Source organism: Flagellimonas olearia (assembly GCF_004150225.1).
Taxonomy (GTDB): Bacteria; Bacteroidota; Bacteroidia; order Flavobacteriales; family Flavobacteriaceae; genus Flagellimonas; species Flagellimonas olearia.
Genome location: NZ_ML142913.1, coordinates 115343 through 230685 on the forward strand (window position 1 = coordinate 115343; position 115343 = coordinate 230685).

Sequence of the window (115343 nt, forward strand, 5' to 3'; positions counted from 1 at the left end):
ATTCCCCCTATTTTCTCTTTGTTCCCCATAAATTTTTTTGATTATTTTTGTCCGAACTTCAAGACACCCTCAATGCAATACAAAAGAATCCTCTTAAAGCTTAGCGGCGAAGCGCTCATGGGCGAACAACAATATGGTATCGATGCAAAACGTTTGGCCGAATATGCCGAAGACATCAAAGCCGTAGTGGAAAAGGGTGTTGAAGTGGCCATTGTGATTGGTGGAGGGAACATTTTTAGAGGACTTTCTGGAACCAGTCAGGGTATGGATCGTGTTCAAGGAGACCACATGGGCATGTTGGCCACCGTTATCAACGGATTGGCCCTACAAAGCGCCCTGGAGCATCAAGGTGTGGAGACCCGCTTGCAATCTGCCATAAAGATCAATGAAGTGGCCGAACCTTTCATTCGAAGAAGGGCAATCCGCCATTTGGAAAAAGGAAGAGTGGTCATTTTCGGAGGAGGTACAGGAAACCCTTACTTCACCACCGACTCTGCAGCAGTATTACGTGCCATTGAGATTGATGCCAATGTTATCCTTAAGGGTACCCGGGTAGATGGCATATACACCTCGGACCCCGAAAAAGACAAGAATGCCACCAAGTTCGACTCCCTTTCCTTCAAGGAAGTGCTCTCCAAAGGGCTAAAGGTAATGGATACCACCGCCTTTACACTGAGCCAGGAAAACGAACTTCCCATTGTGGTCTTTGATATGAACACAAGGGGCAACCTTATGAAAATAGTTTCCGGAGAAAATATTGGAACCGTGGTCAATATTTAAATTGGCATACGCTTTGATTTGAGACAATAAAACTTAAAAATTATGGACGAAGAAGTAAAATTTGTACTTGATAGCACTAAAGAAAGCATGGATGCAAGCATTTCCCATTTGGAAAAAGCCCTCGTAAAAATCCGTGCCGGAAAGGCAAGTCCAGTGATGCTTTCCACGGTAATGGTGGAATATTATGGTTCCAAAACCCCACTTTCACAAGTATCCAACATCAATACCCCAGATGCCAGGACCATTTCAGTACAACCTTGGGAAAAAAACCTTCTTGGAGAAATTGAAACGGCCATTATGAACGCCAATTTAGGGTTCAATCCTATGAACAATGGCGAAATGATCATCATCAATGTCCCCCCTTTGACCGAGGAAAGAAGGGTTCAACTTACCAAACAGGCCAAGAGTGAAGCCGAAGATGCCAAAGTAAGTATTCGAAGTGCCCGACAGGAGGCCAATAAAGAGCTTAAGGCCTTGGATATCTCTGAGGACTTGTTGAGCAATGCCGAGGTAGATGTGCAGGAACTGACCGATTCATACAGTAAAAAAGTAGATACCATTTTATCCGTTAAGGAAGCGGAAATCATGAAGGTGTAAAACCAAGGTATAGATTGCCTGCTTTCCTAGGAACACAGCTGATCATTTTCTACCTTTGCGCCCAACAAAACCCAAATGGTAGCAAAGCTCACTAAAGGATTTTGGCCTAAGGTCGCACGGATTATTCTTCGCAATAGGATTCTGATTCTTATCGCCATTGCTGGATTCACGGTCTTTTTGGGCCTTCAGTGGAAAAACATGCAGTTTTCCAACACGGAAGCCAACATTCTCCCAGACGACCATCCTGCCACCGTTCAGTACAATGCCTTCACCAAGATTTTTGGTGAAGAGGGCAATGCCATTGTATTGGCCATACGGGATACCGCTTTGTTCACACCCCAAAATTTTAACCGTTGGAACAAGCTCAGCAAGCAATTGGAGGCTTTCCCTGAGATTGATTTTGTGATTTCCACGGACAACCTCAAGGTCCTGGTCAAGGATAACGAGACACAGGCTTTTATCATGGAGCCCTTCCTTAAAAATCCTCCCGAGACCAAGCAGGAAATTGATTCCCTGACCCATCACCTGTTCAATGAACTGCCCTTTTATGACAATCTGGTCTACAATCCCAAAAGTGGCACCATACAGACCATTGCCTATTTGGACAAGGACATCATGAACACCGCGGTGCGTAATGAGTTTATCCTGAACGATCTTGGTGATTTGGTAAAAAGCTTTGAAGATGAGACCCAGTTGGATGTAAGGGTATCCGGCATGCCTTACATACGCACATGGAACACGAAATCCATCGTGGATGAAATCGGGATTTTTATCGTGGCCGCCCTTTTGGTCACTTCGGTTATCTTTTTCTTTTTCTTCCGTAGTTTCCGCGCCACATTCATTTCCATGTGTGTGGTGATCATTGGAGTGATGTGGGCCTTTGGCTTTTTGGGGCTCCTACGGTACGAGATTACCATCTTGACCGCACTGATTCCCCCACTTATCATTGTTATCGGAATCCCGAACTGCATCTTCTTGATCAATAAATACCAACAAGAGGTCAATAAGCACGGCAACCAGGCCTTATCCCTACAACGCGTCATTTCAAAAATTGGGAATGCCACTTTAATGACCAATATAACCACAGCATCAGGATTTGCCACCTTCATTATTTTGGACAGTGACCTCCTCAAGGAATTCGGTATTGTGGCCTCCATCAATATTATCGGGATTTTTATTCTTTCCCTTTTGATCATCCCCATCATTTACAGTTTTATGCCGCTTCCCAAAACCAAGCACTTAAAGCATCTCAACAAAAAATGGATGGACTTTTTTGTGAATTGGATGGAGCGTATGGTACGGCACCACAGAATAGCTGTTTATATCACAACAGTAGCGGTTTTGGTCTTGAGTATTATTGGCATTTACCAAATCAAGATTACCGGTAGCCGGATTGAAGACCTTCCAAAAAACACCCACTTTTATAAAGACATACAGTTTTTTGAACAGGAGTTCGATGGCATCATGCCTATGGAAATTGTTGTTGACACTGAACGCAAAAATGGAGTGATCAAACCCGCCACCCTAAAACGGATGGATGAATTGGGAGCGACCATTAACGAAATTCCTGAACTATCGAGACCCATTTCCGTGGTGGATCTGATCAAATATTCCAAACAGGCGTTTTATAACGGAATTCCAAAATATTATCAGCTGCCCACCTCCCAAGAGAACACCTTTATCATGGATGCCGCCCGGAAATCTTCGGGTAATGGCAATCTTTTGGAAAGCTTTGTGGACAGCACCGGACAAACGGCACGACTGACCACCTACATGCAGGATGTAAAGATTGACCGTATGGAAGAAATTGAGCGGGATGTTCAGCAGGCCATCAACAAGTTTTTCCCTTCCGAACGATACAAAGTTTTTATGACCGGAAAGGCGTTGCTATTTTTAAAAGGCACCAAATATCTGGTCAAAAATTTATTGCTCTCGTTGGCACTGGCCATCGGATTGATCTCACTCTTCATGGCCTATCTGTTCCGCTCGTTCCGGATGGTGATCATCTCTTTGGTCCCCAACCTGCTGCCCTTGGTCATAACTGCTGGGGTTATGGGGTATTTGGGTGTACCCATAAAGCCTTCAACCATTTTGGTGTTCAGTATTGCCTTTGGCATTTCGGTTGATGACACCATTCACTTTTTGGCCAAGTACCGCCAAGAATTGGCCGCACACAAATGGCACATCAAAAGATCGGTCTATGCGGCTTTGCGCGAAACCGGGGTAAGTATGTTCTACACTTCCATTGTATTGTTCTTTGGCTTTTCGGTGTTCATCATCTCCAGTTTTGGAGGCACCAAAGCTTTGGGGGGACTGGTATCGGCCACCTTGTTGTTCGCCATGCTTTCCAACCTGATCTTGTTGCCTTCCCTGCTTCTCTCTTTGGAAAGAAGCATTGCCAATAAGCAGGTCCTTAAAAAGCCTCAAATTGATATTCTACCCAAGGAAGAGGACGGCCCCAAGGACAAATAATCCACGGAACAGCTATAAATTAGGCCATTCCATTGCTTTCATTTTTTATCAAAAACCTATCTTTACCGCTTAAATTACGATAGCCTTACAATGAAGTCTTATTCCATAAAAGAATTGCTAGAAAAGCAACCCGTAGGAGAACCTGTTGAAGTAAATGGATGGGTAAAAACATTTAGGAGCAACCGATTTATTGCCTTGAACGATGGTTCAACCATACATAATCTGCAGTGCGTTGTCGATTTTGAAAATTTTGACGAAACCTTGCTCAAACAAATCAGCACTGGAGCAGCCTTAAAAATATCCGGCACCTTGGTGGAAAGCCAAGGAAAGGGACAAAGTGTGGAAATCCAGTCAACAGATGTCTTTGTCCATGGTACCGCCGACCCAGAGACCTACCCTATTCAACCCAAAAAGCACTCCTTGGAGTTCTTACGGGAAAAGGCCCATTTACGGGTACGCACCAATACCTTTTCTGCGGTTATGCGGGTGCGCTCTGCGCTATCATTTGCCATTCACAGCTATTTTCAGCAGAATGGTTTTTACTATATGCATGCCCCCATCATTACGGGTTCCGATGCGGAAGGAGCCGGGGAAATGTTCCGGGTCACCACGCTCGATGACAAGAATCCCCCTGTTGACGAGCAGGGCAAAGTGGATTATTCCGAAGATTTCTTCGGAAAAGAAACCAACTTGACCGTTTCAGGGCAGTTAGAGGCCGAAACCTATGCCATGGCCCTTGGAAAAGTATATACTTTTGGTCCAACCTTTAGAGCTGAGAATTCCAACACCTCCAGACACTTGGCCGAGTTTTGGATGATAGAGCCCGAAGTGGCCTTCAATGATTTGGATGCCAACATGGATTTGGCTGAAGATTTCATCAAGTGGATTATCCAATACGTATTGGATAACTGCGGTGATGATCTTGAGTTTTTGGAAAAACGCTTGTTGGATGAGGAGAAATCCAAACCCCAAGCCGAACGTTCGGAAATGAGCTTGACCGAGAAACTGAAGTTTGTGGTCGAGAACAACTTTAAAAGAGTTTCCTATACCGAAGCCATCGATATTTTGCGAAACAGCAAACCCAACAAGAAGAAGAAATTCCAATATCCCATTGATGCGTGGGGTGCCGACCTACAGAGTGAGCACGAACGCTTCTTGGTGGAAAAACATTTTAAATGCCCCGTAATCCTTTTTGATTACCCGGCCAACATCAAGGCGTTCTATATGCGTTTGAACGAAGATGGCAAAACTGTACGTGCCATGGACGTGCTTTTCCCTGGTATTGGGGAAATTGTGGGAGGTTCACAGCGAGAAGAACGTTTGGATGTACTTCAGGACAAAATCAAAGCGTTGAATATTGATGAAAAAGAGCTTTGGTGGTACTTGGACCTTAGACGTTTTGGCACGGCCACACACAGTGGTTTTGGACTTGGTTTTGAGCGAATGGTACAGTTTACCACAGGCATGGGCAACATCAGGGACGTGATTCCTTACCCTAGAACTCCACAGAACGCCGAGTTTTAAAAGGAATTCTTAAATTTATAAGTAGGAAGATTGTAAATCAATCCCCATGCTAAAACAACATCTACAGTTTAAGCTTTCCCAGAAACTGTCTCCACAGCAGATTCAGCTCATGAAGCTCATTCAATTGCCCACACAGGCATTTGAGCAGCGATTGAAGCAGGAACTGGAGGAGAATCCCGCCCTTGAGAGTGGAAAGGCGGAGAGCGATGTCATGGATGATGTTTATGAGGACACCTACGATGATTCATCGGACAATGAGACCATTTCCGCAGAGGATATCAATATTGATGATTATCTGAGCGATGATGAAATCCCGGATTACAGGACCCGCACGAACAACTACAGCGCAGACGATGAGGAAAAAAGCATTCCGTATGCGGCCGGCACTTCTTTCAACCAGCACCTGATCAACCAACTCAACACGGTTTATTTGGATGATGAGGAATGGGCGATTGCGGAGTTCTTGGTGGGCAGTGTGGATGAAAGCGGATATATTAGACGTCCCATTGCCGATATTATGGATGATTTGGCCTTTACGCAAAACATCTATGTGGATGAGAAAAAGATTCAATCTGTCCTCAAAGTGGTCCAGGAATTGGACCCCCCAGGGGTAGCTGCAAGATCATTGGACGAGTGCTTGATCATCCAGCTTAAGCGCAAGGAACAAAAACCCTCGGTTGAACTGGCCATCAACATCTTGGAAAAATCGTTTGATCAATTCACCAAAAAGCACTACGCCAAGCTCATCCAGAAGTACCACATCACTGAAGAGGAGCTCAAAGCTGCCATTTCCGAAATTGAAAGACTGAACCCCAAACCGGGTGGCTCCTATTCGGGCAACACCCGGATGATTGAACACATTGTCCCCGACTTTTCCATTCGGATCGTGGACGGGGAACTGGAACTTAGCCTAAACGGCAGAAATGCCCCTGAACTGCATGTTTCCAAAGAGTACAACAACATGCTCCAAGGGTATAAGGATTCCAAGGAAAAATCAAAATCACAGAAGGATACCGTGCTCTTCATCAAGCAAAAGTTGGATGCGGCCAAGTGGTTCATTGATGCCATTAAACAGCGACAGCAAACCCTATTTGTAACCATGAGCACCATCATGAACTATCAAAAAGAATATTTTTTGACCGGTGATGAACGAAAATTGCGCCCCATGATCTTAAAGGACATTGCAGACCAAATAGACATGGACGTTTCCACGGTTTCACGTGTGGCCAACAGTAAATATGTGGATACACCTTATGGGACCAAACTTATCAAGGACTACTTTTCCGAAGCCATGAAGAATGAGCAAGGAGAAGACGTATCCACCAAAGAAATCAAAAAAATATTGGAGACCGTTATTGGCGATGAGGAAAAGAAAAAGCCGTTAACGGATGATAAACTGGCAAAAATCCTTAAAGAGCGTGGCTACCCCATAGCTCGAAGAACCGTGGCCAAGTACAGGGAACAATTGGGCATCCCGGTGGCCAGGTTAAGAAAGGAAATCTAATGCGCCACTTCTTCAACATTGTCTCCTACCTTTTTCACCCACTGTTCATCCCTGTAGGAGGAACCATACTCTATTTTTTAGTAGCTCCTTACAGCACTTTGGAGATTCAAAGCGGGAACATCCTACCCATTTTTATCCTCACCGTAATCATCCCAATCATCTTTTTTCTGATCCTGAAAAATTTGGGAGTGATACATTCCATTTTTCTACCTACCCTTCAGGAACGCAAGTACCCGCTCTATATCAGCTGTGCTTTATTTTTGATGATATTGTACAAAGTCATCCCCAACAATTACGTGCATGAGCTATTCTACTTCTTTATAGGCTTGCTCACCGCCACGGCAACAGCCCTTATCCTCCTTTTCCTGAAGTTTAAGACCAGTATGCACCTTTTGGGCATGGGAAGTGTTTTAATGTTCATGATCGGGCTTAGCATCCATTTTGAAGTGAACATTACCTTGGCCATTAGTATTTTCACCCTATGTACGGGATTGGTGGCCACTTCACGACTGTATCTACAGGCCCACAACAAAGCCGAATTACTGATAGGATTCCTTGTAGGAGTCTGCTCCCAACTGATCATTTTAAAGTATTGGCTATAGAATGTAGAAGATCAAACCAATACGAAGCACTCTTGTATCTATTCTTTCCCCAGACGGTAGTTGAGCGGTTTCTTCCAGTAAGGGACTTAGACCATAGTAGGCATGGATATTCCAGGTGTTGTATCCAAAGTTGAGCATTAGCCCATATTGGAAAGGCTGGATATCGTCATTGGAAAAACTGGTTGAACCACCTTCCATGACCAATTTGGACCTCCCTGAAAACACATACCCCAGTTTAACGCCGGCATATATACGCCAGAACTTATATTCTTCAACCGTCGAGGTCCTCCATCTCAATTCCAAGGGAAACTCAACGGCATGGGTTTCCAGTTTGCTGCGGTTAAAATCGCCTTGGTCCATGACCTCATAAGAAATTATGTTGTTTGTCTTGGTAGCCACAATGTTGCTGTAGTAGGAGTTTACCGCATACCCCACACCAATTCCCAAGCCTACATTCCTTCTATAATTAAGCGGGATATCTTTGATAAAGCCGGCCTGAAGGTTATAGGAAAGGTTACGCTGCACGGTATTTTCCGGTCTATTGAACAGGAGATTGTACCCCAACCCGATATAAAATTGATCTTCCAGATAGCGCCTATTTACATCCACAATGGAATCCTGTACTTCTTGTGATTGTGCCACAAAAAAGGAAAACGACAATAGGGTCAAAACTACATACTGCTTCATTACAATGCTCTCCAAAATAAAAAACAACCCAAATTACACATTTGGATTGTTTTTAACTCTACTCTTTTCCCCAAAGTTTTCCCTATAATGGATTTCCTTGGAAGACGGTATAGTTTACCTTAAGCAGGTTGACTTTACGGAGCTCCTCTTTTATATCTGACACCACCCCGACATTTACATCCTTATCTATTTTAAGGGAAACGGTGACCAGGTTTCGGATGGCATCGGGCTTTTGTGCAAGTTCCTGTAAAACATAGGGACCCACTTCACTCATATGGGCAATTTTATTGTTCAACTGGATTCTTGGTTCTGACCCCAATACTTTTGCCAAATCTTGATTGGGCCTTCCAACATATATTTCAATAACCCTATCCTTTTTCTCTAGCTTTTTTACTTGGTTCGCTTGGGGCAAGTTATTGTCCACCAACAGCGTTTCGGACTTAATTGTGGTGACCGTCATAAAAAAGAACAATAAAATAAAAACAATGTCCGGTAAAGCTGCCGTTGATATGGCAGGCTGTGCTTTTTTCTTATTTCTAATGCTTCTCATAATGTCTTAGTTTAGTTGGGATATGGTTTCTGCCTCCGAAAGTTTCATTGGGAACATCTCCCGAATCGTTTCAATCTCCCGTTGTAGGGCCATCTTCTTCACATCGGACATCTCATCGGAATAATACGATTCCTCCATATCCACATAGTTCTTCCCATAAAGTCTTTGGGATTCCCTGTTCCTCAATTCATTGTAGGCTGCCGTTAATGCATCCTGTACGCTTACATACATCCCATATGAAGCTTCACGGTCGCTATTGAAAGATATTACAGCCTTCACAGGGTTATCGGAAGCATCAGGGCTTTCAGCTCCCTTACAATACCCACAATGATTCTCCTTTCCTTTTGGAATGCCTCCATTATCCAAAAATGCCATTGCAGCCGTTTTAAGATCTTCCAATTCCATAATACCATCCTCCACGAAGAGCTCGTCATTTTTATTTAGGCTTACCCTAAATATATTACGTTCATTTACGGGAGGAGGAGGAATGGTTTCCTTGGGAGGTAGTTTTCGGTCCAGACCAACATCGGTCTGTATGGTTGCGGTTACCAAGAAAAAGATCAATAGCAGAAAAGCAATATCTGCCATTGACCCCGCATTTACTTCGGGATTCTCTCTGTTTCTGTTCATAACTTAAGGTTTAGCTGGGATTAATATTCCTTATTGGTTCTCAGGAACATACATCACAACAACTATTCCAAAACAGAGAAAGGGAAGTTCCCTACAAACAAAAAACGCCCCAAATCTTACAATTTGGAGCGTTTCCCACTAAATCTAAGTTATTGTTTACTGCAAGTTATTAAACGCATCCCCTTCATAGGTCGTATAATTGACCTTAAGGGCATTAACTTCTCTTAGTTGTTGTTTAATATCGGTGATAAGACCCATATTGGCGTTCTTATCAACCTTTAGAGCAGTAGTCAATACATTTTGAAGTTCCTGTGGTTTCTTGGCGCGTTCGGCCAAGATGTAAGATCCAACCTCGTCTACATTCGCAAACTTGTCATTCAATTGAATCCTTGGTTCAGTCCCAAAAACACTTTGGTATTCTTGGGTGGGCTTTCCAACGTAGATATAGATCACACGATCCTTTTTCTCCAACTTTTTGATTTCAGTTGCATTGGGAAGTGTATTCTCAACCAATAGGGAACTATCTTTCATGGTTGTTACCGTCATAAAAAAGAACAGCAACATAAAGACAATATCTGGAAGTGACGCGGTAGATACCGCTGGCAAATCCCCATCTTTCTTTTTTGTAAACTTAGCCATATTAAATTCTAGTTTTAATTGGTTGATGTTTCCGCTTCGGATAGTTTCTGTGGAAACATATCCTGAATACGTTTCACCTTATCCTTCAAATCGTCCCGCGTTGCAGTGGGAGTTTCTGGGTTAAGGTACTCAGATTCCATCTCTGTAAAGTCCCTGTTGAATAAACGTTGGGCCTCACGGTTACGCAAATCGTTATAGGCACCTACCAACTCGTTCTGTACGGTAATGTAGGTACTGTATTTGGTCTCCCTGTCATTCTTCAAAGAGATGATGGCTTTTGTTGGATTATCGGATGAAGCTGCATCCTTTCTTCCCTTGCAATAGCTACAGGAACCGTCTGCATTGTTCTCCAAGAATGCTGTTGCAGCCTTCCTCAAGTCCTTCAGGTTCATCAGCTCATCTTCCACCAACAGCTGTCCATTTTTATTGATATTAACCGTAAAAATGTTCTTCTGTCTAATGATTACGTCCGTTTCTGGCGGCTCTATGGGCGGCAACATACGATCCAAACCTGCATCTGTTTCAATGGTTGTGGTAACCAAGAAAAAGATCAGCAAGAGGAACGCAATATCCGCCATGGAACCGGCATTTACTTCCGGTGCTCCTTTTCTTCTAGGCATAATTCAGCTTTTTACTTGACGAACATTTTCTTCAACCCTGGCAACACCATAAGAAGTACGGCCACTACCGTTAGGATGAAGAAGACATTTAGTCCCATTCCAATATTCTTTACAGTACCCTCAGTAGTTTCTATACCTCTTGAAGACATAGCTTCAACTACAGCCATGTTGTTGGAGGAAAGTCCATAAGATACTGCTACTACTATAGCCAGTCCACCGATGGCGAACAGGGCTTTCTTAATACTTCCAGGAGTAGTAAGCAGTTTTTTCAATCCGAAAAATACCGCTGACACCACTGCAATGGCCAACAAGATGTACATGATGATGAACATGAAGTTCATGGCACCACTATTGATGGCACCTGGGTCATCAGCAGAAGGCAAAGAGAACCAAAGAACGGCCGCTACCAACCCGATGACAATGAGTGCTATTTTTATTACTTTATTCATGATTCTCGATAGTTTTTGGTTTCGTAATTATTTCTTGTGAGCTGCCAACATATCAATCAATGATATGGAGGAATCTTCCATGTCGTTTACGATACTATCGATTTTAGCAATGATATAGTTATAGAAAATCTGAAGGATGATCGCAACAATAAGACCAAATACCGTGGTCAACAATGCTACCTGGATATCACCGGCGATCAAAGATGCGCTCAAGTTACCCACAGCCGCGATTTTCTGGAAGGCCTGAATCATACCGATTACCGTACCCATGAACCCAAGCATAGGAGCAATAGCGATAAATAGAGACAACCAAGAAACGTTTTTCTCCAACTGTCCCATTTGAACCCCTCCATAAGCCACAACAGCTTTTTCTGCAGATTCCAAACCTTCTCCAGCTCTATCCAAACCTTGGTAGAAGATGGAAGCAACAGGACCTTTTGTATTTCTACATACTTCTTTGGCCGCTTCAACACCACCGGAAGCCAAGGCATCTTCAACTTGTTGCTTAAGCTTGGCAGAGTTTGTGGTAGCCAAATTCAAATAAATAATTCTTTCAATGGCAACAGCCAATCCCAATATCAAACAAAGCAATACGATACCCATGAAGGCAGGACCCCCTTGGATAAACTGTTCTTTCAATACTTGGGTGAAACCTTTGCTGGCTTCAGCAGCAGCTTCTTCTTGCAACATGGCAGCCGATGCAGTTGTTGTTCCCAAAACAAACATTCCGGCAGCAGCCAGAGTAAAGGATACTTTTTTCATTTTTCTCAAACTTAAATTTAGTTAGTTAATAATGTTAAAGATATAAAAATTTTATAATTGAAAAATTAAAATACCTAGCAGAGAGGAAGGGATTCGAACCCTCGATACACTTTTGGTGTATACACACTTTCCAGGCGTGCGCCTTCGACCACTCGGCCACCTCTCTATTTTCCCAATTGGGTCGACCAATAAACGAAAAAATAATCAGTTTTAGAAATTTGACACGTTAATTTTACAGCATTTCACCGCGTAGTGAGGTTTCAAAAATAGTTTTGAACAATTTGCCCGAAACACCAGTCCCCAATAGGTACATGGCCTTGGTTATGGCCGCCTCTGTTGTAATATCCTTTCCATTAACCAGTTGCATTTCCCGAAGCTTTTCGCTGGTCTCATAATGACCCATGGATACGCTGCCCCCAGAGCACTGAGTTACATTAATAACATGTAAACCCTTTTTTATGGCAATTCTTAATTCATCCAAAAACCATGCATCCATTGGAGCATTTCCGGCCCCATAGGTTTCCAAAACAAGCGCCTTAAGACCGGGAATGTTCAAGACCGATTGCAAGACTTCTTTGTTAAGTCCGGGAAATAGTTTCAAGATGGCCACATGATCATCCATGGTCTTATGGACCTGCAAGGCCTTATGTTTGGAAATTTTAGGCAATAGGTTGGCATAATGCACATTCAGGTGCACACCCGATTCCACCAAAGGTGGATGGTTCAAGGAAGCGAATGCCTCAAAATGTTCCGCGTTGATCTTGGTGGTCCTATTGGCACGGTACAGCTTGTATTCAAAATACAGTCCCACCTCCTGCACCACAGCCTTACCTTTCTCCCTAAGGGCCGCAATTTGGATGGAGGTGATCAGATTCTCCTTGGCATCTGTACGCAAATCCCCTATGGGCAATTGGGATCCTGTAAAAATCACGGGCTTGGCCAGGTTCTCCAACATAAAGCTCAAAGCCGATGCAGAATAACTCATGGTATCGCTGCCATGCAGCACCACAAAGCCATCATACATGGCATAATGCTCCTCTATCATGGAAGCTATCTGCGCCCAATACGTAGGGTTCATATTGGAAGAATCAATGGGCTTTTCAAAGGATATACCTGTTAACGTACAATCCAACTGGTTCAGTTCGGGAATGTTCTTGATCAGCTCCTCAAAATTGAAAGCTCTCAAGGCCCCGGTCTCATAATCCTTGACCATACCGATGGTACCCCCGGTATAGATCAGCAGAATATGGTTTTTTTCCTTCATGGGTTATATGCCAAATACGTTTTTGGAATTCTCCGTGGTAATCTCTGCAAGTTCCTTAATGGATTTTCCATATATGAGGGACAGCTTCTCCAGAACCTCAACAATATAAGCACTTTCATTCCGCTTTCCCCTAAAGGGAACCGGCGCTAAATAAGGCGAGTCGGTCTCCAAGACGATGTGCTCCAAATTAATTTGACCTAAAAACTGGTCGATTTTTCCATTCTTGAACGTGGCCACTCCCCCAATCCCCAATTTCATTCCATAGGAAATGGCTTGATGTGCTTGTTCCAAAGTTCCCGTAAAACAATGAAAAATCCCATATAGGTCATCCCCTTTTTCCTGTTCCAAAATCTCAAAAATCTCATCAAAAGCCTCCCGGCAATGGATCACAATGGGCAATTGGTGCTTTTTGGCCAAACGGATCTGATATACAAATGCCTCTTGCTGCTGTTTTAAAAATGTCTTGTCCCAATACAGGTCTATACCGATTTCCCCCACAGCATAAAACTTCCGCTTGGAGATCCATTCCTCCACATGGGCCAGCTCTTCCTTATAGTTTTCCTTGACATGGGTAGGATGCAATCCCATCATCAAAAATACATTTTTGGGGTAATCGGATTCCAAATCCAACATGGACTGGGTATAGGTTGAATCGATGGCAGGAATAAAAAAGCGTTCCACCCCGGCATCGAGGGCACGCCGCATCATTTCATCCCTATCCCCTTCAAAGGCCTCACTATATAAATGGGTATGGGTATCGGTTATGATCATATCGCAAAAATAGACTTATCTTAGATGCCCCAAAACTTTGTGCCTGAATAAAACGTTAGCATTCATTGATTGCGTTAAAGATCACATCATCCCATCAATACCATGGCGTCACTCAAAAAGTTTCTAAAAGCCAAAAGCTACACCAAGATACCCTTAACCCTCACCGAGACCAACCATTTTGAAATTGCCGCCAAAATCAATGGGGTCACCGGCAGATTCATTTTGGACACAGGCGCTTCAAACACCTGCGTAGGAATGGACAAAACAGCTTTTTTCAATATGGTGTCCGAAGCTTCGGATGTAAAAGCCGCCGGGGCGGGGGCTACCGAAATGGAAACCTTGGTCTCCACCAAAAATAAAATCAAGATAGGGGATTGGAAAAAAAGCCGACTCAAGATAGTCCTCTTTGACCTGGTCCATGTAAACAAGGCCCTTACCTCCCACAATGCACTGCCCGTAGACGGAATCATTGGGGCTGATATCCTTAAAAAGGGAAAAGCGGTAATTGATTATGATAAAAAAAGCCTCTACTTAAAAAAGTAAAGGCTGTTATTTTAAGACCTCTCGACTACACTCGAGGTGACAAATTTATAGCTCCAAAGCTTTCTTCACATCACCATCCATCAACAACTCTACCGGGCTTTCCAAAGCTTCCTTGACCGCCACCAAGAAACCAACGGATTCTTTTCCATCGATGATTCTATGGTCATACGACAGGGCCACATACATAATGGGCGCAATAACAATACCGCCATCCCTTACAATAGGGCGCTCCACAATGTTGTGCATTCCCAAGATTCCACTTTGTGGTGGGTTGATGATAGGCGTGGACAGCATGGAACCGAATACCCCGCCATTGGTAATGGTAAAGGTTCCGCCGGTCATTTCATCTACCGTAATCTCACCTTCCCTGGCACGGATGGCCAAACGTTTCACTTCGGCTTCCACACCTCTAAAGGTTAGGTTCTCCGCATTTCGGATTACAGGCACCATAAGACCTTTGGGTCCGGAAACAGCAATACTGATATCACAGAAATCATAGGTGATCATTTCCTTTCCATCGATCATGGAGTTTACGGCAGGATACATTTGCAACGCTCGGATCACCGCTTTGGTAAAGAAGGACATAAAGCCCAAACTTACACCATGCTTATCCTTGAATTCTTCTTTGTACTGCTTGCGCAATTCAAAGATGGGCGACATATCCACTTCATTGAAAGTGGTCAACATCGCAGTTTCATTTTTGGCGGACACCAAACGCTCGGCTACTTTTCTACGTAGCATGGACAGTTTGGAGCGGGTCTCTCCCCTACTTCCTCCTGTGGGCGTACCCATGGATGGAACCGCTTGCACAGCATCTTCCTTGGTAATGCGACCATCCCTTCCAGAACCGGAAACGGATGAAGGCTGAATACCCTTTTCATCCAAAATCTTTTTGGCTGCTGGCGAAGGCGTTCCTGAAGCATAGGTTTCCTTGGCAGGCTCTGCCTTTTTTGGCTCCGCTTTGGGCTCCTCTTTTTTAGGTTCTTCTTTCGCTCCTGCCTTTGGAGCACTCCCTTCGGGTTTTTCGGCGCTGGTATCGATAAGACACACCACTTCACCTACGGCCACGGCATCCCCAACTTCGGCCTTTAGGGTAATAATTCCACTTTCTTCCGCAGGAAGCTCCAATGTTGCCTTGTCCGAGTCAACCTCTGCAATGGCTTGATCCTTTTCCACATAATCTCCATCCTCGACCAACCATTCGGCTATCTCAACCTCTGTAATGGATTCCCCAGGAGAGGGAACTTTCATTTCTAATACCATGCTATACGCGTTTATACTTTATTATCGAATTAACATATTGTCCTTACTCTTATCAAAGACATACTCCAACACTTGGGCATGACGTCTTTGGGAACGCACCGCACTTCCCGCAGCGGGAGCTCCATAAAATCTACGTGAGGCCACCCTAAATTGTTTGGCTTCGTCAAAATGCATCAGCATGTGCCCCCAAGCCCCCATGTTCCTAGGTTCTTCCTGGGCCCAAACAATATCGTCCGCATTTTTATATTTCTTGATGACCTTCTGCATTTCAGCAGTTGGCAATGGGAACAACTGCTCCACACGCACCAAGGCCACATCGTCCCGTTTCAATTCTTCCCGCTTGTCCAAAAGATCGTAATAGAACTTTCCGGTACAGAACACCAATGTTTTTACTTTGGCTGCACTTGCTTCGCTATCATCGATCACCATTTGGAAACTTCCATTGGCCATTTCCTCTTTGGAGGAAACCACTTTAGGATGACGCAACAAACTCTTTGGCGTGAATACCACCAACGGTTTTCTGTAATCGGCTTTCATCTGCCTACGAAGCAGGTGGAACAAGTTGGCAGGGGTGGTGACATCCGCCACGTACATATTGTCCTTGGCACACAACTGAAGGTAGCGCTCCATACGTGCCGAAGAGTGCTCAGCTCCCTGTCCTTCATATCCATGGGGCAACAAAAGCACCAAACCGTTCTGCAACTTCCACTTATCCTCAGCTGAAGATAGGTATTGGTCTATAATGATCTGAGCCCCGTTACTGAAATCCCCAAATTGGGCCTCCCAAATGGCAAGGGTCTTGGGACTTGCCATGGCATACCCATAGTCAAAGCCCATTACCGCATATTCCGATAGCAGGGAATTATAGATATGGAACTTCCCATTTTGGTTGTCCCCAAGTTCGTTCAACAAAGTTACCTCTTCCTCATGCATCTCGGTTTTGATCACGGCATGACGGTGCGAAAAAGTACCCCGCTCCACATCTTGGCCGGACATGCGCACATCAAAGCCTTCCTCGATCAAAGATCCATAGGCCAAAAGCTCCCCCATGGCCCAATCCAACTGATTGTCCTCAAAGTACATCTTATGCCGTGCTTCGACCAATCGCTCCAGCTTTCTTAGGAATTTTTTTCCTTCGGGAAGCACGGTGATGCTTCGGGCAATCTCCGTCAATTTTTCCAAGTTGTACGAAGTATCCATGGTTTCCAACATGGTCTCCTCGGTCACTTGGCCAAACCCTTCCCATTCATCTTGCATGAAAGGGGTTATTCTTGTTTTCTCGATCTTTCTGGAATCCAAAAGATCTTCCTCCAAGTTCTTTTTATATTCTTCCTCGAGATTTTTAACGTAGTCTTTATCAATGATGCCCTCAGCAATCAATCTCTCCGCATAAATATCCCTTGGGTTCTGGTGCTTGGATATGGATTTATACAACAAAGGTTGGGTGAACTTTGGTTCATCCCCTTCATTATGCCCATATTTTCGATAGCCCAACAGATCCAAGAAAATATCGCGCTTGTATCGCATTCTATACTCCAATGCAAAAATAGAGGCATGGACCACAGCTTCGGCATCATCCGCATTGACGTGCAATACGGGGGATAGGGTAACCTTGCCCACATCGGTACAATAGGTTGAGGAACGGGCATCCAGATAATTGGTGGTAAACCCGATTTGGTTATTCACTACAATATGAATGGTCCCTCCGGTGGCATAGCCATCCAAACGGGCCATTTGTATAATTTCATATACCACGCCCTGAGCCGCAAAAGCTGCATCGCCATGCACCAAAATAGGCAACACTTCCGATACATTGTCAGTATGATCACGATCTTGCTTTGCACGGGTTATCCCCTCAACAATGGCGTTCACGGTTTCCAAATGCGAAGGGTTGGGAGCAATGTTCATGTTCACCATTTTCCCGGAATCGGTCTCCCGCTTGGAAGTCCATCCGAGGTGATATTTCACATCCCCATCAAAAATGGTCTCTTCGTAGTCCTTTCCGTCGAACTCACTGAAAATGTCCCTTGGGGATTTTCCGAAGATGTTGGTCAATACATTTAAACGACCACGGTGGGCCATTCCCATCACAAACTGTTTCACTCCACGGTCCGCAGCCTTTTCAATGATGACATCCAAAGCAGGAATCAAAGACTCACCACCTTCAAGGGAGAATCGTTTCTGTCCTACATACTTGGTATGCAAAAAGCTTTCAAAGGAAACCGCTTCATTCAACTTCCTGAGAATACTCTTCTTTTCTTCCGGACTGAAATTGGGATGGTTATCGTTTACGTTGAGCCAATCCTGAATCCACTGAATGCGTTCCGGGGTACGGATGTACATGTACTCCACCCCAATGGAATCGCAATAGATGCGCTCCAAATGGGCAATGATCTCCTTCAAAGAGGCAGACCCTATACCCAGAATTTTCCCGGCATCAAAAACAGTCCCCATATCCGCCTCGGACAAGCCAAAGTTGACAATGTCCAAAGTGGGCTCATATTTACGTCTTTCCCTGACCGGATTGGTCTTGGTAAAGAGGTGGCCCCGGGAACGGTAGCCATCAATCAAGCGGATGACCTGAAACTCCTTTTGGAGGGTCTCGGGCATTTCCACCTGTTTTCCATTGGCTAAGATTACCGTGCCGGTATTGCCTGAATCAATCCCCAAATCTTCCAAGGAACTTTCCATTCCGAAATCAAATCCTTGAAAAAAAGCCCTCCAACTGGGCTCCACACTATCGGGGTTCGTAAGATATTTATCGTACAGCTCCGCAAAAAATGAGGTGTGCGCTGCGTTTAAAAATGAATATTTGTCCATGGACAGCTAATAGCTAAAAACCTATCTAAAAATTTTATCAAAAATACAACAAATACAACAGTTGGCCTACAAAGTTGCATTTAATCAAAAAAAAGTTTTAGGTGTTATATTTATGCTTGTACCAAACTTTCTGCCATTCCCTTTTCAAAAGCAGGAACGATACTTCAGCGGACAGGTCAACCACATCAGAAAGGGGCATATTGCGAACCGCCTCCTCCGGAATATCCACCACATAAAGTAGATTGAGGTATTCCGAAAACTTTTCCACCATGAGCACATAGATTTTCTCATGCAGAAGGCTTTTCAGCTCGGAAGGTGCAATGTCCTTATGAATCTTCAATGATATGTTGGCCAAACCAAAATCCTTTTCCAGCTGCACCAAAAGGTTTTGGTACAGCTGCTCCTTTTGGGCCACTTCCAATAGTTCCAGACTGTTGTTAAAGTTGGACAGCATATGGTATGTACGTCCAATCCGTTAAAAAGGATTTACTCGGACTTGAATATTTTCCCTTCTTTCATCACAAAAACCACATTCCTCAACGTATTCACATCATCCTCAGGGTTCTCGTCCACGGCCACGATATCAGCCAAAAAACCGGCTTTAAGTTGCCCAAGATTATCTCCCATTCCCAAAAGTTCGGCATTGGTTATGGTCGCAGACTTGATCGCCTCTACCACGGGCATCCCGGCCTCTACCATATATACAAACTCCCTTGCATTCTCCCCATGTGGAAAAACGGCCGCATCGGTCCCAAAGGCAATAGGCACTCCTTTTTTATAGGCAAGCTGAAAGGTGGCCTGGATCTTTGGTCCTATCTCACTGGCTTTCTTGGCCACCACATCAGGGAAGTATCCAGGTTTTTTGGCATTCTCGGTCACTTCCTTTCCAGCGGTGATCGTAGGCACCAAAAACGTATTGTGTTTCACCATAAGGTCCATGGTTCCCTCACTCATCAGGGTACCATGTTCTATCGTTTTAATACCTCCCAAAATAGCCCTTCGCATCCCTTCATCACCATGGGCATGGGCCGCCGTAAGCATATTGTAGTCTTTGGCAGTCTCTGTTATCGCCTTTATCTCTTCAATGGTAAACTGCGGATTCTGTCCACTCTTGGCCACACTGAGCACACCTCCGGTAGCGGTGATCTTAATGACATCCGCCCCATCTTTATAGCGTTGTCTTACCGCCTTTTTACCGTCTTCTTCCGAATTCACCACACCTTCTTTGGGGCCGGGATCTCCCATCAAATCTTTTTTCATGCCATTGGTCGGGTCTGCATGGCCACCGGTTGTCCCTATGGCCTTACCGGCGGTAAAAATTCTAGGCCCTACAATAACTCCTTTGTTTATGGCATTTCGAAGTGCAATGTTGACTCCGCTTCCTCCCAAGTCACGAACTGTGGTAAATCCTGCCATCAAAGTGTTCTTGGCATATACGGTGGATTGAAAGGCCACATCGGCATCATTCAGGGTAAACCTTTGGATATAGGTATTGGGACTGGACTGCCCTTCAATGTGCACATGCATATCTATGAACCCAGGAAGCACGGTCTTGTCCTTCAAGTCCACGACCACATCTTGCGCGCCACCAGTCCTGTATCCATTTTCAATGGACTTGATTGAATTTCCTGAAACCACTATGGTTTTTTCTGAGAGCATTTTACCCGATTTCACATCCAATAGGCGACCACAATGGAGGTAGGTTTCCTGAGCCAGTGCCACAGCACCAAAAAGTAAGAGAGAAAGGAAGATAAGTTTTTTCATTTTCAAAAAGTTTAGTCAATTAGTTTGACTAATGTAAGCATCCCTTGCATGATAACCTAACAACGAAACCATTGGGCCTTAACCAAAAAAAGCCCGTCAAAAGACAGGCTTTATTATTGAGATAAAATTTTTCAACTTCTGATTTTACACTCCCAATCCCATGCGGATTTCATGGCTTCATCCAATGTTGACTTGGCTTTCCAGCCCAAAACCTCATTCGCTTTTTGGGTGTTTGCATAAGCCTGTACCACATCACCAGACCTTCTGTCCTCTATTTTATAATTCAAGGACTTCCCTGACACACGCTCAAAACTTTGAATCACTTCCAACACTGAACTTCCTTTTCCGGTACCCAGATTAAAGACCTCATAATTTTCTTGGTTATCGCCTTGAATCAATCGCTGCAGGGCAATGACATGGGCCTTGGCCAAATCCACCACATGAATATAATCCCGGATACAGGTTCCATCTTTTGTTGGGTAATCATCCCCAAACACGGACAGTTGCTCCCTTAGTCCAACACCCGTTTGGGTGATATAGGGCACCAAATTCTGCGGCACTCCAATAGGAAGTTCCCCTATTTGGGTAGACGGATGTGCTCCAATAGGGTTAAAATAACGGAGCGCTATAGCTTTCAAATTGGGGTTTACCCGACACGTGTCGGATATGACCTCTTCACCAACCTGTTTTGTGTTTCCATATGGTGACTCCGCCGATTTAACAGGAGCATCTTCCGTAATGGGCATCTCATCGGCTTCGCCGTATACGGTACAAGAGGAACTGAAAATAAAACTGGTGTTTTTCTTCTTGATCAATTCTTGAAGAATATACACCAAAACCCCAAGATTGTTCTCGTAATAGAGCAAGGGCTTTTCCATACTTTCCCCCACAGCTTTGGATGCCGCAAAGTGAATCACACCTGCAATATCATCATGTCTTTTGAAAAAATCTTGGACTTTGGACTTCTCCCGAAGATCCAGCTCCTCAAAAATGGGTTTCTTTCCCGTGATGGCCTTAATACCATCCAAAACATTTAGGGAAGAGTTGGAGAGGTTGTCTATCACCACCACTTCAAAACCTTCGTTCTGCAATTCAACAACAGTATGGGAACCTATGTATCCCAATCCTCCTGTTACCAGTATTTTCATGTTTAACGGTTTACGAAATCTATAACCAAATCGGTTATAAATTGGATTTGCTCATCATCCAGCTCGGTATGCATTGGAAGCGATATCACCTCATTCACCAATTGATTGGTGACTGGAAAATCGGCTTCATTGTACCGGGTATCCGCATACGCCTTCTGCTTATGCAAGGGAACTGGATAATACACTCCACATGGAACGTTGTTATCGTTTAAATGTTGCACCAATCCATCCCTTTTACCGTTCAAAATCTTCAAGGTGTATTGATGGAACACATGACAATCACATACATTTTGACCATCATCACATCCGCAGACAATCTTGGGAGCCACAATATGCTCTTGCCCCTGAAAGGCTTTGGAATACTTGGATGCGGCTTCCCAACGCCTCTTATTGTAAGTATCCAATTTTGGAAGTTTTGCCCTTAACACGGCCGCTTGGATGGAATCCAACCGTGAGTTTACCCCTACCACATCATGATAATACCTTGTGTACATCCCATGGTTTACCATGCCCCTTAAGGTATGGGCCAACTCATCATCATTGGTAAAGATGGCGCCACCATCGCCATAACAGCCCAAATTCTTTGATGGAAAGAAGGAAGTCGATGCCACATGACCTATAGTTCCCGCCTTTTGTTTTTTCCCATCCGCTGAAGTATAGGTAGCACCAATGGCCTGAGCGTTGTCCTCAATCACGTATAAATCATGCTTTTTGGCCAAATCCATTAAAGCATCCATGTTGGCACATTGGCCAAACAAATGCACTGGTACAATGGCCTTGGTCTTTGGGGTAATGGCCCTTTCCACGGCCTTGACATCAATATTGAAAGTATCGGGTTCCACATCCACCAAAACAGGTGTAAGATTCAAAAGGGCGATTACCTCAACGGTGGCCGCAAAGGTAAAATCGGCCGTGATTACTTCGTCTCCGGGCTGCAACCCCAATCCCATCATGCAAATTTGAAGTGCGTCCGTGCCATTGGCACATGGAATTACATGTTTTACCCCCAAGTATCCCTCCAGTTCCTTTTGAAAGGCATGCACGTGCGGACCGTTGATAAATGCCGAAGAATCCAAGATTTCGGCTATGGAATCGTTGACCTCATTCTTAATGCCTTGGTATTGGCCTTGGAGGTCGACCATCTGTATTTTTTTCATGCTGATAAGTTATGGTTCAAAATTAAGAAATAAAGATCCCATAATGTGCTATTCCCGAAAGAATGTATTTTAGCAAAATATGTTGTTCCTACGCTTTATCTATAACATCCTAACGCATCTTTCTTGGTTGGTCCTGAAGGGCATTGCATTGTTCCAACCCAAGATGAGACTATTTGTTTCGGGTCGAAAAAACACCTTTGACCAACTACGGTCCTCCATCACCCCCAATTCCAAATGCATCTGGATGCACGTAGCCTCGCTGGGCGAGTTTGAACAGGGATTGCCCATTTTGGAGCAATTGCGGCAGCAATATCCTAACCACAAACTTGTGCTTTCCTTTTTTTCCCCTTCCGGTTATGAGGTGAAAAAAAATACTTCTGCCGCCGATGTGGTGGTATACCTCCCCATGGACACCCGTTCCAATGCATCGCAATTTGTGGATCTGGTGAATCCGGTCATGGCCATTTTCATCAAGTATGAAATTTGGCCCAACTACTTGCACCAACTACGACAACGGAAGATTCCCACTTTGTTGGTTTCTGCCATATTCTCCAAGCGACAGGTTTTTTTTAAACCCTATGGCGGTTTTATGCGGAACAGCTTGCATAGTTTTTCCCATTTTTTTGTTCAGGATGACACCTCAAAAACCTTATTGCAGTCCATTGGTTTTGCCAATAGTACGGTGAGTGGCGACACCCGGTTTGACCGAGTATATGAAATTCTTAACCGGGATAACCATCTAGATTTTATGGAACAATTCAAAGGAAACCAACCTTGTTTGGTAGCGGGAAGTACTTGGCCGGAAGACGAGAAAATTTTGGTAGATTATATCAACTCTTCGGATAAAGGGGTGAAATTTGTGCTTGCTCCGCACAAAATAAAACCAGACCATATTGAGCAACTATTGGAGTCCATTTCCAAAAAAACCATCTGCTATTCCAACATTGACAACCAGAATCTTATGGATTTTGATGTGCTGATCATTGACACCATTGGGCTACTCACCAAAATTTACAGTTATGCCCAGATGGCCTATGTGGGAGGAGGCTTCGCCACGGGGCTACACAACACCTTGGAACCCGCAGTTTATGGTATACCCGTAGTCATTGGCCCCAACTACGAAGGTTTTAAAGAAGCCGAAGACCTTGTGGACTTGAAGGGAGTACTTCCAGTATCCTCATCAAGTGAACTCAAGACCACTTTGGACCGCTTCCTCGAAAATCCTGATGTTTTGGAAAATACAGGAAAAATCAACTCGACCTACATCACCCAAAACGTAGGGGCTACTCCATTGATTATGGAGCACATAGACCAAATACTTTAATTTTTTTGGTTAGTTTTAGCTAAAACTGACCCATATGGACAAACGCATTTTCAGAATCTCTTTGACCGCTGCTTTGGCCGGTTTTCTATTTGGATTTGACACTGTGGTCATTTCCGGGGCCAACCAACCCATAAAGGACCTATGGGGCACCAATTGGTTTTTGGGGGATTCCATTTTTACCTTCCATGGTATTTTTATCATGTCCATGGCGCTTTGGGGAACGGTTTTGGGCTCTCTTTTTGGGGGCATTCCGTGTGACCGATGGGGACGGAAAAAAACCTTGTTCTGGGTCGGAGCACTCTACTTTATCTCTGCGATTGGTTCCGCCTTGGCTCCTGAAGCTTATAGTTTTTCCTTCTTCAGGTTCATTGGCGGTGTTGGTGTGGGCATCTCATCGGTGGCGGCACCTGTGTACATTTCTGAAATATCGACCCCGGAAAACCGCGGAAGGCTTACCGCCCTTTATCAATTCAATATTGTCTTTGGGATCTTGATCGCGTTCGTCTCCAATTCTTTGATCGGGGCCATTTTCAACGAAGGGGTCGCTTGGCGATGGATGTTGGGCATTGAGGGACTTCCCGCACTGATATACACCCTTATGGTTCTTAAGATTCCCCATAGCCCCAGATGGCTTTTACTCAAAGACCATAAAGAGGCCATCGTTCTACGTTCTTTGACTTTATTGGGTATTGATCAAGATCAGGCCACTGTCCATCTTACCCAGATAAAGGTGTCCCTTCAGGAAACCACACAAAAACAAAAGGACAACCTTTTTTCGGGCAAATACAACCGACCGCTTATTCTAGCCTTTTTGATCGCTGCCTTCAATCAGCTTTCGGGAATCAATTTTGTACTGTACTACGCGCCGGAAATATTGGAACGTGCTGGATTGGCTTCGGGGGAATCGCTTTTCAGCTCCATATCCATCGGCATCATCAACCTTATTTTCACTTTCGTGGGAATCGCCCTGATAGACAAACTGGGACGCAAACAATTGCTATACATGGGTTCCATCGGCTATATCATTAGTCTTTCCATGGTGGCGTGGTGTTTTTATTCCGGTGCCAGCTCGGTGCTACTCCTCATTTTCATCCTTATTTTCATTGCATCGCATGCTGTTGGACAAGGGGCCGTGATATGGGTGTTCATTTCGGAGATATTCCCGAACAAGGTGCGCTCCTATGGCCAGTCATGGGGAACCGGAACCCACTGGGTGTTCGCTGCCCTTATCACCTTGATCACCCCAACGTTTCTAGATGCAGAAATCGGGATTTTCAAGGACAATCCTTGGCCCATTTTCATCTTCTTTGCCTTTATGATGGTCCTTCAATTGTTCTGGGTGATTTTTATGATGCCCGAGACCAAAGGAGCTAGTCTAGAGGAACTGGGAAAACTGCTCAGCGGAAAAAAGAACAGGACTTCTTAATTGGGATACGACACATACGAAAAACCATTCCGTTAATCGAATATAGATCCACAGAACGTGACAGTTACCTGAATAATTCCTTACCTTGATAGGAAATTACACTATTATGACTGATGAAGTTTCTTTTGGCAATAAACTCATGGTTGCTTTCTTGCGGTTCATGGTCTTTGTCCTGGTTATTATCCTGATCGCGATTCCCGTTTGTATTATCCTGGATATTTTAGGAGTGCTGGATGCCCTTGGATTGGGTTAATAAAAAATGATATCCTGCCTCTCCATCTCATCGGTGATCAGCTTGATGTAGGCATCAATGGTCTTTTCAACCTTTGGGGATTCGGTTACGTCTATATTACCCCTCCAAATCAGTTCCCTTTCCTTTCCAATACAAATGCAGTACAAGGAAGTTTCTAGATGGTATATGTTGAAGGAATCATAGGACTCAGGGTCATAGTAGATGTCTTGATGTTCCAGATAATCGGTACTGAACCGCATGAACATCCTATCAATATTGTTGATTCTTTCCTTTAGGGTACGCTTGCTATCGGCCTTTAGGATCTTGGTGAACAAGATGGCATCAAAATCTTTGTCCAACAATTGCTCCTCCACCTCGGACAGCTCTTCTTCCGACTTTTGGGATGTAGTGAACTCCACATCGAAAATATCAATGCTGCGCATGGCCTCTACCCCTTTATCCTCCAATTTCTTGACCAGTTTGCTCTCAAAGTCCATCCGTACATTTTCATCCTTGGCCATACCCACCACGAGCACTTTATAGGCATCAAAGATTACATGATCTGGATTTTTCCATGTACCCACCAGTTTCGCCGTGGAACAACCCGAGAGTAGTAAAAGACTTAAAGCAACAAATTGTAATTTCATGGGAAGTGGTTTAAGATCATGCACAGCAAAGATCTAATTTCCATTTAATGTGACACAAACTTACCCTGTCTTTTTTCCAATTGTCTTTGCAATTCTTCAATGGTCTCTGCCAATGATTTCTCAAAATCGTCTGTTTTGGCCTTGGCAAAAAGTCTAGGTCCGGGAGCACTCAGTTCTATTTCGCATATCTTTCCTTCTCCGGCCTTATCATTCTCTATTTTAAACAGCACATTGGCCTTGATCAACCAGTTGTACTTTTTCTCCAGCCCGTCCAACTTTTTCATTAATATTTCGGTCAATGATTCGCTGGTCTGCATTTTTAGATATTGAACTTGTACTTCCATGATTTTTGTTTTGATTTTCTCCAAAGCTATGGAGTGAAATTAGGAAATTAAATGACAAATGTCAGCTTGGTAGATCACGCCCATGAAAAGGGCTGACCGGTACTCTGTAGCACGGAAAACCAAAATTCGCCTTCCATGTCTATTTCCTTCCTTTTTTGGGTGACCTCTGAAATCGGCACATACACATACTTGTTATTCACCTTGCTACTCACAAATCGGGTCTTCCCGGCCATGGCCCCATGAACGGCATGGTAGGCCAACCTACTGCAATAGACACTATCGCTTGAATTGGCGGGCGCACTCCGAATGATGTAACTGGGATCTATGTATTTGATGGTAACGGAAGAACCTTTAAAATGTTCGCCTATTTTTTCCTTTAAAAACAGACCGATATCTTTATGCTTTACATTCCCGGATGCATCCTTGACCCCACTTTTCTCTTGGAACAAATGTTGCCCAGCACCTTCGGCCACAACAATGACCGCATGTCTTTTCAGTTCCAACCGCTGTTCCAAGGCTTTTAGAAATCCCTTTTCCCCTTCAAGGGAAAAATCCATCTCGGGAACCAGCACAAAATTCACCACGGGCATGGACAAGGCAGCAGAGGCCGCTATAAAACCACTGTCCCTTCCCATCAATTTCACAATTGAAATTCCATTGAAAGCCCCTGTGGCTTCGTTGTGGGCGTCCCGTAAAATAGGACTTGCCACATCAAATGCTGTTTCAAACCCGAAAGATTCATCAATAAGATCAATATCGTTGTCTATGGTCTTGGGAATCCCCACCACGCTGATCTTGGCATTCCGTTTTTTGATTTCCTGCCCAATGGCATCCACTCCTTTTAGGGTACCGTCTCCCCCAATGGCAAAAAGGATGTCGATGTTGTTAGCCTGCAAGGTATCCACCATTTTGGACACATCCTGACTTCCTCGGGACGACCCTAAAAAAGTGCCCCCAAACTGATGGATATCCTTTACTTTGTCTGGAGTGAGTTCCACAAAGCCGTGTCCCTTCTCCGGATTAAGGCCTTCATACCCATAGGGTATGCCCAAGATTTTCTTCACCCCATAAAAATAATGGAGCCCCATGACCACCCCACGGATCACATTATTGATCCCGGGGCACAAACCTCCACAGGTAACAATAGCCGCAGTGGTGTTTTGGGCATCGAAAAAAATATCCTGGCGCGGGCCCGCCTTTTCCAAACACAGGGGCGCTTCACCCGTTTTGAGACAATGATTATAGTACTCCATCGATTGGTCAAAGACCAATCGATCGGCATCGCTTACAAAATCAAAGATATTATCCCCTTTCACCGTACTTAATTTAAGAGGTGATTTATAGTGTGGCATTCCCAAACTTTCTATTTGGAATTTTCCCATAGGGTCCTTATTAATTTGAGGATTTACACAATACTATCAATCCAAAGCCAAAACGGGAATTTCGGAATGTAGGGTCAACAACTTGGTCAATCGGCCTTCCGAAGGGGTACTGTTTTGGGCATGGTTCCTAGGCAGGATGACCAAGAGATCGATTTTCTTTTCATTGATGTAGTTGAAGATACCTTCTTCCACATCCTGATTTTTATTGAACGTATGCTCTACATAAAAGTGCTCCAAATAGTACTCCAATGAGTTTTCTGTACTATCGGCCGTGGAGTGCTCCTCATAAATGGATTCTTTGTAGATGGTGAGCACGTGTACCCTTGAGTCAAAGGTACGCGCAATATCCAACAGGGTACCCAGAAGTTTTTTATTGTCAATCAACTCCCCTCCCATCACTAGAGCAATATCTTTAGGCTCTTTGATACTACAACCATAGGGGATTGAAATCACGGGGCAATCGGCATCCAAAACCAATCTTGAGGTATTGGTGATGGCCTCATCGGTGATCTTGTCTCCCATGGTGCCCATCATGATCAAGTCCGCATCGCTGGATTTTTGTGCCGACAAAATGGTACTGATCATCTTGCCCGTAGCGGTTTCAAATTCGGGTTCAATCTTCAACCTAACCTCCATAGCTTTGAGGACGTTTGAAAAATCTTCCTTGAGTTCATCTTCCTCGGAAAGACTTATGGGCATTGCACTTACGTACATGGCCAAAATGGTTATGGGACGTTCGGGTCCCACAAAATTGGCCACATATTCCAATGCATTCAATGAAGCTTCCGAAAAATCAAAAGGAATCAATATTTTATTTATGTTGCTCATACCAAAAAATTAAAATGTCTACTTACTCTTGTCCCAAAATTAGATGGGGCGCATGAGCTAAAATATGACAGAAGTCATATTTGTGGCTTTTGGCCCATAGTTTACCGCCTTAAATCAGAACCAAGGGGCGTTTTTGTATGCCTTCGTTTTTGAGGCCCTTTCCCTACTCTTGACCACCAAATGGTCTTCATTGAACTTTCTGGCCCTATACCCCAACAAATGGAAAAACGCTCGGGCCATAAACCGGGCCACCCGCTGATCCACGACAAGGATGTCCTTTTGATCGGACTTCCACTGCACCCCGGGCAACTTTGCCAACAGGTGATCTACCTTAAACCGTCTCAGTTCCCGTGAAATCTGCAACCATATTTTTGGAATTACCCTAATAAAGTAAAAGCCTTCACTGCCCTGATCCTGGTACAGAGGCATGAAAATCCGCTTTTGCCCCTTGGCCTTCACAATTTCACCGTTATACACGGCTATTGGTTCACCTTTGGGAATATGTTGAAAGTTAATGAATCCGGGGTACATTTTAAAATTATCCCCGGGAGCTATTTTATGCTCGTGATAGATTTCATAAAACCGCTGCGCCACGGTTCCACTCGTTTGTTTGATATGGTTGAACAAGTCGGTACGCTCCTTTTCCGAAGCTTGGACGGAGGAAGTCAAATACAGGGAAAACCGGATAAAGTCCGCATGGTTCCGGATGGCTTTTATATCATTGTGTTGACCGCTTTCAAATCCCAATGACACGTAGCCCAACTCATTGATGTAGCTCAACAAGGCACCTTCCAAATATTCCTCAATCCCCAAAATAATGGGCAACGGATAGTTTGCGGCATAGTTACGGTTCAACAAGCTATCGTTCAAGACCATGAAAGGGGTTGTATCGCTGGAGGTGGTATGTAGGTCCATAAAATAAAAAGGGGGCTTGCCCTCTTCAAGAATCCTGAAAAGTACTTTTCGAATTTCCAAGAGTTCTTTCTCCTCATCGGAGCATTCCGCCACATCGGAAAAACTGCCATCCATTCGCTCGGGAGTCCAGATACGGTTTAGGTCCTCCTTTTGGAAGCGGACATTCTTTCCAAGCGCCCCAAGGTTTCCTGCTATGGCGTATATTTCTCCGTTTACTTTGATTTTTTGGGCTTTTATTTCATCCAAAACCTCTTTCAAGGCAAATACCCCGGCAGGCTCATTGCCATGGATTCCCCCAAAGAATACCACTGTGGGACCACTCTCCATTCCCTTGATATGGTCCATGATTCGCTCCACCTCCAAGGTCTGGCCTAGAGCTTCGCTATACGCTATGGCCTTGCTCATAAATCTACTTTACTGATGATTCCTACCAAACTGTCCCCTACACAAACGGGTAAACAACCAATTTGATGGTCCTGCATTATCTTTTTAGCGGTCTTTATCTCTGTCTTCGGTGTCACGGTGATTACTTTTTTAATCATAATATCGGAAACCAGAGCCTCGGTTTTATCCAATGTGTTCATTTGGTCGATATGGCTCCAGGTCAACAATCCCACCAACTCACCCTTAATGTTCTCTACGGGCAGGTGGTGAATGTTGTTCCATTGCATTATGGAAAGGGCTAGATTGGCATAGTCATCCCCGTCTATTTTTAGGAGTCGGGTAGACATGATCTGGCCCACCCACTGAAACGACTCCCTTTTCCGTACAATTCCTTGTACCGGTTCCCATTGATGCACAGGAATATTATCTTGTTGCTTTTCAAATTGCGCTTTGGTCAATTGCACCAAGGCACTATCCAGCTTCATTTGCTTCCGCAGTCTTCTGAAGTTTTCTATTTGCCATTCTGCACCTGCAGGCCCATTTACCCGAGCCTCAATAATCCCCAAAAGCCTATTGATATCGTTGTCGTTTACTTTATGCTTTTTTAATCCTTCATGGGCAATGGGCAAAAGCTCATTCTTGATCAATTTCTTTAAGGTCATGTTCTTTCCCTGCCAAGAAAACTGGGCCTGCCTTCCATTTCGGGCGGCTATTATAAAATTCTGCCGTACCTCTTTAAAATCCATAACATTGGGCAAATCGTCATAGGTTTTGGGCCTACCTTCCATCAATCCGACCCAAAAGGCAAAATTGGCCATTTCATCTATCACCGAAGGCCCTGCCGGAATATACCTGTTCTCTATGCGAAGATGGGGCCTACCGTTGCCCACACCGTAACAAGGACGGTTCCAACGGTATACGGTTCCATTGAACAGGTTCAATGCCTCAAGCTTGGGTATTTTGCCTTCCTCCAAGAGTTGCAGTGCGCCTTTCACAATCGGTTTGGTGAGAATAATACGGTGCGTGGAAATATCCTCCTTAAAGATGTCCACCGCCGAGCCTGTTTGCCAATGTTCCCCAAACCCGACCCGGGCCACTTGCTCCTTCACGGCATGGGACCATTTTCGGGTATCCAAACTCTGCTGAAAAAGGGCGATACGGGTTTCTTTCCAAAGTTCCTTGCCCAACAGAAGGGGGGAATTACAGGATATCCCCAATACAGGGCCCGCAATGGCCTGTGCCCAATTGTAACTTTTGATGAAATCCTCAGGAGCTACCTGCAAATGCAATTGAAAACTGGTGTTGCAGGCTTCAAACAAAACGGAATCATGATGGATCGAGAGTTCATCCACTCCCCTGATCCTTACATTGAAATCATCGCCCCGCCACATCTTTAAGGTCTCATTGAGCTTATAGTACCTGGGGATAGGCGTCATATAATCCATTCCAAGCTCTTCCTTGCTGATGGTGGGAAGGATTCCCGTGAGCACAACTTTACTCTGATGTTCTTTAGATGCTGCCTTGGCCTTGTTCAAAAGTTGGCCCAACTGCTGTTCCACTTTCTGAAAGCAATCCTTTTCCAAAAGAAAAGGGTCAAGGTTTGCCTCTAGGTTATAGCTTGCCAACTCTGTGGTAAAATGTGGGTCATGTATGGCCTCAATGATTTCAAGTGATTTTGGGGAAGGCCTAAATTCATCATCCACCAAGCACATTTCCTGTTCCGCGCCGATGCGTACCACATCATCTTCCACCAAACCCCGCTCCAAGAGAATTTCCAAGGCCTTAACATCATCAATCAAATGCCGAACGAAGGCCTTTCGCTCTTCACTGTCAAATACACTTTTGTTGATATGCTCTCCCATTCTATTGAAAATTAGCTCTTTCCAGACCCCCTAAAACTACAAAGGCCATAACGCCCAAAATATGATGGTTGTCATGTTGGGATTTGGGGCAGACTGACATTTATCATGTTTTATCCCATGGAGCACTTCTAATTTTGACCTATAATCCAAAGGTATGCAGTTATGTGTGAATTAGTTCAGAAGTATAATGTCCCCGGCCCCAGATACACCAGTTACCCCACGGTACCGTATTGGGATTTGGAAAGTTTCTCGGGCAAAAAATGGAAATCAAGTGTATTGAAGGCTTTTCAGGAAAATCCTGAGGAAGGAATAAGCCTATACATACACCTTCCTTTTTGTGAAAGTCTGTGCACCTTCTGCGGATGCCATAAACGCATCACCAAAAGACATGAGGTGGAACTGCCCTATATCAAATCGGTTTTAAAGGAATGGCAGTTGTATGTTGAACTTCTTGGAACCAAACCGACCATAAAAGAGTTGCATTTGGGTGGAGGCACGCCCACATTTTTTTCACCCGAACATTTGACCCAGTTGGTCAAAGGCATTCTTTTACAGGCCAAAAAAGCAGAAGATGCCCAATTTAGTTTTGAGGGACATCCCAATAATACCACAAAAGCACATCTACAGGCCCTTTTTGATGTAGGGTTCAGAAGGGTCTGCTACGGTGTGCAGGATTACAACTTAACCGTGCAAAGGGCCATCAACAGGATGCAGCCTTTTGAAAATGTGAAGAACGTGACCGAGTGGGCCCGGGAAATTGGGTATACCTCCGTAGGCCACGATATCATCTATGGCCTACCCTTTCAGGACTGTGCCCATGTGGAAGAGACCATTATAAAAACCAAGGCCCTACAACCGGATAGGATTGCCTTTTACAGCTATGCCCACGTGCCTTGGCTAAAGGGCAATGGACAGCGCGGCTATAAAGAGGCAGACCTGCCTTCATCTGTGGAGAAAAAAGCACAATACGAAATGGGCAAAAGAATGCTCACGGAGTTTGGATACAAAGATGTGGGAATGGATCACTTTGCCCTCGCAACGGACAATTTATACACTGCCCTTACCAATGGCACCCTACATAGGAACTTTATGGGCTACACCCCTTCCAAGACCAAATTAATGATCGGTCTGGGAGTCTCCAGCATTAGTGATAGCTGGTACGGATTTGCCCAAAATGTAAAAAGTGTTGAGGAGTACCAACATTTGGTATCCCACGGACTTATCCCTATTTTTAAGGGACATATCCTGAACCAGGAAGACGAGATTGTGAGACAGCATATCCTTAACCTCATGTGCCAGTTTGAGACCTCTTGGTCCAAGGAGGAAGAAGAGGTGGTCGATTTCCAAAAAATCATTGGCAACCTTATGGAAATGGACGCTGATGGACTTATTGAAATTGGAAAGAACAACATCAAAGTAACCCCAAAGGGAAAACCCTTTATACGGAATATCAGCATGGCATTTGATGTAAAACTACACCGAAAACAGCCAGATACCCGAGTATTTTCCATGACCGTTTAACCTAAAAAAAGAAAAAAATGAAAAGCATAATCGTACCCATTGATTTTTCAAAACAATCCGAACGGGCGCTCAAAGTAGCGGCCTCCCTTGCAAAGAAAAACGACGCAGAGCTAATGGTGCTGCATATGTTGGAACTATCCCCTGCCCTTATGACCGAATCGGGCTATATTTCCCAGGAACAGGTGGTCCATTTAATCAAAATAGGGGAGAAAAGGTTCGCCGAGTTCTTGGACAAACCCTATTTGAAGGGCGTTAAGGTTGTGCCCGTGATCAAACATTACAAAGTGTTCAGTGAGGTGAACGAGGTGGCCGAAAAGCACAATGCGGACCTCATCGTTATGGGATCGCACGGTACGGACGGATTGGAAGAAATCTTTATCGGCTCCAATACAGAGCGGGTTGTACGTACTGCAAATGTACCTGTTCTTGTCATCAAGGGCGAAGTAGAGGAGTTTAGCGCAGAGCGATTTGTCTTTGCCTGTGATTTTGCCGAGGAAAGTATTCCTGTGGTAAAAAAGGCCGCAGAAATGGCAAAATTGCTCAAATCCGAGCTGCTGTTGGTATATGTGAACACTCCAGGTGATGAGTTCCTGAGCACGGATGACGCGTATGCCAAAATCACCAAATTCCTTAAAGAAGCCAATTTGGGACTTCAGGTTGAAATCCACGATGACTATACCGTAGAAAAAGGAGTGCTCAACTATAGTGAAAAGGTCTGTGCCGATTTGGTGGGCATCCCAACCCATGGTAGAAGAGGGCTTTCCCATTTCTTTATGGGCAGTATTGGAGAGGATATCGCGAACCATTCCAAAGCTCCCGTCATGACCTTTAAAATCTAACGGATTACATTATATAATTCCATAAAAAAGGAGGCTGATATATTCAGCCTCCTTTTTTTTTATAGGTTTCAGGGTTATCCATTAAACCGTTCATACGCTGCCTTCTCCAATGCCTCCCTATGGTCTGGATGGGCAATGGAAATCAAGGCCTGCGCCCGTTGTTTCAAATTTTTGCCATAAAGGTTCACCACCCCATGTTCCGTGGCCACATAATGCACGTGGGCCCGTGTGGTGGTCACTCCAGCTCCCTGTTTCAAATAGGGAACAATCTTGGAAAGCCCTTTATTGGTGATAGAGGGCATGGCAAAAATAGGTTTCCCCCCATCCGAAAGTGAAGCCCCGCGAATAAAATCCATTTGTCCCCCAACCCCAGAAAACTGTCTGCTCCCAATGGTATCCGCACAAATCTGTCCGGTTATATCTATCTCAATGGCACTGTTGATCGCCGTTACTTTTGGATTTTTTCTAATCACGGCCGTGTCATTGGTATAGGCCGCCTCCTTAAAATGGCACAAGGGGTTGTCATCAATAAAATCATACAACTTCCTAGAACCCACGGCAAAACAGCTCACCACCTTCCCTTGTTTCACTTTTTTCTCCTCGCCGGTGACAACACCTTGCTCAATAAGAGGCAAAACCCCATCGGAGAACATTTCGGTATGGATTCCCAATCGCTTGTGATGGCCCAGTTTGGACAACACGGCATTGGGAATGTTCCCTATCCCCATCTGCAAGGTGGCTCCATCTTCAATCAAAGAGGCCACATGCCCACCAATTTGAAGCTCCAAGCCTGAAATCTCGGTTTGTTCATGCTCATGGATGGGTTGGTCCACCTCGATGGCCTGATCTATTTGACTGATATGGATAATGCCATCCCCATGCGTCCTGGGTACTCTTGGGTTGATCTGCGCCACCACTTTTTTGGCCATTTCAATGGCAGGGAGGGTCACATCCACCGAAACGCCCAAAGAACAATACCCATGCTTGTCCGGCGGGGAAACCTGAATAAAGGCCACATCCAAATCGATGATATTCCTTCGGAACAGCAAGTGGATCTCACTAAGAAAAATAGGAACATAATCCCCCTTAAAGCCATTGACAAAGTTGCGGACATTCCCTCCTACAAAAAGGCTGTTCAAGCAAAAGCTTTCATTGCAGGGGGCTTGGGTATAACGGGCCTCCCCTTCGGTATGGATAGACACTATCTCAACATCCTTAAGCTCTTCATATCTATCGCAAAGGGCATCGATAAGTACATTGGGGGTCATGGCCGCTCCTTGAAAAAACACTTTGTCCCCTGATTTCATGATCTGTACCGCTTCTTCTGCAGATGTTATCTTCATGTGATTGATTTATAGGTTGGACAATCCATGCCCAACCGGATTCCTATTCTTTGATGTCTATGGATTTAAGGTTGATGGCACTCTATGGTGGCCGAAGCCAAGTTGGTAGGCACAGGCTTGGGGGAAACATAGGGAATGCCCAACCCAAGTCCTCGAATGATAAAAAGAACCCCAATGATCACCACAAATACCGGAATCAGCTTTTGCACCCGGAACTTGAACGAATTCCCCATCCATGCTTTGGAAAAGACCACCAAACTCATCAACGGCACCGTACCCAGTCCGAACAAGACCATGTAGAGCCCACCTTGCAGCGGACTTCCCAATGCAATGGCACCCAATACGGCCATATAGACCAATCCACAAGGTAAAAAACCATTCAGAAATCCTATGGTCAGAAAAGCATCTGGGGTCTTCTTCTTGAGTTCCGCACCTAGTTTTGATTTTACCTTGCCCAATAGGGAATAGATAGGCCTTAAAAATTTATGCCCGTTGAGATACCTTCCGGGAATCAGCACCAACAAAATCATGATAGCGCCTATGGCGATAGATAATTTTTGCTGCATGCCAAACAGCGAAAGTCCCTTACCCAAAACCCCAAAGAGCATTCCAATGACCCCATAGGCCATAAGCCTTCCTGCATGGTAAATAGACAGCTGAGCCGCTTTCCTGGTGGTATTCTGCTGGTCCAAGGGCAACATAAAAGCTATGGGACCGCACATGCCCAAGCAGTGCAGACTTCCCAATAACCCCAATACCAAAGCAGATGACAGCATAGCTTAATACACCAGTTTTTGTTTATGGAAAAAGGTATTTCCCTCGTACTTCCAATTTACGGTAATGTCCCATCGACCGCCCACCAAGCTGTTGTCAGGTATGAGCAAATGTGTTTTGGACAAACTTATGGGAAAGTCAGTATCCAAACGCTTGTTGGACGGTCTGTACAAGGACACTTTTCCTGTTATTTTTTGGGGGTCGAACTGCTCCGGAAAGAAAATCATAACCCCTTCGGGTGATTTTTCCACCCGGAGAACGGCATCCATTTCCTGGGCTGTTTTGGAGGCATCGATATCTTGCTGATAGCTAAGCTCTTTTTTGTAGTATTCCTCCGTGACTAGATCATGGTTGGACCTATCATCGGTACTCATCCGAAACACAAAGTATAGGATGAAGGTGATAAACCCTATAAAAGCCAATACTATTCCCGTTCCCCAATTTATCTTCATCTTTTTATCCTTTTAGGCTTACTATTCTATTAAAAAACCTCTAATTATAGCTTCGTGGGGCCAAAAACTGGGTGGTGGTGGTCTCAATGACCTCATCCCCACTATAGACCGCGATCTTCAGTTTATCTTTGTCCCCGGTCAATTCCGAAGCGTTGATCTCTATGAACAGAGTACCTTCGGTAAGTTCTTCTGCAGGTACCGTGAAGGTATCCTGTGAAACCATTTTGATGGTCCCTCTGTGCGACATCAATTTAAAGGATACATTCTCAATATCCTTAGTGGTCTTGTTCACCAACTTGTAGGTATAGACATTGCTGATCATGTTGTTTTCCTTGCGCTCATACAATTGTCCCGGTAAGCGAAGTATGTTCGCTTCCACCTCATTTCGCAGGAAGAGCATCCCGATCAATATTCCAATGAGCACGGCAAGGACGGCTGTATATCCTTTCATTCTGGGCGTGAACCTGAACTTGTTGTTGTTCACAATTTCATCCTCACTGGCATACCGAATCAAGCCTTTGGGCTTGTCTATGCTTTCCATGATATGATCGCACTCATCAATACAGGCCGTACAGTTGACACATTCCAGTTGCGTTCCATTACGGATGTCTATTCCCGTGGGGCACACATTAACGCATTGAAAACAGTCGATACAATCGCCATGGCCCAACACATCCCTATCCTCATTTTTACGGAATTTTTTGCGACCATTCTCGCCTTCCCCACGTTCATGGTCATAGGCCACAACAATGGATTTGTCATCCAACAATACGCCTTGGAGTCTTCCGTACGGACAGGCAATGATACAGACCTGTTCCCGGAACCACGCAAAAATAAAGTAGAACACTCCTGTGAAAATCAACAAGGGTACCATGGTGCTTAAATGGGCCATTGGACCTTCGGTGATATACTGAATCAATCTATCGCTACCAATCAAATAGGCCAAAAAGACGTTGGCTATCAAAAATGAGATGATGAAAAAGATGGTCCATTTCAACAACCGTTTTCTAATTTTATGGGCATTCCAGGGCGACTTGTCCAATCGCATCTGGGCTCCACGGTCACCATCAATCCAATACTCGATCCTCCGAAAGACCATTTCCAAAAAGATGGTCTGGGGGCACATCCATCCGCAAAAAATACGGCCATAGGCCACGGTAAAAAGTGCAATGAAGACCACTCCTATGATCATAGAGACCACCACCAGGTGAAAATCCTGGGGCCAAAATGGAAGTCCAAAGATATTGAAACGTCGTTCCAACACATTGAACATCAAAAATTGGTGTCCATTGATCTTGATAAAAGGGGCGGCCACCAAAAAGGCCAATAGCGCATAACTGACATACTTACGATAATCATAATAGCGTCCACTTGGTTTTTTTGGGAAAACCCATGCTCTTTTACCCTCTTCGGAAATGGTTCCTATGGAGTCCCTAAAATTCTCTTCCATCGCATTTTTTATTTGGTGAAAACCTATTGTTTTCTAGACCCTGTTCTTACTCCATTTCCACACTGGTGGAATCCAAAGCTTGCTCCGCAGGTTGGGTCTGTGCAGGTTCCGGGGCATCCGGATCTACCCAAACATCACCTTCGGGTGCTTTTGGATTGGCGGGAGTGGTTCCTCCCAAGCTTATCACATAACTGGCCACCTGGGCTATCTCTGCGGGCTTAAAGCTTTGCTTCCAAGCCACCATTCCCTTACCATCACGTCCTCCTTCTGAAATGGTATTGAACACATTTTTGATGCCCCCACCCAAAATCCAATGATCATCGGTAAGGTTGGGGCCAATTCCCCCACCACCATCGGCCATGTGACAGGCCACACAATTGGTGGTAAAAATCTTTTCCCCGGCTCCCAGATCGGATGCATCCGTCAACAATTCCACTGTACTGGCATCCACCAAATCCTTGGCATTCTTCTTATATTCTTCTATCTCAATTTTGGCAGCCGCCACTTCTTGGTCATACTCCTCGGCTTGGGTGTATTCCCCAACCACATGGAACCGCACCAGATAGATAACTCCAAAAATAATGGTGCCGTAGAACAGATATACCCACCAAGGCGGCAATACATTGTCCAACTCCCGGATACCATCATAGTTGTGGTCCATGATGATTTCCCCTTCGCGCTCCATGGATTTGGTCCTGGTTAAACGTTGATACAGGTCTTTGGCCCATTTCCATTCCAATTTCTTGCTCTTGCTGGCGAGGTATTTTTCCTTACCTTCTTCACTAAGGGTCTGGAACATGATGTTCTCAATGGAACTCAGTATAAGTTCAATGGCAATAAGAATCATCAATACCAAAAGCAGGAAAAACTGCGTAATGGGATATTCAATGATGGCCGGTTTATCACCAGAGTCTATAAAGTACTCCATCAATCCGAAGATTAGAAAGAAGAGTACGGGTACGCGTATCCACCAGGGTGTTCTTGTGCTCATAATATTATAGTTTGTTGTGTTGATCGTTATGGTCCAATGGCAATTCTCCCATCTCCTTCACATGCTCTTTCGAAGCGGTAAACACCCACCAAAAGAGAAGTACAAAAAACACGAAGAAGATCATAAGGGAAATCATGGGGTAGTTGGCCACCCCTTCGATAGTTTCCATATGGTTCTTTACAAATTTCAACATGGTTATGTTAGATTATAGATACAAGAATCAAGACGTAAAACTTTAAAGTCATTTTAATTTTGGTCTTGCTTCTTGACTCTTGATTCATGATTTCTTTTTTACTCTTTATTTTCTGATAACAGTTATTCAGTTTCTTTAATCTTGATGTCCGTACCCAAACGTTGTAGGTAGGCTATGAGTGACACGATCTCACGATCTCTCATCTCCACAAAGTCCTCACCATTTTCCTGGGCATATTTCTTATCGGCCTCATAAGTCTTTACAAACTCAGGGTCGGCATACAAATTTTTCTCTATCTGCTCTGCTTGTTCTGCCATGGATTGTGGTGCATTGGCAATATCCTCATCTGTATAGGGCACTCCCAATTTGACCATGGCCTCCATTTTGGATTGGACCCCACTACGATCGTGTTCGTTCTTTACCAACCACTGGTAGGCGGGCATAATGGACCCTGCGGAAGTACTCTGCGGATCGTACATATGGTTCAAGTGCCAGTTGTCCGAATACTTTCCACCAACCCTCAACAAATCGGGCCCTGTACGTTTACTTCCCCAAAGGAAAGGGTGGTCGTATACAAATTCCCCGGCCTTGGCATATTCACCATAACGTTCCACCTCACTCCTGAACGGTCTTACCATTTGGGAGTGACAACCCACACAACCTTCCCGGATATAGAGGTCACGTCCCTCCAACTCCAAAGGTGTATATGGTTTTACACTGGTAATGGTGGGGATGTTCGATTTCACCAAAATGGTAGGCACAATCTGTACGATACCCCCGATCAAAATGGCAATGGTGGCCAAGATGGTCAATTGCACAGGCTTTCTTTCCAACCAGTTGTGGAAGGTCTCCCCAGCCACTCGTTTTTTGGACACACGCTCCAAAGCAGGTGCTTCGGCCAATTCGTCTTCTACCTTGCTGCCGGACCTGATGGTCTGTACCACATTGTACAGCAACACGAACATACCCAAAATGTACAAGCTTCCTCCAATGGCCCTCATCCAATACATGGGAATGATCTGGGTAACGGTCTCCAAGAAGTTACCGTATACCAAGGTCCCATCCGGATTGAAATCTTTCCACATCAAGGCTTGGGTAAATCCGGCCACATACATAGGTAGCGTATAGAGTACAATACCCAAGGTACCTATCCAAAAGTGGAAGTTGGCCAATCCTTTGGAGTATAAGGTGGTCTTGAACATTCTGGGAACCAACCAATAGATCATTCCAAAGGTCAAGAACCCGTTCCAAGCCAACGCCCCAACGTGTACGTGGGCAATGATCCAGTCGCTGAAGTGGGCAATGGCGTTTACATTTTTCAGGGAAAGCATGGGACCTTCAAAGGTTGCCATACCGTATCCTGTAATGGCCACTACCATAAATTTTAGGGTGGCATCACTTCGAACCTTATCCCAAACACCTCTTAAGGTCAACAGTCCGTTGATCATACCTCCCCAAGAGGGTGCTATCAACATTACGGAAAAGACCACACCAAGGTTCTGGGCCCAATCGGGCAATGCAGAATACAGCAAGTGGTGAGGCCCAGCCCAGATGTAAATGAATATCAACGACCAGAAGTGTACTATGGACAACCGATAGGAATAGATGGGTCTATTGGCCGCTTTGGGCACAAAGTAGTACATCAATCCCAAGAAGGGCGTGGTCAAGAAAAAGGCCACCGCGTTATGTCCGTACCACCACTGTACCAAGGCATCTTGCACCCCGGCATATACGGAGTAACTCTTCAATGCTGATACAGGCAGTTCCAAACTGTTGAAAATATGCAATACCGCAACCGTTACGAAGGTGGCCAAGTAGAACCAGATGGCCACATACAAGTGTCGTTGTCTACGTTTTAGGATGGTCCCTATCAGGTTCCAACCAAAAACCACCCAAACCACGGCAATGGCCAAGTCAATGGGCCATTCGAGCTCAGCATACTCCTTGGAGGTGGTATACCCCAACGGCAGCGTAATGGCCGCCGCCACAATGATCAGCTGCCAGCCCCAGAAATTGATGTTGCTCAGGGCATCACTGAACATCCTGGCCTTTAACAAACGCTGGGTGGAATAATAGACTCCAGCAAAAATGGCATTTCCCACAAAGGCAAAGATGACCGCATTGGTGTGCAACGGACGTAAGCGCCCAAAGCTCAACCACGAAATGCCATCCGTGACATTGGGAAATAAAAACATGAAGGCCAATAAAAGCCCCACGGCCATACCTACAACGCCCCAAAGCATGGTGGCGTACAAGAACTTTTGCACGATTTTGTTATCGTAGCGAAACTGTTGAATTTCCATATTTATTGGTTTGTACTTTCTGTTTGTTTGATTTGTTTTTTATTCTGATCGGGATTGTCCGTGTCCTTGCGAAGCTCATCATCAAAAAGCATCCGTACCGAAGGGGTATACACATCGTCATACTGTCCTTTCTTCACCGAAAACACAAAGGCGGCAAAAAAGCAAACAGCAACCGAGATGCTGATGGCCAATAAAACATAAATAACACTCATACCTTATCCTAATTTAGGCGTAAAACTACTATGGCGATGCTGCGCAAAAAATGACATATGTCAGCTTTCGTTTTATTTTAATCTTTTGCCCAAAATATTGGTGCAAACGGTTGTAAAAGCCACTATGCTGATGGAGCTCAACGGCATCAAAATGGCAGCTATCACAGGCTGTAATTGACCTGTTACGGCAAAATACAGTCCTACAATATTGTAGCACAAAGAGAGCATAAAACTCAATTTGATGACCTGTATGGATTTTTTGGACAGTTCCATAAAAATGGGCAGCTTGCCCAAACTTGAGGCATCCATAATGCCATCACAAGCGGGAGAGAACACGTTTACATTCTCCGATACGGCCACCCCAACATTGCTCTGGGCCAATGCCCCAGCATCATTCAATCCGTCCCCAACCATGAGTACCTGATGGGATTTCTGCATTTTACCAATGTATTCCAGTTTATCCTCAGGCTTCTGATTGAACAGCATTTGCGCTTGCGGTGGCAGTATCTTTTCCAATTGTTCCCGTTCACCGTCATTGTCCCCAGAAAGGATTCCCACTTCCCATTGAGGGGTCAACTCCGCAAAGATTTCCTTTACGCCATCCCGATAGGTGTTCTTGAACACAAATCGACCTTTCACATCCTCATCCGAACTCACATAGACCGCCGTATTCGCCAATTCTGCAGAGGCTTCCTTTCCCACATAGGTCGCCGACCCCACTTTTATGGAATGCTGATTGGCCCTTCCTTCAATACCCTTCCCGGTATGCTCCTGGAATTCATCCAGGGTCATGATGGCATTGGACTTGAGAATATCGTACAAAGAACGGCTCAACGGATGGTTCGAAGCCCTAAGTGTGGTCTTCAACAGGGCAGTCTCTTCCGTTGTCAATTCCACCCCTTCATACAAGATCGTTTCGCGTTTCGTGGTGGTCAACGTCCCCGTCTTGTCAAAAATGGCCATGTCTATTTGGGCCAATCGCTCAATAACATTGGTGTTCTTCAAGTAGAATCTGTGTTTTCCAAAAATGCGAAGCATATTCCCCAACGTAAAGGGAGCGGCCAACGCAATGGCACAGGGACAGGCTATGATCAACACCGCCGTAAACACATTGAGTGCCATGCTGGCATCATGGTACAACCAAAATGCCGTTGCCAAAAATGCGATGGTGAGCACGGCAATGGTAAAACGCTTGCCAATACGGTCCGTGAGGGTCTGGAACTGACTGGCCTTGTCCTTTGAGAAAACCGAGTTTCCCCACAACTGGGTCAGGTAGCTTTGCGATACGGACTTGAGCACCTCCACTTCCAAAACTCCAGATAGTTGTTTGCCCCCAGCGAAAAGTTTTTCCCCGGATTCCTTGAAAACCGCTTGGGATTCCCCCGTTACAAAACTATAGTCCACTTCGGCGGTTCCTTTGATCAAAATACAATCCACAGGAATGATTTCCTGACTGCGAATCAGAATCCGGTCGCCCTTCTTTATTTTGTATATCTGGATGTCCTCTTCCTTTCCATCGGCACCCAATCGGGTCACGGCAATGGGAAAGTAGGATTTGTAATCGCGTTCAAAAGATAGGTAGGCATAGGTCTTTTGCTGAAAGAATTTCCCAAGCAGCAAGAAGAACACCAGGCCCGTAAGACTATCAAAGAAGCCAGAACCCAAATCCAAGGCCACATCCATGGTACTTCGAAGAAAAAGCACCAAGATTCCCAAGGCAATGGGCACATCTATGTTCAGCAGTTTGGAGCGAAGACCTTTATAGGCGGAAACAAAATAATCCTGCGCCGCATAAAATACCACGGGCAGGGAGAAGGTGAACATCAACCAACGGAACACCCCTTTGTACTGATCCAACCAAAACTCCTCCACTTCAAAATATTCGGGAAAGGAAAGTAGCATTACGTTGCCAAAGGCAAATCCGGCAACCCCCAATTTGTAGATGAGTGACCTGTCCACCGTATTCTTTTTACCCTCCAGAGTCTCCAAGGATATATTGGGCTCGTACCCAATACTACCCAATAACATCACTAAGGCTTTTAAGGAAAAGTCTCCTGTTTTGTAGGTAACCCGGATGGTTTTCTTGGGAAAGTCGACCTGCGATACTGTAATCGCGGGATGCAACCGGTTCAAGTTTTCCAGCACCCATATGCAGGAACTACAGTGAATGGAAGGAATCATCAAACTGACCACTTGAACTCCCTCTTCATTGAATTCCACCAACTTGTCCACAATCTCCTGATTGTCCAGAAAATTGTATTTACCGCGCAACTCGTTGGGTGTAGTCCCAGCCTTGGCTTCTATCTCATAGAATGTGGACAGGCCATTGGACGAAAATATTTCATAGACGGTCTTACAACCGTTACAACAAAACTCCTTTTCGTCAAACTGCACCCCATTTTTTCCGCATTCATCCCCACAATGATAACAGGTTGTGTTTGCCATTTACATTTGCTTTACCTAGTGCAAATTTGTAATACTCTTCCTCTTAAAAATATGACATTTATCAGTAGTTGGTATAATTATAAGCCCTAAATTTGAGATGTCAGGTAAATAAACAGTAATTGGGTTATGGAAAGTAGATGTGAAAATTGTATTATACGACAATTCAATTCGTTGCGCGCGATGAGCAAGGAAGAATTGAAACAAGTTTCCGATTCCAAAACCACCAAAATCCTGAAAAAAGGCGAGTCCCTCTTTGAGGAGGGCGATAAGCTCAATGGGGTCTATTGTGTCCGTAACGGGGTTTCCAAACTCTCCAAACTCAGCGCCAATGGCAAAGACCAGATCGTAAAGTTGGCCTCAAAAGGCGAGGTCATGGGACAACGTTCCGTGATAGCGGAAGAAATCACAAATCTGTCGGCCGTTGCGGTCAGTGACATGGAGGTTTGCTTTATTCCGAAAGAGACCATTACCCATACGCTTCAAAAAAATCCAAATTTCACCTTGGAAGTGCTCCGACACATGGCCCATGATCTTAAAGAGGCTGATGATGTGATCGTAAACATCTCCCAAAAAACGGTAAAGCAACGGATTGCAGAAGCCATCCTCTACTTGAAGAACAATTTTGGTGAGGACAAAGATGGGTTCTTGGCCCTGACCCTTTCCCGTGAGGATATTTCCAACGTGGTGGGAACGGCCACCGAATCCGCTATCCGTATTATTTCCGAATTCAAGAAAAAAGGACTCATCCATACGTCTGGAAAGAAAATTGGTATCAAGGACGAAAAAAAACTCCAGGATATGGTCGAAGGATTTTAAGCTCCTCTTAAAACCTGACAATTATCATAGTATCACCGAGGCCGCGAATATAATTTTACCTCACATTAATCGCTGCCCAGATGCAAAAGATTCTCATACCTACGGATTTTTCAGAAAACGCATGGAACGCCATAGTGTATGCCATGCAGCTGTTCCGCAACAGACCGTGCACTTTTTATTTTTTGAACACCTACACCCCCGTGATTCCCAGCAGTCGCTTTATGGCGAAAATGGTGGATGGGGTACGAATTGAGGATGCCTTGAGGGATTCATCTGAAAGGGGGCTGAAAAAAACCGTGGAGCGCATCCAAAAGAAATTCAATAATCCCAATCATCAGTTCGAGACCATTTCCTCCTTCAATCTTTTAACTGAAGAGATAAAAGAGATCGTAGATGCGTTCAGTATCAATTTGGTGATTACAGGCACTAAGGGAGCTTCTGGGGTAGATGAAGTGTTTATGGGAAGTAATACGGTACGCATTATCAAGAGCGTTAAAAAATGTCCCATATTGGCCATTCCCAGAAATTTTGGGTTTGTGGCGCCCACTGAGATTGCATTTGCCACGGATTTCAATCGGTTTTATACTACCTCGGAACTGGCACCTTTGGTAGATATGGCAAAAATGTTCCAAGCCACTATACGGATCGTGCATGTGCAATACGGCATCAAGGCTTTGTCCGAGTTACAGCAATTCAACCTGAACATGCTCCGCCGTTATCTAAAAGATGTGGAACATTATGTACACACGGTATCCGAGCTCAATTCTGTTTCGCAGACCTTGGAAATCTTCTCCAAGGAGTTGGACATCCATTTGTTGGCCATGCTCAACTACCAACACAGCTATATGGAAAAAATGACCCGGGAACCTATTGTAAAAAGGACGGCTTTCCATACCCAAATCCCCTTGTTGGTCATCCCTGAATTGGGCATGGAAGGTAGTTCCCAAAGGACCAGAGCCAAAGAGCACTCGGTACCCTCTTCCTAAATTGCCCTCGCCTGCCTATATTTACCATTCGGTTCCCCGCTAAAGCAATCGTATGGACCAAAAGCAACTTCAGGAGTGCCATGAACGGATAAAACCTTTTATCCATAATACGCCTGTGCTCACCTCCCGACTTATTGACCAAATGGTAGGGGCATCCGTTTTCTTCAAGTGTGAAAATTTCCAACGGATGGGAGCCTTTAAGATGCGTGGGGCCGCCAATGCCATTATGCAACTCCCCAAAGCACTGCAGCAAAAGGGTGTGGTGACGCATTCATCGGGTAATTTTGCCCAAGCCCTGTCCTTGGCAGCACAAAGTTTAGGGGTAAAAGCCTTTATTGTGATGCCAAAGAACGCTCCCCAGGTCAAGAAAAATGCCGTTAAAGGGTATGGTGGTATCGTAATTGAGTGTGAATCCACATTGGAAGCCCGGGAAAAGGAAGCCAAAAAAATAGAAGAAGAACAAGGAGCAACCTTTATTCACCCCTCCAATGACGATGCCGTAATCTTGGGACAGGGAACTGCCTGTATGGAACTCTTGGAAAAGCATTCGGATCTGGACTATGTATTTTCCCCTGTTGGCGGTGGCGGACTGATTGCCGGAACGGCTTTGGCCGTACATTATTTTGGAAATTCCTGTAAGGTGATTGGCGGGGAACCCTTGGAAGCAGATGATGCCTATCGTTCGCTTAAAAGTGGGGTTATTGAAACCAATATTACCGCCAATACCGTAGCGGATGGATTGAGGACACATCTGGGAGATAGAAATTTTCCTATCATCCAACGTTATGTGGACCACATCACAAGGGTAACCGAAGATGAAATCGTTACTGCCATGCAGATACTTTGGGAGCGGCTTAAAATTGTCTGTGAGCCCTCAAGTGCCGTGGCCTTTGCCGCCACACTCAAGGAAAAAGAACTATTGGAAGATAAAAAAATCGGAATTATTATTTCTGGTGGCAATGTGGATGTAAACCGCCTGCCTTTTTCCAGTTTGGATTCCTAGGTTTATTTTTTAAAGTGGATGGCAAAGGTGGTCCCCACATCCTTCTCACTCTTTACTTCAATTCTCCCCTCCATGGCCTCTACTTGGGTTTTTACCAAATACAATCCCAAACCCTTCCCTTCAGTGGTGCCGCTCAACCTGCCATAAAGGTCAAAAATCTTTTTTTCCCGTTCCGGTGTGAGTTCCATGCCAATACCGTTGTCCGAAACCTGAAGGATAATGGCATCATCTGTTTCCTCTGTATTGATTTCAATCACTGGGAGAACCTCTTCCTTACCATAGTGGATGGCATTCAAAATTAGGTTGTATACAATATTGACCAAATATGCTTTTAGCCCCAAAATGGTTTCCGCTTTGGAAAAATCCGTGCGTATGACTGCATTGGAATCGGTTACCTCTTCCGCCAAAAGCGCATCCACGTCTTTCATAACATCCGTCAATGCAATTTCCCGGAACTGTTCCTTTTCAGCATTCTTCAAAGAAAGCGAAAGACTAAGGTCCTTTATGGTCTGATCCAAAGCCTCGGTGGTCTGCTCTATTTTCCGGACAATATCATCGTTCATTTCATCCTTGCCCCAATCGTATATTTTGGACAGCATCAATAGGTTGGATATGGGCCCGCGGAGATTATGGGAAATGATCCTTATAAAATTTTGCAGTTCATGGTTCTGCTGCACTATTTGCTGGCTGGCCAACATGTCTTTGGTCACATCACGGGTAATCCCTGCCATTCCAGTAGGATTGCCATTAGTATCATAAAAGGCACGTCCCTTGTGCTGCACATACCTGATTTCCCCATCGCCCACAATGATTCTATTGGTAGAGTCGTGCGGTAACTTTTCTTTAATACATCGTTGAACATCCTCATTGAAGGCCTCACGATCTTCCGGGTGGATCAATTCCATCAATGCACCATAAGTAGCTTCAAACTTTCCGGGCACTTGACCATATATTCTAAATATTTGATCCGACCAGGTAATCTCATCTTTGGTTATGTCCCAACTCCAATGCCCTACATTACCAATAGCCTGGGTCTCTTTATACTTTCGTTCACTTTCCTTTAGTCTGAGAATGTTCTCGACCTCATGGGACAGGCATTTTTGCCATATACAACATCCGGTAACTTCCCCGGAAGTATCCATATAAGGTTGAAAGAAAAATTCAATGACCTCCGCATCTTCATTTACCCCTACAGATTGTCTGGACGAGGTGGCATATCTGTCCAAAGCCCTCTCACAGCCTTGCTCGCAGGTCTTAAAAAAAATGCTCTTTTTGTAATAGGACCTTAGGTTGAGACCTACTTGGGGATCTTCCTGAAATTCCTTTTTGAATCTTTCCTTGAACGCTTTGTTATAGGCCGTCAATAGGAAATCCCTATCCATGGCCCAAATAGCATCATTCTTTGCTTTTAAGGCCTCTTTCTCATTATTGATCCTAACCTGCTTTTCTTTCAATGCTGCGTATTTTCACAGAGGGAACTGTGTCATTGGCATTCCGGGGTCATACTTTAACGTACCGTTCAGGCATTGAACGAACCCTGTAGATACTCCTCCAAGTGCTCAATGCGCAAGGGCTTGGTAATAAATTCCTTTACGTACTTTTTGTACTTATCGGCTTCTTCACGATCGGCATCGGACTCGGAAGAGGTGACCAAGAGCACCTCATTGGAATCAGGAAAGCTTTCCAGGTCCATAAATTCCAAAAACTCAAAGCCGCTCATTTCTGGCATATTAATATCGAGGAGAATCAATGTTTTGATATTTGGGTTTTCCCTGTACCGAAGATCATCGAGAGCCAATTCTGGATTGGTAAAACTTTTGATCCTATCTTCCAATCCCAGTTTTCTAAAATGGATTGTATTCACGGTGTTCACTAGGTCTTCATCATCGACCAAATAAATTTCCTTGTACATGATTTGGTAGTAATAACAGTTAGTTTGGTTTTTTGGTAATTCATGTTAAATATCGTAAAAAAACGATAGCTCACGACTATGAGAACATTTTTTGAAGGGAATTATTGTCGATATGATGTAAGAAAAACAATGATACGAAATTGACAAATATCAATTTTCATAAGAAAACGTCCCCTTTCCTTTTTCTTTTTAAACCCTTTACCTCCTCACATCCAATAACTAAGGTAAAAATCGTATCAACCTAAAGATACAAAACCATATGGATATGCCATGACACCAAACGTAATTCCTGTAAGAATTTTTTCTTCAAATTTTTGCAACATCAATACCCAAAAAGACCTTCTCCTTTATTTTTTAATGGAACTTTTCATCTGTTTCATCCGAAGGGAATCAATGACCTGAAGAACATCAATTCCATTCCATACGTTGCAGTCTAATTGCATTTAGAATGGCCAATAAAGCCACGCCCACATCGGCAAAAACGGCTTCCCACATGGTGGCGAGTCCACCCGCACCCAAAATGAGGACCAACGCCTTCACGCCAAATGCCAATGCAATGTTCTGCCAAACAATTTTTCGAGTGGAGCGTCCAATTCTAATGGCCTTGGCTATTTTACTGGGGTGATCGGTCTGGATGACCACATCAGCAGTTTCAATGGCCACGTCACTGCCCAGACCTCCCATGGCCATACCCACATCACTTGCAGCGAGCACGGGAGCATCGTTGATACCATCACCTACGAAAATCACCTTGGTATCAGGGTTCTTCCTTATCCGTTCAACCTCTTTGAGTTTGTCTTCGGGAAGCAGTCCTCCCATGGCCCAGTCCAACTGGAGTTGCTTAGACAGTTTTTGGGTGATGGAATCCTTATCCCCGGAAAGCATCCCAATCTTTGAGATACCTGCCTTCCGCAGTTGTTGAATGGCCTCATCGGCATCCTCCTTAAGCTCATCGGCAATGGTGACATATCCGGCAAAACTCCCCTGAATGGCCACCAAAACAACGGACTCTTCCGTTGCTTCCATTTCCATGGGCATTTTAACTTGGTTGGCAACCATCAAAGCCCTGTTCCCCACCCATACGGATTTTCCATTTACAAGCCCCTTCAAGCCCTTTCCCGCTATTTCAGTAACCTCGGAGGCAGTATACATTTCACCTTCAACCTTATACTCCATGATGGCTTTGGCAATGGGGTGGGTGGACTGCCCCTCAATGGCCATGAGGTATTTCATAAAATCATTTTCCTCCATTGGAGCATGGCTCACCACCTCTTTTATTTTGAACACACCTTTGGTCACGGTTCCGGTTTTATCCATCACCACGGTATTTACTTTGGCCACCGCATCCAAAAAAGAAGCCCCTTTAAAGAGAATACCGTTCCGGGAAGCGGCTCCCAATCCTCCAAAATATCCCAAAGGGATGGATATGACCAACGCACAGGGACAGGATACCACCAGAAATATCAAAGCGCGATACAGCCAATCCCCAAATACATAGTCCTCAACAAACAAATAGGGTAAAAAAGTGAGTCCAATGGCAAGAAAAACCACAATGGGGGTGTAGATCCGAGCAAACTTTCTGATGAAAAGTTCTGTTTTTGATTTTCGGGCCGTGGCATGTTGCACCATTTCCAAAATCCGGGCTATGGAACTATCCTTGAACACTTTGGTTGCCTGAACTTCCATTACACCATCCAAATTAATGCTTCCGGCATATACAACCTCATCCTTTTGAAGCGTCTGGGGTTTGCTCTCACCGGTTATGGCCGCGGTATTCAAAGATGCCTTGGGGGAGAGCAAGACCCCATCCAAGGGAACTTTCTCCCCAACACGCACCTGAATACGTTCCCCAATCTTTACCGTTTCCGGATTTACCGCAACAAAATTACCGTCGCGAAACACCAAAGCTTCATTGGGGCGGACATCCAACAAGGCCTTTATATTTCCCTTGGCCCGCTTTACCGCCGACTCTTGGAACAATTCCCCAACAGCATAGAACACCATGACGGCGACACCTTCTGGATATTCTCCAATGGCAAATGCCCCGAGTGTGGCTATGGACATCAGGAAAAACTCCGTGAAGAAGTTTCCTCTTTTGATACTGTTCCATCCTTGTTTTACTACCGGAAACCCTACGGGTATATAGGCGGCCAAATACCAAATCACCCTTATCCATCCCCTGAAAAATTCGAGATTTTCAAAATAATCCGCAGTTATGCCCAAAAGGAGCATTACAAAACTGAAAAGGGCGGGCAGATAGGTCCTAAAACCGAATGCTTCGCCTGAACCGCCATGATGATGGTGTCCGTCCCCGTGATCATGGTCGTGGTCGTGATGACCTAAATCTCGTAGCTGTATTTTTTTCTTTTGTACCATATGGGGTGCAAGTTCCCCAAAATAGGTATGCAACGGAAGTGCATTTATTGTTCGCTGCATTTATCGCACAAGCCTTTGAGCACCACATTGGCATCCTCGGCCACAAAGCCTTCCGGAAGGTTGATGTGGGGTATCTTATGTTCCGTTAGGCAAACGGTCTCATTACAACGGTCGCAATGAAAGTGCAGGTGAAGATCCTGCTCCAATTCACAATTGCATCCAGGTTCACAAAGTGCGTATTTTTTGGTACCCGTACCGTCATCTATTTGGTGCACCACACCCTTTTCCTCAAAAACCTTCAAGGTGCGATATAAGGTGGTGCGGTCCGCCTTTTCAAAGGCATTCTCCACATGGGTCAATGAAACTGCCGCATCTTGCCCCATAAAGTATTGATAGACCAGCATTCGCATGGCCGTGGGCCGTACAAGTTTGTTTTCCAGTATGCTTTCTATTTCCTTCATGGTAGACAACCAAATTTAACCATTTTCAAAGAGTAGTGTCTTAAGATTTGTTCAGAAATTCAGGCAATAAAAAAAGACCTAAACAATGTTTCCATCGAATAGGCCTTAGCTTTCAGTGCGGGTGAAGGGAGTCGAACCCCCACGCCTTGCGGCACTAGATCCTAAGTCTAGCGTGTCTACCAATTCCACCACACCCGCGAAATTGGAGTGCAAATATAGCTCAATTTTCCGATTTGCAAATGTACTACCTGCAAAAACTTGTTTTTTGTACTTTTAGGGCACTTTTTAAATAAACTATGGAACAAATCAATACCTACATCAATACCCACAAAGACCGATTCATCAATGAGCTCAACGACCTGCTACGGCTTCCCTCCATTAGTGCCGACCCGGCCTATGCCGAGGATGTTTTGGCAACGGCCAAGGCTGTCCAGGAATCACTTATAGCTGCAGGTTGCGAAAACACCGAAATCTGCGAGACCAAAGGCTATCCTGTAGTTTATGGTGAAAAAATCATAGACCCAAACCTACCAACTGTATTGGTGTATGGGCACTACGATGTACAACCTCCAGACCCCATGGACCTGTGGGACTCCCCTCCATTTGAGCCTGTAATCAAACCCACCAAACTACACCCCGATGGCGCCATTTTTGCCCGAGGATCCTGCGACGACAAAGGACAGTTTTTTATGCACGTGAAAGCTGTGGAGTTCATGATCAAAAACAACCAATTGCCCTGTAATGTCAAGTTTATGATCGAAGGTGAGGAAGAAGTAGGCAGCGATAGTTTGGGTGATTTCCTAAAGAAAAACCGTGAAAAGTTAAAGAACGACATTATTCTTATTTCCGACACCGGAATGATTGCCAACGATGTCCCATCCATCACTACGGGACTTCGGGGACTCAGTTATGTGGAAGTGGAAGTGACCGGAGCCAACCGTGACCTGCATTCCGGGATTTACGGAGGCGCAGCGCCCAACCCCATTAATGTGCTGGCCAAAATGATCGCCACCTTGCACGATGAGAACAACCACATAACCATTCCGGGTTTCTATGATAAGGTTGAAGTCATTTCCGATGAGGAGCGGGCCGAGATGGCCAAAGCCCCTTTTGACCTTGAAGAATATAAAAAAGCATTGGATATTGGCGATGTACATGGCGAAAAAGGCTATACCACCACAGAACGTTTTGGCATTCGCCCTACCTTGGATGTCAATGGTATTTGGGGTGGCTATACGGGTGAGGGAGCCAAAACCGTGATCGCCAGCAAGGCCTACGCCAAAATATCCATGCGCTTGGTGCCTGATCAGGATTGGCATGAAATTACGGAGCTCTTCACCAAATATTTTGAATCCATTGCTCCTAAAAGTGTCAAGGTAAAGGTAAAACCACATCACGGCGGGCAGGCCTATGTGACCCCGATAGACAGTATCGGGTACCAAGCCGCTGCCAAGGCGATGGAAACCACTTTTGGAAAGACCCCTGTACCCCAACGTACTGGTGGAAGTATTCCCATTGTGGCCCTTTTTGAAAAAGTATTGGAAAGCAAGACCATTTTGTTGGGCTTTGGACTGGACAGTGATGCCATACACTCCCCCAACGAACATTTTGGGGTTTGGAATTTTCTGAAAGGGATTGAGACCATTCCCTACTTTTACAAGTACTTTACAGAAATGAACGCCTAGAGCTTCTTAACGTATTTGGTGATGATCACAATATGTTGACCATCCACTTTGCCTTCTATATATTCGGCATTATCGCGATCCAGGGAAATCCGTCTTACGGCGGTTCCCTGTTTGGCGACCATGCTGGAACCCTTTACTTTTAGATCTTTTACCAGTACTACACTATCCCCATTTTCCAGAACAACCCCGTTCACATCCCTGTGGATGACCCGTTCCCCTTCTTCCTTACCTTCGCCAGTAGCCTTGGCCCACTCCAAAACCTCATCTTCCAAATACATCATATCCAAAAGATCTTGGGGCCACCCTTCTGACTTTAATCGATTCAGCATACGCCATGCCACCACCTTTACGGCATCCTGTTCACTCCACATACTATCGTTCAAACACCTCCAATGGTTTGCATCAACCGAATCAGGGTCTTCTATTTGGGTGATACAGGTATCACAGGCCAAAACACTTCCATCCAACCCACCCGTGGATACCGGGGGTACTTCATAGATTCGCAATCCTTCTGTTGCACCACATAATTCGCAGATGTTTCCACTTCGTTCCTGTAATTCTTCCAAGAGTCCCATACGGTAAGTTTATTAAGCGTTGCAAACTTAGAGCTTTTGGTTAAAAGCCACCAAAAGAAAAAGTCCACTCATTACAAATGAATGGACTTGATCAAAACAACGATTGATATTAGGGTAATTGGGAATACCCATTTCTTGTTTTCCAAAGGAAATATTTCTCAAAGAGCACTTTGTTGAAGTCATAGAATATGTTGGGTATCATGATGGCAAAATTCCTAGGTTTGAATAAGTGGTCACTGATAATGATCACTTCTTTCTTTCCGGCATCCATAACACAGATACCGGGTATTTTACCCCAAGATTTTCTTTTCAATTTCTCTTTTCCATGGGTCACCCGAATGATGTTCTCAGCAACAATTTTACCGGTCTCATCGGATGGATACCCCGTTTTGGGACCGGAAAAGGGAACCTTGCCCGGTTTGAAGGGCAGTTTTACGTCCACAGCAATCCCTGCAGACCAAACATTGGGGTATTTCACATGTCGGTAATCGTCTCCCACAGGCAAATATCCAGCAGGAGTGGCCATAAGGTCTGGGGAATTCACCACAAAGTCTACCCCTATAAATGGAGGCATCAGCATGGTGAAATGGCTTGGCAGCTCCTCCCCCGAATTCAATACTACGGTGTCTTTGGTCACCTCTTTTACCCCCACCTCGGTGTGATAATGGATGTTGAACATTTTCATAAAGGACTTGAGCATGGTTTCCCCTCCCGTGATTCCATCAATACCAAAGTGTCCCAAGAAGGTTTCGGGGGTAATCCAATGTAAATCCACCTTCTTTCTGATCTTTTGTTCCCTCAACCATTTTTCCACATTAAAAAGAAACTCATATGCAGCCCCCATACACCCTGCATTTTGCGTAGCCCCTATAACAATGGGGCCAGGGTTCTTTTTGAACTCTTCCAAAGCCTTTCTCGTCTTCATGGCACCGTTGGGAGTCCCAATGTAATGGGAATGTTCCTCTACTCCGGGAGCCACATCATATTTTACCTTGGGACCGGTGGCTATCACCAAATGATCATACCCAAAATTCCCTTTGGTGGTATGGACCACCTGTGTATTGGGGTCTACCTTCAAAGCCTCGGCATGGACAAAATCAACCCCTTTTTTTTCAAAAATGGTATCCTTTCGGAAAGAAATATCCTTAATCTCCCTTCTACCAAAGGGCACCCATATCAATGAGGGAATGAACAGAAACAAGGGCGATTTATCAATGACAATTACCTTGTGTTCCTTTTTCCCTTTTCTTTTGATTTCCAATGCGGCGGTCATTCCTGCGAAATTCCCACCGATAACTACTGTGGTTTTCATGATGGTGTGGTTTAAGACTATAAAAGTACCGTGTTAATTTCTGCTGGTCAGTAACTTAGGGTACACAACAACACCTTTTCCAAGTAGGTTTTTGGTTCGGCAAAAGAACAAGACATTTCGAAGATTTCTGGTTAAAAAATGTAACAAATCATCGTAAATCGCGTTCTAATACTCTATCAATCAAAGAGAACACAATCATGTTACAACGTTTTTTTATTTTCTGCTCTGGGGCGGACACCGATATTTTGGCCACTTGTTCCAATGGGGAACGAAACAAATATGCCGGAATTGGCGCCACCGTATTCTTTACCGCCGTGATGGCTTTCATTGCCAGCGGATATGCTTTATACACTGTTTTTGACAATATCTACACTTCAATTTTCTTCGGATTGATCTGGGGACTATTGATTTTCAACCTGGACCGATACATTGTATCCACCATAAAAAAGCGGGACAACATCAAAAGTGAACTGCTCCAAGCCACTCCCCGAATCCTTTTGGCACTGATCATAGCAGTGGTCATCTCAAAACCTTTGGAGATGAAGATTTTTGAAAAGGAAATCAACCAAGTGTTATTGGAAGAAAAAAACGCCATGACCTTGAACAATAAGGAACAATTGGCCTTGCAGTACACTCCAAAAATTGCAGCGTTAAACCAAGAAATTAACGGCCTCAAATCCGAAATTGCTCAAAAAGAAGCCGAGACCAATGCTCTCTACGACACCTATATCTCCGAAGCGGAAGGCACCGCAGGAACCGGTCTGTTGGGCAAAGGCCCCGTCTACCAAGAGAAGCGTGAAAAGCACGATGCCGCTTTAGCGGAATTGAACAGCTTAAAGGAGACCAATGCCTCCAAAATTGAAAATATAGAAACCCAAATTTCGGCTTTGGAAACCGATTACAATACAGCCGTGACCAACTCACAGCCCATTATTGATGGGTTTGATGGATTGATGGCCCGCATCAATGCCTTGGGCAAATTGCCATGGTTCCCTTCCTTTTTCATCTTTCTGTTGTTCCTGGCCATTGAAACGGCTCCTATCATTGCCAAATTATTGGCCCCAAGAGGTGAGTACGATTACAAATTTGAGGAACAGGAAAGTGTGGTGGCCACATGGGTGACCCAAAAAGTGGAACAACGCAAACTGTTGTTGGCTACGGATGGGGAAATCAACCAACAGATTTACGCCGACATTAAAAACGAAGAGGAACTGTACCGCTACAAAAAGGAAAAAGCAGAGGAATTGCTCCGGTTACAGGCCGACTCGTTTCACAACGTACAGGTAAAAGGACTTTAATCCACTATTCCCATATTCTTGAGCAAGAAAGAGGCATTCATATTTTGGCAGATACCCTCTTTAAACTTGTAGTCGAAGTAGAGTTCACCATTTACAATCTGGGCATCAAAATATTTGTTTTCCACTTGCGAAAGTTGGTCGGATAAGGTGCAAAGGCTTAAATCGTGGGTGGCCACCAAACCTGTGGCCCCAATCCGAACCAAACGCTTCACAAACTTTTTGGAGCCTTCGGCCTTGTCCACACTGTTGGTGCCTTTCAAAATTTCATCGAGTACCACAAAGCAATTCCCTTTCTGCAATTCTTCCACGATAAATTTCAAGCGTTTGAGCTCAGCATAAAAATAGGAGGTTTCATCCGCCAACGAATCCGAAGAACGCATGCTCGTCAACAAACGAACAGGGGCATATTTTACCTCTTGCCCCTTTACGGGCAATCCCAAGTTTGCCATTACAATTTGCAGGGCAACGGCCCGTAAAAAAGTACTCTTCCCGGCCATATTGGCCCCAGTAACAATACAAAATCGCCCTTTTCCTATTTCAAAATCGTTCAGTACGTTCTTTTTGGGGTCTACCAGCGGATGGCCCACGGCTTTAGCGGTTAAAACGATATCACCTTCCACCAAATCGGGATAGGTATGATCGGGATGGTTAAAGGCGTAATTTCCCAAACTGATGTACGCATCAAATTGCGCAATGGCAGAGAACCAGCCCTCCACATCTTTTCCGTATTCCTCTATCCAAGATTCAACTTTATAGGTGTAGTAAAGACTCCATAAACCAAGGCCTTGTGCAAACATTGAGATGAGCAAATTTTGCTGCTGTTCCAACATCATCATGTCTTGGTAGAAGCGTTTTACAATTTTGGAGGTCTTCTCCCCTTTTACCTCCAACTTTTTTTGAAGTTCCTGCAAAAGTTTCGAAGTAAATTGCTGACCTTCCAGTTCGGAAATCAGCCTTTGATGCTGTTGGATGGTTTCCTGTGCCTCCGAAACCTTCGTTGCAAAAATTGTGATACTCTTGGCATAGCGCCCCACAATTCCCAAACCCAAAAAATACCATACCAATACCAAACTTCCGGGCACATGCCCCAACAAGGCCAGGGTTATCAACAATATGGAAAGTAACACAAAAACCAGAGTTACTACTCCAACCCATTTTGGCGTGAACCTTATGTGATCTTTCATCCATTTGGAAACCACGCTAGGCGATATTTTGGGCTTTGTTTCCCCGGCCAAGGCCAAAAAATGTTGCCTCCATTCAGGAAGCTTTGCCAATTCCTTGATGGCTTCCTGTTTTTTGAGAATATCCTTGGGGTTATCATCCAATAACAGTTGAGCCAGCACATCACTCCCCTGTTTCAAAATGGTTCGGTTGCCATACTGATAGAAAGACCCCCTACCGAACAAATCCAAATCTTGGGCATAGGGGTGCTCGGGTTGTAAAAATTCCTTTCCATCCGGCAAATGATAAAACTTACGGTCCAGCACCTCCAATTCCGTTTGGTTGATGGCCACCAGTCGTTCCAAATAGGCTTTTTCCTTTTTCAGGTTGACAAACCGGGCCACGAGATATAAAAACAGTGCCGTACCAAACACAAAAATTCCAAATACGGCGGAGTGCCCCCAAAAGAAATAGAGGCCCGCCACCAAGGCCACAAAAACGGCCAATCGAATAGTGGCTAAAAGGCCCAATCGCTTTTTTACTTGTTGAAGATGGGCACTATGCTTATCCCGTTGTTGGGTATAGAACTGTTTTACTTTGCTCATTCAAAAATCAATCTAAATCCTCCAATTCTTGTCTCAATTTTTTGGTGAGACTGGCCACTACCAAATCATAGGAATGGTCCAATAACTCTTTGATCAACTGCGGCGGGAGGCTATCCAACAATAGTGTGTTCCAATGTTTTTTGCTCATGTGGTACCCCGGAACAATGGCTCCGTCGTACGCTTCCCGAAGTTCTATGGCCCTTTCCGGATCACATTTAAGGTTGCACTGCGCCGGAAGACGTTCCAAAGACACCAAGGCAAACATTTTGCCCATTACTTTAAAGACCAACGTATTGACATCAAAAGGAAACTCCTCTGTAATCCCTTTCTTGTTCAGACATAAGCTTCGAAACTCCTCAATGTTCATGGTTTCACCCCTTCGGAATCATACACGATCACCTTTTCCCACAGGTCTTTGCACTCCTCAATAAAAATCAGATGGGCCTCTTCTTCTTGATAGGCTTCCTGGGCCTCGGCAGATTCAAAAGTAACGATAAGGGAGTAGGTAAAGGAATCGTCCACCACATCCCTGACCGCTTTGGGCGGAGTGCCCATAAAATTGGTCTTCGCGTATTTGGAGTTGTCCAAAAACTTCTGCAACGAAGCTTCAAACTTGGTCCTGTCCGCATGACTGTCCGGGTTTTTGAACCAGAAGTAAACCGTATGCGCAAAAGCGTGGTCAAAATTTTCCCCACCGTTTTTGACCTGTACACAACCCGTAGCAAATACCCCAACCAAAAGCAGGGTCAAAATTCTTGTTTTCATACTGTTATTCTTCTAAAAAATGTTTTTCCCTATTGGAGATTTCCAAAGCGGAATAATCCAATCTCCAGCCTATGGTCTCCACAATTTTTTCCACCAAAAGAACGGCTTGCAATGCTTCTTTTCTTGCGGTATCCATCAATCCACTTTCCGGGATTTTCTGTTTGATGTGCTCCTTGGCCTCTTGATTGAGCATGGTAAGGTCATCTGGCGAAAAACTGTTGAACAATCCATTTTTAATGTCGTAAAACTGCAGGTCCGGTTCAATGGAGAGCACTTCGGGCTCGGGAAAATTATTCAAAATAATGCGCTTCTTTTCCGTATCGGCCTTCAGGTCCAATTTGGTGAGGTCGTACCCAATATGTGCCTTCGCCTTGACCACGATCAACGCCTTTTTCTTGCTTCGCAACAGGCTCATGAATCGGTCTTTGGTGTTTTCGTAATGGTAGATTTCAGCGAAATCCCCTTCCACCGAAACCAGTTTGCAGACACTCCGTATCTTGTCCAACAACACCGTGGACTGCTGTTTGGTGAGTTCTTTGCTCCTTTTCTTCCGGAATAGCGAAAACAGCCAATACATGAGTATGGCGCCCAGTATCAATCCAAGAAGTACATCGATGATATCACCCATTCTTTTTCCCTATTTCACCCAAATGGGTAAACTTAAACCCCTTTTCATATTTTAATCCGTAGCCCAAGGCCCTGTCCAAGGCCGAGTGGGAAAACAAGATGATCCCGATGAGCTGGCATAAAGGTATTGAAAAGTAACTTCCCACCAGATATACCAAAATAGCCACTCCCTTATGATGAAATAAATTGTACGCAAACGCCCCAATCTTGTTCCCGAAAAGGTAGCCCAGTGCACCAATGTCCGGGGCCAAGATCAAGACCAGAAACCACCACCAAGCGTAATCCAAGAGGCTGAAAAGATAGATGCCCAACACGAACATCATCACCTCTTCCAATTTCAATGTTGTTTTCACTTGTCCTCGATTTTATATAAAACGGGCCTGCTGGGGCTGGCATCATTCTCGAAAGGGGCCACCTGAAGGTCCAAAAAATAGGTCCCGTCCAATACCGTGTTGGGCACATAGATGAACTCGGTAATGGTTGCCGATTTCCTCTGCTTCCCATTTACATTCCAAAAGGCTTTGTGCGCCAACAACTCACCGTTGTCCCGTTCCTTGTCCACGGAAGGAAGGTCCACCAACAGATGGTCCACTCCCTTTTTCACCAAATACTGCACCGCTTCTTCCAAAAGGTATGGCGGATTGGTATCCGAATATTGTTTGGAACGCTTATCCCCAAGGTTGGGCAAGGTGCGGATGACCAGTGCCTCCCTTTTCTTGTTGCCCAAGGCGTATTGGAGCTGTTTCTCGGAAATGACAAAATCGTCTCCCTGCTGTTCCGGGGCCACGGTGATCACTTCGGCCAAAAAGAAAAACCGTTTCATTTTCTCGTTGATGGAATGGAACGCTTCGGTGATATGGCCCAGACACTCGGTATGGGTACTATGGGAATGGGGGTTGAACCAGATATCGTTAAAGTTCACTGGCGCTCCTTGGGCCACACTCCCCACAAAATCCCCTTCTTGATGGGCCTCAATCTTAGGCGGACCCAAATACCATGCATTCACATTGGTTTTCTTCCCGGTCAAGGGAATGGAAATGTCCAAGGGGTTGGCCAAATCTATCTTGTAATTCTTGGAATTGTGTTTTATGGTTGCAATCATGTACGCTGGACTTATTGTAGTAATTAAGTCAATTCCTTTGATAAATCCAATAAATACCAATTTTATATCAATTGGGAGCGGGGTTCTGTCAACCCAAAACAGGCATCTGTCCAATTCAATCGGATTCTTGGTTGAAAAAAGCTTACTTCCCGTATCGGTCGATATAATTCACTATGAACGAATCATATCTTAGAACGTTGTAGCACATTTAAATGAAATCAATCGGAACATATCAATCTCGTCAAGTATTCTGGTTTGATTACCAGCAATTCGACTTAAATCAGTTGCCAAAAAAAGATTGGTTATGTCTTGCGACTTCAGACATTGACCCGAATGACCAGAAATATGAAAGGTTTGTTCGACACTCCATTGAGACTGGAATTCTAGAATTTAAAGGACATGGAAAGTTCGGAGAAAAACTCCATGACATCTTTGATGAAATTATGACTCAAATGGAAGTTGTTGAAAATCACCAGCCGGTTTCAGTAATGACCACGTGGCACAATGACGAATCCCTTGCAGACACATTTTGGCAATGCTTCTTTGCGACTTGCTTACCAGAGACAGCAGATTTGGACAATATTTCCATCATCTGCACTGACTTAACTGGAGCAAATAGTTCATATGAATTAAAGTTGATACTTGAACGATTTGAAGACGGATGGATTCCCGATTGAAAATGAAAAAACGTGCTACAACAAAGGCTATAAATCATACCGCTGCGCGGCACGCTTCATAGCCAAACCGATAAGTGCACCTCACCTAATTGTTGGGATTGAACTGGATACCGTTACTCCACAAAAAACAAATCGCTGGCAATCCCATCCACCAAAAACTTTCCTTTTTTAGTGGCCAGCAGTTTCCCTTTACTTTCAACCAATAAGCCACTATCCCTATATTTTTGGGATTGAAGGACCAAATACTCTACATACTTTTCACCAAAATCAGAGGCCATCCGTTCCAAATCAACGCCCCAAATGGTACGGAGGCCGGTCATTACATATTCGTTGTAGCGGTCCGTTTGGGAAAGCGTCTCGATTTCCATAGGCAATACTCCCTCGGTAATTTTTTTAATATAGGTAGGGTTATTGCGGATATTCCAACTTCGGTTTTTGCCATCAAACGAATGTGCCGATGGACCTACCCCCACGTAGCTTTTCCCCAGCCAATAGGCCGTATTGTTCTTGGAAAAGAAACCGGGCTTTCCAAAATTGGAGATTTCGTAGTTCACAAAACCATGGGCTTCCAACATATCCACCAGAATGTAAAACTGTTCTTGGGCTTGTTCATCGTCCACATCGGGCACTACGCCTTTCTCAATAAATTTTTGGAGAGCGGTCCGTGGCTCCACCGTTAACGCATAGCTGGAAATATGGGGCAATCCAAAATCGAGGGCTTTTTGGATGTTGGCCTTCCACCGGTCATTATCCATTCCCGGGATGCCGTAAATCAGGTCGATGGTGATGTTGTCAAAATATTCGGTGGCTTCTTGAATGCATTTTTCAGCTTCGGAAGCGTTATGGGCCCGGTTCATCAGTTTCAGGTCTTCATCAAAAAACGATTGGATGCCAATACTGAGGCGGTTTATTGGACTATTGGAGAGTTGGATGATTCGATGGCTGGAGAGATCATCCGGATTGGCTTCCAAAGTGATTTCGGGCTGGTCCATTACTTTGTAATGGTCATATACGGTTTGGATCAGAAATTCAATCTCTTCATTGGAAAGCACCGAGGGGGTACCGCCTCCAAAATAGATGGTCTCCACCACATCATCAACCTCCGATTTCCGCAAAACAAGTTCCTTGGCAATGGCCTGAACCATGGCTTGCTTTTTTCCCAATTGTGTGGAAAAATGGAAATCACAGTAATGGCATGCTTGCTTGCAAAAAGGTATGTGAAGATATATCCCGGACATCAATTGTCAATTAACAATAAACAATATACAATGATCATTTTGCCCTTTTTGTGGTTTTTAGGATGGAGAACATGATTTTCGATAGTTCATCAGCTTGCGCAATCAATGTATTGGCATTTGTTTTAGTAACGTAATCGGCATCTTTTAAGAGGGACAACCAATATTTCACTTCCAAACTTTCTTTATAGGCTATTGAAATCTTCGCCGAAAAATCAGCGGTGGAAATGGCCCCATTGGCTTCACTGATATTTGCTCCAATGGATGTTCCAGAACGCAGCATTTGCTTGGACAGCACAAACTCTTTTTTTGATGCTACTATGCGCTTATACAAATTGACCGTTTGCAAGGCAAAATCATAAGATTTTTCCAATAAGGGATTTTGGTTTTTCATAAAGTAGGTTCATTTGGGTATTGTTTATTGTTAATTGGTCATTGTAGATTGTTACTTAATTTTATCTGGATTTTGCTTCACAAAAGCCTCCCAACCTGTGTAACTTTTCCCAACTTCTACCCTGCCCTCATTGTAGAAATGACAGACAGCAGCGGCCAGACCATCCGTACTGTCCAGATTCTTAGGTAAGGTTTTCAACTTTAAAACACTTTGGAGCATTTTGGCTACTTGTTCCTTGCTGGCATTTCCATTTCCGGTAATGGCCATTTTAATCTTCTTGGGCATGTACTCGGTGATAGGGATCTGTCGTGAAAGTCCCGCAGCCATCGCCACGCCCTGCGCACGGCCCAGTTTGAGCATGGACTGTACGTTCTTTCCATAAAAAGGAGCTTCAATGGCTATTTCATCGGGGTGATAGGTATCGATGAGTTCCAAGGTACGTTCAAAAATTAGTTTGAGCTTGGTGTAGGGATCATCGTATTTTTTAAGCATCAACTCGTTCATCTGCACAAAGTGCATCTGTTTGTTGACGACCTTGATGATCCCGAACCCCATGATGGTGGTTCCCGGGTCTATCCCTAAAATGATTTTTTCTGTTGCCAAATCGTTATTGGGTATTTAGTACCAAAGGTAGCCTAAATCGAAGACCAACTGGATTTCCCTGCTTTAGGGCCGGGGCCACGGTGGTCAAATCGTTCAAGCGTTCGGAAACCCGCAAGTTAAAGTCCGATATTTCATTGAGCACGGTGTTCTTTTCCTCCACATTCAAAACGGAGATAAAACCGTGTTCATCAATGAGAAAATCAATATAGACCGTATCGTTCATATCGTTATCCACCTGAAATTCCAAGCCGGAGAGTGCTTCGGAAAAATAGTCTAACATCACACTTTGAAAGCAATCCCGCTGGACAGGTTTTGTGGCCATTTCATCACAATCTTCAAAAAGAGGGTATTGATCCACATCGTTCCAGTCTATGGCCAACAGTTTCTCATTGACCACTTTCTGGGTCTGTTCTTCCTTGGACATAAAGAGTTCACAGGAAACCAGCAAACCAAAAAAGAAAAACAACATGTACTTCTGCATAACAGCCCCGAGAATTTGGCTGAAATTACGACTTTTTACCGAAGAATGGTAAAAGCAAAGAGGCCTGAAAATGTTTCAGGCCTCCCTACTTCCAACTATTACGACTACTGAAGTTTAAAGGTTATGGGTATGGAGAAAGGAACGTCCACTGCCTCTCCTTTTTGTTTTCCGGGCTGCATGACCGGCAATCGTTTTATGATTCGCTCCGCTTCCGCCTCCAACAATTCATGGGGACCCCTAGTTCTGATATCCGCAATGGCCCCATTGGCATCTATTTTGAAAATCACATAAACTTTCCCCTCAACCCCCAGTTCTTGCGCTTCCTTTGGATAATTGAAGTGCTTTCGGACATGCTTTTCCACATTTTCCACAAAGCAGACTCTTTTGTCCGCAGCATCTTCACAACCCGGGAAGATTGGAGCCTCGTCAATGTTAATAAATGTGGGACTATCCGCAATTCTTTGGGCAATTTTTTGAGCTTCAGCATCAACCCCCACCTCTGGGCCATTTTCAAGTTGAAATGTTATGGGGACCGAAAAAGCAACATTTACCGCGTTGCCATTCTGTTTACCGGGTTGCACTTGGGGTAATTTTTCAATAATCCGTACTGCTTCATTCTCCAATAGCTCATGAGGCCCGCGTTTTCTGATATCCACAATCTTACCGTTGGCATCTATGATGAATATCACAGCTACCCTACCCTGAATGCCTTTTTCTTGGGCTTCTTTTGGGTAATTGAAATGTTTACTAATATGCTTTTGCAAATTTTCCACAAAGCAGGCTCTTTTATCCTCTGCATCCTCGCATCCCGGAAATATTGGAGCTTCATCCACCACCCCAAATGGTATTTTCTTAACTGCGGTCAGGGGTATACTCGAATTGACTTCCTCATTATTATCTTCCTTACCAACCTCACAGGAAGTGTATACCAACATCCCCAAAACAAGGGGGAGCAATACCACATACTTTAGCTGCCAAATGGCTTTTGATTTCTTTTTTTGTAACATGACTATTCGTTTTTTGATTAATGATTGATTGAAAAATTGATTGACAAAACTGATGTTCTGTGTTTGGAACGCTTCGGACAACAGCATTTGAAAATGTTCTTTTTTATGCTGTTTCACCGCTTTGGCATCGGCAATGAACTCATGCAGTTCCGCCATTCGGTTTTGGTACACATAGACCAAAGGGTTGAACCAAAAAGCGATTCGGGCCAACTCAAAAAAGAGAAGGTCTAGGGAATGCCATTGCTTGATGTGCACCAGTTCATGGGCAATAATGCGGACTTCTTTCTCTTTTTCAATATTTCCACCCAAGAAAATATTCCTGAAGAATGAAAAGGCCAACACGCTTTCCTTTACCATGATTTTGGTGAAATCCGGGTGATGCTCCACAACCCCGTCCCTCTTCAGTTTTATGATCTGAAACAGTTTATGTACCAACCAACCTGCAGCGACAACGCTGCCCAATCCCATTATCCAATAGTACCATGGCAACACTTCCCAAAACCGGGTTGCGCTTTCCACTCCCAATACCACCCCATCCAATTGGTACATTAATACCGGGATTTCGGCAAACTCTTGGGGCATAACCGTCTTGAATACCTCTATCTTGACCCATGGCAGCACCAAGGACAAAACAAAAGTGACCAAAAGATATACCCTGTTCCATTGAAAGAAGGTCTCTTTCTTCAAAAAAAGATCATAGGCCAATAGAAAGACCAACTGAAATACCAGACACTCCAAGATATAGGTAATCATTGCTCCTTGTCTTTAATGTTTTTCATGATCTCTTCTAGCTCTTTCAAGCTGATGTCGTTCTTCTTCATAAAAAAAGAGACCATGCTGGAGAAGGAACCCTGAAAATACCCATCAACCAAAGTGTTCAGTCTTTGGTTGCTATATTCCGATTTCTGGACCAAGGGAAAATACACATGCCCCTTGCCCACTTTTTCATGCGACACAAAACCTTTATCCTCCAAAATCCGAACAATGGTAGAAATGGTGTTATAGGCGGGTTTGGGTTCGGGCAGTTCCTCCAGAATGGCTGCTACATTGGCCTTTTTTAATTGCCAGAGGAGTTGCATCACTTCTTCTTCTGCTTTGGTGAGTTGTTTCATTTTTCAACTAATTTTTTAGTTCAGCATAAGACAAATATAACTAAACTTTTAGTTTAAACTAATTTTATAGTTAAAAAGTTCAAAAAGAATCCGCTGAAGTATACCTCCCCAGCGGATTTTTCTTTAGAAGGTAAGGCTCACCTTTCCTCGAAGATAAAATGGCATTCCCGGGGTAAAATGTATCTCTTCCACGGGGTTAGGCTCACTGAACAATCTACTTTCGGTAGCAAATTGAGTCTCGTTCCATTCCGTGTCAAACAGGTTTTCCACAATCACACTGAACGTCCAGTTGTTCAAACCATAATTCAAGGTGGCATCGGTCACAAAATAGCCTTCCGCCACTATGGAATTGTCCTCGTTGGCCGGTCTGTCGTCCACATATCTATAATTCAGTCCCCCTGAAAACCCTTGGTCAGTCCCTGCGGTAAATCCACCTACCACGGTAAAATCCGGAGCCAAGGGAATATAATCTTCCCCATTGGCCTCTTCCGTACTTCTGGCATGGGTATAGTTGGCATCGGTATAGAGGTAAAGCCCCTCAAAAGGCTGATACCTGGCCCCCACTTCCAATCCCAATCGACGGGTCTTGCCACTAGGCTCCACCACACCGGCATCCCCCACATACACAAACTCTTGATCCAAGAACAAGCTCCAGACCGTAGCGTTCAACACTAGCCTGTCCACAGGCTTTAGGATGGTTCCCAAATCCACACCGTAGGCCGTGGGAAGAATATCCTCGCCTTCATTGGCCACTACGACCCTGGCATCGTTGGAATGGAACCCCATCCCGGTTTTTAGGAAGAACTGAGTGTTTGCCGTTGGACTAAAAATGGTGTTGAATTTGGGACTGAAGGCCACTTTTTCCTCGCTTCGGTTATCATACAGCTCACTGAGTTTGTTCACATAATCGAACTTGAAATAATCCAACCGTAAGGCAGGTTCGAATGTAAATTTCCCGGATTTGAATGCTGCCCCGGCAAACGCATAGGTATTTACTTCATCCACATCACCATAGGCCAAACGCTCCAAAAGCTCTTGCCGGTTCAAGGTATGGGAGAGTTCATTGTCATCCACATTGTCGTATCGAAACCCTATCCCCGCCTGGTATTTAAAATTTGTGGATCCCAATTGCGCCGTATTGTTTTTGAATACGGTCCTGGCTCCCAGCATCATGCGGTCTTCATATTGTTTGATTTGATCTCCATTCACTGGATCGTCCAAGAAAAAAGTAAAGTTGGAGTATAGTTCAAAATCGTAGTGCGACAAAAAAGCCATGGTGTTGAGCGATTTCCCATCGTTCAAATTCTTATTGTGGTTCACCACAAAATTGCTCCGGCTGGTCTGCCCTCCTTCGGTATCGTCAATGGAGCCAAAACGACTTATCAATCCTTGATCAACGGCTCGCTGCGGAATCTGTCCCGAGGCATCCCACTTGCTTTGAAAATGCGAAGCGGTCAACAACAATTCCTGATCGCCGGGCAAGGCATAGCGATATCTTCCCAAAATATTAAGGCGATTGAAATTCTGGGGCGATTCCACCGGGCCATTCGTCAGATACAGTTCGGAAGCCAAATACGCACTGCTATTCCCCTGCTCAAGCACATTGAACATCCCCAGAAACCGTCGTGTATCAAACTGTCCCACTTCGGTGGATACCATACTGTTTTGCAAGCTTTTTCTAAGCCTTAAATCCACATAACCGGCCGTGTTGAAATCACCTTGTTCCATATAATATGGCCCCTTGCCAAAGTTGACGTTTTCAATGGTTTCGGGAATCACAAAATGAAGGTCGGCATACCCCTGACCGTGGGCATGTGATACCATATTCACCGGCATCCCGTCCACATTGATGGCCACATCGGTACCGTGGTCCACATCAAAACCGCGCAAAAATATTTGCTCGGCCTTACCACCTCCGGCATGTTGCCCTATGATCAACCCAGGGACCTTTCGAAGGATTTCCTGGGATGATTTCACGGGATTGGTCTTTACATCCACATCCACCAGGCGACTCAAGGCATTTACCTCCGAAACCAACACCACTTGATCAAGGGAAATGGAGTTTTCGTTGAGTACAATCCGAACGGGTTGTTGTAAATCTTCGGGATGTACCACCTTGGTTTGGGTGGCATAGCCCAATCGTGAAAAATAAATGGTATCGTTCACCGAAGTACGGTCCAAAACAAAATGCCCGGTTCCGTCAGTATGGCTGTGTTGGCCATTGGTCTTATTGAATATGCCCGCATCTTCCAACGGGGAGCCATCGGCAGTTACCAATTGACCCTTATAATCTTGCGCGGCAATTGCCCCCATGACCAATAGGGAACATACCGCCATAAAATATTTCATGTCGTTGTCTTTTTAATTTGATTTATATAAATAGATCTGAACTATGGAAACACTAGACCCGTTCCAAAGAGGATTGGAACCTATTCTTAAAAATTGGCCTAGCCTTTTTTCAGCAGTTCTTGGGAGGGGGAGTTGTCACACTTTGGTGCCAAAACGAAGTTATGCCCTGATACGCCCAATTTCTATCATTGACTTGCAGCGTATTTATTTCCGATGTAATACGGGTTTCTTCAACAAAATGTTTATCCAAAGTAAAGGTGACCTCATCTTTCGACTTTTGTTCATCAGGCTGATTGGCTTCCAATAAATCCTTTAAGGCCTCCAAAGCTTCGTGAGAGTGGCCCGCCATGGCCTCCAAGGACGAATAATCAATTGTTTGATGATCTGTAAAAAAACTATGATGTCCTTCTCCCCCATGTTGATGGGTGCCGGCATCCAGTGCATGGGATGCTTCGTGCAATACTTCAATTACGAATCCATTAAAAAGTCCCACCAAATAAAAAAGGCATAGTGTAAGGCAGCTTGCTCGTGTGAGTCTGGATTTGGAATATGTCGGTATCGGTTTCAAAAGCATAACTTCCGGCGTTTCAAATCTACTTACGAAATCTTTACCAAGTCGGTTTTATTCCACTTTCTTTGTAACAATTGTGCCCTACATTTGTCTAACCATAAACACCATACCATGGATATTGTCTTATTGATTTTGGGATTTGTTCTGATGCTGGTTGGGATATTGGGCAGTTTTTTGCCTGTACTCCCCGGACCGCCCATAAGTTGGGTTGGACTATTGTTATTATATCTGACCAAGGCTGTCCCCGATAACTGGTGGATCCTTGGAGTTACTTTTGTCATAGCTATCACTATCACAGTTCTGGACTACGTGATTCCCGCCATGGGCACCAAAAAATTTGGTGGCAGTAAAGCGGGCATGTGGGGTACCATCGTTGGATTACTGGTGGCCATCTTTTTTCCTGTTTTTGGCCCATTCGGAATTATTATCTGGCCCTTTATAGGTGCTTTGGTGGGCGAATTGTTGAACAAAGCCAACCAAAAAACCGCCCTTAAGGCGGCCTTTGGTTCGTTTTTGGGTTTTTTAACAGGCACCTTCATGAAACTGGTGTTGACTGTTTTCTACGCCATTTTTTACGTCTACATTGCCGTAAAATATGTGGGTGACCTATTTGCATTCACTTAATCCAGCCACTCCACTTTTTCTGAAATAGGAGTTCTACCGGACAGCTCCACATCACCCTCGTAATACCCCATATAGAAAAATCCTAAACAGGTTTCCCCCTCATTCAATTTGAAGAACTCATCCATATATTTTATGAGTCCCGGAGAAGACCAATAACAGCCTATGCCCAATTCGGTGCAACACAACCACATATTTTGGACAGCCATGGCCACAGAGGCGATTTCCTCCCACTCGGGAAGACTTTCCATAGGGTCTCGCTGCATGCAAATGGCAATCACCGCAGCTGAGTTGGACGGATTGAATTGCAGCTTTTTGATTTTAATCTGTTTTGGCTTGGGGTCAGTTTCTTCATATTTATTGGAAAGAAAAATGCCCAGTTCCTGTTTTTTGTCCCCCTTTAACACCTTAAAGCGCCAAGGTTCTGTTTTCTTGTGGGTTGGGGCCCAGTTGGCCGCTTCCAAAATCTTTTCTAGGGTTTCCTTGGCGATGGGCTTATCTATATACTGGGCAGGAAAAATGCTTCTTCTTTCTTTAATCAAATCAAAAATCATAGCTATTCTTTTAGATGAAATCCAAAGTTACTCCCCAAAATGTTGGAATCATAATTTCATAAGTAAATCCATGCATTTTTGAAGTGCAGGATTTCTATTATCGGTCTTCCAGACCATGCTCAATACGGCTCGTTGCTTTATGTTCTTCATTTCTATGAACTTCACCTTCATTTGAAAACCATGCTGAAGCGTTGTGGGCACAATGGCAATCCCCAATTTATTCTCCACCAATTTAAAAATGGTTTGCGCATGAACCGATTTATGGGAAACATGGGGCACAAACCCACTATCCTCGCAAATACTCAGTACCGTATCGTAGTACATAGGACTATAATCTTGGGAAAAAAGAATAAAATCTTCATCGGCTACTTGATCAATATTCTTGAAGCTCGATTCATCCAAAGGATGGTCCTCGGGCAATACCAAGGAAAAGGTATCTTCAAAAACAGGTTTTACGTCCAATCCTTTGGGTACGCGGGACAATCGTACAAAACCCAAATCCAGTCGATCGGCCAATATCGCATTGATTTGCGCCCGGTTGGAAAGTTCTTCCAAGGTGGTATGCACGGTAGGATACTTTTCTTTCAGCCCCAATAATAAGTTCGGCACCACATTTTGCATGGCGGAACCCAAAAAACCGATTCGCACCTCTCCCAATTGTCCATCCCCAATGAGTTTTACCTGTTTTTTGGTCTGGTCCAGATGATTTAGGATAAATTCAACCTCTTTTTTTAAAAACTCCCCTGCCTGGGTCAAACTCACCTTTTTCTTGTCTCGCACAAACAATTGGGTGCCCAATATCCCCTCCATTTGCTTGATTTGTGTACTCAAACCCGGTTGGGAAATAAACAACTTTTCTGCTGCCTTTCTGTAATGGAGTTCTTCGGCCACGGCCAAAAAATAGATAAAATGTCTAAGCTCTATTTGATAATTCATACTTATTTATTATTACAAAAATAAGTATTGGTAATTATTAAACCTAATTGATACTTTTGAATAACAATGATGTATCATGTAAACAAAAAGTTGTCAGGTCGAGCGCAGTCGAGACCTCACTTTTAAGACATTGGGTCCTATAACTTCTCGACTGCGCTCGAAGTGACACTTCACCATGAACAATTGCAGACAATCTGTTAGTAAACTAATTAAAAGCATGGCGATAGACCGAACATTTCAATTTGGTGAGGACCATTTAACCGCAAGCGTAGCTTTGGGTTTGGCCCAAGGTACTATTACAGGTGTTTTCTCCGAAGCATGTCTAAAAAATGTGAACGCAAGCTACGAGCGGGTACAGCGTATCGTGGAAAAAGGGGATACGGTGTACGGCATCAATACAGGTTTTGGACCTTTGTGCAATACCAAAATTTCCAAGCAGGATACCAAAATCCTTCAATCCAATATTTTACAAAGTCATAGTGTGGGTGTGGGAGACCCCATTTCCAATGAATTGGCTAAAATTATGTTGATTCTTAAAATCCATGCTTTGGCCAAAGGCTTTTCGGGCATTGCCGAAACCACCCTGCAACGTATGCTATGGCATTTGGAAAACGATGCCATTCCCGTGGTTCCCTCGCAAGGTTCGGTAGGAGCATCTGGCGATTTGGCCCCGCTGTCCCATTTGTTTCTGCCTTTGATTGGTTTGGGTAAGGTGGAATACCGAGGAAAGACCATCTCCACCCAGGAACTTTTTAAACAAACGGGATTGAAACCCCTCGATTTGGGTCCAAAAGAAGGACTTGCCTTAATCAACGGAACCCAATTTATTGCTGCCCATGGGGTAATGGTCGTACACAAATTGCAACATTGTTTACGACATGCAGACATCATCGGCGCCATGATGCTAGAGGGCCTACAAGGTTCCATGAAACCCTTTTTTGAAGAATTGCATCAACTACGTCCTTTTAAAGGCAACCAACATGTGGCAGGGAGAATCCGAACCCTGCTGCAAGGCTCCGAGATTCTGGAAGACCATATTGATTGCGAACGAGTGCAAGATCCTTACTCACTTCGTTGCATGCCACAGGTGCATGGAGCATCACGAAATGCTTGGCTACACCTGAAAGAATTGTTGGAAATTGAATTGAATTCGGTCACCGACAACCCAGTCATCATAAATGATGAACTCACCATAAGCGGTGGAAATTTCCACGGTCAGCCTTTGGCCATGGCTTTGGATTATGCCGCTTTGGCCGCTTCGGAAATAGGGAACATCTCCGACCGACGCATCTATTTGGCCCTTGAGGGCAACAGTCCTGGAGTACCCAAATTATTGATGAACGATACGGGCATCAATTCAGGTTATATGATCTTGCAGTACACCACTGCGGCATTGGCCAGTGAAAATAAAAGTTTGTGTTTCCCAGCCAGCGCTGACAGCATCCCTACCTCTTTGGGGCAGGAAGACCATGTGAGTATGGGTTCCATCAGTGGTAGAAAAGCACTCAATATTATTGAGAATGTGGAAAAAATCCTCGCTATTGAATTGTTGACCTCAGCCCAGGCCTTCGAATATAGAAAACCCTTAAAATCAGGCATTTTATTGGATGAAATCCATACATTCCTAAGAACCAAGGTCGCTTTTGCCGAAAACGACCGAGTTTTTGCAGATGACATTGAAAAAGGAATTGAAATCATTCAAAACCGAGAGATCATAGATTTGGTGGAATCGGTAATGAAAGAAAAAGAACTGACTTGGGACGCACCGCATCTCGACGAATTTGAAACCTACTAAAATGAACAAACCACTCTTAATAGGACCATTCACCCAATTGTTACCCATGACAGGGCTCCCTTTAAAGGGAGCACTCCAAGATGAGCAACTTCCCATCATCAAAAATGGGGGTATTTTGGTTGCTGATGGGAAAATTCTCAAAGTTGGAGTTTTCGATGAAATGAAATCATCCGATGTCGATGTGCACCGGATTGAAGGTGACCATGTTTGCTTACCGGGGTTTGTGGACTCACATACCCATATCTGTTTTGGCGGTACCCGAGCACGCGATTACGCCTTCCGTAATGCAGGAAAAACCTATTTGGAAATTGCCAAGGCAGGTGGTGGTATCTGGGACACAGTGACCCAGACCCGAAAAGCTTCGCAGGAAGAATTGGTCAAGGACATCATTTCCAGAAGCAAAAGGCATCTCAAAAATGGGGTCACCACCATTGAAGTGAAAAGCGGTTATGGCCTTTCTATTGATGAAGAACTGAAAATGCTACGTGCCATCAAACAGGCCAACGAAACTTCAAATGTGACCTTGGTACCGACCTGTTTGGCGGCCCATATGAAACCCAAAGATTGGAATCAAGACCAAGAATATCTAGATGTAATCATCAACGAATTGTTTCCTATCATCAATACTGAAGATCTAGCCCATCGCGTGGATGCCTTTGTGGAAGAAAGTGCTTTTTCCCCTGAAGAAATCAAACCCTACTTTCAAAAAGCAAAGGAAATGGGATTCGATATCACGGTACATGCCGACCAATTTACCACAGGAGGAAGTCAAGTAGCCGTCGATTTTGATGCTGTGAGTGCTGACCATTTGGAGGCCAGCACCGAAAAAGAAATTCAATTGCTGGCCAAAAGCAACACCATTGCCACAGCTTTGCCAGGAGCATCCCTCGGTTTGGGATGCGCCTACACCCCTGCACGCAAAATTTTGGATGCCGGAGGTGCTCTATCCATTGCCAGCGATCATAACCCGGGGTCTGCCCCCATGGGCGACTTGTTGACCCAAGCCAGTATTTTGGGAACCTTTGAAAAACTGTCCAACACCGAAGTTTTGGCTGGAATCACATATAGGGCAGCCGCAGCCTTACGATTGAAAGACCGTGGAAAACTAGAAGCAGGAGCACAAGCCGACTTTGTGGTTTTCCCAACAGATAATTACCAAGAAATCACCTACCACCAAGGGCAATTAAAACCAAGTATGGTATGGAAAAATGGAATTAACGTTTGCCAATAACTTTATCATTCCGCTCGGTTGCTGAGCGTAGTCGAAGCGAGATGCGGAATCCACTACCCTATTTTGGATTCCTGCTTTCGCAGGAATAACAAATCATTTTTTATTACTAATGAAAAAAGATCATTTCAAATCACAAATTCTTCAAGGAATCCCTTCGGAATTACCTACCACCAAAGCCTATTCAAGTAATGGCAATCCCGCTCCAAAACGAAAGGACATCCTTTCCAAAGAAGAGAAAAAACTGGCCGTACAAAATGCGCTACGTTATTTTCCCGAAGCTTGGCACAAAGAACTCGCATCAGAATTTGCCGAGGAACTAAAAACCTTCGGTCGCATTTATATGCATCGATTTAAGCCGGATTATGAAATGTATGCACGACCTATTTCGGATTACCCAGCGAAAACGCATCAGGCAGCTGCCATTATGTTGATGATCCAGAACAATTTGGACCCTGCCGTGGCTCAACATCCCGAGGAATTGATCACTTATGGAGGCAATGGCGCAGTGTTCCAAAATTGGGCTCAGTACCTGCTCACCATGAAATATTTGGCGGAAATGACCGAAGAACAGACCCTGAACATGTACTCAGGTCACCCAATGGGCCTTTTCCCGTCATCCAAAGAAGCGCCAAGAGTGGTGGTCACCAACGGGATGATGATTCCCAACTATTCCAAACCCAACGACTGGGAACGGTTTAATGCACTCGGTGTTACCCAATACGGGCAGATGACAGCTGGTTCGTATATGTACATTGGCCCACAAGGAATAGTACACGGAACGGCCATTACGGTCATGAATGCGTTCCGAAAAGTATTGGACAAAAACGAATCTCCTGAGGGCAAAATTTTCTTGACCGCTGGATTGGGAGGCATGAGCGGCGCCCAACCCAAAGCAGGAAACATCGCCGGAGGCATCACCATTTGTGCAGAAGTCAACCCAGAAGCGGCCAAAAAACGCCATAATCAAGGTTGGGTAGATGAATTGTTGGTGGATTTGGATGTATTGGTGGTTCGCACTAAAGAAGCTGTAAAAAATAAAGAGGTGGTTTCCTTGGCCTATATCGGTAATGTGGTTGATGTTTGGGAACGTTTTTATGAAGAAGACATTTTTATTCAATTGGGATCTGACCAAACCTCTTTGCACAACCCTTGGGCGGGTGGTTACTATCCTGTTGGACTTTCTTTTGAAGAATCCAACGCTTTGATGGTAGACAATCCCGAAACGTTCAAGAAAAAAGTACAGGAATCATTACGAAGACAAATCAATGCCATCAACAAGCACACCGCAAAAGGCACTTACTTTTTTGATTACGGCAACGCCTTTCTATTGGAAGTTTCCCGAGCGGGTGGGGATGTGATGGCTGAAAACAACATCGACTTTAGGTACCCATCCTATGTACAGGATATTTTGGGGCCTATGTGTTTCGATTACGGATTTGGGCCATTCCGATGGGTCTGTACCTCTGGCGACCCAAAAGATCTTCAAAAAACAGATGCCATTGCCCTTGAGGTGATGCAAAAGATAAAATCCGAAGCTCCCGAAGAAATCCAACAGCAAATGCAGGACAATATCAAATGGATTTCGGAAGCGGAGCAAAACAAATTGGTAGTGGGCTCGCAGGCACGAATCCTATACGCCGATGCCGAGGGACGAAGCAAGATTGCCGAAGCCTTCAATATAGGCATTGCCAATGGGGAAATCAGTGCCCCTGTGGTTTTGGGTCGTGACCATCACGATGTAAGTGGGACGGATTCCCCATTTAGGGAGACCAGCAATATTTACGACGGCAGTAAGTTCACTGCTGATATGGCCATCCAAAATGTGATTGGCGACAGCTTTAGAGGTGCCACTTGGGTTTCCATCCATAACGGTGGTGGTGTTGGATGGGGAGAAGTGATCAATGGTGGGTTTGGTATGGTCCTCGACGGTTCCGAAGAAGCTTCCATCCGCTTGAAGAAAATGCTGTTCTTTGATGTAAACAATGGCATTTCCCGCAGAAGTTGGGCAAGAAACAAAGAAGCGCGCTTTGCCATTGAACGAGAAATGAAGCGAACTCCAAATTTAAAAGTAACTTTACCCCATCTGGTTGAACCGGATATTTTGGACCATCTTTTTTAATGCGATGAAGTACTACGACCCCCCGAAAATAGATCTTTGGACAGGCAGGGTTTCCAACAAATGGTTGTACCTGCATGAAAAGGTACATTGCACTCCCTTGGCCGAGCTTTCGGAACCCCATAAAAAATCGATTGCCCTTTTGGGATATACCTGTGACGAAGGGGTCCGGCGTAACCAAGGACGGGTTGGCGCTGTGAATGGTCCAGATACCATTAAAAGTAGTTTCGGGAAAATGCCCAATCATCTGGCGAGCCATATATTGCTACAGGATGTGGGTTCCATCAGTTGTACCGATGACGAGATGGAAGCTGCACAGGACGCCCTTTCCAATGCGGTCACTTCCCTTTTGACGAAAAAACAGTTTCCCATTGTTTTGGGAGGTGGTCACGATATGGCCTATGGACATTATAGGGGCATCAAAAACTATTTGGATACAAAGGGAGGGAACCAAACCATTGGTATTATCAACTTTGATGCGCATTTTGACCTTCGAAAGAATACGGAACAAAGCAATTCGGGAACGCCTTTTTACCAGATTGCCAAGGATTGCCAAAAGGAAGATATTGATTTCAACTATCTCTGTTTGGGCATTCGCAAAGATGCAAATGACCGTATCCTATTTGAAACCGCTCGTGACCTTAAGGCCAATTATATTCTTATCGACACCTTCCAAATCCCATTTTTGGAGGAAATCACCACATGGATCAATGCCTTTGTCAAGAATGTGGACCATGTGTACGTGACCATTGATTTGGACGGGTTTTCATCGGCCTATGCGCCAGGGGTAAGTGCCGCCTCTCCCATGGGCTTTACCCCCCATATTGTTTTGGAGTGCTTAAAAACGATCATAGGTTCTGGAAAGTTGATCAGCCTGGACATTGCCGAAATGAATCCCACCTACGATATTGACGGGCAAACGGCTAAACTGGCCGCTTCCTTGATGCATTATGTGGCCCATAATATTTATTGAAAGACCATTGTTCGGAATTCTCATTCTGAGTAGTGTGAAAGTTTGACACGAATTGCACAAATTTTCACTAACAGCTTATCATCTGTGGGGCGAGCGAAGTCGTGCCCCTAAGCGAATACTTTTTTGGACATTTCTCACGCTCTCTTTGGTCGGTTTGAAATAACATAATCATTATAAAAATGAGCCGCATGTCATTTCGAAATGAGGAGCACAGTGACGATTGAGAAATCCAATTGTCATTCCGAACTACGTAAAGAATCTTTATCAGGAGTAATGGTTCGATACGAATTGCACAAATTTCCACCAACAGTTTATCATATGTAGGGGCGAGCGAAGTCGTGCCCGTAGACAGTAAGACCTCTCGACTGCGCTCGAGGTGACATCCATACCTATCTTTTCCTCACCGCAAACAAAAAAAGCCTTCCAAACGGAAAGCCTTTCATTGGCGAGCATCGGCTGATGCTTCAACCTGATTCCAATCGTCGCGACTGGAATCCAACACAACAAGACAAAGATAGCAAAGGTTTTCGATTAATGGGGTCGAAGGCGATTTTTTTCATCAAACCGCCTTTATAACGTAAGTCACTATTCCCCATATCAATAAGTTACTATCCTTGGATACCCTGATAGGTTTATACGCTTTGTTTTCCGGCATTAGTGTTATGGAATCCTTTTCCATCAGCAATCGTTTCACGGTAAATTCCCCTTCCAAAAAACAAACCGCTATTTTTCCGTTTTCCCCCTCCAAACTTCTGTCAATGACCAATAAATCCCCATCATCGAGCCCAGCACCTACCATGGATTGGCCACTGACCCTTGCATAAAACGTAGCTTCCTTGTTCTTGACCAAAGTTTTGTCCAGACTGATCCGTTTTTGCTTGAAATCCTCGGCCGGGGATGGAAACCCTGCGGAGACGGTATTTCTGGAAATGGGGATGTCCAAGCTTTGCTCATCATCTGGGGTAAAAAACGTGAGCGAATTGGTTTCTTGAGGTTTTTTTGAGGTCATTTTACTACAATGATGTCATTGATGTCCGTTGTATATCTTGGGGAAAGATGCTCTTGACGCATTTTCCAGGTTCGCTGTAAATCTTGATTGGCTATTTTCATCTTGTAATCCCCATACCTATCATTCATGCTGTCCATCACCTGCATGATTTTATGATGTTTTGGGTTTTCTGATGAAAACAGGTCTAACTGCCGCTCGTTGGTGGGAATCAGACCAGATACGATCACTCCTGCCCTTTTGTACTTGACCCCAGTTTTGAAAATGGTATCTACCGCCCTGACTGCATAATTGCCAATGGTAAGGCTGGAATCCGTGGCATAGGGCAAGGTTATAATGGCAGTGCCCCTGTCCTGGGGTTCGTTCTTTTTGTGCCGGTCACTTCTTAAAATGACCACAATATGGTTACAACTGCTCTTTTGGGCCCTAAGTTTTTCGGCACAACTGCTCGCAAAGGTCGAAATCCGCTCCCGGATATCCTCGATATTGGAGTATGTACTTTCAAAACTTCGTGTGGTGGCAATCGCTTTTTTATCCCGGGCATCATCTTCCAAATCCAAGGTAGGTATGCCCTCCAAGTCTTTTTTCAACCGCAGCCCAACAATGGCCATTTGTTTTCTTACCCATTCATCGGGCAACTGGGTGAAATCAAAGGCGTTTTCAACATTTCTGGTCTGAAGTCGTTTTAAGTTTCCATGGCCTATACCCCAAACCGTCTCTATTTTTGACCATTTGAGTGCTTTTATCCGCCCTTCTTCGGATTTGATCACAAAAACCCCTCCAGTCCGGGATTTTAATTTTTTGGCAATCTTATTGGCCACCTTGGCCAGCGCCTTGGTTGGAGCAATCCCTATACTGATGGGGATTCCCGTACATTTCTGCACTTTGTATTGTATCTCCCTTCCATACGCATCAAAATCATAGTCCTTGAATCCATCAAACTTTAAAAAGGCCTCATCAATACTGTACACTTCCATGTCCGGGGTAAACGTTCCCAGAATATTCATCACCCGGGTACTCATGTCACCATACAAAGGATAGTTTGACGAAAACACCTTTATCCCATTTTCTTCACAGAACTTCCTGTACTTGAATGCTGGGGCCGCCATGGGGAGGCCCAATTTCTTGGCCTCATCGCTACGTGAGATAAAACAACCGTCATTATTGGAAAGAATGGCCACAGGGATGTTATTGAACTGAGGCTGAAAGGCCCGCTCACATGACGCATAGAAGTTATTGCAATCCACCAACGCAAACATGCCTCAAAGTACTCGATTTTTGCTAAATTACCTAGCAAATCTGTTGTGATGAAAATTAGGATACGAGGTAATTCGGTACGTTTTAGACTGACTCAGAGCGAAGTAAAACAGCTTTGTGAAGAAGGTTTTTTTATGGAGACCACCTCTTTCGGGGAAAATCTGTTCCGCTATGCGGTACAACTCAGTAAAACTGAAGAGACCCTCTCGTCTTCGTATGAAAACAACCGGATTACCCTAAGTGTTTCCGAACAGCTGGCAAAAAACTGGGATTTGGATGAACGTATTGGATTTGAACACACCTTCATTACCAAGAACGGAACGGAACTCCACCTCCTCCTCGAGAAGGATTTTACCTGTTTGGACAATACCATGGAAGACCAATCGGACAATTACCCCAACCCCAAACTGCAACATTGAACCCTCATGGAAAAAGAATTTAAACGAAATATTTCCCTTACGGGCGATATCCAATTTACCGGATTGCGCCTTAAGGAACCCATGCATACCGCTGCCGGCTTCTTGGGGGTAAAAGAAGCCCTAAGGCACGGCTTCAAGGAAATGGGCATTGTACGCTCCATGAAGGCATTGCTAGAGATGAACCAAGAAGACGGTTTTCGTTGCCCCAGCTGTGCGTGGCCCGTTCCCGAACACCCCTCCAAGGTTGCGGAATATTGTGAGAACGGGGCCAAGGCGCTGGCCGACGAAGCCACCCATGAACATATAGGTGCCGAATTTTTCAGTAAGCATTCCGTGGAAGAACTGTCCCAACTCAGCGATTATGAACTCAACAAGTTGGGTCGGATCATAGAGCCCATGGTCCTTAAACCGGGAAAAGTACATTACGAGCCCATTGCATGGCAGGAGGCTTATGATTTACTATCTGATGAACTCCATCAGTTAAACGACCCCAACGAGGCTATTTTTTATACTTCGGGGCGATCCAGCAACGAAGCCGCTTATTTGTATGGTATGTTTGCCCGTGCCTTGGGCACCAATAACATGCCCGATTGTTCCAATATGTGCCATGAATCATCCGGAGTGGCACTATCCGAGACCCTGGGCATTGGAAAAGGTTCAGTAACCTTGGACGATCTCTATGGTGCCGAAGTTATTTTGGTTGTGGGCCAAAACCCGGGCACCAACCATCCCAGAATGCTCTCTGCCCTTGAAAAATGCAAAAAGAACGGAGGAAAGGTCATCAGCATCAATCCCTTGGCGGAAACAGGACTGGTAAACTTTAAAAATCCGCAAAACGTTTCGGACATGTTGGGCAGTGGGCAGCCCATTGCGGACCTGCACCTTCCTGTTCGTATCAATGAGGACATTGCACTCGCCAAACTGATCTTAAAGAAATTGGTGGCCCTCGATGCCAAAAACAGCAATGTTCTGGACCATGAGTTCATTGTGGAATATGTTGACGGCTATGATGAATTACTGAAAGATTTAAAACGCTACGATTACGAAACACTTCAGAGGAGAACTGGGGTTTCCATGCGAAAAATTGACAAGACCGTTCGGTTATTGGCCGAAAATTCCAAAATAGTGGTCTGTTGGGCCATGGGCATCACCCAACACAAGAATGCCGTGGAGTGCATTCAGGAGTATGTGAACATCTTACTTTTGAAAGGAGCCATAGGAAAACCATTTGCGGGTACGTGTCCCGTTCGGGGACATAGCAATGTGCAAGGGGACCGCTCGGTGGGCATCCACCACTTTGTCAATGAAGGATTGAACCAACGGATTCGTAAACATCTTGGTTTTGAGCCTCCTGCCCAACGAGGATACGATGTTGTAGAGGCCATCCATGCCATGCATGAAAACAAGGCCAAGGTCTTTGTCTGTTTGGGTGGGAATTTTGCCATGGCAGCCTCGGATACAGCATACACGGCCAAAGCCCTTCAAAATTGCAGCTTAACGGTACAGATCAGCACCAAGCTCAACCGCAGTCATTTGATTACCGGTAAAACGGCTCTTTTGCTTCCCACTTTTGGTCGCTCGGAGAAAGATGAGAAGAAAGGCTCCGTTCAATTTCTGACCATGGAGAGCAGCACCGGAAAAGTACGTCAAAGCAAAGGTTTGCTGAAACCCGCTTCCGAGCATATCAAAAGTGAACCGGAAATCATCTCATTGATGGCAAACACCTATTTTAAAGGAAAACATGCCATGGACTGGGAAGCTTTGGGAGCGGATTACGATCTTATCCGGAGTTTAATCGATAAAACCGTAAAAGGATTCAAGAACACCAGTGAACAATCCAAAGGCTTTGGGTATTACCTACCCAACAATGTTCGGGAACGGGACTTTAGAATGTTGCCCAACGGCATGGCACAGCTTACCATCAATACATTGCCAGACCATGGACTAAAGATGGATGAATTCTTGCTGATGACCATTCGGTCACATGACCAGTTCAACACCACCATCTATGGACTGAACGATCGTTATCGAGGTGTTCACAATGAGCGTCGCGTGGTGTTCATGAACCAAGATGACATGGAGCAGCATCAACTGAAAAAACTGGATGTTGTAAATCTACATAGTGAATATGATGGTATCCAACGGACCGCGGAACAATTTTTGGTCATCCCTTATGAAATTCCCAAAGGGAACATGGCCGCCTATTTCCCCGAAACCAATTTGTTGGTCCCCCACAATCATTTTGCAGATAAAAGCCAAACTCCCATCAGCAAATCCATTAGGGTAACGGTTGAAAAGGTATTATTACCTACTTAAACGCAGGAATTCCGGTAATATCAGCCCCAGTGATCAACAAATGGATGTCATGGGTACCTTCGTAGGTAATCACGCTTTCCAGGTTCATCATGTGGCGCATGATGCTGTATTCCCCGGTGATTCCCATTCCGCCCAGAACCTGTCTGGCTTCCCGGGCAATCTTTAAGGCCATGTCCACATTATTGCGTTTGGCCATGGAGATTTGGGCCGTGGTGGCACGTCCTTCATTCTTTAATTGCCCCAAACGAAAGGCCAACAACTGGGCCTTGGTTATCTCGGTGATCATTTCGGCCAATTTCTTTTGCTGTAGTTGATAGGCAGCTATGGGCTTTCCAAATTGGATGCGCTCCTTGGCATACCGCAAAGCGGTATCATAGCAATCCATGGCAGCTCCAATGGCGCCCCAGGCAATGCCGTATCGGGCGGAATCCAAACAACCCAACGGGGCACCCAACCCACTTTTACCGGGCAACAGGTTTTCCTTGGGAACCTTTACATTGTCAAAGATAAGTTCCCCTGTGGCCGAGGCCCGAAGTGACCATTTGTTATGGGTTTCCGGGGTGGAAAAACCTTCCATGCCCCTTTCCACGATCAAACCATGAATACGGCCTTCTTCATTCTTGGCCCAAACTACGGCGACATCGGCAAAGGGAGAATTGGAAATCCACAATTTGGCCCCATTTAACAGGTAATGGTCCCCCATATCCTTGTACTTAGTTTCCATACCGCCGGGATTGGAACCATGGTTGGGTTCCGTTAAACCAAAACAGCCCATCCATTCGCCCGTGGCCAGTTTAGGCAAGTATTTTTTACGCTGTTCCTCAGATCCGTAGGCAAAAATGGGATACATGACCAAGGAAGACTGTACCGAAGCCGTGGAGCGCACCCCGCTGTCCCCCCGTTCAATCTCCTGCATAATCAATCCATAGCTAATCTGATCTAAGCCTGCCCCTCCGTATTCCTCCGGAATATACGGACCAAAAGCACCTATTTCGGCCAAACCTTTGATAATCTGTTTGGGAAACTCCGCCTTTTGGGCGTATTCTTCTATGATGGGAGAAATATCCCGTTTCACCCACTGGCGGGCAGCATCCCTTACCAACTTATGCTCTTCAGATAGAAGGTCGTCAAGATTATAATAATCCGGTGCTTCAAATAGATCAGGCTTCATTCGGAAAAAATTTATCTAAAAGTTATGCTGAAATTTAACAATTTAATCTATCACTGTTGCATTTTCAAATAAAATGATTTCGTCAAATCTGTATACTGCTCCGTGTATTGGTGTCGTTCGACCTCTATGATGAGCTCATCCACTAACGTGTCGGTTTCGGAGCGTCCAAATTCCATCAAACTCCTTTTGAAGTCAGTCTTTGGATTTCCCTTCACCCTAGTAATCCTATTTGGGAACAATCCAGATTCCTTGGCCATGGCAATAAACCCTTTCTCTTCCTTAAAAGGAACAATCACCGAAAAAACACCCGTGGCGGAAAGAAGTTTTGTTGCTCCCTCAATAAGTTCATCAAAGGGCAATGAATTGTTCTGTCTGGCTTGATCCCGTGAGGCATCTCCGCTGGAAACATTCTCCGAATAGAACGGCGGATTGGAAACGATCAAATCGTATTGATCATCAATCTCATCCACGAACTCATCCAATCCCGCATGATAACAGAACAGTCGGTCTGACCATGCTGAGGCTTCAAAATTGGCAACACATTGTTCGTAAGCCGCTTCATCCAACTCAATGGCATCAATAAGTTCGGCAGTAGATCGTTGTGCCATCTGCAAGGCAATCAATCCTGTGCCTGCACCAATATCCAAGATGGAATCGGGTTGGTGTTCCAATGAAGCCCATGCTCCCAGCAAGACACCATCCGTACCCACTTTCATGGCACAGCGGTCTTGGTGTACCGTGAATTGTTTAAATTGAAAAGGCTTACTCATTCACCCTACCCGGCTCTCGGGTTTCAGAACCCTCCTGTTCCATAAGTGAGTCTCCCAATCGTTGTCTCATATTATCTGCCAAAACCTTTATCTCAGCCACAACCTCGGGATGCGCATCGGCCACATTGTTGGTCTCACTAACATCGTTGACTACATCGTAGAGCTCAATTTCCTCCATATCAACATATCTGTAGTTTCCTGGTTGCCCATCTTTTCCTGGTTCCTGACCATCCATGGTCCGGTAGCGATGCGGGAAATACATTTTCCATTTCCCATACCGCACCCCAAACATTTCGTTGACCCGATAGTAGAAAAAGTAGGCATCTTGCACGGGCTCTGCACGCTCACCCGTTAAAATGGACCATGCATTTTTACCATCGATCACTTGTTCTGGCAATTTGGATTCGGTGACATGGGCAATGGTGGGTAGTATATCTATGGCCATCATGGGCACATCTACTGTTCTCCCCGGCTTAAGTTTTTTCGGGTATTTCATAATAAATGGCTCACGTTGTCCTCCTTCCCAAGCGGTACCCTTTCCTTCCCGAAGGGGGAGGGCACTTCCGGCATGGTTTCCATAGGAAAGCCAAGGCCCGTTGTCCGAAGTAAAGATGACCATGGTATTCTCTTCAAGTCCATTGTCTTTGAGTGCTTGCATGATCTGGCCCACAGACCAATCTATTTCCATGATCACATCACCATACAAACCTCTTTCCGACTTACCCTTAAATTTTTCCGAAACGAACAAGGGTACGTGGGGTTGTGGATGCGGCACGTACAAAAAGAAAGGGTTGTCCTTATTCCTTTTGATGAAATCCACACTACGCTCTGTAATCCGGGTTGTCAATTGGGATTGCTCCACCAAGGTATCGATTACGGTCTCGTTTTCGTAAAGTGGTAAATCTGGAAAATTAAAAATGGTTCCCTGCTGTGGGTGATAGGGCCACATATCATTGGAATATGGAATTCCGAACCACTCATCGAACCCATGGCGTGTGGGCAAAAACTTTTTGTGATGCCCCAAATGCCATTTCCCATAAATGGCCGTTGCATAGCCCTTTTCCTTCAACATTTCGGCCAAGGTGGTCTCCGTATCATTGATACCATGTGTGTTTCCAGGCCCCAATGCATTATGGATACCGATTCGATTGGGGTAGCAACCCGTTAAAATTCCAGCCCTGGAAGCGGAACATACGGCTTGGGCCGCATAGTAGTTGGTCATTCTTACCCCATCTGCAGCCATTTGGTCCAGATTGGGAGTTTTGATATTAGGCGAACCAAAGACCCCAACATCTTGGTAGCCCTGATCATCCGTAAAAATCAATACTATATTGGGCGAACGCTCTTCCTCCTTGACTGGAGCCTTCTTTTCTCCACAAGAAATCAGTCCTAAAACAAGAAATACAAAGAAATATCGAAACATATCGTAAAATAAAAGGTTGCCCTAAATATAGGTGAAAACCGCAAATCTTACGAATCCAAGTACAATTCCACGAGACCTTCCGGTGTTCTCACATGGATTTCCTTCTTTTCGCGATCTACTTTCTTTATGATATCATCGGTGATGGGAATCAGAAGTTCCTTCCCATCCTTTTTAGCTTCAAACAGTTCCTGCGAAGCACTGTCATTTATGGAGACTATGGTCCCGATATTTCCATGGACCTCATCCATCAATGCAAACCCAATGACTTCATGGAAATAAAATTTGTTCCCAGTAAGTGGTGGGAGCATTTCCAAGGGAAGGTACAGTTCCGAGCCTATGATCTTATCCGCGGTGGCCTCATCCTTGACCTCTTCAAAATCGATGCGGAGCAGATTGGATTTGTGCAACCGACAACGGTCAATAAAAAATGGAATCAGATTGTTTCCCAATGAAACAAAAACTGATTCCATGTTTTCGTAGATTTCGGGTTCATCGGTGTCCAACTTGACCAACACCTCGCCCTTAAAACTATATTTTGAAACGACTTTGCCCAGGTAGAAGCAATCTTCCTTGCGCATCGTCTTCTCTTCTATTCTTCTTCTTTGGCAGTTTCCTCAGCGGCAGGAGCCTCCTCAGCAGGAGCTTCAGCAGCAACTTCTTCTGTAGCGGCCTCAGTAGTTTCCTCGGCAACTTCTTCAGCTACTTCCTCTTCTGGCAAAGCGGCAGCGGCTCTTTTCTCGTTGACTTCCTTCTCTGCTTCCAAAGCTTTTGCCCTGGCTTCAGCCTCAGCCTTGCTCAATCCATCTTTCTTGGCTTGAACGGCAGCTTCTTTCTCTTCCAACCAAGCTTTGAACTTTTCCTCAACTTGCTCTTCGGTCAAAGCACCTTTGCGAACACCACCCAACAAGTGGTGCTTCAACAAAACTCCTTTGTAAGAAAGAATAGCTCTGGCAGTATCGGTAGGCTGCGCACCATTTTGCAACCATTTTACAGAACCATCAATATCCAAATCGATGCTGGCAGGATTGGTATTGGGGTTGTATGTACCCAATTTTTCCAAGAATTTACCGTCTCTTTTTGCTCTGGAATCTGCGGCAACCACCCAATAAAATGGTTTACCTTTTTTACCGTGTCTCTGAAGTCTAATTTTAACTGGCATATCACATTAATTTGTAGGGTGCCCGACCCTTGTTATTAATTCTTTTTAATCGCTTGTCTCTTAAGCGGGTGCAAATATACTTGATTTCTTTTAATGCACAATGTTTGTGTGAACTTTCTATTCCCTTTCGGCCAATTGATCCTTGCCCCTTACCAATTTTGTTTGATGCTCGTGGACCACCTCCTTGATTTGCTGGATGATGGAATCATTTCCTTCTGCAATATTGAATTGTTCGGATGCATCATGGTTCAGATTAAAGAGCAAGGGTATTTCATGTTCTTTTCGCTCACCGAATTGCCCATAAGCCCCCTGCGTAATAAAATGCGCTTTGTAATCTCCCCATCGGGCTGCATAGAGATCAGTGCCCCGATAATACAAAACGCTTTTCCTTGGGCTTGGATTTTTATACAACAAGGTTTCACTTAAATCCACGCCATCCATGATTCGGTCTTTCGGAATTTCCACTCCGGCCATCTTGCTAAACGTGGTGAAGAGGTCCATGGTCGAACCCAAATCCGTGACCAATCCCGGCTTAATGTTACCTGGTCCCCAAAAAATGGTGGGTTCCCGCATTCCGCCTTCCCATGTGGTACCTTTCCCAGCTTTCAACAACCCGGCACTACCCCCATTGGTTTTAAAAGGCAACCAAGGCCCATTATCGGACGTAAAGACCACAATGGTATTTTCAGCCAACCCTTCCAATTCAAGGGTCTTCAAAATCTTTCCGACACCATCATCAATCTCTTCGACTACATCGCCATACAATCCACGTTTGCTCTTCCCCATCGCTTCTTGGGAAGCGAACAAGGGAATATGGGGTAAATTATGGGCCAAATACACAAAAAATGGCTTGCTTTTATTCTCCTTGATATAAGAAATGGTCTCTTCCGTATATCGCTTGGTAATGGTATTCTGATTGGCAGGCCGTTCTATGATTTCTGTTCCACACATCAAGGGCACATTGAAGTGTTCAGTTTTGATATCCTCATTCTGCTGATTCCAATATCCTCCTTGGGGATAGTCCACGACCCGGTCCATATCATTGGAGTAAGGAATTCCAAAATAATAATCAAACCCATTGTTCGTAGGCAAGTATTGTTCTTTATGCCCCAGATGCCATTTTCCGATACAGGCAGTGGCATACCCAGCCTTCTTTAATTGTTCGGCCAAAGTGATCTCGCTGCCGGGCAACCCATTTTTCGAATCCGGGAAGAGCACTCGGTACTTGTTACTGGCCATCCCACTTCTAACCGGGAGCCTTCCCGTTAATAGTGCTGCCCTGCTGGGGGTACAAACACTGGCACCCACATAAAAGTTGGTCCATTTCTGTCCCTCAAAGGCCATTTGGTCCAAATGGGGCGTATGGATGGTCGGGTTTCCATATACGCTTAAATCCCCATACCCAAGGTCATCGGCAAAAATGATGATGAAATTTGGAGGACGTTTTAAATTTTCTTGGGCATTCCCATTAAAAAAGCTTCCCCAAAAAATACAGTGAAAAGCAAGTACGATTGATCGCGACAACTTGATACCTATTCCCATTTAAAATGACTTTATTCCTTAAATATAGGGAATGCCAGTATAAAACGCGACTCCATAAATCAGTTGATAAATCCTAAAAACTACATTTTATAAAACCTTCATGTTTGTATATTTTTAGACATTGATTTTTCCACTCCGAAAACGGCGAGCACATGTACCTAATATTTGATACCGAAACCACAGGATTGCCCAAGCGCTGGGACGCCCCCATAACCGATACGGACAATTGGCCAAGGTGTGTGCAGATTGCGTGGCAGCTGCACGATGAAATGGGCAATGTGGTAGAGCATCAAGATTTTTTGGTGCAACCCGACGGGTTCAACATCCCCTATGAATCTGAGCAAATCCATGGTATCTCCACGGCTTTGGCGGAGCAAGAAGGAGAATCATTGGACCATGTGTTGGATGCTTTCAAAAAAGCTTTGGAACGCACCAAGTTTGTCGTGGGACAAAACGTAGGTTTCGATGTCAATATCATGGGGTGTGAATTCCATCGAAAAGGGATGGACAGCCTCTTGACCGAACTACCCGTTCTGGACACCTGTACGGAACATACCGCGGAACTCTGTAAAATTCCCGGTGGCCGCGGAGGCAAATTTAAGCTGCCCACGCTTACCGAGCTTCACGAATTTCTTTTTGGAGAGCCCTTTGCCGAGGCCCACAATGCCACTGCCGATGTTGAAGCCACTACGCGATGCTTCTTGGAGCTGGTTCGAAAAAAGCAGTTCACTGCCCAAGAACTGGATGTTCAGCCTGACTATTTTGAACGTTTTTCCGAGGCCAATCCACAGGAAATCCAACTCATTGGATTAAAGCACATCAACCTAAAAGCGGCATCCAAAAAAATTGCAGATGCCCTTTGGGCACAAGATACCGGGGACATTTCCGAAGCGGAAATCCAAGAGAACATAGAAACCTTGGAAGATGCCCCTTTCGTACATCTTCACAACCACTCCCAATTTTCGGTCCTCCAATCCACCATCAATATAAAAGATTTGGTAAAGGCCACCGCCAACAATGGTATGCCGGCCGTTGCGCTAACCGACCATGCCAATATGATGGGCGCCTTTCACTTTGTAAAAGAAATCATGGCCCACAATAAAGGTGTCAAGGAGCGAAATGCCGAACTGGAGGAAAAAGGAGAACCTGTCACCGAAACGGAAATCACCCCCATTGTGGGATGCGAATTTTACGTTTGCGAAGATCACACCAATAAAAATATAAAGGACTACGGCTATCAAATTGTTTTGATGGCCAAAAACAAGGCGGGTTACCAAAATCTGGCCAAAATGTCTTCCATTGCCTACACCAATGGATTTTATTATGTGCCCCGTATCGATAAAAAGATTGTGGAGCAGTACAAGGAAAATGTGATTGCCCTTACCGGAAACCTCTATGGTGAGGTACCCAATAAAATATTGAACGTAGGTGAAAAGCAGGCCGAAGAAGCCCTATTGTGGTGGAAAGAACAATTTGGCGATGACCTCTACATAGAAATGATGCGCCATGGACAGGAAGATGAAGACCGGGTGAACCAGGTTTTGGTGCAGATGGCCAAAGACCATGATGTAAAGCTGGTGGCCACCAACAACACTTATTATTGTGACAAAAAAGATGCCGAGGCACACGATATCCTGCTCTGCGTAAAAGACGGTGAAAAACAGGCCACGCCCATAGGTCGAGGTCGAGGGTACCGCTACGGACTGCCTAATCAAGAGTACTACTTCAAATCTTCAGATGAGATGAAGGAACTCTTCAAGGATATTCCTGAAGCCATTCTGAACATCAAAGAGATTGTGGACAAAATAACTCCCTATGACCTCGCCAGTGACATCCTTCTCCCCAAGTTTGAGATTCCAGAGGAATTCAAGGTCAAGGAAGATGAGGCAGACGGAGGAAAACGAGGTGAAAATGCCTATTTAAGGCATATCACCTATGAAGGGGCCAAGAAACGATATGGGGAAATCACCCCTGAAATCTCGGAACGTATCGATTTTGAGCTGGCCACCATTGAAAATTCAGGATATCCGGGATATTTCCTTATTGTGGAAGACTTTATCCGCGAAGCTCGGAACATGGGGGTTTCCGTTGGACCGGGAAGGGGTTCGGCAGCCGGTTCGGTGGTGGCCTACTGCTTGACCATCACCAACATTGACCCCATTAAGTACGACCTCCTTTTTGAGCGTTTCCTAAATCCGGACAGGGTATCCATGCCCGATATTGATATTGATTTTGATGATGAGGGCCGGGGAAGGGTCATGGATTATGTTATCAACAAATATGGCTCCAATCAGGTAGCACAGATCATCACCTATGGTACCATGGCGGCCAAATCTTCCATTCGGGATACGGCACGAGTACTGGATTTACCCTTGAATGATGCCGACCGTATTGCCAAGCTTATCCCCAACATGTCCAAATTGGGCAAAATATTTGGGGTTGATGAGGCCGATCTTCGCAAAAAGTTCCGATCGGATGAATTGGAGAAGGTCCACGAATTACTGAACATCTCTGAAGGGGATGATTTGGAAGGCCAAACCGTGAATATGGCCCGGGTTCTGGAGGGATCCTTGCGAAACACCGGAATCCACGCTTGCGGTGTCATTATCACTCCGGACGACATTACCAACTTCGTTCCCGTATCCGTCGCTAAAGATTCTGACCTGTATGTGACCCAATTTGACAACTCCGTTGTGGAAAGTGCTGGACTCCTAAAGATGGACTTCTTGGGATTGAAGACACTGACACTCATCAAGGATACGGTAAAAATCGTAAAAGCAAGAACGGGAGTGGATTTGATTCCCGATGATTTTCCATTGGACGACGAGAAGACGTATGAGCTTTTCCAACGTGGTGATACGGTAGGGATATTCCAATACGAATCGCCCGGGATGCAAAAACACATGAAAAACCTGAAACCCACGGTTTTTGATGACCTTATTGCCATGAATGCCCTATACCGTCCGGGACCCATGGAATATATCCCCAGCTTTATTGCCCGTAAGCACGGTGATGAGGAAATTACCTATGACCTTCCCGAAATGGAGGAGTACCTTCAGGAAACTTATGGGATCACGGTATACCAAGAGCAGGTGATGCTGCTTTCCCAAAAGTTGGCCGGTTTCTCCAAGGGTGATGCGGATGTACTGCGTAAAGCGATGGGAAAAAAGATTTTCGCCTTACTACAAAAATTGAAACCCCAATTCTTGGATGGTGGTGAGAAAAACGGACATCCCCGTGATGTTCTGGAAAAAATTTGGAAGGATTGGGAAGCATTTGCCTCCTATGCATTCAACAAAAGTCACTCTACCTGCTACGCCTACATCGCATATCAAACAGCCTATTTAAAGGCCCACTACCCTGCCGAATATATGGCCGCCGTGTTGTCCAACAATATGAACGACATTAAGCAGGTGACCTTCTTTATGGAGGAATGTAAGCGGATGGGCTTGGAGGTTTTAGGGCCGGATGTCAACGAATCCTACTACAAATTCGCCGTAAACAAGGACAATGCCGTGCGTTTTGGCATGGGTGCCATTAAAGGCGTGGGGCGTTCCGCAGTGGAGACCATTGTGGAGCAGAGGAAAGAAGGCGGCCCCTATAAATCTGTATTTGATTTGGCCAAGCGGGTAGATTTGAGGGCCGCCAACAAAAAAGCCTTTGAAAACTTGGCCTTGGCCGGTGGGTTTGATTCGTTCGGGGATACCCACCGAGCACAATATTTCCATCATGAAGGGGACGAGGTCACCTTTTTGGAAAAAGCCGTCAAGTACGGTGCAAAATTCCAAGAAAATGAAAATTCTTCCCAAGTAAGTCTTTTTGGAGATGCCAGTGAGGTGCAGATTCCCGAACCCGTGGTACCGCCCTGCGAGGATTGGGGCACCATGGAAAAGCTCCGCAGGGAAAAAGAAGTGGTGGGCATCTACATTTCTGGCCATCCTTTGGATGACTTTAAAAAAGAGATTACGGCTTTCTGCAATAGCAGTGTATCCGCATTCACCAGCTTGGAGGACTACGTAAACCGAGAACTCTCGGTAGCGGGAGTCATCACCGACGTGCAGCACCGGGTATCCAAAAACGGAAAAGGATGGGGCCTATTTACCCTTGAGGACTACACCGATTCCCATGAATTCCGGATTTTTGGGGAAGAATACCTCAAATTCCGCCATTTTTTAATGATCAATTCCTTTGTTTATATCAAAGCCTTTGTCCGCGAAGGGTGGGTAAACCGGGAAACTGGCAAAAAAGGGGAACCCCGCTTGCAGTTCAATGATTTTAAACAATTGCAGGATGTCATGGATGCCTATGCCAGAAAACTTACCATAAAATTGGACATAGCCCGTTTACAGGAAAGCAGGATTCAGACCCTGAAAGACACTCTTCGTTCCCACCAAGGCGACCATCCCCTGAATTTTGTGGTCTACGAGATGCAGGATGAGATAAAGCTGAACCTATCCAGCCGAAAACAGAAAGTAAAGATCAACAGTGAACTTTTGGCCGCCTTGGAAGAAAATGACATCCATTACAAGTTAAATTAGCGCCATAGCTTAAGCTGATGGCACAATAATTAAAACGAATACTTTGACGGTAAGGATGATGCGCAATATTTGACTAACTTTGCGAAACAATAAAACAAATGAGATGGCACTAGAAATAACAGATGCAACTTTTGACGAAGTAGTTTTGAAAAGCGACAAACCTGTCGTAGTGGATTTTTGGGCAGCTTGGTGCGGCCCTTGTAGAATGGTCGGACCGATCATCGAGGAGGTAAGCCAAGAATATGAAGGAAAGGCTGTGGTAGGAAAGGTTGACGTTGATGCCAACCAACAATATGCCGCCAAATACGGCGTACGTAACATTCCTACGGTTTTGGTATTTAAAAATGGTGAAATCGTGAACCGTCAGGTAGGTGTATCTCCTAAAAAAGTATACACAGACGCCATTGATGCGGCACTGTAAAACAATATTCCTATTTGGATTTTAGAAAAGGTTTGGCAAATGCCAAGCCTTTTTTGTTTTATATTGAGACCAGAATCTGTTTATGGACATCCGATCAGAACTTCATAAGGCACCCCTTTTTAAAAACCTTGAACTTTTGGCCAATCAAATTGTTGAGGGTTTTATCAGTGGCATTCACAAAAGTCCTTTCCATGGGTTTTCCGCTGAATTTGCCGAGCACAAAATCTACAACCCCGGGGAGAGTACAAAACATTTGGACTGGAAGCTTTTTGCTAGAACCGACCGCCTTTATACAAAACGATATGAGGACGAGACCAATCTCCGGTGCCACATGATCTTGGACAACTCGGCCTCCATGTATTACCCGGAGGTGAAAAACCCATCCATTGACAATCTCAATAAAATAGGTTTTGGTGTTCTGTCCATCGCCGCTTTAATGCAAATCTTAAAAAAACAGCGTGATGCCGTAGGGCTGAGTATCTACTCGGACACCTATAATTTTTACGCGAACGAGAAAAGCAGTGAACGTCATTTTCAGATGCTGTACTCCAAATTAAACGAGGTTTCCGTAACCAAGGAGAAATCCAAGATGACCAAGACCTATACCTTTCTGCATCAAATTGCTGAAAAAATGCATCGTCGCAGTCTTATTTTTCTGTTTTCGGATATGTTCCAGACCGAGATCGAGGAAGAGAAGCTGTTTGAAGCACTCCGCCATTTAAAATACAACAAACACGCCGTGGTCCTTTTTCACCTTTTGGACCAGGAACATGAAATGGACTTTAATTTTGAGAATACCCCCAAACGCTTTGTAGACGTGGAGACTGGAACACATATAGATCTCTATGCGGAGAACATTAAAAAAAGATATGCCCAGGAAGTAGAAAATTACACCAATGCCCTACGGTTGAAGTGCGCCCAATACAAGGTCAAATATGTGGGCGTGGATGTCCGTTCCAATTTCTCACAAGTATTGAACACCTTCATGGTGGAACGACAAAAATTTGTTTAGCCATTATTTTTAAAAAATGTTTTGTTGAATACGAAATGAGAATGTATATTTGCACTCGCTTTAAAAAAGCAAATGAACAAGATTTGAATCTGACTGTTGTCAGAGTCTAACAAGATAAAATCATTGGTCTGGTAGTTCAGTTGGTTAGAATACCTGCCTGTCACGCAGGGGGTCGCGGGTTCGAGTCCCGTCCAGACCGCAAAAAGCTCCGATTTTTCGGGGCTTTTTTGGTTTTTAACATCCTGTAATCCCTTCCTTTCCTTTTTCTGGAAGAAAACTGTACCTTGATTCCCTATTAAGGCCCAAATGGAGAATAATCCAATAGAAACGTATAGGGAATTTATCACAGGCGTGTTCAATCGATACAGCTCCGTCAGTGATGCATCCATTTCCATGTTGATCTCAATGGGCAAAATCCAGTTTTTGGACAAAGGTTCCACATTACTTTCCATTGGGGAAACATCAAGACATATCCATATTCTGCATCAAGGAGCCATTGTTTCTTATTACCTGAGCAGAGATGGTGATATGTACCACAAGAATATTTTCTTGGAGGGCCATGTAGTGGGCTCCATGGTCTCTGCCCTAAAAAACGAGCCGTCCCACTTCGCACTTGAAGTAGTTGAAAAAGCAGTCCTTATCAGTTTTGATTACAAAAAATATAGAGCGCTGATCGATTCCCAACAGGACCTCAAGAATTTTTACATTTCGTACCTAGAAAAGAATTGGGTCATTGATAAGGAAAAAAGGGAGGTTGAAATTGTGCTACGGGAGGCCAAGGAGCGTTATCTTGATTTCATCAGCCTTCATCCCAATATTGAAGCTCGGATTCCGCTACAATTCATTGCTTCCCATTTGGGCATTACCCCCACCCAATTGAGCCGTATCCGAAAAAAAATCAAAGAAAAAAGCCCCAATCAACATATGTAAAGACAAAAGTCGATTACCCTACGGACCTTTGTCCCATGAAATTAGTTGTACTTTATATTTTAGCTTTCACAGGAGGTGTTTTTCTTACCGTTCAAGCCGGTTTCAACACCCAATTGGGTGCTTTGGCCAAACATCCTGTGGTGGCGGTGGTATCTACCTCCATTGCGAGTGCCATTTTTGGGAGCTGTTTTATATTTTTTACAAACAAAGGGGAAGTATCGGCCCAAATAGTATATGAAGTACCCTGGTATTTATGGTTTGTAGGCGGATTGTTCAGTATGATCGGTATTTCACTTTATTTCTATACCATTCCCAAATTGGGAATTTCAAAAATGATTGCCTTGGGACTATGCGGACAACTGCTCTTTTCCCTCTTGGCGGGTAAATTTGGCTGGTTGAACCTCCCCATTGAGCCTCTAACCCCAAGAAAATTAATCGGCGTTGGCGCCCTAATCACTGGAATATTTTTAATCAATTCAAAATGAACACTACACTAGTAAATATTCAAAACCTGACCCAATTGTGGAGCATAGCCGGCGAGACCTTCCAAGGGTACCATAACCATGAGGGCATTCACACATCAACCATAAAAAATTCACAATGGCCCAATCGTGTTTGGACACAAGGTGTCCTTTCCCAAGAACTTCTCCAAGAAATAGAAATTCAAATGGAGCGCGACAAAGGCATGATCTTTTCACACTTCAATTTGAATTCAACAAAGAATTCATCAATAGCTGAAGCGGGCTTTTCCCTTAAATCCTTACAGTATGGAATGAGTCTTTCTCTCGAAGGTAAGTTTGAAACCCAGAAAAGCATTGAATTTGTCCGTGTAACCCAAGATTTGGAGGCAGAAACATGGAGCAACACATTTTATCGGGCCTTCCATTATAGGATAAGTCCGGAAACCCTCTTAAAAACCGCAAGCAAGATTCCCTATTTCCTAGTTTATCATGAAAACCAACTGGTTGGCACCGTGATTATGCACACTACCGGAAAAACCTTGGGAGTGCATGCCCTGGGCATTGACCCTGACCAACGCAAGCAAGGCTATGCTACCGAAATCATGCATCATGTTTTAAATAAGGGTATAGACCAAGGAGCATCAACGGCAACTTTACAGGCCTCGGAAATGGCCAAGAATATGTATCTAAAAATGGGATTTTCCCATGCTTTTTTAATGGAAAACTACCAATTGAAAACACAAAACATCTGATATGCAATCTAGTACAATACCTAAAACCACAGGAATGGAATTCATCCAAAAACAGGAATGGCGGTATGCCACCAAAAAGTTCGACCCTAATCAAAAGGTATCTGACAAAAACCTTGAAATCATAAAACGTGCCGTGCAGCTATCCACATCTTCATATGGACTGCAACTGTACAAAGTATTGATCATAGAGAATCGGGAGACCCGCGAAAAATTGTTGCCCGCATCATGGAACCAAAGTCAAATCGTGGACGCCTCACACCTATTTGTTTTCTGTAATTATGCTGAAGTGAAGCCACATCATATTGATCAATATATCGATCTTACGGCAAAGGCAAGACAACTCAACGTAGAAGACCTGAAAGGCTATGGGGATTTCATGAAGTTGAAAATTGAGGCACAATCCCACGAGACCCAAGCTTCTTGGACCAAACATCAAACCTACTTGGCCTTGGGCAATTTGTTGGCCGTTTGTGCCGACCTGCACATTGACGCCTGCCCCATGGAAGGCTTTGAAGCCAAAAAATACAATGAGATATTAGGGTTGACCGAAAAAGGCCTGAATGCATCCCTAGTGGCCCCTATTGGTTATAGAAGTCCCGATGACAAAACCCAAAACCAACCGAAAGTCAGAAAGCCTTTGGAACTATTGTTTGAACGTATCTAAAGCTGAAATGGCAAAAATCAAAAGGCCCATAACTTTGTTATGGGCCTTTTGATATAAAGAAATTCTTGTTTTTAGTAGTGATATCTCACAAAGGCTTCCATGGCCGCATAGCTTGCCAAGCCCAGGGCTTGGTATTTTTGTGCGGTCTCTTTGTTCCTGTCCTCGGCCCTTACCCAGAATTCCCTGAGGTCCTCTCCTTGGAACATTACCCCATCCTTTTGGGTCTGGTGATAAAAAATAGCCTTTCGCTTTCTGAGCACCTGCGCTGGACTCATCGGTACCGCCATTTCTATCTCGTGGATCTCCCACTCGTGCCAAGCTCCCCTGTACAACCATACCCAACAATCATCCATAAAAGGTTTGGCCTTCAATTCCTTTAAGGAAGCGAATAAGGCCTCCAAACATACACGGTGCGTGCCGTGTGGATCGGCCAAATCTCCCGCCGCATAGATTTGATGGGGCTTAATCTTCTCAATGATATCATTCATGATCTTGATGTCATCCTCTCCCAAAGGCTTCTTACGGATAGCCCCTGTTTCATAGAATGGCAGGTCCAAAAAGTGCACTTGGCTGTCAGGAATCCCCATGTAACGGGTGGCCCCGTAGCTTTCACTCCTCCTGATGTTTCCTTTAATCTTTCTTACCAATTCCGAATCAAAATCTTCCTCGGTTTTTCCATTAAGGTCCTCGATCACTTTTGAGAATATATCTGTCTTTGTGATGGAGTTGGCCACCTCGGCTATCTTCAAGGCCTCATGGTCGGCCACAGCGATGTTCCCTGAGGTTTGATAAACGATATGTACTTCATGTCCTTGGGAAACCAATCGATCAAAAGTACCTCCCATAGATATTACATCGTCATCTGGGTGCGGACTGAAGATGATCACACGTTTCTTTTCGGGCGTGGCACGCTCGGGACGGTTGGTATCGTCCGCATTGGGCTTCCCACCCGGCCATCCGGTAATGGTATGCTGCAAGCGATTGAACGTCCTGATATTGATTTCGTATGAGGATTGCTCCGTACTCAACAGATCGGACATTCCTGAATCGTTATAATCCTTGTCCGTCAATTGCAATACAGGCTTCTCTTTTTGTAAACTTAGCCAAACCACAGCTTTGTGGGTAAGATCTTGGGTCCAGTCGCAAGTGCGCACCAACCAAGGTGTATCAATACGGGTAAGGTGGGCAGCAGCTTCTTTATCCAACACAAAGGTAGCATTGGAATGTTCCTGAAGATAGGTAGCGGGAACCTCTGGGCTTATTTCCCCTTCAATGGTATCCCTTACAATTTCAGATTTGTTCTGACCCCAGGCCAAAAGAACAATCCGTTTTGCCTTTCTAATGGTACCTATCCCCATGGTAACGGCTTTTCTTGGCACGTTTTCCAAACCTTTGAACGCAGGTGCTGCATCCACTCGGGTAATATGATCCAAGGTAATGTCCCTGGTAGCTGAATTAAAGTGCGAGCCCGGTTCATTGAAACCAATATGCCCTGTGCGGCCTATCCCCAATAATTGAAAGTCCAATCCTCCAGCCTTCTCAATCTGGCTTTCGTAGCTGCGACAATATTTTTGAAGTTTATCGGATGGTACGGTACCATCAGGTATATTCACATTCGCGGGATCAATATCAATATGATCGAACAAATGCTGGTGCATGAAGTAATGGTAGCTTTGGATATTGTTCCGCTCCATGGGATAGTACTCATCCAAATTGAAGGTGACCACGTTCTTGAAACTAAGCCCTTCTTCCTTGTGCATGCGCACCAACTCTTCATATACTTTAATGGGTGATGATCCCGTTGCCAATCCCAATACACATTTCTTTCCAGCCTCCTGCTTTTTCCGAATCAGCTTTGCAATTTCCTTGGCCACTTCCAATGACCCTGTCTTGGAATCATTGAAAATAACATTGTGGATTTTTTCAAAGCGTGTGTCTTCAAATTGGCCCGCAGGTTGATACTGAATTGATTTTGGTTCTATGGCTACTTCCATAACAGTTGCTTATATTGTTAATTGACAAAGATACTTCAATTTTTCACCAAGTCCTTATTTAATGGAATGGAATAGGTTATGATAACGCTATCTTTTTAACACATTTGTTGCATTCCGGATTTCAATTCCCAAATCATTGGACGAAAGAGGCGTCTCTAAACAAGATATTTACACATAGGCCCTACCTAATCAAAAAAAGCGAAGGAAGAGAAAACCCCTTCCTTCGCCCAAAATTAACTATTAAATAAAACTAACTCAAACTATGAGAAATCCTTTAATGGACTGCTTCACATCATTTGGTTTATTGTGCAAACCACAAGGTGGTTCCTTGCATGTCTTCTCCTTGCGCTGGCGCAACAGCAGAGAAATTTGGGTTGTCCTGAGCTCCGGAGCCATAACGTAAACGTTGTGGGTAATCTCCATTCAGTGTACCCAAGGCAAAAATAGTCTGGTTGGATACCCCGGCAGCCAATTCAGAAGGATAGCCGGTATCACGAACAACGGCCCAAGCTTCAAAACCATCCGTGTAGCTTACCAACCATCTTTGGTGGGCAATCTTCTCAAGTTTTTCATCCAAGGTCCCTACTGTGATATCCGCAGCAGCTTCATTAGCGATATATGTATCGGCATCACCACCGGAAATTCCCCATAGGGTCATAGCCTCCTTAATTCCTTTGGCGAACAGATCTTGGGCATCTCCTGTGGCTCCTTGAAGTCCTTTCAAGACCGCTTCGGCCTGCAAGAAGTAAGCTTCTGCACTGGTAAGGATAATTTCTGGATACCCATCCACTTGGGAAGAAGTCTTTGGTTGAATCACCGCATCACTCGGCGTACTGAACAAATCGTAACGCACATAAGAATAGGTATCCCCATTGATTCTGGATGGTTGTCCTACATACTGACCCGTTGCCAATTCAACAATGGTGGTATCTCCAGACATTGACGTTGTATAATCCGCTCCAGCATCATCCAAGGCACCAATGATAAAGTCAACCCTTTCCTGATAATTCGCATCTGGAGTTTCTGGGTTGTCCACAAACTTAAAGATTCCTCCCTTCGCAGGCTTCACATAAGCAGCCAACCTAGGGTCGTTGTTGTCCTGTAGCATGTTCACCAAAGCACTGCTCACCGTCCAATCGGAACCCGTTCCGAAATTGTGCCAAACATCTCCGTAAGCTGCTGCAGCCCACTGACTGATCACAAAATCTTTGTTCATGACAACACTACCGGTAGTATCATCCAAAAGTGGGGCACCAAGTGCTTCGCTGATAGCAGAGGCAGCAAAATCATCGCCAGGAGCACCCAAAGCCCTCATACCTATTCTAAGCTTTAGTGTGTTGGCCAAACGCTTCCATTTCTGTAGATCTCCACCACAGTATACATCATTTTCACCAGCATCATCCACACCAAGACCGGTACGTTCCGCTGAACCAATGATGGCCATAGCCTCATCCAATTCGGCAATCACACCTTTGTAAATTGTCTTTTGATCATCATACTTTGGCGTTAAAATACCTTCAACACCAGCTTCTGTATAAGGAACCATTCCAAAAGTTTCGGTATACATTTGGTAATACAGTCCCTTGATGATCAAGGCCATGGCATACATGTACTCATTTTCAAGCTCCCCGCCTTCCTTAACAAAGTCGGTGAATCCTTTAATGTTTCCTAGGTAACCAGCCAACCAACCATAAGCGGCATCGGTATAACCTCCATTGTAAGTATACCCCAATTCATCGGACCACCAACAACCGTTGAATCCAAATGTGAAATGGCCGGCGAATCTATCGGTATGGATCAAATGTGCCCTCCAATAAGGAAAACGGTCTGGAGAATACAATTTGTACTGGGTATCCGTCAAAAAGAACTTGGCACTCACCTCGGTGGAGAGAAATCCATTTTGATCGGTATTGATCTCGTCAAAATTTTTCGTACAGGATAGTATTGTGACCATACTCAGAAGGCCAAATACCATAAATTTCATTTTTTTCATCGTAGCAAATTTTTTAAAAGTTTACATTTAATGTAAGTCCAAAGCTTCTTGTTGTAGGTAGTGCATAGAACAATACCCCTTGACCAAAGTTGGAAGTGGAATAGCTTGATTCTGGATCAAAATTATCCACGTTCTTATAGATGAACAACAAGTTTCTTCCCACTGCACTCAATGAAGCACCTTTGATAAAGGTCTTTTCCAATATCTTTCTTGGGAAGCTATAGGTAAGGCTCACCTCACGCAATCTCACATTGGTTTGATCGTATACATACTCGGAACCAATATTGCTAACCGCACCCCAGTAATCTTGGGCACTGATTGTAGTTGTGTTTGGAGTATAGGTACCATCTCCGTTATCTATGACACCATCCACAAGAATTCCTCCTTCTCTATACTGAAGAGATCTTTCTGAAACCCCGGCCGCATCCAAGCCAGCATCTGTAGCTGAGTACACTTCACCACCGATCCTAAAATCGATCAAGGAGTTAAGGGTAAAGTTTTTGTAACGGAAGGTATTGGTAAAACCACCTGCAGCATCAGGCTGGTAGTTCCCAAACTTCTCTCTTTCCGAAGTGGCCACTGGCCTACCCTCAGCGGTAACGATCAACTGTCCGGCATCATTTCTTGCCCAAGTAGTTGCCTCAATATCACCATATCCGGCACCTACCCTGGCAACTGTAGAAACTGTTCCTGAGTTACTGCTACTGAATTGGAAAAGATCTTGTCCTTCGATCAAGCTAACCAATTTGTTTTCGTTACGGGAAATATTGGCAGAAACATCCCATGAGAAATTCTCTGTTTGAATAGGTGTTCCCCCGATAAGTATCTCAAAACCTTTGTTGCTAAGTTCCCCAACATTGGTCCTGAATCTATCGAACCCTGTTCCAGGGTCCAAAGGCACGTCAAAGATCAAATCTTTGGAGCTGATGTCGTAATACGATGCATCTACAAAGAACCTATTGTTGAACGCTCTGAACTCCACTCCAAATTCTGTTGATGTAACATCCTCTGGGCGAAGGCTCTCACTGAACAAAGTACTTTCCCTGCTCACGGTAACATTGTCCAAGAATCCGTTGGCTGCAATCCTAAACAAGTTCACCAACTGCTGTGGATTGGTATCGTTACCCACATTGGCAATACTACCTCTCAACTTCAATAGGTTCACCTTACTTCCCAAATCGAAAGCTTCGTTCAACAGCACACTCAAACTGGCAGAACTATAGAAATAAGAACGGTTTTCGGCCGCCAAGGCAGAAGACCAGTCGTTCCTACCGGTAACATCCAAATAGATGGTGTTGTCATATGCCAAGGAAAGTGCTCCATACGCAGAGTTGATGCTCTTTTTGATAAGGGCACTCTGACTAGCGAACAATTCCTCTGTATTGTCCAAGAAAGGTCTTCCTGGAATTTTGATGTTCTCACCTCTTGTACTTGAACGAATGGTGGAGAAACGCAAGGCATTTGCACCAACATTGGCATTAAGATTGAACTTGTCCCCCAAATCTTTGTTGAACATCAACAAGAAATCATAGTTGGTCTCAGTTCTATCGTTCTTACCGTAATTTACCCTTCCTGAAGGGAAGAAATGGTGTCCTGTTCTGGTAACGGACTCGGTATCTTGTGTAATCGCATCGGTACCTACCCTTACAAAAGCAGACAACCAATCGGTAAATTCGTATTGCAATTTGGCAAAACCAGTAATTCTGGAACGTCTATCCTGATTGGAATCATGTTGTAGAATCCAGTATGGGTTGCCTCCAGATGATGTAGGGGCGATTACCCGATATGGATCACTTGGATCAATGGGATTGTCCAAATCTTGATAAATCTTAAGATCGTTGGTGCGAACGTTCCTTGCCAAAGGCCATAGGTAGGCCATAACCCCTTCCGTACCTTGTGTTGGTCTGTTATTGGCTGTTTGCAAGAAGTAGGTAACCCTTGCATCCAAGCTCAACTTGTCAGACAAATTGGTGAAGGCACGCAAGTTAAAGTTGTCCCTATCCACTCCAGAGTTGGGCAAAATGGACTCCAAATCAGAGTTGGTGTACGAGAAACGAACCGAAGTATTCTCATTTCCTGAGCTCAATGCCACAGTATTTATAAAGCTTGTCCCAGTCTCAAAGAAGTCTTCAACATTGTTAGGCTGAGCCTCATACGCTCTCATCTGGCCATTGTAGGCCAATTGTTGGCTTCCATCAAAGCGTGGACCCCAAGAACTGGTACTTCTTACCGTGTTCACTTGGTTGGCCAATGGAGCTCCTGTATCCACTTGTGGAAAGAGGCCATCGGTTCCTCGCCCATATTGATTTTGGAATTTAGGCAGGATAAACGGGCTTTCAAAAGTGGCACTTGAGGTAAGGGAAATACCCAATCCGGTATCCAATTTTCCTTTTTTGGTGGTAATGATCACCACACCATTACTTGCCCTTGCCCCATACAAAGCGGCAGCATTGGGACCCTTAAGTACGGAAATGGACTCAATGTCGTCTGGGTTGATATCCGAAACACCAGTACCCAAATCCGGAACACTGTATTCACCAGCCCCAGCAGTACTTAAACCACTGTTGTCAATTGGCACACCATCCACAACATATAGTGGCTGGTTGTTCCCGGTAATGGAGTTGTTACCCCGAATAACCACACGGGTACCACCACCAGGACCAGAAGTGGTCTTGGAAACCACGACCCCGGCAACTTTACCTGCAAGAGAGTTCACCACGTTTGGCTCTTTTACCAAAGACACCTCATCGCCCTGAACTTCCGTTACCGCATAACCCAATGATTTTTTCTCCCTACTGATACCAAGGGCAGTAACCACAACTTCTCCCAGTTGCTCTGCATCCTCCTGCATTGTTAGGTTGATGGTCGATCGTCCATTGATCGAAACTTCGATGGTTCTCATCCCCAAAGATGAAAACACCAAGGTAGCGCTGCCATCAGCTACGGTGATGCTGTAATTTCCATCAAAATCGGATGATACACCATTACTGGTTCCTTTTTCAACAATGTTGACTCCAGGAAGCGGAACACCCGCTTCATCAGAAACCGTTCCGGTAATTGTTTGCGCCATAATCCCCTGTATAGAGAGCAACGCCGCAAAAACAAACACATACTTTAGTTTTTGAATCATGTTAGTTTTTTTGTTTTGATTGTTAGATTAAAGTCGAGTTTACATTAACTAAAAGTTAACATAAGGGGTGAAAATCCCTAATACTTGAAGATTCCTGAAAAAATTTCGACCAACAACGGAGGTGAAAAGCCGAAGAGCATTTTTGTTTCTTAAAATGACAAATAGGCGGCATAAAAAAAACATAAGCCACAAAATAGCATAGGTTATATTGTGTTTTCCTTAATTTTTAAAGGAAATTTAACAGAAGGAAAGATTCTGAAATACATTATTTTTCAGTTAGTTACATTCAATCTCTCAGATTTTTGGAAGGTGAAAGCTATTTTCACAAAACAAAACTGGTCGGAACAAAAATGTACCGACCAGTGTTTAGGCAATTAACTAAAACTAAAGTATTCATACTGATTACTCCTTGAATATGGAATAAAAGTACTTTTTACTGAAAATTTTTAGACCAATGACTTCGCCTGATAGCTTAACATCAAGGAGCTATGAACAAACAACCGCAAACTTAAGCCCGCACCTTAGGTTTTAGCCCTAAAAACATCTTTGGATTTTGATCAAATCTTGGTATAACCTTCCTTGACTTCCATGACAGGTACTTTCCAAGTCATTTCCTCCTCTTCTTCAACTCTATTGGAAAGCAATTGCGCCAAATCTTCCTGTGCCCTCACCAACCCTTCGCCGGATGAAGATTCCACGACAATGCAGTTGGACGTAACCGACAACAGGTACGCACCTTCTTTCAGGCTAGGATTTATTTTAAGCCAAATATAATTTTGCTTTGGCCTGTGTGCCTCCACCTTTAATTCCCAGCCGGCTGCTTTTTGAAATAGCGATTTTAGCACCAACGAGGAGGTATCCCTAACTCCAAATCCTTCGTCAAGAACATAGCGCGTATCCGCGGTAAACTCAAAATATTGCCCATTACCATCAATCTCGCCATGCACCGCACTTGGCGGCGCCCCTATGTTGTCCAAGCAAGATAATGTTGACAAGGACAGGGCAACTACTAAAACCATGACAATAGGCATCCTCATTTGGTATTGCGTTTATGGATGGTATTTCCCATCTTCCTGGATCAGATATAATTTTCCAGTGAACGGACTCTTTGCTTGAATGGACCAACCGGCTCGGTGTACCTCCAAATCAATCTCCACTTTGGTGCCATCGGCCAATAGAGGTTTTGTTGGAAGTTCACTTAGCTTCTGGGCCCATTTCTTGTTTTTAGAAAAAAACTTTTTTTGATCGCGGTAGAACCTATACAACAGCCATCTAATTTGTTCATCTTTTGGAATTGCAAAGGTATCCGGGTTCCCAGCCTCGTTGGGTGAAAAATAAGCATAACCCCAATGCTCCGGTTCATGCATATTAATCACCCCTTGTGGAGACCAGACCCAATTGTATTCCCTTAAAAACTTACCATTGGCATCCTTCTTACGGTAATATTTCCCATCAATCAGGTCAAAATCCCAATTGACCCTAGAGAAATTGATTCGCCAAAAATCCCCTTCGGGAACTTTATTACTGCCACTGGTTTCTTTTAAAACAGCCCACGGCATGGCCACTTCCACACTCCATCCCTTATCAATATCGGAAGGGTCGTTCAAGGTGCCCTCTATATTCACCCCGCTTTTAAGACCCAGTATTTCCCAACTGTCCACGATTGCCCCAGGCTCCCGGTACGGTTTTGTCAATAAAAGGTCCCAAACTGTATTCAAGGCGTTCATTTCAAATTCGAAATAATTATGCGTATCCCCATCGGGGTCAATAAAGATTTCAAAATCGTTGTTATAAAAGATGACCGTATCCCGTTGCTTTAAGTTTGCCCAGACATGGGGCTCCTTGAGTTCGGCATAGAAGTAAAGATAGTTTTCATCCCAAAGCATCCGGACATTGGTTTGATAGGTCGGAGTTTTCACCCCTTCGATATCAATAAAATTTTCTGAAATCTGGGCCTTACCCCATACTTCCTCCTTGGCCATTCCATCTATCTGCATGGGTTCATTGGTCTTATAAACCACCATGGACCGAGGCTCTCCTATGTTTTGGCCCCAACTGACCATAGACCCCACCATAAATAAACCAACCAATACTTTTTGAGCTATGTCTTTCATTCCTATCATCCGTATCCTTTTATTACGCACTAACAATCCCTACCCCTTATGGTCCAATATTCCACAATAGAAATAAATTCCTTTCTTTGCGAATAAGGAAGGAACTGGCCGAAGTCGAATCGGGATATTTGTAAAAATTCCTAATTTAATCTGTATTTAGGGCTCTTTATTAGACCAATAACAGCTATCCGAGGCCAAATGTTAAAATAAAGCAACCTTTTGTTCATGTATTTGCAAAAACAGCTCAAGAATAAATTTTTGGTGAATGCCGTCGCAGATTATAAAATCACGGCATGGCACCATATTGTGTTCTGGGCCATCTATTTTACTTTTAATTTTTTGAGATGGGGCAGCTACTACAATGACTATCTGTATTCCTTCAAATCCAACCTTTTGGGATTTCCCATTCATATTACGCTTACCTACTTTACCATTTACTATCTGATTCCAAAATTCATATTCAAGCGAAAGTTTTTCACTTTCATCATCATCTTGGTATCCAGTATTTTTTTAATGGTATACATAAAATACCTGCTCACCTATTATCTGATCAGCCACAATGTTTGGCCAGAGGGCCCTGCAACTTATAGCCTCACATTAAACTTCACCATAGTTATGATGTTGGGCGAACTCTACGTAATCTCTTTTGTAACCTCCATTAAACTGACCATGGACTGGTTACGGGAGACCGGAAGAGTGGCCAAATTGGAAAAAGAACAGTTGGAAACTGAGCTACGATTTTTAAGGGCGCAGATATCGCCACACTTTTTTTTCAACACCTTAAACAACATTTACTCCCTTAGCCTGGAAAAGTCCGACAAAACCCCGGAGACCATCATAAAGCTCTCCGATCTTATGCGCTATGTATTGTATGAGACCAAGGACAAGGACCAAAGTTTATCCAAGGAAATTGTATTTATACAAAACTACTTGGACTTGGAAAAAATACGCTACACCCAAAACCTGCAACTTGATTTTGAGGTCATAGGTAATCCCAAAGGAAAAAAAATTGCACCCATGTTATTGGTCCAATTCATTGAAAATGCCTTTAAACATGGAGCCAACCAAAACATTGGAAAAGTTCGGATAAGCATCCAAATCAAGATAGAGGATACGTTTCTACACTTTAGGGTCAGCAATACAAAACCCAAAAATCCTGCGTTGCCCATCAAAAAGAAAACAGGGGGTATTGGACTTTCCAATGTGGAGAAAAGATTGAAATTGCGATATGGCGATGATGAATACCAATTGGGTATCCATGAAGAATTGGATGAATATATTGTAAACCTAAAGCTAAAGCTCAGATGAAGCTCAAATGTGTAATAATAGATGATGAACCTTTGGCCGTAAAGGTGATACAGAACTACATTTCCCAAATCAAGGAATTGGAGGAAATAAAGTCTTTCAACAATGCCATTGACAGTCTTCCCTTTATTAGGGAACACAAACCCGATTTGCTCTTTTTGGACATCAACATGCCCATTATTGACGGTTTCAGTTTTTTGGACAGCTTGGACAATAAACCCATGGTGGTCATCACCTCGGCCCATGCCGAGCATGCAGCCAAGGGTTTTGACTTGGAAGTATTGGACTATTTGGTGAAACCCATAGCCTTGCCACGATTCATCAAAGCAGTGAACAAAGCTGTGGCCCATGTCCAAAAACATCCAAAATGGGAGGGCTTGCGGGAGCATGTGTTTGTAAAGGTGGATAAGAAAAAAATGAAGAAAATCCACTTGGATGAGATCATTCTTGTGGAAAGTCTCAAGGACTATATCAAGATTGTGACCACCAATGGCAACCATGTGGTGCACAAAACCCTAAGTGCCTTTACCGATGAGATTTCCAACGAAAGGTTCATACGAATCCACCGATCCTATACCGTATCCTTGGACAAAATCGAAGCCTTGGAAGGGAACAGTGTGGAAATTGGAGGAAAGCGATATGTAATTGGCAGAAGTTATCTTGAAGACGTAAAGGCCCGTATTTTAGACCAGTCCATCTCTCCGGGAAATAAATCGGATTCAACTGATTAGATCATTATAACTGGTCCACCTGTAGTTTTATGTACTTGATTTTTGATCTATCGTAGGTATAGGATATATGAATAATCCCTTGGGCATCTTGGATGATGGCCGGATAACTGTATTCCCCTTCGTCATGGTCCTCCAGTTTCAGGACATCGGTCCATTCATTGCCATCACCACTATACGCCAGATGTAGTTTTTCGCGGCCATTGGACCAATCTTCACCACTAACACCTGGGTTGTACACCATTAAATATCCCCCTTTCTTTAACGAAACCGCATCTATACCACTATTGGGATTGGGAACGGAAGTTGTGGACGCCATGGACCAGGTCAACCCAGAATCACTGCTCACACTCTCCATAATCACATCCTGATTACTACGCAACAATGCTTTTATATTTCCATTCGGGAGTTGTAACAAAGTAGGTTGAATGGTTTTAACGCCTTCCTCTGAGGGGATATGGGACTTGGTCCACGTAGCGCCGCCATCAGCGGATATTTCCACATGGGATTTCCAAATGGCACCCTCTTCACTTTCTACACTGGATGGACTTAAAACAAGCTCATCACCAACTTGAATAGGTTTATTCTTGATGGGTCCCAATATTCCTTCAGGTAATTGATGGGATTTGGACCAACCCTCTTTATTGACATCCATGATGGAGTACATGCCCCACCAAGTGGAAGGGGAAGGCCCTACTTTGTAGAACAGTACAATTTCATCCCGATTATTTTTAAACAACACAGGATTCCAACAAGGGTATCTAAGGGTATCGTTGACCACCCCATCGGCAATTAATTTTGGGGCACTCCAATTTCCGGTGGTGTTGGAGCTGGTATAAATGGCCACATCGGGATGCCTTTCATGGGTGCCTCCGAACCAAGCGGCCATCACCGAGCCATTGCCCATCCCAATCAAAGTGGAAGCATGGCACTGGGCAAAAGGAGCTTCTTCAAAAATAAATTCTTCCGAAAGTACCTTCACTTTCGGAACGGGAAGATCTTGGGAAAAACCAAAGGCCCAGAAAAGACATACAAATGTCCATATACTGGGCCTTACTATTTTATATATCCCTGCATGGTGCAAGGCAAAAGAATTATTTAGTGAAAACAAAATCAGCTAATGAGATTGCCGTCCTCGTCCCATTCAGCAACAATGTTTCGCTTGCTTTGGTCCACACATTTGGCCAACCACTCAGCCTCGTAGGACACTCCATGCTGATCAAGGACATCTTGGGGAACACCATCCCAAACATTGGGCATATTTCCTTTATAACCCAGTTCCTCTATACCAATTTTTGAGGTATAGAACCCTGTCATGGTATGGTTCCTAACCAAAGAAAAGAAGTTCACCTCAAAGGGTCTTTCACTGGAAGGCACATCTGGATCGTAATAGGCAATCCCATCCAGAATACTCTTTTGCTGTTCTTCCGTGGCCGATTTAAATTCCGTTCCAAATTCGGTATTGCTCTTGTGATCCAACCACATCAATCCCCCCCTTAGATCCACCTGCATTTGCGGAAGATCTTTGGCCATGAACTCAATGAAGGGCACCACTTCGGCATCGGAAGCACTTTTAAACTCCGAACCGCCTGGTAAGATCAAATCGCAAAGTACGGTCATGGTGGCCGCTTCATGGTCGTTGAAAAAGCGTTCGCGTTCCAACTCGGCCACATGTTCATTTTCCCTATCGGTACGCCACTTTACTGCAGTGGGGTCCAAAGCGACCTCTTCAACCGGAGTTTCCGCTCCAGGCTTACATCCGTTGATGGCCAAACCTCCGGCCACAGAACCCAATACAATCGATTTTAAACTTTTCCTTCTATCCATGTCCTATAGGTTTTGCTTTTTCAATTGGTCTACTATATACTCTGAAGCCCTCCATGAGAGTGCCAAAATTGTCCACGTACAGTTTTTGTCGGCTTGGGACACAAAGGGTCCGGCATCCACCACAAAAACGTTGTCCGCATCGTGCAGTTGTTGGTACTTATTGGTTACCGATGTTCTTGGGTCGTCCCCCATACGGGTGGTACCCACTTCGTGAATGATCCGCCCTGGGGTATGCAGACCGTAATCCGCCTCTTTTCCAGGCTTGCTTCCAAGCACTTCTCCACCTAGATTGGTAAGTATTTGCTCAAAGGTATCGTGCATGTGAATGGCTTGCTTATGCTCATATTCCGACCACTTGTAATGGAAACGCAATACAGGGATACCCCACTCATCCACGGTGTTGGGGTCTATTTCACAATAGTTGTCCTTATAGGCAATGGACTCCCCACGCCCACTTAGGCCCACCAAGGCCCCATAATATTTTTTGGCATCACTACGGAGTACATCCCCATATCCACCGACTTTGGTTCCGAAGAATTTATTGAACTCGTTGACATTGAAGCCAAATCCATAACTCGGCATACCCATACCACCCCATATTTCAATATGGTAGCCCCGAGGGAAATCCAATTTGGAGTTATCGCCCCACCAAGGTGAGTACACATGCATTCCACCGACCCCATCTTCGTTGTATGACACCTTTCGGTTCATCAAATCTGGAACGAAAGCCATTCTATCCGCACCTGTGGAATCATGGAGATATTTACCCACAATATCACTACTGTTCCCCAATCCGTTGGGGTGTTGCGGACTCTTGGAGTTCATCAAGATCCTGGCAGTACTACAGGCAGAAGCCCCCAATACCACCACTTTGCCCTTGAGCTTATATTCTTTTCTATCTTCTTTATTGATATAGGAAACTCCGGTTGCCTTACCTTCATCATCAACCGTTACTTCACGAACCACACAGTTCACGAACAGGTCCACCTGTCCCCTACTCTTTTGGGCCGGGAAAATTAAACAGGTCCCTGCCGAAAAATCGGCATATACCTGACAGGCACGGCTACACTGTCCACAATAGAAACAGACCCCTCTATCATTGTTGATTCGCTTGGTAAGCATGGACATACGAGAGGGGTATACTGGAACACCAGTTTTTCTTGCTCCCTTGATATAGAAAAGTTCGTGTAGTCTTGGTTTTGGGGGAGGAAGGAAAAAACCATCAGGGTTATTGTGGATGTTTTCCTTGGTTCCAAACACCCCGATCATTTTGTCCACCTTGTCGTAGTATGGCTTTACATCATCGTAACTGATAGGCCAATCATCTCCGTGACCATCAATACTTTTATGTTTAAAATCGTCCGGACCGAAACGCAAAGAGATACGCCCCCAGTGGTTGGTACGCCCTCCCAACATGTGTGAACGGAACCAATCGAACTTGGTGCCATCCTTGTGGGTATACGGCTCTCCTTCTATTTCCCAACCTCCGTAGGCAGAGTCAAAATCCCCAAAGGGACGTACCGTACCGGCTCCCCTTCTGGGCGACTCATAGGGCCATCTTAGCTGGGTTTTCTGTTCTGGATCGGCAGGATCAAAAAACGGACCTGCCTCTACCACGGCCACTTTCAGGCCAGCATCGGCCAATACTTTTGTGGCCATACCTCCACCTGCACCAGAGCCCACGATTATAGCATCATAGACTGTTGAATTTTCTATTATCTGCATTGCGTCAAAACTTCTTTTTTATGAATTAAATGTAGGAATTGGCTCCCCAAAAACGAAAAATAGGGGTAAAAATTCAATACGGCAATAATTGCACATCAAAATCTTGAATTTTCACAGCCAAAACAACTTTTTTATGGCATATTGATAATATTCCCAATTTTCAACAAAGCATCTTTAATTTTTTAGACCAACGACGGGTCCAAATAGATTAACGCACAAAAAAAGTATATAAAACCTTTAAAAAGCAGCTTACATAAATTTCCATAAAAATCCTATTCCGACTCCAACCACAACCATCCTATTCATCTCCCCACAAAGGCCATTCAAATGTACTTTTTTTACCTAAACAGGTTTGTTTTCATTTAATATGTATATTTATGCGCATTGATATTGATATCCCATGAAACTTCACTTGCTAAACCGCAGGAGCAATACTGGTTCTTCCTTTACCATCACACACAACCGGTACCCCCATTTTTTAAAGATTTGGCACTATCATGCGGAGTTGGAGCTCGTAATGATCAAGAAGAGTACGGGCACGCGGTTTATCGGTGACAGCATCCAAAAATTCCAAGTGGGAGAAGTAGTGCTTTTGGGGAAGAACCTACCCCATATGTGGTTAAACGATGAATCCTATTTTGAGGAAGATGTCCCTGATGCCGCCGAAGCCATATCCATCCATTTCACCGAGGATTTTTTAGGTGACCACTTATTCAAGTCCCCTGAATTTTCACATATTGGACTCATGCTTCGTACCGCGTTGAGGGGTATTAAGTTCCATACCGTTCCAGCAGCCATTTACGAATCCTTCGAAAATATGCTTTCCTTAGACCCCTTTTCCAAAGCCATAGCCCTTATTGAGCTGTTGAACCAATTGGCCAGACATAAAGAATATGAGTTATTGTCCAGCATTGGATATGTGAACAGCTTTGGACAAATTGAAAATGAAAGACTCCGCAAAGTATACGAATACATTTTTGACAATTTCAAGAGTGATGTGAACCTAAACAATGTGGCCGAATTGGTGGGTATGAATCCATCAGCGTTCAGCAGATTCTTTAAACGGATACACCGAAAACCTTTTACCAGATATCTCAACGAAATACGCATTGGGTATGCCTGTAAGCTTTTACTTGAAAGTGAGAACAGCATAGCAGGAGCCGCTTATGAATCAGGATTCAACAACATTTCCAACTTTAATCGACAGTTCAAGGTCATAAAAGCCATTTCCCCTACTGATTACATCAAATCCTACAAAAAATCCGGCTGATTTTGTATTAAGGCAAAAAAAGTACTGAATTCGGTACTTTTTGAGGTAGCGTATAAGCCCTAGCACTTCTAATTTTGGTAAGATTCACACTAGTTTAATCTTTATGCCTACAATAACAGCCCTAGAAGTGCGCGATATCCGCTTTCCCACTAGCAAATCACTGGATGGTTCAGATGCCATGAATCCTGACCCCGATTATTCGGCGGCCTATGTCATTTTAAAAACAGATCATCCCCAGAACCTGGAAGGCCATGGGCTTACCTTCACCATAGGTCGGGGCAATGAAATCTGTGCCGCTGCCATCAAAGCCATGTCCCATTTGGTTGTGGGCAAAAGCTTGGAAAGCTTTACGGCCAACATGGGAGCTTTTTGGAAAATGGTCACAGGTGACAGCCAATTGCGATGGCTGGGGCCTGAAAAAGGAGTCATACACCTGGCAACCGGGGCTTTGGTCAATGCCGTTTGGGACCTGTATGCCAAAATGGAAGGGAAACCACTTTGGAAACTCATTGCGGACATGAGCCCAGAAGAACTGCTCTCCTGTGTTGATTTCACATACATCACCGATGCCATTACGCCTGCAGAGGCTTTGGAAATCCTTAAAAAACAGGAATCCACCAAAAAGGAACGCATTGATGCCCTCTTGAGTGATGGTTACCCTGCCTATACCACCTCAGCAGGTTGGTTGGGTTATTCCGATGAAAAAGTGAGACGGCTATGCCGAGAAGCCAAAGAGGAAGGCTTTACCCATATGAAGATGAAAGTGGGTTCCGACCTACAGGACGATATGCGTAGGGCGGCACTTATCCGAGAGGAAATTGGCAATGACCTTAAATTGATGATGGACGCCAACCAAAAATGGGATGTACAGGAAGCCATCGATAATATGGCCCAACTCAAAAAATTCAACCCATATTGGATCGAGGAGCCTACAAGCCCTGATGATATCTTGGGACATGCCAAAATAGCCAAGGCCGTTGCCCCCATCAAAGTCGCTACCGGGGAACACTGCCAAAATCGGGTCATTTTTAAACAATTGATGCAAGCCGGGTCTTTTGAAATTTGTCAGATAGACAGTTGCAGGGTCGGGGGCGTCAATGAAAACTTGGCCATATTGCTCATGGCCGCCAAATTCAACATTCCCGTGTGTCCCCATGCCGGTGGAGTGGGGCTGTGTGAGTACGTACAGCACCTTTCCATGATAGACTACATCTGTATCAGTGGCAACATGGAAGGCCGGGTAATCGAATATGTGGACCACCTCCACGAGCATTTTCTGGACCCTGTGATCATTAAAAATGGCGCCTACATGCCCCCCAGTATGCCTGGGTATAGTATCCAAATGAAAGAACAATCTTTGGAAGACCATGCCTTCCCCAATGGAAAAGTGTGGAACACCCTTCAAACCTCAACCCTATGAAACATCTAGCAAAAATCTGTACTGCCCTAATCCTTTTTTGTAGCCTGCTGGGCCATGGCCAAGGTCAACAAAACTATCAACCCTCACCCGAGAACCTTGAGGCCAGACAATGGTTCCAAGAAGCCAAGTTTGGATTGTTTGTGCACTGGGGGATCTACAGCATTCTAGGAGACGGGGAATGGGTCATGAACAACCAAAACATTCCCGTTGATGCCTATGAAAAATTGCCTGCTTTTTTCAATCC

The 115343-nt window shown here is 44.5% G+C and carries 105 protein-coding genes and 3 tRNA genes (1 of these 108 cut by a window edge); 38 read left to right on the top strand and 70 right to left on the bottom strand.

Annotated elements, in window-relative coordinates; translation table 11 throughout:
* Positions 1-72 precede the first annotated feature (72 nt).
* The 6 genes from pyrH (at position 73) to DN53_RS15100 (ending at position 7479) form a co-directional block, all read left to right on the top strand.
* Positions 73-780, top strand: a complete 708-nt coding sequence (gene pyrH, locus DN53_RS15075; protein ID WP_116217176.1) for a UMP kinase — start codon at positions 73-75, stop codon at positions 778-780.
* A gap of 42 nt (positions 781-822) precedes the next feature.
* Complete coding sequence (gene frr, locus DN53_RS15080) at positions 823-1377, top strand: ribosome recycling factor (RefSeq protein WP_129655574.1); 555 nt, start codon at positions 823-825, stop codon at positions 1375-1377.
* Between the two features lie 75 nt (positions 1378-1452).
* Entirely contained in the window at positions 1453-3849 is a 2397-nt protein-coding gene (locus tag DN53_RS15085; protein WP_129655576.1) for an efflux RND transporter permease subunit, read from the top strand.
* Positions 3850-3939: 90 nt separating this feature from the next.
* Positions 3940-5373, top strand: coding sequence for an asparagine--tRNA ligase (gene asnS, locus DN53_RS15090; protein ID WP_129655578.1), 1434 nt, complete (start codon positions 3940-3942; stop codon positions 5371-5373).
* 46 nt (positions 5374-5419) lie between these two features.
* A complete protein-coding gene (rpoN, locus tag DN53_RS15095) occupies positions 5420-6877 on the top strand; it encodes an RNA polymerase factor sigma-54 (RefSeq protein ID WP_129655580.1) in 1458 nt (485 codons plus the stop codon).
* Entirely contained in the window at positions 6877-7479 is a 603-nt protein-coding gene (locus DN53_RS15100; RefSeq protein WP_129655582.1) for a hypothetical protein, read from the top strand. The genes rpoN and DN53_RS15100 overlap by 1 nt, the downstream gene beginning before the upstream one ends.
* Here the strand turns inward: DN53_RS15100 and DN53_RS15105 are convergent.
* The 10 genes from DN53_RS15105 to DN53_RS15150 form a co-directional block, all read right to left on the bottom strand.
* A complete protein-coding gene (locus DN53_RS15105; RefSeq protein WP_129655584.1) occupies positions 7474-8166 on the bottom strand; it encodes a porin family protein in 693 nt (230 codons plus the stop codon). The genes DN53_RS15100 and DN53_RS15105 overlap by 6 nt on opposite strands.
* Positions 8167-8248: 82 nt before the next feature.
* Positions 8249-8716 carry an ExbD/TolR family protein gene (locus DN53_RS15110; RefSeq protein ID WP_129655586.1) on the bottom strand — a complete coding sequence of 156 codons (468 nt, stop codon included), beginning with the start codon at positions 8714-8716 and terminating at the stop codon, positions 8249-8251.
* A 6-nt stretch (positions 8717-8722) separates the two neighbouring features.
* A complete protein-coding gene (locus tag DN53_RS15115) occupies positions 8723-9346 on the bottom strand; it encodes an ExbD/TolR family protein (protein WP_129655588.1) in 624 nt (207 codons plus the stop codon).
* Between the two features lie 156 nt (positions 9347-9502).
* The gene (locus DN53_RS15120) at positions 9503-9985 is read right to left on the bottom strand and encodes an ExbD/TolR family protein (RefSeq protein ID WP_116217167.1); all 483 of its coding nucleotides are present in this window, start codon (positions 9983-9985) and stop codon (positions 9503-9505) included.
* 14 nt (positions 9986-9999) lie between these two features.
* Positions 10000-10605, bottom strand: coding sequence for an ExbD/TolR family protein (locus DN53_RS15125; protein ID WP_129655590.1), 606 nt, complete (start codon positions 10603-10605; stop codon positions 10000-10002).
* A gap of 11 nt (positions 10606-10616) precedes the next feature.
* On the bottom strand, positions 10617-11054 hold the full coding sequence (locus DN53_RS15130; protein ID WP_129655592.1) for a hypothetical protein: 438 nt from the start codon (positions 11052-11054) through the stop codon (positions 10617-10619).
* A 27-nt stretch (positions 11055-11081) separates the two neighbouring features.
* A complete protein-coding gene (locus DN53_RS15135; protein WP_116217164.1) occupies positions 11082-11816 on the bottom strand; it encodes a MotA/TolQ/ExbB proton channel family protein in 735 nt (244 codons plus the stop codon).
* Positions 11817-11894: 78 nt separating this feature from the next.
* Positions 11895-11982 (bottom strand) — tRNA-Ser (locus tag DN53_RS15140).
* Between the two features lie 66 nt (positions 11983-12048).
* Positions 12049-13080, bottom strand: a complete 1032-nt coding sequence (locus tag DN53_RS15145; protein ID WP_129655594.1) for an asparaginase — start codon at positions 13078-13080, stop codon at positions 12049-12051.
* A gap of 3 nt (positions 13081-13083) precedes the next feature.
* Complete coding sequence (locus DN53_RS15150) at positions 13084-13851, bottom strand: TatD family hydrolase (RefSeq protein WP_129655596.1); 768 nt, start codon at positions 13849-13851, stop codon at positions 13084-13086.
* Positions 13852-13953: 102 nt separating this feature from the next.
* On the opposite strand from DN53_RS15150, the gene DN53_RS15155 reads away from it, so the two are divergent.
* A complete protein-coding gene (locus tag DN53_RS15155; protein ID WP_129655598.1) occupies positions 13954-14394 on the top strand; it encodes a retropepsin-like aspartic protease family protein in 441 nt (146 codons plus the stop codon).
* A gap of 45 nt (positions 14395-14439) precedes the next feature.
* Here the strand turns inward: DN53_RS15155 and odhB are convergent, their stop codons facing one another.
* From odhB to DN53_RS15185, 6 genes are all read right to left on the bottom strand, one after another.
* A complete protein-coding gene (gene odhB, locus DN53_RS15160; protein ID WP_129655600.1) occupies positions 14440-15657 on the bottom strand; it encodes a 2-oxoglutarate dehydrogenase complex dihydrolipoyllysine-residue succinyltransferase in 1218 nt (405 codons plus the stop codon).
* A 21-nt stretch (positions 15658-15678) separates the two neighbouring features.
* On the bottom strand, positions 15679-18477 hold the full coding sequence (locus DN53_RS15165) for a 2-oxoglutarate dehydrogenase E1 component (RefSeq protein WP_129655601.1): 2799 nt from the start codon (positions 18475-18477) through the stop codon (positions 15679-15681).
* Between the two features lie 97 nt (positions 18478-18574).
* Positions 18575-18931 (bottom strand): hypothetical protein, encoded by a 357-nt coding sequence (locus tag DN53_RS15170; protein WP_129655603.1) that lies wholly within the window; start codon positions 18929-18931, stop codon positions 18575-18577.
* Between the two features lie 32 nt (positions 18932-18963).
* Positions 18964-20241 (bottom strand): metal-dependent hydrolase family protein, encoded by a 1278-nt coding sequence (locus tag DN53_RS15175; RefSeq protein WP_129655605.1) that lies wholly within the window; start codon positions 20239-20241, stop codon positions 18964-18966.
* A 131-nt stretch (positions 20242-20372) separates the two neighbouring features.
* A complete protein-coding gene (gene galE / locus DN53_RS15180; RefSeq protein ID WP_129655606.1) occupies positions 20373-21389 on the bottom strand; it encodes a UDP-glucose 4-epimerase GalE in 1017 nt (338 codons plus the stop codon).
* A 2-nt stretch (positions 21390-21391) separates the two neighbouring features.
* Positions 21392-22546 (bottom strand): DegT/DnrJ/EryC1/StrS family aminotransferase, encoded by a 1155-nt coding sequence (locus DN53_RS15185; protein WP_129655608.1) that lies wholly within the window; start codon positions 22544-22546, stop codon positions 21392-21394.
* A 79-nt stretch (positions 22547-22625) separates the two neighbouring features.
* Here DN53_RS15185 and DN53_RS15190 point away from each other — a divergent pair, with 79 nt between their 5' ends.
* From DN53_RS15190 to DN53_RS17970, 3 genes are all read left to right on the top strand, one after another.
* Positions 22626-23870 carry a 3-deoxy-D-manno-octulosonic acid transferase gene (locus DN53_RS15190; RefSeq protein WP_129655610.1) on the top strand — a complete coding sequence of 415 codons (1245 nt, stop codon included), beginning with the start codon at positions 22626-22628 and terminating at the stop codon, positions 23868-23870.
* 34 nt (positions 23871-23904) lie between these two features.
* A complete protein-coding gene (locus tag DN53_RS15195) occupies positions 23905-25296 on the top strand; it encodes a sugar porter family MFS transporter (RefSeq protein WP_129655612.1) in 1392 nt (463 codons plus the stop codon).
* Positions 25297-25402: 106 nt separating this feature from the next.
* Complete coding sequence (locus tag DN53_RS17970; protein WP_165357453.1) at positions 25403-25549, top strand: hypothetical protein; 147 nt, start codon at positions 25403-25405, stop codon at positions 25547-25549.
* On the opposite strand, the gene DN53_RS15200 is transcribed toward DN53_RS17970, so the two are convergent.
* From DN53_RS15200 to DN53_RS15225, 6 genes are all read right to left on the bottom strand, one after another.
* Positions 25546-26175 (bottom strand): hypothetical protein, encoded by a 630-nt coding sequence (locus DN53_RS15200; RefSeq protein ID WP_129655614.1) that lies wholly within the window; start codon positions 26173-26175, stop codon positions 25546-25548. The two genes, DN53_RS17970 and DN53_RS15200, sit on opposite strands and share 4 nt — an antisense overlap.
* A gap of 44 nt (positions 26176-26219) precedes the next feature.
* Entirely contained in the window at positions 26220-26519 is a 300-nt protein-coding gene (locus tag DN53_RS15205; RefSeq protein ID WP_129655616.1) for an HPF/RaiA family ribosome-associated protein, read from the bottom strand.
* A 74-nt stretch (positions 26520-26593) separates the two neighbouring features.
* The gene (locus tag DN53_RS15210) at positions 26594-27901 is read right to left on the bottom strand and encodes an ATP-dependent 6-phosphofructokinase (RefSeq protein WP_129655618.1); all 1308 of its coding nucleotides are present in this window, start codon (positions 27899-27901) and stop codon (positions 26594-26596) included.
* A 36-nt stretch (positions 27902-27937) separates the two neighbouring features.
* Positions 27938-28729 (bottom strand): universal stress protein, encoded by a 792-nt coding sequence (locus DN53_RS15215; RefSeq protein WP_129655620.1) that lies wholly within the window; start codon positions 28727-28729, stop codon positions 27938-27940.
* Positions 28730-28843: 114 nt separating this feature from the next.
* Positions 28844-30049 carry a succinylglutamate desuccinylase/aspartoacylase family protein gene (locus tag DN53_RS15220; protein ID WP_129655622.1) on the bottom strand — a complete coding sequence of 402 codons (1206 nt, stop codon included), beginning with the start codon at positions 30047-30049 and terminating at the stop codon, positions 28844-28846.
* On the bottom strand, positions 30046-31890 hold the full coding sequence (locus DN53_RS15225; protein ID WP_129655624.1) for a glutamate-cysteine ligase family protein: 1845 nt from the start codon (positions 31888-31890) through the stop codon (positions 30046-30048). The genes DN53_RS15220 and DN53_RS15225 overlap by 4 nt, the downstream gene beginning before the upstream one ends.
* Before the next feature lie 162 nt (positions 31891-32052).
* Between DN53_RS15225 and hemN the strand changes: the two genes are divergently transcribed.
* Both hemN and DN53_RS15235 read left to right on the top strand, forming a co-directional pair.
* On the top strand, positions 32053-33411 hold the full coding sequence (gene hemN, locus DN53_RS15230; RefSeq protein ID WP_129655626.1) for an oxygen-independent coproporphyrinogen III oxidase: 1359 nt from the start codon (positions 32053-32055) through the stop codon (positions 33409-33411).
* Positions 33412-33428: 17 nt separating this feature from the next.
* Entirely contained in the window at positions 33429-34250 is an 822-nt protein-coding gene (locus DN53_RS15235; protein ID WP_129655628.1) for a universal stress protein, read from the top strand.
* A gap of 74 nt (positions 34251-34324) precedes the next feature.
* Here DN53_RS15235 and DN53_RS15240 read toward each other — a convergent pair whose 3' ends face one another.
* The 9 genes from DN53_RS15240 to DN53_RS15280 all read right to left on the bottom strand — a co-directional run bounded on the left by DN53_RS15240 (position 34325) and on the right by DN53_RS15280 (position 44413).
* Positions 34325-35593, bottom strand: a complete 1269-nt coding sequence (locus DN53_RS15240; protein ID WP_129655630.1) for an acetyl-CoA hydrolase/transferase family protein — start codon at positions 35591-35593, stop codon at positions 34325-34327.
* Positions 35594-35658: 65 nt separating this feature from the next.
* Positions 35659-36369, bottom strand: a complete 711-nt coding sequence (locus DN53_RS15245) for a sulfite exporter TauE/SafE family protein (RefSeq protein ID WP_129655632.1) — start codon at positions 36367-36369, stop codon at positions 35659-35661.
* A gap of 3 nt (positions 36370-36372) precedes the next feature.
* A complete protein-coding gene (locus DN53_RS15250; protein ID WP_129655633.1) occupies positions 36373-36819 on the bottom strand; it encodes a FixH family protein in 447 nt (148 codons plus the stop codon).
* Between the two features lie 40 nt (positions 36820-36859).
* The gene (gene ccoG, locus DN53_RS15255) at positions 36860-38269 is read right to left on the bottom strand and encodes a cytochrome c oxidase accessory protein CcoG (protein WP_129655635.1); all 1410 of its coding nucleotides are present in this window, start codon (positions 38267-38269) and stop codon (positions 36860-36862) included.
* A 46-nt stretch (positions 38270-38315) separates the two neighbouring features.
* Positions 38316-39260, bottom strand: coding sequence for a cbb3-type cytochrome c oxidase N-terminal domain-containing protein (locus DN53_RS15260; protein WP_129655637.1), 945 nt, complete (start codon positions 39258-39260; stop codon positions 38316-38318).
* Between the two features lie 4 nt (positions 39261-39264).
* Positions 39265-39453: a CcoQ/FixQ family Cbb3-type cytochrome c oxidase assembly chaperone gene (locus DN53_RS15265; protein WP_129655639.1), complete on the bottom strand. Its 189-nt coding sequence runs from the start codon at positions 39451-39453 to the stop codon at positions 39265-39267.
* A 122-nt stretch (positions 39454-39575) separates the two neighbouring features.
* A complete protein-coding gene (gene ccoN, locus DN53_RS15270; RefSeq protein ID WP_129655641.1) occupies positions 39576-41756 on the bottom strand; it encodes a cytochrome-c oxidase, cbb3-type subunit I in 2181 nt (726 codons plus the stop codon).
* A 2-nt stretch (positions 41757-41758) separates the two neighbouring features.
* Complete coding sequence (gene ccoS, locus DN53_RS15275; RefSeq protein WP_116217137.1) at positions 41759-41968, bottom strand: cbb3-type cytochrome oxidase assembly protein CcoS; 210 nt, start codon at positions 41966-41968, stop codon at positions 41759-41761.
* A 72-nt stretch (positions 41969-42040) separates the two neighbouring features.
* On the bottom strand, positions 42041-44413 hold the full coding sequence (locus DN53_RS15280; protein WP_129655643.1) for a heavy metal translocating P-type ATPase: 2373 nt from the start codon (positions 44411-44413) through the stop codon (positions 42041-42043).
* A gap of 180 nt (positions 44414-44593) precedes the next feature.
* On the opposite strand from DN53_RS15280, the gene DN53_RS15285 reads away from it, so the two are divergent.
* The 3 genes from DN53_RS15285 to DN53_RS15295 all read left to right on the top strand — a co-directional run bounded on the left by DN53_RS15285 (position 44594) and on the right by DN53_RS15295 (position 47218).
* Positions 44594-45229, top strand: a complete 636-nt coding sequence (locus tag DN53_RS15285) for a Crp/Fnr family transcriptional regulator (protein ID WP_242502167.1) — start codon at positions 44594-44596, stop codon at positions 45227-45229.
* A gap of 80 nt (positions 45230-45309) precedes the next feature.
* Positions 45310-46215, top strand: a complete 906-nt coding sequence (locus DN53_RS15290) for a universal stress protein (RefSeq protein ID WP_129655647.1) — start codon at positions 45310-45312, stop codon at positions 46213-46215.
* A gap of 52 nt (positions 46216-46267) precedes the next feature.
* Positions 46268-47218, top strand: a complete 951-nt coding sequence (locus tag DN53_RS15295) for a threonine ammonia-lyase (RefSeq protein ID WP_129655649.1) — start codon at positions 46268-46270, stop codon at positions 47216-47218.
* A gap of 2 nt (positions 47219-47220) precedes the next feature.
* Here the strand turns inward: DN53_RS15295 and DN53_RS15300 are convergent, their stop codons facing one another.
* From DN53_RS15300 to DN53_RS15320, 5 genes are all read right to left on the bottom strand, one after another.
* On the bottom strand, positions 47221-48672 hold the full coding sequence (locus DN53_RS15300) for a sensor histidine kinase (protein ID WP_129655651.1): 1452 nt from the start codon (positions 48670-48672) through the stop codon (positions 47221-47223).
* Positions 48673-48737: 65 nt separating this feature from the next.
* The gene (locus DN53_RS15305; protein ID WP_129655653.1) at positions 48738-49130 is read right to left on the bottom strand and encodes a response regulator; all 393 of its coding nucleotides are present in this window, start codon (positions 49128-49130) and stop codon (positions 48738-48740) included.
* Positions 49131-49538: 408 nt separating this feature from the next.
* Positions 49539-51506: a heavy metal translocating P-type ATPase gene (locus DN53_RS15310; RefSeq protein ID WP_129655797.1), complete on the bottom strand. Its 1968-nt coding sequence runs from the start codon at positions 51504-51506 to the stop codon at positions 49539-49541.
* A 44-nt stretch (positions 51507-51550) separates the two neighbouring features.
* A complete protein-coding gene (locus DN53_RS15315; protein WP_129655655.1) occupies positions 51551-51967 on the bottom strand; it encodes a Fur family transcriptional regulator in 417 nt (138 codons plus the stop codon).
* Between the two features lie 116 nt (positions 51968-52083).
* Positions 52084-52165 (bottom strand) — tRNA-Leu (locus tag DN53_RS15320).
* A 98-nt stretch (positions 52166-52263) separates the two neighbouring features.
* Here DN53_RS15320 and DN53_RS15325 point away from each other — a divergent pair.
* Positions 52264-53652 carry a dipeptidase gene (locus DN53_RS15325; RefSeq protein WP_129655657.1) on the top strand — a complete coding sequence of 463 codons (1389 nt, stop codon included), beginning with the start codon at positions 52264-52266 and terminating at the stop codon, positions 53650-53652.
* Here the strand turns inward: DN53_RS15325 and DN53_RS15330 are convergent.
* Positions 53649-54227 carry a PhnA domain-containing protein gene (locus tag DN53_RS15330; protein WP_129655659.1) on the bottom strand — a complete coding sequence of 193 codons (579 nt, stop codon included), beginning with the start codon at positions 54225-54227 and terminating at the stop codon, positions 53649-53651. The genes DN53_RS15325 and DN53_RS15330 overlap by 4 nt on opposite strands.
* A 109-nt stretch (positions 54228-54336) precedes the next feature.
* Positions 54337-55539, bottom strand: coding sequence for an NAD(P)/FAD-dependent oxidoreductase (locus tag DN53_RS15335; protein ID WP_129655661.1), 1203 nt, complete (start codon positions 55537-55539; stop codon positions 54337-54339).
* A 197-nt stretch (positions 55540-55736) separates the two neighbouring features.
* Between DN53_RS15335 and DN53_RS15340 the strand changes: the two genes are divergently transcribed.
* Complete coding sequence (locus DN53_RS15340) at positions 55737-56837, top strand: DUF4407 domain-containing protein (protein WP_129655663.1); 1101 nt, start codon at positions 55737-55739, stop codon at positions 56835-56837.
* Here DN53_RS15340 and DN53_RS15345 read toward each other — a convergent pair.
* From DN53_RS15345 to DN53_RS15370, 6 genes are read right to left on the bottom strand one after another with little or no spacing between them, the layout of a single operon-like run.
* Positions 56834-58603, bottom strand: coding sequence for a MutS-related protein (locus DN53_RS15345; protein WP_129655665.1), 1770 nt, complete (start codon positions 58601-58603; stop codon positions 56834-56836). The two genes, DN53_RS15340 and DN53_RS15345, sit on opposite strands and share 4 nt — an antisense overlap.
* Positions 58604-58610: 7 nt before the next feature.
* Entirely contained in the window at positions 58611-58970 is a 360-nt protein-coding gene (locus DN53_RS15350) for an MmcQ/YjbR family DNA-binding protein (RefSeq protein WP_129655667.1), read from the bottom strand.
* The gene (locus DN53_RS15355; protein WP_129655669.1) at positions 58967-59368 is read right to left on the bottom strand and encodes a Dabb family protein; all 402 of its coding nucleotides are present in this window, start codon (positions 59366-59368) and stop codon (positions 58967-58969) included. The genes DN53_RS15350 and DN53_RS15355 overlap by 4 nt, the downstream gene beginning before the upstream one ends.
* Positions 59369-59372: 4 nt before the next feature.
* The gene (locus tag DN53_RS15360) at positions 59373-59996 is read right to left on the bottom strand and encodes a DUF4230 domain-containing protein (protein WP_129655671.1); all 624 of its coding nucleotides are present in this window, start codon (positions 59994-59996) and stop codon (positions 59373-59375) included.
* Positions 59989-60348: a DUF4260 domain-containing protein gene (locus DN53_RS15365; protein WP_129655673.1), complete on the bottom strand. Its 360-nt coding sequence runs from the start codon at positions 60346-60348 to the stop codon at positions 59989-59991. Before DN53_RS15365 ends, DN53_RS15360 begins: the two co-directional genes overlap by 8 nt.
* Positions 60345-61097, bottom strand: coding sequence for a cyclase family protein (locus DN53_RS15370; RefSeq protein WP_129655675.1), 753 nt, complete (start codon positions 61095-61097; stop codon positions 60345-60347). The genes DN53_RS15365 and DN53_RS15370 overlap by 4 nt, the downstream gene beginning before the upstream one ends.
* A gap of 212 nt (positions 61098-61309) precedes the next feature.
* Here DN53_RS15370 and DN53_RS15375 point away from each other — a divergent pair, with 212 nt between their 5' ends.
* Complete coding sequence (locus tag DN53_RS15375) at positions 61310-61774, top strand: DUF7684 family protein (protein ID WP_129655677.1); 465 nt, start codon at positions 61310-61312, stop codon at positions 61772-61774.
* A 113-nt stretch (positions 61775-61887) separates the two neighbouring features.
* Here DN53_RS15375 and hemW read toward each other — a convergent pair whose 3' ends face one another.
* The 8 genes from hemW to DN53_RS15415 form a co-directional block, all read right to left on the bottom strand.
* Positions 61888-63012 carry a radical SAM family heme chaperone HemW gene (hemW, locus tag DN53_RS15380; RefSeq protein WP_129655679.1) on the bottom strand — a complete coding sequence of 375 codons (1125 nt, stop codon included), beginning with the start codon at positions 63010-63012 and terminating at the stop codon, positions 61888-61890.
* A 34-nt stretch (positions 63013-63046) separates the two neighbouring features.
* Positions 63047-63403, bottom strand: a complete 357-nt coding sequence (locus DN53_RS15385; protein WP_129655681.1) for a four helix bundle protein — start codon at positions 63401-63403, stop codon at positions 63047-63049.
* Positions 63404-63454: 51 nt separating this feature from the next.
* Complete coding sequence (gene ruvC, locus DN53_RS15390) at positions 63455-64006, bottom strand: crossover junction endodeoxyribonuclease RuvC (RefSeq protein ID WP_129655683.1); 552 nt, start codon at positions 64004-64006, stop codon at positions 63455-63457.
* A 4-nt stretch (positions 64007-64010) separates the two neighbouring features.
* Entirely contained in the window at positions 64011-64487 is a 477-nt protein-coding gene (locus DN53_RS15395) for a hypothetical protein (protein ID WP_129655686.1), read from the bottom strand.
* Positions 64488-64591: 104 nt separating this feature from the next.
* Positions 64592-66247 carry a M56 family metallopeptidase gene (locus DN53_RS15400; RefSeq protein ID WP_129655688.1) on the bottom strand — a complete coding sequence of 552 codons (1656 nt, stop codon included), beginning with the start codon at positions 66245-66247 and terminating at the stop codon, positions 64592-64594.
* Positions 66244-66606, bottom strand: a complete 363-nt coding sequence (locus tag DN53_RS15405) for a BlaI/MecI/CopY family transcriptional regulator (protein ID WP_129655690.1) — start codon at positions 66604-66606, stop codon at positions 66244-66246. Before DN53_RS15405 ends, DN53_RS15400 begins: the two co-directional genes overlap by 4 nt.
* Before the next feature lie 123 nt (positions 66607-66729).
* Positions 66730-68955 (bottom strand): TonB-dependent receptor, encoded by a 2226-nt coding sequence (locus DN53_RS15410; RefSeq protein ID WP_129655692.1) that lies wholly within the window; start codon positions 68953-68955, stop codon positions 66730-66732.
* 109 nt (positions 68956-69064) lie between these two features.
* On the bottom strand, positions 69065-69451 hold the full coding sequence (locus DN53_RS15415; RefSeq protein WP_129655694.1) for a hypothetical protein: 387 nt from the start codon (positions 69449-69451) through the stop codon (positions 69065-69067).
* Between the two features lie 186 nt (positions 69452-69637).
* Here DN53_RS15415 and DN53_RS15420 point away from each other — a divergent pair, with 186 nt between their 5' ends.
* Positions 69638-70150, top strand: coding sequence for a DUF456 domain-containing protein (locus tag DN53_RS15420; protein ID WP_129655696.1), 513 nt, complete (start codon positions 69638-69640; stop codon positions 70148-70150).
* Here the strand turns inward: DN53_RS15420 and DN53_RS15425 are convergent.
* Both DN53_RS15425 and DN53_RS15430 read right to left on the bottom strand, forming a co-directional pair.
* Positions 70147-70701, bottom strand: coding sequence for a nitroreductase family protein (locus DN53_RS15425; protein ID WP_129655698.1), 555 nt, complete (start codon positions 70699-70701; stop codon positions 70147-70149). The two genes, DN53_RS15420 and DN53_RS15425, sit on opposite strands and share 4 nt — an antisense overlap.
* A 48-nt stretch (positions 70702-70749) precedes the next feature.
* A complete protein-coding gene (locus tag DN53_RS15430) occupies positions 70750-71637 on the bottom strand; it encodes a LysR family transcriptional regulator (RefSeq protein ID WP_129655700.1) in 888 nt (295 codons plus the stop codon).
* 217 nt (positions 71638-71854) lie between these two features.
* Here DN53_RS15430 and hutH point away from each other — a divergent pair, with 217 nt between their 5' ends.
* The 4 genes from hutH (at position 71855) to hutG (ending at position 77752) form a co-directional block, all read left to right on the top strand.
* Positions 71855-73432: a histidine ammonia-lyase gene (gene hutH / locus DN53_RS15435; RefSeq protein ID WP_129655702.1), complete on the top strand. Its 1578-nt coding sequence runs from the start codon at positions 71855-71857 to the stop codon at positions 73430-73432.
* 1 nt (position 73433) lies between these two features.
* On the top strand, positions 73434-74663 hold the full coding sequence (gene hutI / locus DN53_RS15440) for an imidazolonepropionase (protein ID WP_129655704.1): 1230 nt from the start codon (positions 73434-73436) through the stop codon (positions 74661-74663).
* A 109-nt stretch (positions 74664-74772) separates the two neighbouring features.
* Positions 74773-76782, top strand: a complete 2010-nt coding sequence (locus tag DN53_RS15445; protein WP_129655706.1) for a urocanate hydratase — start codon at positions 74773-74775, stop codon at positions 76780-76782.
* Positions 76783-76786: 4 nt separating this feature from the next.
* Complete coding sequence (gene hutG, locus DN53_RS15450; RefSeq protein WP_129655708.1) at positions 76787-77752, top strand: formimidoylglutamase; 966 nt, start codon at positions 76787-76789, stop codon at positions 77750-77752.
* A 559-nt stretch (positions 77753-78311) separates the two neighbouring features.
* Here hutG and DN53_RS15455 read toward each other — a convergent pair.
* Positions 78312-78761 carry a LexA family protein gene (locus DN53_RS15455; RefSeq protein WP_129655710.1) on the bottom strand — a complete coding sequence of 150 codons (450 nt, stop codon included), beginning with the start codon at positions 78759-78761 and terminating at the stop codon, positions 78312-78314.
* Positions 78758-80017, bottom strand: coding sequence for a Y-family DNA polymerase (locus DN53_RS15460; protein ID WP_129655712.1), 1260 nt, complete (start codon positions 80015-80017; stop codon positions 78758-78760). The genes DN53_RS15455 and DN53_RS15460 overlap by 4 nt, the downstream gene beginning before the upstream one ends.
* A gap of 48 nt (positions 80018-80065) precedes the next feature.
* Between DN53_RS15460 and DN53_RS15465 the strand changes: the two genes are divergently transcribed.
* Both DN53_RS15465 and DN53_RS15470 read left to right on the top strand, forming a co-directional pair.
* Positions 80066-80434: a DUF7009 family protein gene (locus DN53_RS15465; RefSeq protein WP_129655714.1), complete on the top strand. Its 369-nt coding sequence runs from the start codon at positions 80066-80068 to the stop codon at positions 80432-80434.
* A 6-nt stretch (positions 80435-80440) separates the two neighbouring features.
* Positions 80441-82750: an FdhF/YdeP family oxidoreductase gene (locus DN53_RS15470; RefSeq protein ID WP_129655716.1), complete on the top strand. Its 2310-nt coding sequence runs from the start codon at positions 80441-80443 to the stop codon at positions 82748-82750.
* Here DN53_RS15470 and DN53_RS15475 read toward each other — a convergent pair.
* The 6 genes from DN53_RS15475 to DN53_RS15500 all read right to left on the bottom strand — a co-directional run bounded on the left by DN53_RS15475 (position 82743) and on the right by DN53_RS15500 (position 88815).
* On the bottom strand, positions 82743-83921 hold the full coding sequence (locus DN53_RS15475) for an acyl-CoA dehydrogenase family protein (RefSeq protein ID WP_116217089.1): 1179 nt from the start codon (positions 83919-83921) through the stop codon (positions 82743-82745). The genes DN53_RS15470 and DN53_RS15475 overlap by 8 nt on opposite strands.
* Before the next feature lie 50 nt (positions 83922-83971).
* Positions 83972-84691, bottom strand: a complete 720-nt coding sequence (locus tag DN53_RS15480; RefSeq protein ID WP_129655718.1) for a tRNA1(Val) (adenine(37)-N6)-methyltransferase — start codon at positions 84689-84691, stop codon at positions 83972-83974.
* Complete coding sequence (locus DN53_RS15485) at positions 84684-86114, bottom strand: sulfatase family protein (protein WP_129655720.1); 1431 nt, start codon at positions 86112-86114, stop codon at positions 84684-84686. Before DN53_RS15485 ends, DN53_RS15480 begins: the two co-directional genes overlap by 8 nt.
* Positions 86115-86161: 47 nt before the next feature.
* Positions 86162-86692 (bottom strand): ribosome maturation factor RimM, encoded by a 531-nt coding sequence (gene rimM / locus DN53_RS15490; RefSeq protein WP_129655722.1) that lies wholly within the window; start codon positions 86690-86692, stop codon positions 86162-86164.
* An 11-nt stretch (positions 86693-86703) separates the two neighbouring features.
* Entirely contained in the window at positions 86704-87273 is a 570-nt protein-coding gene (locus DN53_RS15495) for a 30S ribosomal protein S16 (RefSeq protein ID WP_129655724.1), read from the bottom strand.
* 117 nt (positions 87274-87390) lie between these two features.
* Positions 87391-88815, bottom strand: coding sequence for a sulfatase family protein (locus DN53_RS15500; protein WP_129655726.1), 1425 nt, complete (start codon positions 88813-88815; stop codon positions 87391-87393).
* A gap of 152 nt (positions 88816-88967) precedes the next feature.
* Here DN53_RS15500 and dnaE point away from each other — a divergent pair, with 152 nt between their 5' ends.
* From dnaE to DN53_RS15540, 8 genes are all read left to right on the top strand, one after another.
* The gene (gene dnaE / locus DN53_RS15505) at positions 88968-93353 is read left to right on the top strand and encodes a DNA polymerase III subunit alpha (protein WP_129655728.1); all 4386 of its coding nucleotides are present in this window, start codon (positions 88968-88970) and stop codon (positions 93351-93353) included.
* 103 nt (positions 93354-93456) lie between these two features.
* A complete protein-coding gene (gene trxA, locus DN53_RS15510; RefSeq protein WP_129655730.1) occupies positions 93457-93774 on the top strand; it encodes a thioredoxin in 318 nt (105 codons plus the stop codon).
* Positions 93775-93856: 82 nt separating this feature from the next.
* On the top strand, positions 93857-94786 hold the full coding sequence (locus tag DN53_RS15515) for a DUF58 domain-containing protein (RefSeq protein WP_129655732.1): 930 nt from the start codon (positions 93857-93859) through the stop codon (positions 94784-94786).
* Positions 94787-94911: 125 nt separating this feature from the next.
* Positions 94912-94985: transfer RNA gene (locus DN53_RS15520), tRNA-Asp, on the top strand.
* 107 nt (positions 94986-95092) lie between these two features.
* Positions 95093-95716: a Crp/Fnr family transcriptional regulator gene (locus DN53_RS15525; RefSeq protein ID WP_129655734.1), complete on the top strand. Its 624-nt coding sequence runs from the start codon at positions 95093-95095 to the stop codon at positions 95714-95716.
* A 35-nt stretch (positions 95717-95751) separates the two neighbouring features.
* A complete protein-coding gene (locus DN53_RS15530) occupies positions 95752-96201 on the top strand; it encodes a DMT family transporter (RefSeq protein ID WP_129655736.1) in 450 nt (149 codons plus the stop codon).
* Positions 96198-96929, top strand: coding sequence for a GNAT family N-acetyltransferase (locus tag DN53_RS15535; protein WP_129655738.1), 732 nt, complete (start codon positions 96198-96200; stop codon positions 96927-96929). Before DN53_RS15530 ends, DN53_RS15535 begins: the two co-directional genes overlap by 4 nt.
* A gap of 1 nt (position 96930) precedes the next feature.
* Positions 96931-97593, top strand: coding sequence for an NAD(P)H-dependent oxidoreductase (locus DN53_RS15540; protein WP_242502173.1), 663 nt, complete (start codon positions 96931-96933; stop codon positions 97591-97593).
* A gap of 71 nt (positions 97594-97664) precedes the next feature.
* Here the strand turns inward: DN53_RS15540 and nagB are convergent, their stop codons facing one another.
* The 5 genes from nagB to DN53_RS15565 form a co-directional block, all read right to left on the bottom strand.
* Positions 97665-99587 carry a glucosamine-6-phosphate deaminase gene (gene nagB, locus DN53_RS15545; protein ID WP_129655740.1) on the bottom strand — a complete coding sequence of 641 codons (1923 nt, stop codon included), beginning with the start codon at positions 99585-99587 and terminating at the stop codon, positions 97665-97667.
* Positions 99588-99888: 301 nt separating this feature from the next.
* Positions 99889-101580, bottom strand: a complete 1692-nt coding sequence (locus tag DN53_RS15550; RefSeq protein ID WP_129655742.1) for a SusD/RagB family nutrient-binding outer membrane lipoprotein — start codon at positions 101578-101580, stop codon at positions 99889-99891.
* Between the two features lie 13 nt (positions 101581-101593).
* A complete protein-coding gene (locus DN53_RS15555; RefSeq protein WP_129655744.1) occupies positions 101594-104710 on the bottom strand; it encodes a SusC/RagA family TonB-linked outer membrane protein in 3117 nt (1038 codons plus the stop codon).
* A 557-nt stretch (positions 104711-105267) separates the two neighbouring features.
* A complete protein-coding gene (locus tag DN53_RS15560; protein ID WP_165357455.1) occupies positions 105268-105687 on the bottom strand; it encodes a glycoside hydrolase family 20 zincin-like fold domain-containing protein in 420 nt (139 codons plus the stop codon).
* A 72-nt stretch (positions 105688-105759) separates the two neighbouring features.
* Complete coding sequence (locus DN53_RS15565; protein WP_313790145.1) at positions 105760-106833, bottom strand: carbohydrate-binding family 9-like protein; 1074 nt, start codon at positions 106831-106833, stop codon at positions 105760-105762.
* Positions 106834-107049: 216 nt separating this feature from the next.
* Here DN53_RS15565 and DN53_RS15570 point away from each other — a divergent pair, with 216 nt between their 5' ends.
* Positions 107050-108132, top strand: coding sequence for a sensor histidine kinase (locus DN53_RS15570; RefSeq protein ID WP_129655748.1), 1083 nt, complete (start codon positions 107050-107052; stop codon positions 108130-108132).
* Complete coding sequence (locus tag DN53_RS15575) at positions 108129-108860, top strand: LytR/AlgR family response regulator transcription factor (protein WP_129655750.1); 732 nt, start codon at positions 108129-108131, stop codon at positions 108858-108860. Before DN53_RS15570 ends, DN53_RS15575 begins: the two co-directional genes overlap by 4 nt.
* Positions 108861-108864: 4 nt before the next feature.
* On the opposite strand, the gene DN53_RS15580 is transcribed toward DN53_RS15575, so the two are convergent.
* The 3 genes from DN53_RS15580 to DN53_RS15590 all read right to left on the bottom strand — a co-directional run bounded on the left by DN53_RS15580 (position 108865) and on the right by DN53_RS15590 (position 112409).
* Entirely contained in the window at positions 108865-109839 is a 975-nt protein-coding gene (locus DN53_RS15580; protein WP_242502174.1) for a sialidase family protein, read from the bottom strand.
* Positions 109840-109970: 131 nt separating this feature from the next.
* The gene (locus DN53_RS15585) at positions 109971-110684 is read right to left on the bottom strand and encodes a gluconate 2-dehydrogenase subunit 3 family protein (RefSeq protein ID WP_129655752.1); all 714 of its coding nucleotides are present in this window, start codon (positions 110682-110684) and stop codon (positions 109971-109973) included.
* 3 nt (positions 110685-110687) lie between these two features.
* A complete protein-coding gene (locus DN53_RS15590; protein WP_129655754.1) occupies positions 110688-112409 on the bottom strand; it encodes a GMC family oxidoreductase in 1722 nt (573 codons plus the stop codon).
* A gap of 400 nt (positions 112410-112809) precedes the next feature.
* Here DN53_RS15590 and DN53_RS15595 point away from each other — a divergent pair, with 400 nt between their 5' ends.
* From DN53_RS15595 to DN53_RS15605, 3 genes are all read left to right on the top strand, one after another.
* Complete coding sequence (locus tag DN53_RS15595; RefSeq protein WP_129655756.1) at positions 112810-113679, top strand: AraC family transcriptional regulator; 870 nt, start codon at positions 112810-112812, stop codon at positions 113677-113679.
* Between the two features lie 103 nt (positions 113680-113782).
* Positions 113783-115099: an L-fuconate dehydratase gene (locus DN53_RS15600; RefSeq protein WP_129655758.1), complete on the top strand. Its 1317-nt coding sequence runs from the start codon at positions 113783-113785 to the stop codon at positions 115097-115099.
* A protein-coding gene (locus DN53_RS15605; protein ID WP_129655759.1) for an alpha-L-fucosidase crosses the window boundary here: on the top strand, positions 115096-115343 show its beginning. It continues 1093 nt past the right edge of the window; only the first 248 of its 1341 coding nucleotides appear in the window; the start codon lies at positions 115096-115098; its stop codon lies off the right edge, out of view. Before DN53_RS15600 ends, DN53_RS15605 begins: the two co-directional genes overlap by 4 nt.

Excerpts from the sequence above, each read along its gene's own strand:
- DN53_RS15445 (WP_129655706.1), top strand. The coding sequence starts at position 74,773 with ATGAAAAAAGATCATTTCAAATCACAAATTCTTCAAGGAATCCCTTCG.
- DN53_RS15130 (WP_129655592.1), bottom strand. The coding sequence starts at position 11,054 with ATGAATAAAGTAATAAAAATAGCACTCATTGTCATCGGGTTGGTAGCG.
- ccoG (WP_129655635.1), bottom strand. The coding sequence starts at position 38,269 with ATGGAAGAGAATTTTAGGGACTCCATAGGAACCATTTCCGAAGAGGGT.
- DN53_RS15405 (WP_129655690.1), bottom strand. The coding sequence starts at position 66,606 with ATGAAACAACTCACCAAAGCAGAAGAAGAAGTGATGCAACTCCTCTGG.
- galE (WP_129655606.1), bottom strand. The coding sequence starts at position 21,389 with ATGAAAATACTGGTAACAGGAGGATTGGGATACATAGGTTCCCATACT.
- DN53_RS15495 (WP_129655724.1), bottom strand. The coding sequence starts at position 87,273 with ATGCCAGTTAAAATTAGACTTCAGAGACACGGTAAAAAAGGTAAACCA.
- DN53_RS15105 (WP_129655584.1), bottom strand. The coding sequence starts at position 8,166 with ATGAAGCAGTATGTAGTTTTGACCCTATTGTCGTTTTCCTTTTTTGTG.
- trxA (WP_129655730.1), top strand. The coding sequence starts at position 93,457 with ATGGCACTAGAAATAACAGATGCAACTTTTGACGAAGTAGTTTTGAAA.
- ccoS (WP_116217137.1), bottom strand. The coding sequence starts at position 41,968 with ATGAGTGTTATTTATGTTTTATTGGCCATCAGCATCTCGGTTGCTGTT.
- hutI (WP_129655704.1), top strand. The coding sequence starts at position 73,434 with ATGAACAAACCACTCTTAATAGGACCATTCACCCAATTGTTACCCATG.
- nagB (WP_129655740.1), bottom strand. The coding sequence starts at position 99,587 with ATGGAAGTAGCCATAGAACCAAAATCAATTCAGTATCAACCTGCGGGC.
- DN53_RS15100 (WP_129655582.1), top strand. The coding sequence starts at position 6,877 with ATGCGCCACTTCTTCAACATTGTCTCCTACCTTTTTCACCCACTGTTC.
- DN53_RS15335 (WP_129655661.1), bottom strand. The coding sequence starts at position 55,539 with ATGAAAACCACAGTAGTTATCGGTGGGAATTTCGCAGGAATGACCGCC.
- DN53_RS15175 (WP_129655605.1), bottom strand. The coding sequence starts at position 20,241 with ATGAAAAAACTTATCTTCCTTTCTCTCTTACTTTTTGGTGCTGTGGCA.
- DN53_RS15565 (WP_313790145.1), bottom strand. The coding sequence starts at position 106,833 with ATGATAGGAATGAAAGACATAGCTCAAAAAGTATTGGTTGGTTTATTT.
- DN53_RS15585 (WP_129655752.1), bottom strand. The coding sequence starts at position 110,684 with ATGGATAGAAGGAAAAGTTTAAAATCGATTGTATTGGGTTCTGTGGCC.
- DN53_RS15185 (WP_129655608.1), bottom strand. The coding sequence starts at position 22,546 with ATGAAAAAAATACAGATGGTCGACCTCCAAGGCCAATACCAAGGCATT.
- DN53_RS15460 (WP_129655712.1), bottom strand. The coding sequence starts at position 80,017 with ATGTTTGCGTTGGTGGATTGCAATAACTTCTATGCGTCATGTGAGCGG.
- DN53_RS15350 (WP_129655667.1), bottom strand. The coding sequence starts at position 58,970 with ATGAACATTGAGGAGTTTCGAAGCTTATGTCTGAACAAGAAAGGGATT.
- DN53_RS15535 (WP_129655738.1), top strand. The coding sequence starts at position 96,198 with ATGAACACTACACTAGTAAATATTCAAAACCTGACCCAATTGTGGAGC.
- DN53_RS15465 (WP_129655714.1), top strand. The coding sequence starts at position 80,066 with ATGAAAATTAGGATACGAGGTAATTCGGTACGTTTTAGACTGACTCAG.
- rimM (WP_129655722.1), bottom strand. The coding sequence starts at position 86,692 with ATGCGCAAGGAAGATTGCTTCTACCTGGGCAAAGTCGTTTCAAAATAT.
- DN53_RS15195 (WP_129655612.1), top strand. The coding sequence starts at position 23,905 with ATGGACAAACGCATTTTCAGAATCTCTTTGACCGCTGCTTTGGCCGGT.
- DN53_RS15395 (WP_129655686.1), bottom strand. The coding sequence starts at position 64,487 with ATGCAGAAGTACATGTTGTTTTTCTTTTTTGGTTTGCTGGTTTCCTGT.
- DN53_RS15325 (WP_129655657.1), top strand. The coding sequence starts at position 52,264 with ATGGAACAAATCAATACCTACATCAATACCCACAAAGACCGATTCATC.
- DN53_RS15150 (WP_129655596.1), bottom strand. The coding sequence starts at position 13,851 with ATGATCATAACCGATACCCATACCCATTTATATAGTGAGGCCTTTGAA.
- DN53_RS15340 (WP_129655663.1), top strand. The coding sequence starts at position 55,737 with ATGTTACAACGTTTTTTTATTTTCTGCTCTGGGGCGGACACCGATATT.
- DN53_RS15125 (WP_129655590.1), bottom strand. The coding sequence starts at position 10,605 with ATGCCTAGAAGAAAAGGAGCACCGGAAGTAAATGCCGGTTCCATGGCG.
- hemN (WP_129655626.1), top strand. The coding sequence starts at position 32,053 with ATGTGTGAATTAGTTCAGAAGTATAATGTCCCCGGCCCCAGATACACC.
- DN53_RS15165 (WP_129655601.1), bottom strand. The coding sequence starts at position 18,477 with ATGGACAAATATTCATTTTTAAACGCAGCGCACACCTCATTTTTTGCG.
- frr (WP_129655574.1), top strand. The coding sequence starts at position 823 with ATGGACGAAGAAGTAAAATTTGTACTTGATAGCACTAAAGAAAGCATG.
- DN53_RS15250 (WP_129655633.1), bottom strand. The coding sequence starts at position 36,819 with ATGAAGATAAATTGGGGAACGGGAATAGTATTGGCTTTTATAGGGTTT.
- rpoN (WP_129655580.1), top strand. The coding sequence starts at position 5,420 with ATGCTAAAACAACATCTACAGTTTAAGCTTTCCCAGAAACTGTCTCCA.
- ccoN (WP_129655641.1), bottom strand. The coding sequence starts at position 41,756 with ATGGAAATTCAACAGTTTCGCTACGATAACAAAATCGTGCAAAAGTTC.
- DN53_RS15200 (WP_129655614.1), bottom strand. The coding sequence starts at position 26,175 with ATGAAATTACAATTTGTTGCTTTAAGTCTTTTACTACTCTCGGGTTGT.
- DN53_RS15305 (WP_129655653.1), bottom strand. The coding sequence starts at position 49,130 with ATGTACAAGGAAATTTATTTGGTCGATGATGAAGACCTAGTGAACACC.
- DN53_RS15205 (WP_129655616.1), bottom strand. The coding sequence starts at position 26,519 with ATGGAAGTACAAGTTCAATATCTAAAAATGCAGACCAGCGAATCATTG.
- DN53_RS15265 (WP_129655639.1), bottom strand. The coding sequence starts at position 39,453 with ATGTTGAAATTTGTAAAGAACCATATGGAAACTATCGAAGGGGTGGCC.
- DN53_RS15425 (WP_129655698.1), bottom strand. The coding sequence starts at position 70,701 with ATGATTTTTGATTTGATTAAAGAAAGAAGAAGCATTTTTCCTGCCCAG.
- DN53_RS15550 (WP_129655742.1), bottom strand. The coding sequence starts at position 101,580 with ATGAAAAAAATGAAATTTATGGTATTTGGCCTTCTGAGTATGGTCACA.
- hutH (WP_129655702.1), top strand. The coding sequence starts at position 71,855 with ATGGCGATAGACCGAACATTTCAATTTGGTGAGGACCATTTAACCGCA.
- DN53_RS15355 (WP_129655669.1), bottom strand. The coding sequence starts at position 59,368 with ATGAAAACAAGAATTTTGACCCTGCTTTTGGTTGGGGTATTTGCTACG.
- DN53_RS15530 (WP_129655736.1), top strand. The coding sequence starts at position 95,752 with ATGAAATTAGTTGTACTTTATATTTTAGCTTTCACAGGAGGTGTTTTT.
- DN53_RS15155 (WP_129655598.1), top strand. The coding sequence starts at position 13,954 with ATGGCGTCACTCAAAAAGTTTCTAAAAGCCAAAAGCTACACCAAGATA.
- DN53_RS15290 (WP_129655647.1), top strand. The coding sequence starts at position 45,310 with ATGCAAAAGATTCTCATACCTACGGATTTTTCAGAAAACGCATGGAAC.
- DN53_RS15575 (WP_129655750.1), top strand. The coding sequence starts at position 108,129 with ATGAAGCTCAAATGTGTAATAATAGATGATGAACCTTTGGCCGTAAAG.
- DN53_RS15245 (WP_129655632.1), bottom strand. The coding sequence starts at position 36,369 with ATGCTGTCATCTGCTTTGGTATTGGGGTTATTGGGAAGTCTGCACTGC.
- DN53_RS15595 (WP_129655756.1), top strand. The coding sequence starts at position 112,810 with ATGAAACTTCACTTGCTAAACCGCAGGAGCAATACTGGTTCTTCCTTT.
- hemW (WP_129655679.1), bottom strand. The coding sequence starts at position 63,012 with ATGTCCGGGATATATCTTCACATACCTTTTTGCAAGCAAGCATGCCAT.
- asnS (WP_129655578.1), top strand. The coding sequence starts at position 3,940 with ATGAAGTCTTATTCCATAAAAGAATTGCTAGAAAAGCAACCCGTAGGA.
- DN53_RS15240 (WP_129655630.1), bottom strand. The coding sequence starts at position 35,593 with ATGAAGATAACATCTGCAGAAGAAGCGGTACAGATCATGAAATCAGGG.
- DN53_RS15225 (WP_129655624.1), bottom strand. The coding sequence starts at position 31,890 with ATGGGAGAGCATATCAACAAAAGTGTATTTGACAGTGAAGAGCGAAAG.
- DN53_RS15295 (WP_129655649.1), top strand. The coding sequence starts at position 46,268 with ATGGACCAAAAGCAACTTCAGGAGTGCCATGAACGGATAAAACCTTTT.
- DN53_RS15260 (WP_129655637.1), bottom strand. The coding sequence starts at position 39,260 with ATGAGCACAAGAACACCCTGGTGGATACGCGTACCCGTACTCTTCTTT.
- DN53_RS15215 (WP_129655620.1), bottom strand. The coding sequence starts at position 28,729 with ATGAGCAACATAAATAAAATATTGATTCCTTTTGATTTTTCGGAAGCT.
- DN53_RS15145 (WP_129655594.1), bottom strand. The coding sequence starts at position 13,080 with ATGAAGGAAAAAAACCATATTCTGCTGATCTATACCGGGGGTACCATC.
- DN53_RS15590 (WP_129655754.1), bottom strand. The coding sequence starts at position 112,409 with ATGCAGATAATAGAAAATTCAACAGTCTATGATGCTATAATCGTGGGC.
- DN53_RS15345 (WP_129655665.1), bottom strand. The coding sequence starts at position 58,603 with ATGAGCAAAGTAAAACAGTTCTATACCCAACAACGGGATAAGCATAGT.
- DN53_RS15220 (WP_129655622.1), bottom strand. The coding sequence starts at position 30,049 with ATGAGCAAGGCCATAGCGTATAGCGAAGCTCTAGGCCAGACCTTGGAG.
- DN53_RS15310 (WP_129655797.1), bottom strand. The coding sequence starts at position 51,506 with ATGGTACAAAAGAAAAAAATACAGCTACGAGATTTAGGTCATCACGAC.
- DN53_RS15330 (WP_129655659.1), bottom strand. The coding sequence starts at position 54,227 with ATGGGACTCTTGGAAGAATTACAGGAACGAAGTGGAAACATCTGCGAA.
- DN53_RS15385 (WP_129655681.1), bottom strand. The coding sequence starts at position 63,403 with ATGAAAAACCAAAATCCCTTATTGGAAAAATCTTATGATTTTGCCTTG.
- DN53_RS15470 (WP_129655716.1), top strand. The coding sequence starts at position 80,441 with ATGGAAAAAGAATTTAAACGAAATATTTCCCTTACGGGCGATATCCAA.
- DN53_RS15540 (WP_242502173.1), top strand. The coding sequence starts at position 96,931 with ATGCAATCTAGTACAATACCTAAAACCACAGGAATGGAATTCATCCAA.
- DN53_RS15400 (WP_129655688.1), bottom strand. The coding sequence starts at position 66,247 with ATGATTACCTATATCTTGGAGTGTCTGGTATTTCAGTTGGTCTTTCTA.
- DN53_RS15420 (WP_129655696.1), top strand. The coding sequence starts at position 69,638 with ATGGATATTGTCTTATTGATTTTGGGATTTGTTCTGATGCTGGTTGGG.
- DN53_RS15475 (WP_116217089.1), bottom strand. The coding sequence starts at position 83,921 with ATGAAGCCTGATCTATTTGAAGCACCGGATTATTATAATCTTGACGAC.
- DN53_RS15235 (WP_129655628.1), top strand. The coding sequence starts at position 33,429 with ATGAAAAGCATAATCGTACCCATTGATTTTTCAAAACAATCCGAACGG.
- DN53_RS15170 (WP_129655603.1), bottom strand. The coding sequence starts at position 18,931 with ATGCTGTCCAACTTTAACAACAGTCTGGAACTATTGGAAGTGGCCCAA.
- DN53_RS15135 (WP_116217164.1), bottom strand. The coding sequence starts at position 11,816 with ATGAAAAAAGTATCCTTTACTCTGGCTGCTGCCGGAATGTTTGTTTTG.
- DN53_RS15370 (WP_129655675.1), bottom strand. The coding sequence starts at position 61,097 with ATGATTGCAACCATAAAACACAATTCCAAGAATTACAAGATAGATTTG.
- DN53_RS15110 (WP_129655586.1), bottom strand. The coding sequence starts at position 8,716 with ATGAGAAGCATTAGAAATAAGAAAAAAGCACAGCCTGCCATATCAACG.
- DN53_RS15525 (WP_129655734.1), top strand. The coding sequence starts at position 95,093 with ATGGAGAATAATCCAATAGAAACGTATAGGGAATTTATCACAGGCGTG.
- DN53_RS15315 (WP_129655655.1), bottom strand. The coding sequence starts at position 51,967 with ATGAAGGAAATAGAAAGCATACTGGAAAACAAACTTGTACGGCCCACG.
- DN53_RS15190 (WP_129655610.1), top strand. The coding sequence starts at position 22,626 with ATGTTGTTCCTACGCTTTATCTATAACATCCTAACGCATCTTTCTTGG.
- odhB (WP_129655600.1), bottom strand. The coding sequence starts at position 15,657 with ATGGTATTAGAAATGAAAGTTCCCTCTCCTGGGGAATCCATTACAGAG.
- DN53_RS15430 (WP_129655700.1), bottom strand. The coding sequence starts at position 71,637 with ATGAATTATCAAATAGAGCTTAGACATTTTATCTATTTTTTGGCCGTG.
- DN53_RS15210 (WP_129655618.1), bottom strand. The coding sequence starts at position 27,901 with ATGGGAAAATTCCAAATAGAAAGTTTGGGAATGCCACACTATAAATCA.
- DN53_RS15570 (WP_129655748.1), top strand. The coding sequence starts at position 107,050 with ATGTATTTGCAAAAACAGCTCAAGAATAAATTTTTGGTGAATGCCGTC.
- DN53_RS17970 (WP_165357453.1), top strand. The coding sequence starts at position 25,403 with ATGACTGATGAAGTTTCTTTTGGCAATAAACTCATGGTTGCTTTCTTG.
- DN53_RS15455 (WP_129655710.1), bottom strand. The coding sequence starts at position 78,761 with ATGACCTCAAAAAAACCTCAAGAAACCAATTCGCTCACGTTTTTTACC.
- DN53_RS15280 (WP_129655643.1), bottom strand. The coding sequence starts at position 44,413 with ATGGCAAACACAACCTGTTATCATTGTGGGGATGAATGCGGAAAAAAT.
- DN53_RS15085 (WP_129655576.1), top strand. The coding sequence starts at position 1,453 with ATGGTAGCAAAGCTCACTAAAGGATTTTGGCCTAAGGTCGCACGGATT.
- DN53_RS15600 (WP_129655758.1), top strand. The coding sequence starts at position 113,783 with ATGCCTACAATAACAGCCCTAGAAGTGCGCGATATCCGCTTTCCCACT.
- DN53_RS15285 (WP_242502167.1), top strand. The coding sequence starts at position 44,594 with ATGAGCAAGGAAGAATTGAAACAAGTTTCCGATTCCAAAACCACCAAA.
- DN53_RS15115 (WP_129655588.1), bottom strand. The coding sequence starts at position 9,346 with ATGAACAGAAACAGAGAGAATCCCGAAGTAAATGCGGGGTCAATGGCA.
- DN53_RS15500 (WP_129655726.1), bottom strand. The coding sequence starts at position 88,815 with ATGGGAATAGGTATCAAGTTGTCGCGATCAATCGTACTTGCTTTTCAC.
- pyrH (WP_116217176.1), top strand. The coding sequence starts at position 73 with ATGCAATACAAAAGAATCCTCTTAAAGCTTAGCGGCGAAGCGCTCATG.
- DN53_RS15555 (WP_129655744.1), bottom strand. The coding sequence starts at position 104,710 with ATGATTCAAAAACTAAAGTATGTGTTTGTTTTTGCGGCGTTGCTCTCT.
- hutG (WP_129655708.1), top strand. The coding sequence starts at position 76,787 with ATGAAGTACTACGACCCCCCGAAAATAGATCTTTGGACAGGCAGGGTT.
- DN53_RS15375 (WP_129655677.1), top strand. The coding sequence starts at position 61,310 with ATGAAATCAATCGGAACATATCAATCTCGTCAAGTATTCTGGTTTGAT.
- DN53_RS15480 (WP_129655718.1), bottom strand. The coding sequence starts at position 84,691 with ATGAGTAAGCCTTTTCAATTTAAACAATTCACGGTACACCAAGACCGC.
- DN53_RS15410 (WP_129655692.1), bottom strand. The coding sequence starts at position 68,955 with ATGAAATATTTTATGGCGGTATGTTCCCTATTGGTCATGGGGGCAATT.
- DN53_RS15485 (WP_129655720.1), bottom strand. The coding sequence starts at position 86,114 with ATGTTTCGATATTTCTTTGTATTTCTTGTTTTAGGACTGATTTCTTGT.
- DN53_RS15515 (WP_129655732.1), top strand. The coding sequence starts at position 93,857 with ATGGACATCCGATCAGAACTTCATAAGGCACCCCTTTTTAAAAACCTT.
- dnaE (WP_129655728.1), top strand. The coding sequence starts at position 88,968 with ATGTACCTAATATTTGATACCGAAACCACAGGATTGCCCAAGCGCTGG.
- DN53_RS15120 (WP_116217167.1), bottom strand. The coding sequence starts at position 9,985 with ATGGCTAAGTTTACAAAAAAGAAAGATGGGGATTTGCCAGCGGTATCT.
- DN53_RS15360 (WP_129655671.1), bottom strand. The coding sequence starts at position 59,996 with ATGGGTGATATCATCGATGTACTTCTTGGATTGATACTGGGCGCCATA.